The organism is Enterobacter sp. Li2LvB3 (assembly GCF_056156645.1).
In genome coordinates this window covers 171366-262794 of the sequence record NZ_JBSICG010000003.1, presented here as the reverse complement: position 1 = coordinate 262794, position 91429 = coordinate 171366, and the positions used below count along the sequence as shown (strand labels likewise).

At 52.2% G+C, this 91429-nt stretch carries 89 protein-coding genes, 4 pseudogenes and 1 riboswitch (1 of these 94 running past the window's edge); of the genes and pseudogenes, 43 read left to right on the top strand and 50 right to left on the bottom strand.

Annotated elements, in window-relative coordinates:
- On the top strand, nucleotides 1-825 hold an 825-nt coding region (locus ACS603_RS04270; protein WP_474943814.1), incomplete at its 5' end, for a dimethyl sulfoxide reductase anchor subunit family protein.
- Nucleotides 826-869: 44 nt separating this feature from the next.
- On the top strand, nucleotides 870-1484 hold the full coding sequence (gene dmsD, locus ACS603_RS04265; RefSeq protein ID WP_182060910.1) for a Tat proofreading chaperone DmsD: 615 nt from the start codon (nucleotides 870-872) through the stop codon (nucleotides 1482-1484).
- 43 nt (nucleotides 1485-1527) lie between these two features.
- Here the strand turns inward: dmsD and atzF are convergent, their stop codons facing one another.
- From atzF to ACS603_RS04205, 12 genes are all read right to left on the bottom strand, one after another.
- Nucleotides 1528-3330: an allophanate hydrolase gene (atzF, locus tag ACS603_RS04260; protein ID WP_474943813.1), complete on the bottom strand. Its 1803-nt coding sequence runs from the start codon at nucleotides 3328-3330 to the stop codon at nucleotides 1528-1530.
- Nucleotides 3327-6929 carry an urea carboxylase gene (gene uca, locus ACS603_RS04255; RefSeq protein ID WP_474943812.1) on the bottom strand — a complete coding sequence of 1201 codons (3603 nt, stop codon included), beginning with the start codon at nucleotides 6927-6929 and terminating at the stop codon, nucleotides 3327-3329. The genes atzF and uca overlap by 4 nt, the downstream gene beginning before the upstream one ends.
- Nucleotides 6930-7081: 152 nt before the next feature.
- Nucleotides 7082-7714, bottom strand: coding sequence for an urea amidolyase associated protein UAAP2 (locus ACS603_RS04250; RefSeq protein WP_315688493.1), 633 nt, complete (start codon nucleotides 7712-7714; stop codon nucleotides 7082-7084).
- A 10-nt stretch (nucleotides 7715-7724) separates the two neighbouring features.
- Nucleotides 7725-8438, bottom strand: coding sequence for an urea amidolyase associated protein UAAP1 (locus ACS603_RS04245; protein WP_182060906.1), 714 nt, complete (start codon nucleotides 8436-8438; stop codon nucleotides 7725-7727).
- 4 nt (nucleotides 8439-8442) lie between these two features.
- Complete coding sequence (locus tag ACS603_RS04240) at nucleotides 8443-9219, bottom strand: ABC transporter ATP-binding protein (RefSeq protein WP_182060905.1); 777 nt, start codon at nucleotides 9217-9219, stop codon at nucleotides 8443-8445.
- On the bottom strand, nucleotides 9216-10031 hold the full coding sequence (locus tag ACS603_RS04235; RefSeq protein WP_446492986.1) for an ABC transporter permease: 816 nt from the start codon (nucleotides 10029-10031) through the stop codon (nucleotides 9216-9218). Before ACS603_RS04235 ends, ACS603_RS04240 begins: the two co-directional genes overlap by 4 nt.
- 18 nt (nucleotides 10032-10049) lie before the next feature.
- Nucleotides 10050-11108: a putative urea ABC transporter substrate-binding protein gene (locus tag ACS603_RS04230; protein ID WP_474943811.1), complete on the bottom strand. Its 1059-nt coding sequence runs from the start codon at nucleotides 11106-11108 to the stop codon at nucleotides 10050-10052.
- A gap of 56 nt (nucleotides 11109-11164) precedes the next feature.
- Nucleotides 11165-11263: riboswitch (guanidine-I (ykkC/yxkD leader) on the bottom strand.
- 199 nt (nucleotides 11264-11462) lie between these two features.
- The gene (locus tag ACS603_RS04225) at nucleotides 11463-12053 is read right to left on the bottom strand and encodes a hypothetical protein (RefSeq protein WP_315688491.1); all 591 of its coding nucleotides are present in this window, start codon (nucleotides 12051-12053) and stop codon (nucleotides 11463-11465) included.
- Nucleotides 12054-12220: 167 nt separating this feature from the next.
- Nucleotides 12221-12661, bottom strand: coding sequence for a GNAT family N-acetyltransferase (locus ACS603_RS04220; protein ID WP_315688490.1), 441 nt, complete (start codon nucleotides 12659-12661; stop codon nucleotides 12221-12223).
- Between the two features lie 166 nt (nucleotides 12662-12827).
- The gene (locus ACS603_RS04215) at nucleotides 12828-13739 is read right to left on the bottom strand and encodes a pyridoxamine 5'-phosphate oxidase family protein (protein ID WP_474943810.1); all 912 of its coding nucleotides are present in this window, start codon (nucleotides 13737-13739) and stop codon (nucleotides 12828-12830) included.
- 117 nt (nucleotides 13740-13856) lie between these two features.
- Nucleotides 13857-14249: a VOC family protein gene (locus tag ACS603_RS04210; protein WP_182060899.1), complete on the bottom strand. Its 393-nt coding sequence runs from the start codon at nucleotides 14247-14249 to the stop codon at nucleotides 13857-13859.
- A 97-nt stretch (nucleotides 14250-14346) separates the two neighbouring features.
- Entirely contained in the window at nucleotides 14347-15261 is a 915-nt protein-coding gene (locus tag ACS603_RS04205) for an alpha/beta fold hydrolase (RefSeq protein ID WP_182060898.1), read from the bottom strand.
- A 92-nt stretch (nucleotides 15262-15353) separates the two neighbouring features.
- On the opposite strand from ACS603_RS04205, the gene ACS603_RS04200 reads away from it, so the two are divergent.
- The 5 genes from ACS603_RS04200 (at nucleotide 15354) to ACS603_RS04180 (ending at nucleotide 18822) form a co-directional block, all read left to right on the top strand.
- On the top strand, nucleotides 15354-15929 hold the full coding sequence (locus ACS603_RS04200) for a CGNR zinc finger domain-containing protein (protein WP_315688488.1): 576 nt from the start codon (nucleotides 15354-15356) through the stop codon (nucleotides 15927-15929).
- Between the two features lie 57 nt (nucleotides 15930-15986).
- Nucleotides 15987-16226 carry a hypothetical protein gene (locus ACS603_RS04195; protein WP_315688487.1) on the top strand — a complete coding sequence of 80 codons (240 nt, stop codon included), beginning with the start codon at nucleotides 15987-15989 and terminating at the stop codon, nucleotides 16224-16226.
- Nucleotides 16227-16506: 280 nt separating this feature from the next.
- Nucleotides 16507-17082 (top strand): TetR/AcrR family transcriptional regulator, encoded by a 576-nt coding sequence (locus tag ACS603_RS04190; protein WP_474943809.1) that lies wholly within the window; start codon nucleotides 16507-16509, stop codon nucleotides 17080-17082.
- A gap of 49 nt (nucleotides 17083-17131) precedes the next feature.
- On the top strand, nucleotides 17132-17608 hold the full coding sequence (locus ACS603_RS04185) for a nuclear transport factor 2 family protein (protein WP_474943808.1): 477 nt from the start codon (nucleotides 17132-17134) through the stop codon (nucleotides 17606-17608).
- A 206-nt stretch (nucleotides 17609-17814) separates the two neighbouring features.
- Nucleotides 17815-18822 carry an alpha/beta hydrolase gene (locus tag ACS603_RS04180; protein WP_182060893.1) on the top strand — a complete coding sequence of 336 codons (1008 nt, stop codon included), beginning with the start codon at nucleotides 17815-17817 and terminating at the stop codon, nucleotides 18820-18822.
- Between the two features lie 216 nt (nucleotides 18823-19038).
- On the opposite strand, the gene ACS603_RS04175 is transcribed toward ACS603_RS04180, so the two are convergent.
- Nucleotides 19039-19764 (bottom strand): type 1 glutamine amidotransferase, encoded by a 726-nt coding sequence (locus ACS603_RS04175; protein ID WP_474943807.1) that lies wholly within the window; start codon nucleotides 19762-19764, stop codon nucleotides 19039-19041.
- 114 nt (nucleotides 19765-19878) lie between these two features.
- Here ACS603_RS04175 and ACS603_RS04170 point away from each other — a divergent pair, with 114 nt between their 5' ends.
- Complete coding sequence (locus ACS603_RS04170) at nucleotides 19879-20646, top strand: AraC family transcriptional regulator (protein WP_474943806.1); 768 nt, start codon at nucleotides 19879-19881, stop codon at nucleotides 20644-20646.
- A gap of 82 nt (nucleotides 20647-20728) precedes the next feature.
- Here ACS603_RS04170 and cynS read toward each other — a convergent pair whose 3' ends face one another.
- The gene (gene cynS, locus ACS603_RS04165) at nucleotides 20729-21199 is read right to left on the bottom strand and encodes a cyanase (RefSeq protein WP_446492966.1); all 471 of its coding nucleotides are present in this window, start codon (nucleotides 21197-21199) and stop codon (nucleotides 20729-20731) included.
- A gap of 27 nt (nucleotides 21200-21226) precedes the next feature.
- Entirely contained in the window at nucleotides 21227-21886 is a 660-nt protein-coding gene (locus ACS603_RS04160) for a carbonic anhydrase (RefSeq protein ID WP_474943818.1), read from the bottom strand.
- A gap of 109 nt (nucleotides 21887-21995) precedes the next feature.
- Between ACS603_RS04160 and cynR the strand changes: the two genes are divergently transcribed.
- Entirely contained in the window at nucleotides 21996-22883 is an 888-nt protein-coding gene (cynR, locus tag ACS603_RS04155; RefSeq protein WP_315688479.1) for a transcriptional regulator CynR, read from the top strand.
- A 215-nt stretch (nucleotides 22884-23098) separates the two neighbouring features.
- Here the strand turns inward: cynR and ACS603_RS04150 are convergent, their stop codons facing one another.
- Nucleotides 23099-23533, bottom strand: a complete 435-nt coding sequence (locus ACS603_RS04150; RefSeq protein ID WP_474943805.1) for a VOC family protein — start codon at nucleotides 23531-23533, stop codon at nucleotides 23099-23101.
- A 140-nt stretch (nucleotides 23534-23673) separates the two neighbouring features.
- A pseudogene (locus tag ACS603_RS04145) lies at nucleotides 23674-23811 on the bottom strand (transposase); the annotation flags it as partial.
- 392 nt (nucleotides 23812-24203) lie between these two features.
- On the opposite strand from ACS603_RS04145, the gene cspE reads away from it, so the two are divergent.
- Both cspE and ACS603_RS04135 read left to right on the top strand, forming a co-directional pair.
- Nucleotides 24204-24416 carry a transcription antiterminator/RNA stability regulator CspE gene (gene cspE, locus ACS603_RS04140; protein WP_182060886.1) on the top strand — a complete coding sequence of 71 codons (213 nt, stop codon included), beginning with the start codon at nucleotides 24204-24206 and terminating at the stop codon, nucleotides 24414-24416.
- A gap of 382 nt (nucleotides 24417-24798) precedes the next feature.
- Nucleotides 24799-24957 carry a YnfU family zinc-binding protein gene (locus ACS603_RS04135; RefSeq protein ID WP_220458419.1) on the top strand — a complete coding sequence of 53 codons (159 nt, stop codon included), beginning with the start codon at nucleotides 24799-24801 and terminating at the stop codon, nucleotides 24955-24957.
- A gap of 323 nt (nucleotides 24958-25280) precedes the next feature.
- Here the strand turns inward: ACS603_RS04135 and ACS603_RS04130 are convergent, their stop codons facing one another.
- The 4 genes from ACS603_RS04130 to ACS603_RS04115 all read right to left on the bottom strand — a co-directional run bounded on the left by ACS603_RS04130 (nucleotide 25281) and on the right by ACS603_RS04115 (nucleotide 30845).
- Nucleotides 25281-25499, bottom strand: a complete 219-nt coding sequence (locus ACS603_RS04130) for a cold shock domain-containing protein (protein WP_182060885.1) — start codon at nucleotides 25497-25499, stop codon at nucleotides 25281-25283.
- Between the two features lie 450 nt (nucleotides 25500-25949).
- Nucleotides 25950-29060, bottom strand: coding sequence for an efflux RND transporter permease subunit (locus tag ACS603_RS04125; protein WP_474943804.1), 3111 nt, complete (start codon nucleotides 29058-29060; stop codon nucleotides 25950-25952).
- Nucleotides 29057-30157, bottom strand: a complete 1101-nt coding sequence (locus tag ACS603_RS04120) for an efflux RND transporter periplasmic adaptor subunit (protein ID WP_315688476.1) — start codon at nucleotides 30155-30157, stop codon at nucleotides 29057-29059. Before ACS603_RS04120 ends, ACS603_RS04125 begins: the two co-directional genes overlap by 4 nt.
- A gap of 73 nt (nucleotides 30158-30230) precedes the next feature.
- Entirely contained in the window at nucleotides 30231-30845 is a 615-nt protein-coding gene (locus tag ACS603_RS04115) for a TetR/AcrR family transcriptional regulator (protein WP_182060882.1), read from the bottom strand.
- Nucleotides 30846-30934: 89 nt separating this feature from the next.
- Between ACS603_RS04115 and ACS603_RS04110 the strand changes: the two genes are divergently transcribed.
- The gene (locus ACS603_RS04110; protein WP_315688475.1) at nucleotides 30935-32401 is read left to right on the top strand and encodes an efflux transporter outer membrane subunit; all 1467 of its coding nucleotides are present in this window, start codon (nucleotides 30935-30937) and stop codon (nucleotides 32399-32401) included.
- 75 nt (nucleotides 32402-32476) lie between these two features.
- On the top strand, nucleotides 32477-32965 hold the full coding sequence (locus tag ACS603_RS04105; protein WP_474943803.1) for a hypothetical protein: 489 nt from the start codon (nucleotides 32477-32479) through the stop codon (nucleotides 32963-32965).
- Nucleotides 32966-33100: 135 nt separating this feature from the next.
- Here the strand turns inward: ACS603_RS04105 and ACS603_RS04100 are convergent.
- Nucleotides 33101-33346: pseudogene (locus tag ACS603_RS04100) on the bottom strand (IS30 family transposase); the annotation flags it as partial.
- A gap of 182 nt (nucleotides 33347-33528) precedes the next feature.
- Here ACS603_RS04100 and ACS603_RS04095 point away from each other — a divergent pair.
- The 5 genes and pseudogenes from ACS603_RS04095 to ACS603_RS04075 all read left to right on the top strand — a co-directional run bounded on the left by ACS603_RS04095 (nucleotide 33529) and on the right by ACS603_RS04075 (nucleotide 36077).
- Nucleotides 33529-34005 (top strand): GNAT family N-acetyltransferase, encoded by a 477-nt coding sequence (locus ACS603_RS04095; protein ID WP_474943802.1) that lies wholly within the window; start codon nucleotides 33529-33531, stop codon nucleotides 34003-34005.
- Between the two features lie 88 nt (nucleotides 34006-34093).
- Nucleotides 34094-34186: pseudogene (locus ACS603_RS04090) on the top strand (integrase); the annotation flags it as partial.
- Nucleotides 34187-34448: 262 nt separating this feature from the next.
- Nucleotides 34449-34970 carry a phospholipase D family nuclease gene (locus ACS603_RS04085; protein ID WP_474943801.1) on the top strand — a complete coding sequence of 174 codons (522 nt, stop codon included), beginning with the start codon at nucleotides 34449-34451 and terminating at the stop codon, nucleotides 34968-34970.
- Between the two features lie 282 nt (nucleotides 34971-35252).
- Nucleotides 35253-35795 (top strand): hypothetical protein, encoded by a 543-nt coding sequence (locus ACS603_RS04080; RefSeq protein ID WP_474943800.1) that lies wholly within the window; start codon nucleotides 35253-35255, stop codon nucleotides 35793-35795.
- Nucleotides 35796-35807: 12 nt separating this feature from the next.
- A complete protein-coding gene (locus ACS603_RS04075) occupies nucleotides 35808-36077 on the top strand; it encodes a hypothetical protein (protein ID WP_129324845.1) in 270 nt (89 codons plus the stop codon).
- 595 nt (nucleotides 36078-36672) lie between these two features.
- On the opposite strand, the gene ACS603_RS04070 is transcribed toward ACS603_RS04075, so the two are convergent.
- Entirely contained in the window at nucleotides 36673-38103 is a 1431-nt protein-coding gene (locus tag ACS603_RS04070) for a hypothetical protein (protein WP_474943799.1), read from the bottom strand.
- A gap of 783 nt (nucleotides 38104-38886) precedes the next feature.
- A complete protein-coding gene (locus tag ACS603_RS04065; RefSeq protein WP_474943798.1) occupies nucleotides 38887-40296 on the bottom strand; it encodes a hypothetical protein in 1410 nt (469 codons plus the stop codon).
- 513 nt (nucleotides 40297-40809) lie between these two features.
- On the opposite strand from ACS603_RS04065, the gene ACS603_RS04060 reads away from it, so the two are divergent.
- On the top strand, nucleotides 40810-41346 hold the full coding sequence (locus ACS603_RS04060; RefSeq protein ID WP_474943797.1) for a dihydrofolate reductase family protein: 537 nt from the start codon (nucleotides 40810-40812) through the stop codon (nucleotides 41344-41346).
- Nucleotides 41347-41368: 22 nt separating this feature from the next.
- Here the strand turns inward: ACS603_RS04060 and ACS603_RS04055 are convergent, their stop codons facing one another.
- A complete protein-coding gene (locus ACS603_RS04055) occupies nucleotides 41369-41893 on the bottom strand; it encodes a phosphoribosyltransferase (protein ID WP_315688466.1) in 525 nt (174 codons plus the stop codon).
- A 360-nt stretch (nucleotides 41894-42253) separates the two neighbouring features.
- On the opposite strand from ACS603_RS04055, the gene oqxR reads away from it, so the two are divergent.
- Nucleotides 42254-42733, top strand: coding sequence for an efflux pump transcriptional repressor OqxR (gene oqxR, locus ACS603_RS04050; protein WP_182060871.1), 480 nt, complete (start codon nucleotides 42254-42256; stop codon nucleotides 42731-42733).
- A gap of 67 nt (nucleotides 42734-42800) precedes the next feature.
- On the opposite strand, the gene oqxB is transcribed toward oqxR, so the two are convergent.
- Nucleotides 42801-45953, bottom strand: a complete 3153-nt coding sequence (gene oqxB, locus ACS603_RS04045; RefSeq protein ID WP_182060870.1) for a multidrug efflux RND transporter permease subunit OqxB — start codon at nucleotides 45951-45953, stop codon at nucleotides 42801-42803.
- Between the two features lie 24 nt (nucleotides 45954-45977).
- The gene (gene oqxA / locus ACS603_RS04040) at nucleotides 45978-47153 is read right to left on the bottom strand and encodes a multidrug efflux RND transporter periplasmic adaptor subunit OqxA (protein WP_182060869.1); all 1176 of its coding nucleotides are present in this window, start codon (nucleotides 47151-47153) and stop codon (nucleotides 45978-45980) included.
- Nucleotides 47154-47489: 336 nt separating this feature from the next.
- Here oqxA and ACS603_RS04035 point away from each other — a divergent pair, with 336 nt between their 5' ends.
- Nucleotides 47490-47843, top strand: a complete 354-nt coding sequence (locus ACS603_RS04035; RefSeq protein ID WP_182060868.1) for a helix-turn-helix domain-containing protein — start codon at nucleotides 47490-47492, stop codon at nucleotides 47841-47843.
- A 33-nt stretch (nucleotides 47844-47876) separates the two neighbouring features.
- On the opposite strand, the gene ACS603_RS04030 is transcribed toward ACS603_RS04035, so the two are convergent.
- Nucleotides 47877-48752 (bottom strand): LysR family transcriptional regulator, encoded by an 876-nt coding sequence (locus tag ACS603_RS04030; RefSeq protein ID WP_474943796.1) that lies wholly within the window; start codon nucleotides 48750-48752, stop codon nucleotides 47877-47879.
- Nucleotides 48753-48852: 100 nt separating this feature from the next.
- Here ACS603_RS04030 and ACS603_RS04025 point away from each other — a divergent pair, with 100 nt between their 5' ends.
- Both ACS603_RS04025 and ACS603_RS04020 read left to right on the top strand, forming a co-directional pair.
- Nucleotides 48853-49833, top strand: a complete 981-nt coding sequence (locus tag ACS603_RS04025; protein ID WP_315688464.1) for a nitrilase family protein — start codon at nucleotides 48853-48855, stop codon at nucleotides 49831-49833.
- 77 nt (nucleotides 49834-49910) lie between these two features.
- Complete coding sequence (locus ACS603_RS04020) at nucleotides 49911-50228, top strand: YebG family protein (protein ID WP_182060865.1); 318 nt, start codon at nucleotides 49911-49913, stop codon at nucleotides 50226-50228.
- 329 nt (nucleotides 50229-50557) lie between these two features.
- On the opposite strand, the gene ACS603_RS04015 is transcribed toward ACS603_RS04020, so the two are convergent.
- A complete protein-coding gene (locus ACS603_RS04015; RefSeq protein ID WP_315688463.1) occupies nucleotides 50558-51991 on the bottom strand; it encodes an aminotransferase-like domain-containing protein in 1434 nt (477 codons plus the stop codon).
- A 94-nt stretch (nucleotides 51992-52085) separates the two neighbouring features.
- Between ACS603_RS04015 and ACS603_RS04010 the strand changes: the two genes are divergently transcribed.
- The gene (locus ACS603_RS04010) at nucleotides 52086-52856 is read left to right on the top strand and encodes an arylamine N-acetyltransferase family protein (protein ID WP_474943795.1); all 771 of its coding nucleotides are present in this window, start codon (nucleotides 52086-52088) and stop codon (nucleotides 52854-52856) included.
- A 91-nt stretch (nucleotides 52857-52947) separates the two neighbouring features.
- Here the strand turns inward: ACS603_RS04010 and ACS603_RS04005 are convergent.
- From ACS603_RS04005 to ACS603_RS03980, 6 genes and pseudogenes are all read right to left on the bottom strand, one after another.
- Nucleotides 52948-53082 (bottom strand): annotated as a pseudogene (locus ACS603_RS04005) (glyoxalase); the annotation flags it as partial.
- 81 nt (nucleotides 53083-53163) lie between these two features.
- Nucleotides 53164-54114 carry a bifunctional helix-turn-helix transcriptional regulator/GNAT family N-acetyltransferase gene (locus ACS603_RS04000; RefSeq protein WP_474943794.1) on the bottom strand — a complete coding sequence of 317 codons (951 nt, stop codon included), beginning with the start codon at nucleotides 54112-54114 and terminating at the stop codon, nucleotides 53164-53166.
- A 99-nt stretch (nucleotides 54115-54213) separates the two neighbouring features.
- Entirely contained in the window at nucleotides 54214-54528 is a 315-nt protein-coding gene (locus ACS603_RS03995) for a PTS sugar transporter subunit IIB (protein ID WP_315688462.1), read from the bottom strand.
- 195 nt (nucleotides 54529-54723) lie between these two features.
- Nucleotides 54724-55155 carry a hypothetical protein gene (locus ACS603_RS03990; RefSeq protein WP_315688461.1) on the bottom strand — a complete coding sequence of 144 codons (432 nt, stop codon included), beginning with the start codon at nucleotides 55153-55155 and terminating at the stop codon, nucleotides 54724-54726.
- Nucleotides 55156-55290: 135 nt separating this feature from the next.
- Nucleotides 55291-55671: a hypothetical protein gene (locus ACS603_RS03985; RefSeq protein WP_315688460.1), complete on the bottom strand. Its 381-nt coding sequence runs from the start codon at nucleotides 55669-55671 to the stop codon at nucleotides 55291-55293.
- A 97-nt stretch (nucleotides 55672-55768) separates the two neighbouring features.
- On the bottom strand, nucleotides 55769-58390 hold the full coding sequence (locus ACS603_RS03980) for a YadA-like family protein (protein ID WP_474943793.1): 2622 nt from the start codon (nucleotides 58388-58390) through the stop codon (nucleotides 55769-55771).
- A 1109-nt stretch (nucleotides 58391-59499) separates the two neighbouring features.
- Here ACS603_RS03980 and ACS603_RS03975 point away from each other — a divergent pair.
- The gene (locus ACS603_RS03975) at nucleotides 59500-60123 is read left to right on the top strand and encodes a glutathione S-transferase family protein (RefSeq protein WP_315688458.1); all 624 of its coding nucleotides are present in this window, start codon (nucleotides 59500-59502) and stop codon (nucleotides 60121-60123) included.
- A 28-nt stretch (nucleotides 60124-60151) separates the two neighbouring features.
- Here ACS603_RS03975 and ACS603_RS03970 read toward each other — a convergent pair whose 3' ends face one another.
- Nucleotides 60152-60550: a MerR family transcriptional regulator gene (locus tag ACS603_RS03970; protein ID WP_474943792.1), complete on the bottom strand. Its 399-nt coding sequence runs from the start codon at nucleotides 60548-60550 to the stop codon at nucleotides 60152-60154.
- A 101-nt stretch (nucleotides 60551-60651) separates the two neighbouring features.
- Between ACS603_RS03970 and ACS603_RS03965 the strand changes: the two genes are divergently transcribed.
- From ACS603_RS03965 to clcB, 6 genes are all read left to right on the top strand, one after another.
- Nucleotides 60652-61593: an NAD-dependent epimerase/dehydratase family protein gene (locus ACS603_RS03965; RefSeq protein WP_474943791.1), complete on the top strand. Its 942-nt coding sequence runs from the start codon at nucleotides 60652-60654 to the stop codon at nucleotides 61591-61593.
- 280 nt (nucleotides 61594-61873) lie between these two features.
- The gene (gene osmY / locus ACS603_RS03960; protein WP_315688455.1) at nucleotides 61874-62587 is read left to right on the top strand and encodes an osmoprotectant ABC transporter permease OsmY; all 714 of its coding nucleotides are present in this window, start codon (nucleotides 61874-61876) and stop codon (nucleotides 62585-62587) included.
- 18 nt (nucleotides 62588-62605) lie between these two features.
- Entirely contained in the window at nucleotides 62606-63505 is a 900-nt protein-coding gene (gene osmX / locus ACS603_RS03955) for an osmoprotectant ABC transporter substrate-binding protein OsmX (protein WP_474943790.1), read from the top strand.
- Between the two features lie 8 nt (nucleotides 63506-63513).
- On the top strand, nucleotides 63514-64161 hold the full coding sequence (gene osmW / locus ACS603_RS03950) for an osmoprotectant ABC transporter permease OsmW (RefSeq protein WP_182060844.1): 648 nt from the start codon (nucleotides 63514-63516) through the stop codon (nucleotides 64159-64161).
- Nucleotides 64161-65309, top strand: coding sequence for an osmoprotectant ABC transporter ATP-binding protein OsmV (gene osmV, locus ACS603_RS03945; RefSeq protein WP_182060843.1), 1149 nt, complete (start codon nucleotides 64161-64163; stop codon nucleotides 65307-65309). Before osmW ends, osmV begins: the two co-directional genes overlap by 1 nt.
- Nucleotides 65310-65411: 102 nt before the next feature.
- On the top strand, nucleotides 65412-66722 hold the full coding sequence (clcB, locus tag ACS603_RS03940) for a voltage-gated ClC-type chloride channel ClcB (protein ID WP_182060842.1): 1311 nt from the start codon (nucleotides 65412-65414) through the stop codon (nucleotides 66720-66722).
- On the opposite strand, the gene bioD is transcribed toward clcB, so the two are convergent.
- The 3 genes from bioD to ACS603_RS03925 form a co-directional block, all read right to left on the bottom strand.
- Nucleotides 66657-67352 (bottom strand): dethiobiotin synthase, encoded by a 696-nt coding sequence (bioD, locus tag ACS603_RS03935; protein WP_182060841.1) that lies wholly within the window; start codon nucleotides 67350-67352, stop codon nucleotides 66657-66659. The genes clcB and bioD overlap by 66 nt on opposite strands.
- Nucleotides 67353-67482: 130 nt before the next feature.
- Complete coding sequence (gene mlc, locus ACS603_RS03930; RefSeq protein WP_182060840.1) at nucleotides 67483-68703, bottom strand: sugar metabolism global transcriptional regulator Mlc; 1221 nt, start codon at nucleotides 68701-68703, stop codon at nucleotides 67483-67485.
- 120 nt (nucleotides 68704-68823) lie between these two features.
- A complete protein-coding gene (locus ACS603_RS03925; protein WP_182060839.1) occupies nucleotides 68824-69729 on the bottom strand; it encodes a LysR family transcriptional regulator in 906 nt (301 codons plus the stop codon).
- Nucleotides 69730-69851: 122 nt separating this feature from the next.
- Here ACS603_RS03925 and ACS603_RS03920 point away from each other — a divergent pair, with 122 nt between their 5' ends.
- From ACS603_RS03920 to ACS603_RS03880, 9 genes are all read left to right on the top strand, one after another.
- Nucleotides 69852-71105 (top strand): MFS transporter, encoded by a 1254-nt coding sequence (locus ACS603_RS03920; RefSeq protein WP_182060838.1) that lies wholly within the window; start codon nucleotides 69852-69854, stop codon nucleotides 71103-71105.
- Nucleotides 71106-71277: 172 nt separating this feature from the next.
- Nucleotides 71278-71760 (top strand): Hcp family type VI secretion system effector, encoded by a 483-nt coding sequence (locus ACS603_RS03915; protein ID WP_182060837.1) that lies wholly within the window; start codon nucleotides 71278-71280, stop codon nucleotides 71758-71760.
- 13 nt (nucleotides 71761-71773) lie between these two features.
- Nucleotides 71774-72223, top strand: coding sequence for an STM2901 family protein (locus ACS603_RS03910; protein WP_182060836.1), 450 nt, complete (start codon nucleotides 71774-71776; stop codon nucleotides 72221-72223).
- Nucleotides 72223-72561, top strand: a complete 339-nt coding sequence (locus ACS603_RS03905; protein WP_182060835.1) for a DUF1493 family protein — start codon at nucleotides 72223-72225, stop codon at nucleotides 72559-72561. The genes ACS603_RS03910 and ACS603_RS03905 overlap by 1 nt, the downstream gene beginning before the upstream one ends.
- A 101-nt stretch (nucleotides 72562-72662) precedes the next feature.
- Entirely contained in the window at nucleotides 72663-74150 is a 1488-nt protein-coding gene (locus ACS603_RS03900) for a carboxypeptidase M32 (protein ID WP_315688449.1), read from the top strand.
- A gap of 160 nt (nucleotides 74151-74310) precedes the next feature.
- Complete coding sequence (locus ACS603_RS03895) at nucleotides 74311-74853, top strand: thioredoxin fold domain-containing protein (protein ID WP_182060833.1); 543 nt, start codon at nucleotides 74311-74313, stop codon at nucleotides 74851-74853.
- 177 nt (nucleotides 74854-75030) lie between these two features.
- A complete protein-coding gene (asr, locus tag ACS603_RS03890; RefSeq protein ID WP_014070043.1) occupies nucleotides 75031-75495 on the top strand; it encodes an acid resistance repetitive basic protein Asr in 465 nt (154 codons plus the stop codon).
- A 91-nt stretch (nucleotides 75496-75586) separates the two neighbouring features.
- Nucleotides 75587-75670: a small membrane protein YdgU gene (gene ydgU, locus ACS603_RS03885; protein ID WP_021241182.1), complete on the top strand. Its 84-nt coding sequence runs from the start codon at nucleotides 75587-75589 to the stop codon at nucleotides 75668-75670.
- A gap of 102 nt (nucleotides 75671-75772) precedes the next feature.
- On the top strand, nucleotides 75773-76594 hold the full coding sequence (locus ACS603_RS03880) for a trypsin-like serine peptidase (protein ID WP_182060832.1): 822 nt from the start codon (nucleotides 75773-75775) through the stop codon (nucleotides 76592-76594).
- Between the two features lies 1 nt (nucleotide 76595).
- Here ACS603_RS03880 and ACS603_RS03875 read toward each other — a convergent pair whose 3' ends face one another.
- The 4 genes from ACS603_RS03875 to ACS603_RS03860 all read right to left on the bottom strand — a co-directional run bounded on the left by ACS603_RS03875 (nucleotide 76596) and on the right by ACS603_RS03860 (nucleotide 79811).
- Nucleotides 76596-78758, bottom strand: coding sequence for a bifunctional diguanylate cyclase/phosphodiesterase (locus tag ACS603_RS03875; RefSeq protein ID WP_182060831.1), 2163 nt, complete (start codon nucleotides 78756-78758; stop codon nucleotides 76596-76598).
- A gap of 84 nt (nucleotides 78759-78842) precedes the next feature.
- Nucleotides 78843-79172: a multidrug/spermidine efflux SMR transporter subunit MdtI gene (mdtI, locus tag ACS603_RS03870; RefSeq protein ID WP_182060830.1), complete on the bottom strand. Its 330-nt coding sequence runs from the start codon at nucleotides 79170-79172 to the stop codon at nucleotides 78843-78845.
- Complete coding sequence (gene mdtJ, locus ACS603_RS03865) at nucleotides 79159-79521, bottom strand: multidrug/spermidine efflux SMR transporter subunit MdtJ (RefSeq protein WP_315688447.1); 363 nt, start codon at nucleotides 79519-79521, stop codon at nucleotides 79159-79161. Before mdtJ ends, mdtI begins: the two co-directional genes overlap by 14 nt.
- Nucleotides 79522-79640: 119 nt before the next feature.
- Nucleotides 79641-79811: a protein YdgV gene (locus ACS603_RS03860; RefSeq protein WP_474943789.1), complete on the bottom strand. Its 171-nt coding sequence runs from the start codon at nucleotides 79809-79811 to the stop codon at nucleotides 79641-79643.
- Nucleotides 79812-79945: 134 nt separating this feature from the next.
- Here ACS603_RS03860 and ACS603_RS03855 point away from each other — a divergent pair, with 134 nt between their 5' ends.
- Nucleotides 79946-80980: an AI-2E family transporter gene (locus tag ACS603_RS03855; RefSeq protein WP_315688446.1), complete on the top strand. Its 1035-nt coding sequence runs from the start codon at nucleotides 79946-79948 to the stop codon at nucleotides 80978-80980.
- Nucleotides 80981-81342: 362 nt separating this feature from the next.
- Here the strand turns inward: ACS603_RS03855 and umuC are convergent, their stop codons facing one another.
- The 4 genes from umuC to ACS603_RS03835 form a co-directional block, all read right to left on the bottom strand.
- A complete protein-coding gene (gene umuC, locus ACS603_RS03850; protein WP_315688445.1) occupies nucleotides 81343-82605 on the bottom strand; it encodes a translesion error-prone DNA polymerase V subunit UmuC in 1263 nt (420 codons plus the stop codon).
- Complete coding sequence (gene umuD / locus ACS603_RS03845) at nucleotides 82589-83074, bottom strand: translesion error-prone DNA polymerase V autoproteolytic subunit (protein ID WP_315688695.1); 486 nt, start codon at nucleotides 83072-83074, stop codon at nucleotides 82589-82591. Before umuD ends, umuC begins: the two co-directional genes overlap by 17 nt.
- A gap of 134 nt (nucleotides 83075-83208) precedes the next feature.
- The gene (locus ACS603_RS03840; RefSeq protein ID WP_315688444.1) at nucleotides 83209-84732 is read right to left on the bottom strand and encodes an EAL domain-containing protein; all 1524 of its coding nucleotides are present in this window, start codon (nucleotides 84730-84732) and stop codon (nucleotides 83209-83211) included.
- A 132-nt stretch (nucleotides 84733-84864) separates the two neighbouring features.
- A complete protein-coding gene (locus ACS603_RS03835; protein WP_474943788.1) occupies nucleotides 84865-86253 on the bottom strand; it encodes a M24 family metallopeptidase in 1389 nt (462 codons plus the stop codon).
- A gap of 424 nt (nucleotides 86254-86677) precedes the next feature.
- Between ACS603_RS03835 and ACS603_RS03830 the strand changes: the two genes are divergently transcribed.
- Entirely contained in the window at nucleotides 86678-86896 is a 219-nt protein-coding gene (locus ACS603_RS03830; protein ID WP_182060819.1) for a hypothetical protein, read from the top strand.
- A 55-nt stretch (nucleotides 86897-86951) separates the two neighbouring features.
- Here the strand turns inward: ACS603_RS03830 and ACS603_RS03825 are convergent, their stop codons facing one another.
- Nucleotides 86952-87818, bottom strand: coding sequence for an aldo/keto reductase family oxidoreductase (locus tag ACS603_RS03825; RefSeq protein WP_315688442.1), 867 nt, complete (start codon nucleotides 87816-87818; stop codon nucleotides 86952-86954).
- 142 nt (nucleotides 87819-87960) lie between these two features.
- Here ACS603_RS03825 and tcp point away from each other — a divergent pair, with 142 nt between their 5' ends.
- Nucleotides 87961-89625 (top strand): methyl-accepting chemotaxis citrate transducer, encoded by a 1665-nt coding sequence (tcp, locus tag ACS603_RS03820; RefSeq protein ID WP_474943787.1) that lies wholly within the window; start codon nucleotides 87961-87963, stop codon nucleotides 89623-89625.
- Nucleotides 89626-89637: 12 nt separating this feature from the next.
- Here the strand turns inward: tcp and smrA are convergent, their stop codons facing one another.
- On the bottom strand, nucleotides 89638-90201 hold the full coding sequence (gene smrA, locus ACS603_RS03815) for a DNA endonuclease SmrA (RefSeq protein ID WP_182060816.1): 564 nt from the start codon (nucleotides 90199-90201) through the stop codon (nucleotides 89638-89640).
- Between the two features lie 359 nt (nucleotides 90202-90560).
- Nucleotides 90561-91429, bottom strand: the 3' portion of a protein-coding gene (locus ACS603_RS03810; protein ID WP_182060815.1) for a LysR family transcriptional regulator. 43 nt of this gene lie beyond the right edge of the window; only the last 869 of its 912 coding nucleotides appear in the window; its start codon lies beyond the right edge, outside the window — the gene reads right to left on this strand; its stop codon occupies nucleotides 90561-90563.

Here is a 91429-nt window from a genome sequence, read left to right as displayed (position 1 = left end):
GTGATCTTCACCGTCTTTGGGCAGTGCGTGGCAGGTGCGTTAATTGTCAGCGGATTTGCCTGGTTCAAAGAGGAAGACGCAGTTGCAAAAGCGCGCATTGTGCGCAGCATGTTCTTTTTATGGGTTGTGATGGGGATTGGCTTTATCGCCTCGGTGCTGCATCTGGGCTCCCCGATCCGCGCGTTTAATTCGCTTAACCGCGTCGGCGCCTCCGCGCTCAGTAACGAAATCGCGGCCGGCTCGGTGTTTTTTGCCGTTGGCGGGTTCTGGTGGCTGGTGTCTGTTATCGGTAAAATGCCCCCGGCGCTGGGCAAAATCTGGCTGCTGGTGAGCCAGCTTCTTGGCCTGGTTTTTGTCTGGGCGATGACCCGTGTATATCAGATAGACACCGTCCCCACCTGGTACACCGGCTACACCACGCTGGCGTTTTTCCTGACGTTAGTTCTTGGCGGCCCGCTGTTTGCCGCACTGTTGCTACGAGTGGCCAGGGCACCCTTTAAGGGTTCTGCCGCCGCGACGCTGAGCGTCCTGGCACTGCTGGCAAGCGTGGGTGTGATTGTGCTGCAAAGTAACGAATTAGCCACGATCCACAGCTCAGTCCAGCAGGCCAGCGCCCTGCTACCGGAGTATGGCACATGGCAAATCTGGCGTATCCTGTTAGTAACAGCCGGATTAGGTTGCTGGCTGTGCCCGCTTATTCGCCGCCAGGAGCCAAAAACGCTCGGCCTGTTCGCCGGGATTGTGCTGGTGGTATTCGGTGAGCTGATTGGCCGCGGGCTGTTTTACGGCCTGCACATGACCGCAGGTATGGCGATTGCCGGTTAATACACGCGTGCGGGGCAACCCGCACACGCGCAAGGAATGTCGTAATGATTGAATTATCACAACGCGAGTCTTTCGCTTTCAGTGCCCGGGTTCTGGGCGCACTGTTCGGGTATGCCCCGGACAGCGAACAGGCTGCACCGCTGGTGAGTGCGCTCACCACAAGCGACTGGTATCAGGACTGGCCGTACGCCCATCAGTCGCTGGTTAGTATCGCGCAGACGTTTAAAACCCCTGCCGATGAGCCGTTATCAGAGGCCTGGCAACGCCTGTTTATTGGCCCCTATGCACTCCCGGCCCCGCCGTGGGGTTCCGTCTGGCTGGATCGTGAGTCCGTTTTATTCGGTGAGTCGACCCTGGCCCTGCGCCAGTGGATGCGTGAAAACGCGATAGCTTTCGACATGCAACAAAACGAGCCAGAAGATCACATCGGCACGTTACTGATGCTGGCAGCCTGGCTTGCGGAGAATGGGCGTGATACGCAATGCGACCAACTGCTGGCATGGCATCTTCTGCCGTGGAGCCACCGCTTCCTCTCGGTGTTTATCGACAATGCCGGGCACCCTTTCTACGTTGCCCTCGGAAAACTGGCGCAGCTTACGCTGGCTGACTGGCAATCTACCCTGCTGATCCCGGTCGCGGAAAAACCGCTTTACCGTTAAACCCTCGCAGCCAGTGTTTCCACTGGCTGCCCTTTTCAGCTTTTTATTGCTTACTGCTGGCAAGCCACGCGCGCCACCCGCCAAACTCCGTAATGTCCCGCGCGTTCTGCAATCCATACTCTTCGCAGATAAACCCGGTTAACCAGCGCCCGTCCTCCAGCTCGATTTTGCCTAACCCCAAAGGCGCGGGAATACCGGCCAGAAACGATCCCACTTCGCTGTGCGGCACGTCCCACACCTCAACCGCGATAGTTGCCCCCTGCTCCCGGGTACGTACCATGCCGGGCCGTTTACCATCTGCCAGTGCATACAGCCGGTAATGTGGTGCACTGCGGGTGGCTTTCTGCAAGGTGGCTCCACGCTGACGCAACTGGTTATTTAGCGCCAGTCCGTCAAGATGAGCGCCGCAAACCACAATGGCCATTTTGTCGTGGGTTGCACATGTTGCCGGGGCTTCAGAGCGCATGTCTCGCCCGCCAGGCAAAGCCAGCGGCTGAGTGCGTTGTAAGGCATCGGCAAGGCTCAGCAAATACTGGTCTGTAAAAGCGCGGCCAAACAGCGTCACGCCAGAAGGCAACCCATTCGCCATAACGCCCGCCGGAACCGCAACCGCCGCGTAGTCGAGCAGGTTCATAAAGTTGGTGTATACCCCAAGGTCGGAATTGCGTTTCACCGGCTCTGCCGCCAGCTCCGCCAGGGTCACAGGCCGTGGATAGGTTGGCGTTAATACACATGAAACCCCTGCCATAATGGCATCACACTGCATTTTGTAATGCTGCAATTTGTACTGGGCATCAAACGCAGCCACCGCATCCGTTGACGGTGCCTTTTGCAGGACATCGCGGATCACCGGCAGCACGGCATCTGGTTGCTCCTCAATCAGTTTACCCGCCACGTGATAACGCTCTGCCACCCACGGACCGTCGTATAACAGTCTTGCCGCAGCCAGAAACGGCGAGAAATCGATGATTTCCGGTACGCCGCCAAGCGCTATCAGGCGTGCTTTAGCGGCATTAAACAGCGCTTCACTTTCGGCACATCCCAGGAATTCCAGAGTATCCGGGATCCCAAAGCGGAACCCGGGCTCTGGTGCGCCAAAGGCCTGAATACCATTCCAGGATGGGTTAGCGCGGCTGTAATCATCACGCGGGTCAAGTACCGCCGTCAGTGCCAGCAGGCGGCTGGCTTCTGCGGCGGTAGAGGTAAAGAAGGTTACGCAGTCCAGGGTGCGACAGGCTGGCACCACGCCAGCCGTTGAAATTAACCCTTTGGTGGCTTTCAGCCCGACCAGGTTATTCAGCGAGGCTGGAACGCGACCGCTTCCCGCGGTGTCCGTGCCAAGGGCGAAACTGGCAACCCCCAAAGCCACCGCCAGGGACGACCCGGCGCTGGAGCCACCCGACGGATAATCCGCATGAACGCTGTTGCGGCACAGGCCATATGGCGAACGGGTGCCGTTTAACCCGGTGGCAAACTGATCAAGATTGGTCTTTCCAAGCGGTACTGCACCCAAAGCAATCAACTGCCCGACAATGGTCGCATCCTCTTGCGCCCGGTAGGCAAACGCCGGGCAGGCCGCGGTGGTTTCAATCCTCGCCAGATCGATGTTGTCCTTGATGGCAAAGGGGATGCCATAGAGCGGTAACGACGCAGGATCAGCCCCTTCCAGCGCGGCGAGATACGGCTCCAGCTCGGCTGACGTCAGGATATAAATAAAGGCGTTAAACTCCAGGTTTAACGCCAGCGCACGCTCACGCAGCGTGGTAATAACTTCACGCGGCGTAAAACGCCCTTCACTGTAGGCCTGAGCCAGAACATCAAGACGTAAATCAAATGGATGCATCATGCTGTTTTCTCCAGAACGACCACACACTGCCCTGCGCGAACCGATGACCCCGGCTGCACGCGCACCTGGCTTACCACACCGTCCTGTGTGGCAAGCAGCGGGATCTCCATCTTCATGGATTCCAGCACCACCAGCACATCACCTTCCCGTACCGGCTTGCCGACTTCAACATTCACTTGCCACAGATTGCCAGACACCGGGCTTTCAACCCCTTCCTGGCCGGGTTTGAGCGGCGCATCGTCCCCTTCATCCACCAGCACATCACTGCTGTCGAAATGGGCCTGACCGTTGGCAATCCAGCGTTCGCGCTCTGCGTCAAACGCCCCCTGCTGATGCGTGCGAAACGCGGCAATTTCCGTGGCTTCATCGGTAAGGAACTGCTGATATTCCGCCAGCTTCAGTGTGGTGTGCTCGATGCGCAGCGGGTAGCGTCCCAGCGGGAAATCACGCCGGATGGTCAGCAGCTCGTCGGCAGAGACAGGATAGAAACGGATCTGGTCGAAGAAGCGCAGCAGCCAGGGCTTACCGCCGAAGTCCTCAACCGCGTGATAGCGATTCCACATCTGCAACGTGCGCCCGACAAACTGATACCCGCCAGGTCCTTCCATCCCGTAAACACACAGGTATGCCCCACCGATACCCACCGAGTTTTCCGCCGTCCAGGTACGCGCCGGGTTGTACTTGGTGGTCACCAGACGATGACGCGGGTCGAGCGGCGTGGCCACCGGCGCACCGAGGTAAACATCCCCCAGCCCCATCACCAGATAGCTGGCGTCAAACACCGTTTTGTAGACCTGGTCGATATTCGCCAGATCGTTGATACGGCGAATAAACTCCAGGTTGCTCGGGCACCATGGCGCATCACGACGCACGGTGGTCATATATTTGTCGATAGCCTTCTGGCAGGCAGGATCGTCCCATGACAGCGGCAGCCAGACGATACGCGAAGGCACATCCAGATCCTCGCGCTCGCAGACGCTTTGCCACAAACCGGCAACCACATCCAGCAGGCTCGCCAGGCTCAGCGCTTCCGGCTGATAGTGAACCTGCAACGAGCGAATCCCCGGCGTCAGATCGATAACCCCGTCAAGCGCGCGGCTCTCCAGAGCCTGCATCAGCGCATGGGCGCGAAAACGCAGCACCAGATCCAGCTCCGGCTCGCCAATCTCCAGCAGCAGGTGCGTATCGCCGGACAGCCGCGCCACCAGACGTTTGTCCGCATGACCCTGCTCAAGAACGATGGGTGACGCGAGCTCTGACGGTTGCCACGCCACATCCTGCGGATGCAGGTTGTTGATTTGTGCCTCCTGCGCCCGCGCCAGCCGCCGTGCAGTGGCAATATCCACAGGCACAAAGCGCACCTTATCGCCGGCTTTAAGCTGCCCGACAGCGTGTAAATCGGCTTCGATGATGGTGACCGGGCACACAAATCCCCCCAGACTCGGGCCATCCGGGCCGAGGATCACCGGCATGTCACCCGTAAAATCAACAGCGCCAATGGCGTACGGGTTATCGTGAATGTTCGACGGATGCAGCCCCGCTTCGCCACCGCTTTCACGCACCCACTCTGGTTTCGGGCCAATCAGCCGCACCCCGGTGCGGCTGGAGTTGAAATGCACTTCCCACTCGGTTGCGAAAAAGGTCGCCACATAAGCCGGGGTAAAATATTCCGGCGCGCCGTGCGGCCCGTAAATCACCCGCAGTTCACGCACGGGCGCAAACGTGGTGCGCAGCGCCTGGGGTAAAAGGGCCTCACTGCCTGCAGAAGTAAGCGGCGTAAGGTGCAGTACATCCCCGGTACGCAGTGCGCGCCCGGCGTGCCCACCAAACTGGCCCAGGGTGAAAGTACTTTTGCTGCCCAGATAATCCGGCACGTTAAACCCGCCGCGCAGGCAAAGATAACTGCGCACGCCATCACCGCGAATATCCCCCATGCGCAGCGTCATCCCGGCGCGTACCGTAAAGACGGCGTTGTTTGCCAGCGGTTCGCCGTCCAGCGTCAGGTCTATTTCAGCCCCGGTGACGGCCAGCTGCGCGTCGCAGTTGAATTTCAGCGTGGGGCCGCTGAGGGTGATTTCCAGCGCCGCAGCGCTCTTGTCGTTACCGAGCAGGCGGTTACCCAGGCGCAAGGCACGGCTGTCCATTGGCCCGGAGGGCGGCACGCCTACGGCCCAGTACCCCACGCGTCCCGGATAATCCTGAACCGTGGTTTGTGTCCCGGCGCTAAGCACCTCCAGGGTGGAAGCCTGGTAAGTCAGTCCTTCCAGGCAACGCGTCCAGGGTTCGCCGCTGGCAAATGGCGTGAAGGTTAAAATCTGTCGGAGGTAACTGCGGTTCGTCTCCACGCCGTAGAGCCGCGTTTCACCCAGTGCCGCGTGCAGCGCGCGAATGGCCTCATCCCTTGTCGCTTGCCACGCAATAATCTTCGCCAGCATCGGGTCAAAAAACGGTGGTACCTCACAACCAGATTCCACCCAACGGTCGATACGCAACGTGGCGCGGTCATCTTCCGGGAAGACCACTTCGGTCAGCAGGCCGGGCGAAGGCTGAAACTGACGACCGGGATCTTCAGCATACACACGCGCCTGAATGGCGTGCCCACTGGCGGTGAGGCTTTCGCGCAGCGCAGCAAGCGATGGCATCTCCCCTGCGGCAAGCGTAATCATCCAGCGCACCAGGTCGACACCCCAAACCTGCTCCGTTACGCCGTGCTCGACCTGCAAACGGGTATTCACTTCGAGGAAATAAAAACGTGCGGCATCGCTGTCGTAGACGAACTCGACCGTGCCCGCGCTGCGGTAATTCACCGCTTTACCAAGCTTAATGGCCGCCTCGCACAATGCGCTTTCCATGCCTGCAGGCAGGTTGGGCGCGGGGGTTTCTTCCAGCACTTTCTGGTTACGGCGCTGTACCGAACAGTCCCGCACACCCAGGGCAACCACCTCGCCCTTGCCGTCACCAAACAGCTGCACTTCAAGATGGCGAGCCCGCTCGATGTACTTCTCAATAAACACGCCCGCATCGCTAAAGTTGTTTTTGCCCAGGCGCACCACGGCATCAAATGCCTCGCTGAGTTCGGCGGCGGAATAGCACACGCGCATCCCGATACCGCCGCCCCCGGCCGTGCTTTTTAGCATCACCGGGTAGCCCACGCTTTCAGCGGCCTGAAGCGCTTCGCCAACATCCGCCAGCAGTTCCGTGCCTTCCAGCATTGGTACGCCATGCGCTTTCGCCAGTGCGCGGGCAGTGTGTTTCAGGCCAAACAGACGAAGCTGTTCCGGCGTAGGGCCGACAAAGGCGATCCCTGCGGCTTCACAGGCTTCGGCAAAGGCGGCATTTTCCGAGAGAAACCCGTAGCCCGGATGAATAGCCTGTGCGCCGCTGGCTTTCGCCGCCGCGATAATTTTATCGGTGACCAGATACGTATTCGCCGCCGGGCCCTCGCCCAGACTCAGGGCCTCATCGGCTTCACGAATATGCAGGCTGCTGATATCGGCTTCAGAATAGACTGCCACACCGCCCACATTCATGGTGCGCAGCGTACGAAGAATGCGGCAGGCAATGGCCCCGCGGTTAGCGATCAAGAGTTTAGTAAACATAGTTAAGACTCAATCGGGGCGGGTCGTCCCGCCGAAAATCGGCTCGCCGCATGGTCGTCCATGGGGAAAAAGCAGTTACGGCAGGATGCGTCCGGCGCGTACTTCAAACAGGCGATAAATCATCTTTCGCAGACGCTGCCAGCGCCCTGGTGTCAGTTCCATACCAGCACCTCGGCAGGCGTTGGGTTCCAGCCGTTGCAGGGGTTGTTGAGCTGCGGGCAGTTGGAAATCAGCACAATAACGTTGCACTCCGCGCGCAGCTCAACGTATTTCCCCGGCGCGGAAATACCGTCTTCGAAGGTTAATCCCCCCTGCGGCGTAACCGGCACGTTCATAAAGAAGTTGATGTTGGCACCAATATCGCGCTTTTGCAGGCGACCATCATGCAGACAGGCGCAAAGGAAATTATCGCGACAGCTGTGCATATGGCGTTTATCGAGGGAATAACGCACGGTGTTACTTTCCTGAGCACAGGCCCCCCCGAGGGTATCGTGGCGTCCGCAGGTATCGGCAACGATAGTCAGCAGCGGGTTACCAAGGTTGGAGTACAGTACGCTGCCGGTGGTGAGGTAGGCATTATTCTGGCGGCGCAGTGTGCGCTGGGCATCGTAGCGTTCGCGCGGGCTATCGGCGTTATAAAACAGCGTGTCGACGGCCTGGTTACCTTCCAGGTCAAGCAGGCGCAGGGTCTGCCCTTTTTTCACTTCGAACAGGTAAGGTTCGCCCGCCGGGATCACATGGCGGAAGCTGGCTTGTTGGGCGTGTTTTTCGCTGGCAACGGTCATTTGCGGCTCCTTACAGGGCAAAAAGTTGAGTGTTGGTGAAGGCGCGGCCATTTTCCGGGCGCGTGAGCAGCGCGTTAATGGCCGCCTCTTCGTCTTGCGCCTGTCGCCAGCTTAGCGCTACCGGGCGCGGCGCATACTCGGTGGAAGGGTCCATCGGATGCTGCAACGCCGTCATCACCACCAGCACGTCCATCGGCGCAAACAGTTCGACATAACTGCCGGGCTGAGAATGACCGCTGTGGAAGCTGAACTGGCCGTTGTTGTCTACCGACACTTTGCTGAAGAAGTTCACCACCATCAGCAGGTCTTCCAGGTTGAGATCCCACTTGCCCATCTCCACCAGCAGGTTATCCGCGCCGTTACGGAAGTAGCCGTTACGTAATTCCTGGTAACGTCCCTGACCGTATTTTTCGGCTACTTCGACCGCGTTGAGCACGCCGCCAAACGGATCATGCCAGCCGCAGGTATCGGCGGTGATCCCCGCCAGCACGCGGCCCATATCGGAATAAAAGCAGTGCCCCGCCGTCAGGCGTGCGGTGTGCTGGCCTTTCAGGGTATCCGGCAGGTTCAGACGTTCACTTTTCTGGTGGGCGTTGAGCATCATCAGGCTGACGTTTGCGCCACCGTCGGTGTCTGTCATGCGCAGGATCTGCCCGCGCTTGAGGATAAAAGAGAGATGGCCGCCGCCGGGGAGGATCTCTTCGCGTAATGTTGTTGTATTCACAGGATTAACCCCTTAATGCGTAAACGTTATCTTGTGCGGTACCGCTCAGCGCTGAAAGGCGCGTCTCGTTGAGCGGGATGTCGTAAGTAATGCGCGCGCCATAGGCATTAGGCGCCTGCGGATCAATGCGCACTTTGTCGAACACCAGCAAACGGGTGCCAAGATTGAAGCCTTCAGAAAGATCGTGCGTGACCATAAAGACCGTCATGCGGGTTTCACCCCACAGTTGCAGCAGCAAGGCGTGCATGTCTTTACGAATTCCCGGGTCGAGCGCACCGAAAGGTTCATCAAGCAACAACACGCGCGGCTGCATAATGAACGCCTGGGCAATAGCCAGACGCTGCTGCATCCCGCCGGAAAGTTGCGCGGGGTATTTGTGCAACGCGTGACCAAGGCCGACTTTTTCCAGCATCTGCGCGGCCCGTTCCCGCGCTGCGCGTTTTTTCGCGCCGAACAGCCGCCCGAACAGCGGTGATTGCGGCAACTCAAGACCGATGGCAACGTTATCCAGCACGCTGAGGTGCGGGAAAACGGAGTAACGCTGAAACACCACGCCACGGCTGCTGTCGGGTTCAGCGGCCAGCACGTTGCCATCCAGAGTGATGGAGCCCCGGCTTGGAGATTCTTGCCCCAGCAACAGGCGTAAGAATGTCGATTTCCCGCAGCCAGACGCCCCGACCATCGAGCAGAACTCGCCCTCTTTCACCGTTAAATTCAGGTTCTCCAGCACCACGTGTTCGCCGTATTCCTGCCAGATATTGTTGATGGTGATAAAACTCATGCTTTTCCTCCTTCCGCCCACGGGAAACAGGTCTTGTGAAGCTTGCGCAGCGCCAGATCCATCACCCATGCCAGCAGCGTGATCCACAGGACATAGGGGATGATGACGTCCATGGCCATATAGCGGCGCACGAGGAAAATACGGTAGCCAAGCCCGGCGGTTGACGAGATAGCCTCTGCTGAAATCAGGAACAGCCACGCCGAGCCCAGCAGCAAACGCAGCGAGGTTAAGAGGCGGGACAGCAGCTGCGGCAGCACCACCCGCAGCACCAGCGTCCAGCTGTTTGCTCCCAGAGTCTGGGCCTTGATCAGGATCTCCGGCGGGATTTCACAGGCACGATGTTCAAGGTCACGGGCCAGCATCGGGGTGATGCCGATGACAATCAGCATCACTTTTGATAGCTCGTCCAGCCCGAACACGATAAACAGCACCGGTAAAATCGCCAGCGGTGGGATCATCGACAACACCGTCATCAGCGGTGACAGCGAGGCCCGCCACAGCGGGAATACACCGGCGGCGACGCCAATGCACAGGCCAATCAGCGACGCAATCGCCAGCCCGGTAAGCAGGCGGGCAAGGCTCACCAGGGTGTCTACCCAGAACAGGTACTCACCGCTGCGTTTATCCGGGCTAAACGCCATCCGTGAAAGTGCATCCAGCATCTGTTGCAGGCCGGGCAAAAGTTTGTCCTGCGGGTTGGCTTCCAGCCGCACTGCGGAGCCAAAAAAGTAGGCGGCCAGCAGCAGGACAAAAGGCAACATCACAAGCATCAGCCTCATGCCAGAGGTGGGATGGCGGTTAATTTGTCGCATGGCGAACTCCGTCAGTTATCACAGCTTGCCGGCAGCGGCCATTTTCACGAAGCTGTCGTCAAAGCGCAGTTTCACGTTATTCGCATCACCCTGGGTGACATTGCCAGGGAAGCTCATGCCGATAAAATCAGCACTCTGCGCCCCATCGCCCAGCAGCCCTTTCTCGAAGGAGAATGACGCCACGCGCTGCATGGTTTTCGCCAGGTCTTGCGAGGTGACAAAAGCGATGTTGTCCTGCGGGGTGTAGAACAGGTGCGTCGTTTTCAGCTGCGCCTGATAACCCGCCAGATCGGTTCCCGAGGCGGCGGCCATCGCATTCAGGGCGTTTGCGTCCTGCGCTTTCATCAGCCCCATCATTTCGTACCATGCGCCGGTCAGCGCTTTACCCAGCGCCGGGTTGTCTTTCAGGGTTTCAGTGTTAACAACCATCATGTCGATGAGCTCGCCTGGTACCTGAGAGGAGCTAAAGACTTCGGTGGTTTTCGGAGTGCTTTTGATAACGGAAAGCTGCGGGTTCCAGGCTACGGCTGCCTGCACGCTTGCTGTGCCAAATGCCGAAACGATATCCGCATCAGAGGTGTTCACCACGGTGACATCTTTCTCGGCCAGCCCGGCTTTTTCCAGGCCGCGCACCAGCAGGTAGTGGGAAACGGACAATTCCGGCAGGTAGACCTTCATCCCTTTCAGGTCCTTGAGGGTTTTGCCCTCACCTTTCATGACTACGCCGTCATTGCCTTCCGAGTAGCTGCCGAGGATAAGCGCAGTGGTATCAACCCCGCCCGCCGCTGGAATGGTCAGCGCGTCCATGTTGGTCATGGTGCAGCCATCAAACTGGCCTGCGGTGTACTGGTTGATAGATTCGATGTAGTCGTTGAGCTGAACGACATTGATTTTGATGCCGTATTTACTGGCCCATTTATCGATGATTTTGCTACTGCTGATGGTGCCCCAGGGCATCCACCCGGCGTAGATGGTCCAGCAAACGTTGAATTCTTTTTTAACAGCAGCAAACGTGGGGAGACTGACCAGCATCGCCAGCGACAGTACAAGAGAGCGGAGTAATGGCGTTTTCTTCATGCTTGACCTCTGAGTGGCACAAAATTAGGGGGCAGCGCGACACCGTTGGTGCTGCTGTCTCCCGGGTTTTTGTCCCGCCGTGTAACCTCTCAGAGGTCGCCAGCTCTTGGACCAGCCATTCACCGTAGTGAACCGGAACCCTAGCCAGCTATTGTTCAAATTGTGTGGAGCTGCCCTTCAGTGAAAGAGTTTGCAAAGGGTGTGCCAGAAATTTTTATGTTGTTTATTAGTGAGTTGAATGTTGGCACTGGTTGAAACTCACCGTTTTGGTGAGGGTGCGCGGGGTTGGTGCACTGTGGTGGGGCGTTTGATCGTTGAAAAATCGACTTTCGGGGATAGATCCCCGTCAGTACCTCATCTCAGGCCTTCAAGATTTGACTTAACCGCCTCTAACATCCGTTTGCGGATCCAGCCGCTTCCTGCCCGTATTGCGAGCCAGTAGGCAGCCATTTTTAGCTGAGTCGTTCTGTCCGGGCAATAGATGAATGTTTCCGTACACAGTTCATGCTGGTCTGTCGTCAGTTCCGATACCTGATAGCGTAGTAAGAGCTTTGCACTACCCGGAACGATCGGCGCCTGAAAAGCGCTGGCATCCGGCACATCTTCCAGACCGAAATCGACACGCCAGAATTGCCCTCTTAAACCATAGCAGAGCTCGGTTGCAGAACTTTTCAAAAGGGTAAAACTGTGCAACCCAAAGCTGCTGGTCGCATGAGCTTGCTGGTTGTGCAGAAATTTCTGCGGAAATTGCCGCAACGACATTAACTTGCGGATAACGGCGTCTTGCTGGACGTCAAATGTTGCGATGAACGGCAGAATATTTTCAGGGGACGCGGTGCGTATGACCGTACGATGTTTTTCATGGAACTGAAACTGAGGTAAAAAGACAGGCGCATTCTGCCATTCAGCAAGCGCTTTGCGGGTAATGAATCCTGGGTTTAGCATGTCTCTTCCTGGTCATCCGATGAGCCCAGCCAGATTAACAGATACGCCACCACACACAATCACCAGGAAAATGTAGTACTGAAGAATACGTCAATTGAACATTACGGCTTTAAAATTAGCTCGGCCGCTTAGTGTCAGAAGCGAACGAGGATAAGTATCACCATGGATTAAACACCGCGAGATTTCTCTAATCTGATATCCGTGCCATTGATGTTCTTTTTTTTACCCCAGCCGAGTTGCATATAGAATTGCGCCGCACGACTATTTTTATCCGTTTCCAGCCAGGCCGTTTCATGGTGTTTGAATAATTCATGCTCGGCTAGCTCAACAAGGCTACGGCCAATACCCCTGCCCTCGTATTCTGGCAAAACAAACGCTGCAAAAAGACAGCCCTCATCCGGCAAAATCATCGAGAAACCAATGATGTTGTCGTTTACGGTTGCAACCCATGCACATTGGCTCTGCTCAATCATATTGGCAACGGCACTTTCGGTAATCCCCATCAGTTGCATTTCTTCACGGCTCAGATGATTCTCGGTAACCGAGGTTCTGACGTCGAAAATACTATCAACATCAGAAGGTTGAGCTGTTCTTGTATAGATAGTCATAGGGCTTAATCCATGTATGGCAAATTATAAATTGAGAATATGCTCGCAACCTCCTTATTCAGGAGACGGTAGCATCGTCCGCTCCAAGCCAGAAGCGGACGATGCTCACGCGTCAGGAAGGTTGACCGGAGTAAGAGTATCACCGAATGACGGGCTTAATACTCTATTACTCGGATTTCGTACCAATAACCGGCAGCACAGCATCTGCATGCCAGATTTCTTCCGGCACCACGTCTACAACACGTTCCGCACCTTCGAACGTCTTGATGCGTTCGGGGTCCCAGTCGATGGAACCGCGCCCCGTAAGCACAATTGCTTCACCCGTTTCAAAATCCGGAACGAACAGGCCGACCCGGCCATCACTCTCAATGTTGCCCAGTGTGTTGAAAAAGCGATTGCCAGAGAAATCGGGAAAGGAGAGCGTGCCATTTCCGTTGATACCAAGAAATCCCGGGTTCCCCCCTCGGTGCGAAGCATCGACTCCGGCACTTCCACCATCCAGAGAACCAGCCGCACGCGAGGCGATGAAAAAAGTGTCAGCGGCCTCAATAATTCGCCGAACTTCCGGATCGGTTATGCTGCCGCGTCGGCGGGCCACAACAGCCGGCTTGTCCTGGCCTGAGGGCAGATGTCGGGTCTGAATGTATTGCGGACAGTTTCCGTAGCTCTGATCAACCACAATGGTCATTTCACCAGGTGAGGCATGTTGTATCCGGCCATTCAGCCGATTGCGACGTCTGCTGGTCAGATCAATCCCGAGTATGCCAACACTGGCACCGACTGACCGAACCAGGCCAAGTTCACTCAAGAGCACCGGGTCCCGATGAATTTCGAGTGTATCCGGAGTGGGGGAAACCAGGAATCCTCGTGGCCCGAGAGCTGGAACGCACCATGGCCGGCCATCAGAATCGAGCAGCCCCAGAATCAGCATCTGAAGATTCTCAAAGAAGCTACGATGCTGCTGAGGCATCTCGGAGCGCACAAAGCTTTCCGACCGATTAAGCCACTCGCCTGAAACTCCGGCACGCGCCTGCACTGCACGCTCACCGTCATGAAAGGTACTCCGTCTCTGCTGCATAGGGTCTCTCCTGGGATCATTTACCGTTGCTGGAAGGCCAGAACCCGCTACGATGAAGCGCAATATTTGCCGGTACTCGAAGCGAAAATGCCCCTGGCACCGGAAATCAGAAATTACTCAACCAGGGTAATAAAATTCAATTCGTATTCCACTCGGCTCATAGCACATCATGTGCATAGACGGCCCCTCGCGGATCAAGGTGGGCTCGAATTCAATTTCGACCTGATTTGCCTTCAACACTTCAAGGATCTGATACAGACCCTCTTTGGTTTCCACCCGCAAAGCCAGGTGATGGAGCCCGACATTGTTTTTACGATTGAACTGAACAGGCTCTTCTGTTTGCGTTTTCCAGAGCGTGAGCGTTATTGCGCCGTCTTTCACAAAGATGGCCGGATAGTCTTCGCGTCGTTTAACTTCCTGCCAGCCCAGTAAACCAGTGAAGAACGCGGCGCTAGCTTCAAGATTTGATACGGCTAAGCCAATATGTTGTACACCATGAGTCACTGACATTGTTCCTGTCCTCTTTCTTAAAGGTTTCCGTTTTTTTAAGTGAGTCCATTCACCATTCTGCTCGCCCGGCCCCGGGCCGACGAGCTTCTGAAGGGAATCAACCCGCCTGATGGACATTACGATCAAGAAATTCCCGAACGTCATCGCCTATCTCTTTCGCATGCGTTTCAAGCGCGAAGTGGCCGGTGTCATAGAAGTTTATCTCGGCATTCGGGATATCGCGCTTCCAGGCTTCGGCACCTGCGGCCATGAAAAACGGGTCGTGTTTTCCCCAGACCGCCAGCAGCGGTGGCTGATATTCCCTGAAATACTGCTGAAACAGAGGGTACATCTTCACGTTTGAAGCGTAGTTCAGCAGCAGGTCCAGCTGGATCTCCGCATTGCCCGGCCGCACTACCTGCATCCCTTCAAGTGAATAGCCGTCCGGGGAAACCAGACTCGGATCGGTGACACCTTCCAGATACTGCCATTTGATTGACGCGGGAGTCGGAAAATCACTCAGCGCGCTCCGGTTTTCGGGAGTCGGGTCGGCCCAGTATTTCTGAATAGGTGCCCAGGCCTCTCCCAGCCCCTCTTCGTAAGCATTTCCATTCTGGGAAATAATGGCGGTAACCCGCTGAGGATGCGCCAGCGCAAGACGCCATCCGACGGGAGCACCGTAGTCGTGAACCATCAGGGCATATGAGTCGAGGCCCAACGCTTCAGTGAATACGTCGATGGTCTCAGCCAACTGGTCAAAGGTATAAGCGTAGTCACCCCGCTCTGGTGCCTCGGTAAACCCAAAGGCTGGCAAATCCGGCGCTATCAGACGATAACGATCAGCCAGTTGGGCAATAAGGTCACGGAACATAAATGATGAGCCCGCGAAACCGTGCAGCATCAGCAGGACTGGCGATGCCGGATCGCCTGCTTCACGGTAAAAAACGTTAACATCGCCCGCCTGTTTATAGCGGTAATGAACCTGTACTGGCGTGTTATCTGCAGTTGATAACCCCGAGAATGAAGATGTCATAACAAACCTCATGTAACCGTTAAAGTGTGAAATTGAAGGTTACACACAATTATGGTAACCTGTCAAAAATATTTAATGGGTTACAGGTGCGTATGGAAATCAAAAATCCTTCTTCCCCGCCGCTCTTCCTGGCCGACAACCTTGCGCTGGACTTTATCAACAGCGAGTACGGGACAGGCGACGATCGACACGATTGCTTTGATGACGATCGAAGCGTTATCGACTGGCTGCAAACGGCGGGCCTTGTGCCGAAAGGAACTGTGGCTCCGCCTGAGTTACTGGGGGAGGCTCGCCAGCTTCGCGATGCAGCCAGAGCAGTCGTACATGCCGCGATGAAGTCCAGTGAGGCAGACCTGACGGTGATTAACAGAATGCTTGAAACAGGGCGTCCTGAAACGAGGCTGGAATGGGATCAGGATACGCAGCGCTATCGTGTGGATGTTCGCTCAGTCGCTGACAGCCCCGCAGGCCTCCTCTGGCCCGTTGCCAACGCGCTGGTAAAACTGCTCACGGATGACAAATTCGAATACGTTCGGCAGTGTGAAGCCCACAACTGTATTTTACTGTTTCACGATTTGAGTAAATCCCATCGCCGGCGCTGGTGCAGTATGGCCACCTGCGGTAATCGCATGAAAGTGGCCGCATTCCGAAACAGAAAAAGCGCATAGCAAACCAGGCCGCACCTGCAAACGTGTGGCTTCAGGACATGCTCGTAAGAATATACCGTGCCAGCCTGGCAGGCAGATTTAGCGCTTCGCGTATTGAATGGATTGAAAGTGAACTGGATTATCTGGAATGATCGACGATATCTAATTTCCTCGATGCCATTACATGGCGAGTACAGGCTCACTGTCCCCGGCGAGCGCATCAGTATTATTCTCGACAAACTGCAAATGAAACGCGCTGTCAGGGAGAGCCTGGGTTTATCAGGCAAACCTCAAGTAAAAGCCATCAACCGGAGTTGATCGGCAGGACAATAGTAAAAACATTCCCCTTTTTTTCGATTTATATCCGCTCTCACCAGTGCCACCCTCCCCCTGCCTGAAACGTAATTTATCCCTGAAGAAGGTTTTCTTTTCAGAAAACTCTCTTTCGTTAAAGAAATTTTTCTTTATCTACTCATTGATTTAAATGAATATTATGGATTTTTAACCCATTTCAAAAAATATAATTCATAATCAACGCTTGACCAAGTAGAACGATCGTTCTACCTTTAAGTCATGAACAAGAGGCAACTGATAAACCATGAACAAGAAGCCAACTGATACGCGAGAAAAAATCCTCGCAACCGCCGAGCAACTTATCTATCAGAACGGGATCCATGCTATGGGCATGGACCTTCTGGTAAAGACCTCTGGTGTTGCAAGGAAAAGTATTTATCGCCATTTCGCGAACAAAGAGGACGTGGCATCGGCCGCGTTGAATGAACGTGACGAACGGTGGATGCAGTGGTTCAGAACCGAGTCTGATAAAGGCGAAACGCCTCAGGATCGCATTCTGAACATGTTCACGGTTCTGAAAAGCTGGTTTGAGTCTGAAGGCTTCCGGGGCTGTGCCTTTATCAACACAGCCGGAGAAGTAGGAGACCCGGAGGATCCCGTTCGCCAGATAGCGAAAATGCATAAACAAAAACTGCTGGATTATGCGCTCGAACTCTGCGGGCAGCTGAACACTGAACACCCTGCAGATCTGGCAAGACAACTGCTGATTCTGATTGAGGGGGCTATCACCATGACATACGTGATGGGCGACCGGAACGCCGCTGACAACGCACGGGACGTTGCGAAAGTTTTGCTGGAACGGGTCTCAGCCGGGGCCTGAGTATCGAATATTGCTATTACCTATAAACCAAATTAACAGGAGTTTTACCATGACAGATACACAAGTTCGTCCGCCGCTTCCGCCATTTACGCTGGAAACTGCTATTGAGAAAGTTCGACTGGCTGAAGATGGCTGGAATTCCCGAGACGCGGCAAAAGTCGCGCAGGCTTACTCGCTGGATACCAAATGGCGTAACCGCGCCGAGTTCGCGAATAATCGCGAGGAAGCCGAAGGATTCCTCGCACGTAAGTGGAAAAAAGAGCTCGAGTACCGCCTTATCAAAGAACTGTGGGCTTTTGGCGAAAACCGTATCGCCGTCCGTTACGCTTACGAATGGCGTGATGACTCAGGTAACTGGTTCCGCTCTTACGGCAACGAAAACTGGGAGTTTGAGGCCGACGGCCTGATGAAGCGCCGATTCGCATGTATCAATGACATGCCTATCAAAGAAAGCGAGCGCAAGTTCTTCTGGCCGCTGGGGCGTCGTCCAGACGATCACCCAGGCCTGTCTGACCTGGGTCTGTAAGTCATTGAGTTACCCCGCGTAAGGCCCGCGACTACTTTCCTGGTCGGGGTTTTACTCGGCCAGTTGATGTAAAAGCAAGCTGGTTGGTGCGGGGAGCGCTTAAGTTTTCTCAGCGCGTGGTTTTTCAGGATCAAGTACACGTGATGTACTTTACCCTCATAAATCGCGCACTATTTAATAGCAAACAATATTATTAAGGCCGTATTATGAATATTAAATCTGTGTTGCTGACTGCCGCAATGGCAGCCGTTTCCGCCAACAGCTTTGCCGATGCTTCTCAGCCGGATCGTCACGTGCAGGAATTTCTCAATGCCCTGAACGGTGCCGGAGGTAAGCCTATTGAACAATTGTCTCCACAGGACGCACGTCAGGTGCTAATCAACGCCCAGAAAGGTGCGAAACTGCCTGCTGCCGACGTCACTGAAAAAACGATCAACGTTGATGGCGGCTCCATCAAACTTCACATTGTGAAGCCTCATAACGCACAGGGGACCCTGCCAGTCTTCATGTTCTTCCACGGCGGTGGCTGGATACTGGGCGACTTTGCGACGCACGAACGCCTCGTTCGTGACCTGGTCAGTGAGTCCGGTGCTGCGGCCGTTTTTGTCGACTACACGCCATCGCCGGAAGCGCATTTCCCGGTTGCGATTAATCAGGCTTATGCAGCAACCCGCTGGGTTGCCGAGCACGGTAGCGAAATTGGCGTTGATGGTGGTCGCCTGGCGCTGGTAGGTAACAGCGTAGGTGGGAACATGGTTGCAGCCGTAGCGCTCCAGGCCAAACAGCATAAGGCGCCAGCCATCCGCTATGAGGTGATGCTCTGGCCTGTAACTGACGCGAATTTCAACACCGGTTCTTATAACCAGTATGAGAACGGGTATTTCCTGTCGCGTAATATGATGAAATGGTTCTGGGATGCCTACACAACTAAAGAAAGCGATCGTAACAACATCCTGGCATCGCCGCTGCGTGCCACGCCTGAACAGCTGAAGGGACTGCCACCTACTCTGATTCAGACTGCTGAATTTGACGTGTTGCGCGACGAAGGCGAGGCGTTTGGCCGCAAGCTTGATGCCGCCGGCGTCAACGTGACGGTTACCCGCTATAACGGGTTGATTCATGACTACGGTCTGCTGAATGCACTGAGCGACGTGCCTGCCGTGCGGACCGCACTTGGCCAGGCCGCCTACGAACTGAAAGAACACCTGAAATAACTGCCAGTTGGCCGGTCGTTTTCCTCGGCCGGTTGTTTTTGCCCTCTGCCTGTTGTCCGGATTGCGCGTGATATTTTTTGGAACCGGACCATTCAACACTTTCACACTTCCCCCGTTAAGCATGCGGTCTGTTGCCTATCGGGGGCTTTTTTCGACTCAGTAATAACTGATAAACAGCCAATCACACGGCATGTCGTTCCGCTGCAGGTAATGAAGTCATGTACCTGTCTGGCGGTAGCGTGCCTCGAGTTTGTCGAGAAACGTGAATAATGCTCTGTTCATTTCGCTGTAGTCGTGGCTTCGCAATTCTTCCGGTGTCTGAACGAATCGATAGTCTGCGGCCCGACGTAAATCCCTGTCAGAATGCGCGATCAGCAATTCGATAAGGTGCTGTGTAAGTTCCATATGGCACTGAAACCCGTAGACCAGCTCAGAATAAGCAACTATCTGTCGTGGGCAACCTTCGCTCCAGGCGACGATCTCCGCCGCGGGAGTAAGTCCCGGCATGTCGTTATGCCAATGCCCGACATCAAGCTTATTACCGAAGTGAGAAAACAGCGGGTTCTGCTCGCTCTCAGCGGTCATAAAAATTGGAAACTTGCCGATCTCTTTTTCCGGGCTGTGCGCAAAGCGTGCGCCCAGGGCTTCCCCAATCAGTTGGGCACCCAGGCAAACGCCGATGACGGCTTTATCCATACGCACAGCTGAGGCAATAAGCGCCTGTTCAGCTCTGGAATCAAAATGTGCACATTCATCAGGGGTGACGGACGGATCCTGTGGCCCCCCCATCACTACCAGCAGATCGATATCCCCTGCATCTTCAGGAAGTTTTTGACCCGCATAAACGCGCGAGAAGGTTGCTTCGTGGCCACGAATCATGGCCCAGGTTTCAAACGCGCCGGGTGCTTCAAAATGTTCATGTACAATAAAATGTACTCGCATAGGTTTATATCCTTCTGAATCTTGTTAAGTAATAAGTCAGGCGCACATCCCCCTGCGAAATCCCGGTCGGGTAACGCCAGTCGGATCATGATAGACGTGAGGTTTGAATCTGAAATGCCAGTAAGTATCGATAAAGCGCCAAGACACGATGACTCAACAGGCTGGTCAGCAACGGCCATTTCCTACCGGCGCGGGGAAGCGGATCCTCCCCATTACCACCTGGAAGGACAACTTTTATACGCTAGCAGTGGCGTTCTGCTGGTTGAGGCCGCAGGCAGGCGATGGGTTATTCCCCCTCAGCGGGCGCTCTGGCTCCCACCGTTGATGGAACACTCATACAGACTTCTGTCGCATACGGAGCTGCGCGCGGTTTACCTCAGCCGTAGCCTGATTTCTGAATGCACACATTTCACAAAGAATGATCGGGTACATGTGATCGACGCAGTTCCGCTGGTAAAGGAGTTAATAGCCAGCCTGTTTATTAGTGATTACCACACGCTGACGAAGCGAAAAATGGCACTTTTACTTCTGGACATTATCGGCGAGGCAGCATCCGTACCCGCAGAACTACCGATGCCGCGCGATGACCGATTATTCCGTGCCGCAGGAGAGCTGATGCTCAGCCATCGCTGGGAAACCTCGTTAACTGATATGGCTGACATAGCAAACATGTCGGAAAGGTCTTTCTCCCGCCTGTTTTTACGTGATACGGGGTTCAGCTTCCGGACATGGAAGCAGCGCGTAAGAATATACGCATCACTGGATCTTCTTTCTGAAAACGTACCTGTTAAACAGATTGCCTGGCAGCTTGGTTTTTCTTCGCCAGCCGCATTTTCTGCTGCATTTCGCGCAATTATGGGCGTAACACCCGGTGAGTTTTGACAGGAAGTCAGGTGGTGAACGGTGACAAATCGGATATCGCTGCAGCCCGGCTCTTAGGTTGCCGGGCTGAGTCAGGAGGGGATCAGAAAGGCCTGGTCGGCAGGTATTTGCCGTCCAGGGTGATCACCGCGCGGTGGCCCCCCTCTGGATCTTCAACTTTCTTGATATCCAGTTTGAAGTTAATGGCGCTGATGATGCCGTCACCGAACTTCTCATGGACAAGAGCTTTAAGGGTGGGTCCGTAAACTGACATCATTTCGTAGAAACGGTAGATTGTCGGATCGGTCGGAATGCCATCGGCAAAGCTGCCGCGAACAGGCACTGACTGCAACAGTTTAACTTCATCAGCATTCAGGTCGAGCTTCTTGCCGACAACTACTGCTGCGTCGGCAGGCAACGGATGCTGACCAAGCAGGGCCGCGGTAACGAAGGCTTCCGACAAACCGGTCCCGTCAACGATTTCTGCGAAAGAGAGTTCCTTGCGGGCTTTAGCCTGAATGATGGTTTCAGTAAGTGCCTGACGTGCAGCCTGAGTGACTTGGGTCTGGATCATGGTCTTTTCTCCTGGTAAGTAAGAGGTTCAGGCAACATGCCTGGCTTGTGAGGAAACGGCGTTTACTTCTGGATTTTCAGCAAGGGATACGAAGGTACCGGTTCTGCCATCAAAAGCATCAATACGACCGCTCTCAATGTCATAGATCCAGCCGTGCAGCGATATCCGGCCTTCTTCAAGCGCCAGACGAACGGAAGGATGAGTCTGGATATTAGCCAACTGAGCGATGACGTTTTCGCGCACCATAGCCGCGACTTTAGCGGACGGGTCGGGATGCTGTCGGGCCTCATTCACCACACGGGCTGAGTCGGCATAGCGCAACCAACTCGACACGGCGGGCATATGATCGAGGCATTTGCAGGTGGCAACGGCAGTCATGGCACCACAGTCAGAGTGGCCGCAAATCACGATGTCATTTACCTTGAGCGCGGCGACCGCATATTCCACAGAGGCTGAAACGCCGCCGGGCTCCGGGCCATAAGACGGTACAATGTTCCCGGCGTTACGGATCACAAACAAATCGCCGGGTTCACGCTGGGTAACCAGCTCTGGTACCAGACGGCTGTCAGAGCAGGAAATGAATAATGCTCTCGGACTCTGCTGATTGGCCAGACTTTTGAATAGCTTAACTCGCTCGGGGAAGGCATTTTTCTGGAACTTCAGAAAACCTTCAATAATCTCTTTCATGGTTGCGATCTCAGTGTCGGTTGTGTGCGACAAAGAGTAAGCAATCTCTGGTATAAGATAAAAGTCTAAAATATTATGGAGTAATTCAGATAATCTTATGAGGTAAAATATGCTCGCCCGGCGTATACGGTATTTCCAGGCGGTTGCTGAACATCTCAGCTTCACCAAAGCTGCAGCATCGCTGCACGTCTCTCAGCCAGCTCTCTCACAGCTCGTAAAACAACTGGAGGAAGAACTTGGCACCCAGTTATTCGATCGGTCTGGTCGTACAACACGTCTGACAGATACCGGGCATGCTTATCTTCAGTATGTTCGCCGTGCGTCTCATGAGCTGCGGGAGGCTACGCGCGCGATCCACGACGTAAACGATCTCAGCCGTGGATCGCTTCGCTTAGCCGTGACGCCAACCTTCACAACGTATCTTGTCGGGCCGCTGGTCGAGGCATTCCACCTTCGCTACCCAGAAATTACCCTCAACGTGCGGGAGATTTCGCAGGAAAGCATGGAAGAGCTACTCCAGGAAGGAGAGCTGGACCTGGGGATAGCATTTGGTGATGTTCACTGTCCGGACATCGACGCGATACCGTTGCTGGACGAAACGCTTGCCCTGGTGGTCAACACCGGGCACAGGCTTGCGAAGGAAAAATCCGCCGGGTTACAGGCTCTGAACACCGAGTCCCTCGTATTACTCAGCAAGGAATTCGCGACCCGCGAACAGATTGACAGCTACTGCCGTAAACACAACATTCATCCAAAGGTGCTGATGGAAGCTAACGCTCTCGGAGCGGTAATAGAAATTGTCAGCAGGACATCTTTATCCACGCTCCTTCCCGCCAGAACCGCCCTTGCCCAGGATAATCTGGTGGCGATCGCGCTCGAACCCGAGCGCCTGACGCGAACCGCGGTTCTCATGCGGCGAAGGGATGCTTATCAGAGTTTTGCTGCCCGCGCATTTACTGAACTGGCCGTAGAAGTATCCGCTCAACTGAACGGGTAACCGCCCTAATCACAGTTACAGACAGGCACTGCTAATCTCTTAAGACCCGCAGCCAGGTCAGCGCAGTCGCAGTAATGCTCTGCGCAAATACTGAGGCTGACTTCAGTAAAAGAGTGGTTACGGCGGCGATTGAAATAGTTTTGATAATTTTCATGGATGGATTGAGAAGCTTGTGAGGGCTGCAACAGCAGTCCTGTGCCAGGAGCGGACATTGTTTACCCGCGAAGCCAGGGGGTTATCGTAAGCCCTGTGAGCAACCCTTCAGGACTAAGCAGACGAGTAACGGTTTGCCCCCAGGGTTCTGTGCGGTTAGCCACCAACAGGCGATAACCCTTCTCACTCAAAATACGGGTAGCAGAATCGAGATCCTGAACTTCATATTCAATCCATCCCTGCGGTATTGGGTGTCCGGTTGGCCACTCCCCAGTGCCAAAACATGAATTTGCGGCCTGTGATAACGGCCAGACGGCAAAATGCTTGACGCCCTTCAGCATGTTTTCCGATAACAGGTAATCGCAGTTACCCTCCATTGGCTTAAGTGGCAGACCGAGTACCTGTACATAAAACTCGAAGCTGTCTTCAGCATTCTGCGAGATGGGCCCAAACCCAGCGACAAACAAGACGTCAACTCCCGGTAAATTCTGCGACATACCAGCTTCCTTAATTGTCTGAAATTGAACCCTGAATTTATCCTACCACTCACTGAATCACCACGCCCAATTTTGGCATTTTAGTGCCTTATAAGCGGCAACAATGACGTTTTCTCCTCGCGGTGAGTTCAACCGAGGGATGCAACACGGTTAAGTCTTTGCTGACTGTGAACCGATAAGTCAGTACCTTTTGGAAAATATTGTCTGAGCAGCCTGCTCGTATTCTCATTTGAACCGCGTTGCCAGAGAGACTGAGGATCACAGAAATAAATCTGAATGTCCGTCGCTACAGTAAACCGGAGCCCTGCCCCCATATCGAGTAAATCTCAACGGAAGTGCTCCCTCATAGTGTGATCCCCCCTGATGCTGTGTAAATCGTATCTATTCTTGCCATGTTCAGTAATTTATCAGCCGTTCAGCCATCCGGGTGTTTAAATGGTTAAAATAAATAACATATACATTGCAGAATTAATTTTTCTATGTCTTAATAGCGACATCGGTTTGGAAAACAGACCTTATGAAAGCAGTTTTAGTAAAGCAGTCCTCTGTTCAAGAGCTATCCATAGATATCCCTTCTTCATGAGCCTCCTCCTAAGTGCCAAATAAGTAACTCTCTAAATACAGGCCATCTTCGCCGCTTTTAAGTGGCTCATAAATTAAGGAATTATCAATGTCTAATAAAATGACTGGTTTAGTAAAATGGTTCAATTCAGATAAAGGTTTTGGCTTTATCACCCCTGACGACGGCAGCAAAGATGTATTCGTACACTTCTCTGCTATCCAAAGCGACAATTTTAAAACACTTGATGAAGGCCAGAAAGTTTCCTTCACCATTGAAAATGGCGCTAAAGGTCCCGCAGCTGGTAATGTCTCACCGCTGTAATCCGCGCTAATTATAAGTAATACTTGCGATAGCGATGAAGACAATAGTCTGAGCAGTTAAGTATTGCTGATAGTAAAAGAACCCGCTCTGTGCGGGTTTTTTATTAACCACATCTAATATGAATTCTGATATCTTCTCTTACTGTCAACCAGAATAAACTCACCGAAATTTTTAACCCAGAAGCTAAACATCTTTCTTACGCAGGAAGAATGTCCATATCAAAAAAACATTCATCTGGCAGATTATCTGCTGTTTCTGTATCTTTTTGTCAAAAACCTTGTTTTTCTGCTGTTTTTAACATTTATAAAGTTATCTAAAAAAAACACAAGTAATTATCATATTTAACGTGTATCGTTGTCGTCCCTTATCGTAGGAGATTCAGATGTCAGAACGTAAAAAAATGCAAAATCGTCGTAATTACCTGGTCAAATGTCAGTGCCCAAACTGTTCAAAAGATTCAGAACATAGTTTTAGCCGCGTTCAAAAAGGTTCTCAGCTTGTCTGCCCATTCTGTAGTACTTTGTTCAAGTCTTCAAAATGATTGCCGGCGCGTTCTTGTTGACAATTAAAGTTAAAAAAATCAAGCGCCCCACCGTTATCAATATTTCATAAAAAACCATAAAATCAGTGCAATGATGCTGTTGCAGGTCGTCTGTTCATTAACACACTTTATTGTTAATACAGCCCGTTAACGTCTGCTTTCAGGCCGTTCATGCGGGAGACCTGCACTTGATTATACAGAACAGCACACCTGTAAATCGGTATAAATTACTGTTCTGATTTTAAATTATTGGTCTCTCGTTCAGCTTGCGGTTCTTTTTGTTCAGGCCTAATAACTGACTCATATCACCGAACCACACATGTTTATTTATCACAAAGAATTACTTTAGACGCTGCGGGCCCTTTGTTACCGTTATAAACGGTGTACTCAACCTTCTGCCCTTCAAACAGAGTGTTAAAATTATCACCCTGAAGCTCCGAAACATGAACAGAGATATCTTTGCTTCCATCAAGAGGAGAGATGAAACCAAAACCTTTGTCTTCCTTAAACCATTTTACCAGGCCTATAAATCTTGAGGGCATACTGACTCCAATAACACATGATAAGAGTGGTTATAAACGTATAATATTAAACTTACGGACTCAAAAGGAGGGGGTATCAGTGATAGCACCTGGGAATGAGTACTGTCCGGAAAAATGTTTACGTTTGCTTGTACTTCAAACAAATCATTTCATTAAGGCACGGACACTGATAATAAGCAAAATATTCTTTCACGTCCGACTCTCCAGGTCTTGTAGTGGTTACTTTTTTGGGCTTACATAGCGCATGATCCGCCTGGATGGGCAATGTCTTGATACAAAAATAAATGCCAGTTGCTCAGGCATAGCAACTGGCATATTCACCTACTTGAACTCATCCTGCGAGTGCATAAATTTCTGTCAGTGCAACATCATTCAATGGGGAAGCGGTATTGATATCCCTGACGGAGCCAAATACCTGATGGAACACCGGTAATCAGAACGACTTTATGTTCAGACATTTTTTAATCCTTCAGCAGAGGAACTGTTTTCCGTTGATGATGTTGAAGCAGGGCTTTTTATCCTGAACCAGATGGAATACATAGCCGGCAGGAACACCAGTGTCAGAATCGTTCCGGCGAACGTGCCACCAATTAGCGTGTAGGCAAGCGTCCCCCAGAATACCGAATGGGTTAGCGGGATGAATGCCAGGATAGCCGCCAGAGCCGTCAATATCACCGGACGCGCACGCTGAACGGTTGCTTCGACGACCGCGTTGAACGGACTCAATCCTTCCTGTTCGTTGTGATGGATTTGCCCGATCAGGATCAGTGTGTTGCGCATCAGGATCCCCGACAGCGCGATCAGACCGACCAGCGCATTGATGCCAAACGGCTGCTGGAAAATCAGCAATGTCGGCACCACGCCGATTAAGCCAAGCGGACTCGTGGCAAAAACCATGACCATTGCCGCAATCGAACGCACCTGCAAAATAATGATGAGCAGCGTGAGTGCGATCATGACTGGAAACAGCGGCAGCATCGCCGTGGTGGCTTTGGCCGCTTCTTCGATCGACCCAGCCTGTTCAATCCGATAGCCGGAAGGTAACTTCTCGATGATCGGTTGTAACTTCTTCAGGACAACAGTGGACACGTCAGGAGGTTGCAGACCTTCAGCGATGTCTCCGCGAACCGTGATGATCGGCATACGGTCGCGGCGCCGCAACAAGGGGTCTTCCATACGCACATCAACGGCCCCCACCTGTGACAGTGGAATGCGTTGCCCTGCTGAACCGATCAATGTAAAGTCGGCGATCTTCGCAGGGTCCAGGCGGATATCTCCGGCTGCACGCCCCATAACCTGCACTGAACGAATATCCTCACGCACTTCTGTGATAGGGACACCACTCAACAGGAACTGTAACTGTAGGGACACTGAACTGGATGTCAGCCCAACGGCCTGGAGGCGATCCTGATCGAGTGTAAAGTGCAGGGTCGGTACACGCGGCCCCCAATCCGTGTTGACGGTGCGCATCATTGGACTGGCGCGCATTACACTCTCTACTTCACTTGCAATCTCACGCAGCTTGTCCGGATCGGGGCCCATAACGCGGTAGGCCACGGGATATGGCGAAGGCGGGCCGAACACAATCTGGGTGACACGTACCTGAGCTTCAGGAGCCAGCCCGTCCGCCACCGCCTGGCGCAGTCTGAGCTTGAGGGCTTCCCGCTCCTTATCATTACCCGCGAGTATCACGATTTTAGCGAATGACGGATCGGGCAATTCAGGTGACATTGCCAGGAAGAAGCGTGGTGCCCCCTGACCAATGTAGGACGTCACAATCCTGGCTTCCTTTTGCTTTGCCAGCCAGGCTTCAACTTTTGCTGTTGCAGCGCTGGTTTGCTCAATGGAGGTACCATATGGCATCTGAACTTCGACAAGCACCTCTGGACGATCGGAAGTTGGGAAGAACTGTTTTTTTACCTGTCCCATGCCAACGACAGCCAGCACAAATATCCCTATCACAGTGCCCGCTACCAGCCACTTGCGTGCGATCACTCTACTGAGTAGTTGTCGAAAACGGTTGTAGTTGCGGGTGTTATAGATGGTGTCTTGCCCCCCAACGACTTTCCCGAAGTCCGGCAGTAGCTTCACGCCCAGATAAGGAGTAAATGCCACCGCCACCACCCAGGACGCGATCAGCGCGATACCGACGATCCAGAACATATTGCTGGTGTACTCGCCTGCCGTGGAAGGTGCGAATCCATTGGGCATAAAACCGATGGCAGTAACCAGTGTACCGGACAGCATAGGGGCCGCCGTGTGGCTCCATGCATAGGCGGAAGCTTTGATTCGGCTGTAGCCTTCCTCCATCTTCACTACCATCATTTCAATGGCAATAATGGCGTCGTCAACCAGCAGGCCCAGCGCCAGGATCAACGATCCTAGTGTGATGCGATCAAAGTTCTTGCCTGTAGCTGCCATGATGACGAACACAACAGCCAGTGTCAGCGGCACGGCCGCCGCAACGACGATACCGACACGCCAGCCCATGCTGAGAAAACACACCACCATAACGACGAGCAGGGCAACAAAGAACTTGACCATGAACTCATCTACCGCCGAGCTAATGTTGACAGCCTGATCGGTCACTTTGCTAAGCGTCATTCCCAGAGGGAGTCCAGCATTGATACTGGAGACTTCCGCCTCCAGAGCCTTACCCAGATCGAGTCCATTCCAGTCGTCCCGCATAACGATACCCAGCAACAGTGCTGGCTCTCCGTTGTTGCGCACCAGGAAAGTTGCCGGATCCTCGTATCCGCGTTCAACCGTTGCCACATCCGACAACTTCAGCGTCTTCCCCTGAACCACGATTGGGGTCTGGCGAATCTTCTCCAGGTTGTCGAATGCACCATCGATGCGAACAAAAACCTGCGGCCCCCTGGTCTCGATAGAACCTGCAGGTGTCAGTACGTTCTGGCTGTTGAGCGCGGTGAAAATGTCCTGAGTGGTGACGCCCAGAGTGGCCAGACGGTCATGGGAAAAAGAGACGAAAATACGTTCAGGCTGCTCTCCGATGATGTTGACTTTTTTCACGCCGGGCACGTGCAGCAACTGCTGACGCAACGATTCTGCATCGCGCGCAAGCAGGCGCTGTGGTTCCCCTTTGGCCTTGAGGGCAAAGAGTGCGAACGTCACGTCCGCATATTCATCATTAATCACAGGACCAATGACGCCAGCAGGGAGCTTCTGGGCCTCGTCCCCCAGTTTTTTGCGTGCCTGATAAAACTCCTCCTGGACTTCCGATGGCGGAGTGCTGTCGCGCAGGGAAACCATAGTTACCGCCAGACCGGGCCGCGTGAAGGTTTCAGTGCGATCATACCAGCGCAGTTCCTGTAGGCGCTTCTCCAGGGGATCAGCTACCTGGTCCTGCATTTCCTGCGCAGTTGCGCCAGGCCAGGCGGTAATCACGGTCATCTGTTTGATCGTGAACGGAGGGTCCTCCGCACGCCCGAGTTCGAAGAACGCAAATATACCCGCTATCGAAATCAGAAAGATCAGAAACAGCGTTATAGAGCGCTCGCGTACCGCAAGCGCCGAAAGATTGAAGCGGCCATTGCTCATTGCTGGCTCCCGGCAACACCCAGGGATGCCATCCGTACAACCTCACCCTCACGCAATAAATGCGCGCCAAGCGCGACAACCTGCTCGCCTGACTTGAGACTACCGGTCACTCTGGCCGCATCGTCACTGACACCGATCACCTGAACAGGCCGCCATAATACTTTGGCTGGCTTTCCCGAAATGCCCCAGACTCCCGGACCTTTGCCTTGATCATAGATTGCCGCTAACGGCACCTGCATTATCTGGGAGTAAGTTCTATTTTCTGTAAGCTGCAGTGTCACTGTGGAGCCGAGCGGCGCGCTGGCCAACTCGCCGCCAAGCACATACCTGGCTTCAAAAGTGCGAGTGACAGGATCAGCCGCATCGGAAAGAAGGCGCAGTCTGGCGGAAACAGACTGCTTTGCATTGCCATACAGCGTGGCCAGAGCCTCACTGCCGATGGCTGGCCTCAGCGTTTCAGGCAACTGCACAATAGCTTCACGCTGCCCTGCTCTGGCCAGCCTGATGACTGGCTGGCCTGCAGCAATCACCTGACCGGGTTCGGCCATCGTATCCATTACCACGCCATCGGCATCCGCCAGAAGTAAGGCGTAATCAGTCGCGTTCTGGGCCACATTTGCCTGCGCCTGAGCGGCACTGAGTTCGGCGCTGGCCGTATCCGCTGCAGCCTTTATCTGATCGTAAGCTGATGCCGATACGGCACCTGCACTGACCAAACCGCGATAACGCGATTCATCATCCGCAGTTTGCCGGGCGCGAGCTTTTGCGGCCGCGACAACCTGTTGCTGAGCATGAGCCTGCAACCGCAGGTCAACGGGATCCAGGCGCATTAGGGGCTGTCCGCGTTTGACCGTCTGGCCGGTATCGACCAGACGGTCAAGGATTTTGCCCTGCACTCTGAAACCCAAATCACTTTGGGTTCGGGCAACAACGACTCCGGTGAATGCGCGGGCAGCATCTCCCGCACTCACTACGGTGGCAACCCTGACCAAAGGAGGCTGAGTGCGGGGATCATCGGTGCTGGAAGAATCGCCACAGGCCGCAAGGGCCAGCGGCAACAGGCATACAGCAAAAGTGGCAGGTTTGAGCCAGAGCATGAGATTCCTTAATAAATTAGCAGGACAGTTTTCTCATACTCATTCAAGTGACCAAATAAGTCAATGGTCACAGTCAGGGTGATAAGCTTCTCAGTATCAATGATGACAGTAATACGGCAGCATGGGATGCTGTATCCAGGTTATATTGCAACTGTAAAGGGCAGATATAAGGTCGCATGACCAGATAAATGGCCTCTGCTGCTTCATCAAGGGGCGTTTTTCGTTCAAATTCTCCTGAATTCCGCCCCTCCTGGATAATGTGCTTTATCAGTTGATGCAGTTGCTCCTGATGTGCGGTTGCCGATGGCCAGTTATCTCGGGAAGCCACGGCTGCAATGTCATAAAGCTTGCGATCGTGAAAAAACAAATCACTACCGGCCTCTGTCAGTGCCCTTAACAAGCGCCGAATCTTTTCAGACGCAGTCGGTGCATCTGCAATAGCGTTACTAACAATTTCAGAGACTTGATTAAGCCTGTTGGCACAAATAACTTCCCCAATCGCCTGCTTAGAATCGAAAAATTTATAAATATAAGCTTTGGAAAAGCCTATTGCCTTTGCCAAATCGGACACGGTCGTTTTTTCGTAGCCAAAATGCCCGAAATGGTCTGTAGCTGCTTCTACAACCTGATCACGGACACTATGGTCCGAAGGACCCCGTCCGAGGATATCGTTAGTTTGTTTAGTCATTTCTCCAGCTTAGCTCAATGAGCCCTTATTGACAACGAGTGACCATTTGGTAATGTAGTCACAACTCAAGTTTATCTCAAGGATTACCCATGTTCCCCCAACGTGTTCTTGCACTGATTGTAAGTACCAGCTTACTGGCGGGGTGCGCAGTCGGACCTGATTATCATCGTCCTGCGGCTCCACTTGAGGAGCATTTCCAGGCACAGTCATCCTTACAGCAGCGCAGCCCATCCGACCCCGCCAGTTTAGCAATCTGGTGGAAAAGTTTTGGCGATCCCCTGTTGAACCAGCTGGTTTCAGACGCGCTCATGCAAAACCTCGATCTCGCCCAGGCTTCCGCCAGGATGGTCCAGGCCCGGGCAGGGCTGGGAGCCGCGACGGCGGCACTGCTTCCCTCGGGAAATATCAGCGGACAGGCTACCCGCGCCTATCAGTCGGTTGAAACACCGCTAGGTCAGGTGCTTAGTTCAACCCCTGATTATAATCGCTACGGCAATTCCTATGAAACCGATATAAATGCAAGCTGGGAGATAGACCTGTTTGGTGGCCTGCGGCGGGGCCGTCAGGCTGCCCTGGCCGATTATCAGGCCTCTGATGCCGGGGTCGCGGCGACACGTCTTGCTGTCGCCGCACAGACTGCGGATATCTATATCACCCTGCGTGGATTACAGACCCGTCTGGATATTGCGAATAAACAGGTCATCACGCAACAGCAACTGCTGGAAAAAGTTCAGCTGTTGCACAGCAAAGGGCTGGCTCCGGAATATCAGGTTCGCCAGACAGAAGGCGCACTGGCACAGGTACAGGCAACGATACCGGTTCTGAATAATGGTCTCGATGCCGCCATGAATGCGCTGGACGTTATGCTGGGTACACCTCCTGGGACGCATCGCGCGCAGTTGGCTTCACCGGGGGCTATACCTCATACACCCGCAATCACCGCGATGGGCACCCCGGCTGACCTGCTTCGCCGCAGACCCGATATTATTGTGGCCGAGCGTCATCTGGCTGCATCAAGCGCCCGTATTGGCGTGGCTGTCAGCGAGTATTATCCAAAGTTTTCCCTTAACGCCCTGCTTGGCAGTGCAACAACAGTATCAGGGGATAATCTTTTTACTGCAGGTGCCAGCCAGTCGGCAGGTGTGCTGGGGTTACGCTGGCGGCTCTTTGACTTTGGGCGTATTAACGCGCAAATAGAGCAGGCAAAAGGCCAGGAAGCAGAAGCACTCGCCGCATATCGTCTGTCAGTATTACGTGCAACGGAAGACGTTGAAAACGCCTTCTCGGCACTGCTCAATCGCCAGATACAGGCAACCACGCTGACCGGCGGTGAAACCGCCCTGGCAAGCGCCCGACAGTCTTCTTTTATCGCTTTTCAGCAAGGAACAGCCAGCCTGATTGACGTACTGCACAACGATGAAACGCTTCTCCAGGCTTCCGATGCCAGAGCGCAGGCGCAGACAGAATCGGCCCGTGCGGCAGTAGCAGCATTCAGGGCGCTAGGCGGTGGATGGCAATCTTCATTACCTGGCGAAATAGCAAATAAAACTGGGTAAAGGAACTCACGGGCTTTATCAGCGAGAGCAAAAAATTGTTTATTTACATGAGCGTGACGGCAAAAAGGTGGCAATATGACGCGAATAGGCATCCTTGGGATAAATGATCTGACTGAAACATTCCTGGTCGAATTGTTCCGCCTTGATCCATACGCTCACGTTTTTCTTTCAGCCGGGGATATGGAACCCGCAAACCTGCTGGCAAGAAAGTTTCCATGCTGGATTCAGGATGATGTTCAGGCAGTAATTAACGAAGTTGATACCGTTATCATTACGACAGGAACATCTTCCGCTGAAAATCCGCAGGAAAGACTTGAGTACCGAAAATCACAATTAGTCTTTTTTTTGGAAACATGGCCATCTATAAACAGTCAGGTAATTTCACCCCAGACAGATATAAACATTAACTTTATAACCGGGCATCTGGCGCTGGCTAACATTCCACCATTCATTCATCTAACAGAAGTACAAATTGATGACTATCTTTTTATTCTTAAAATCCTGTTGGTTGCAATGAATTCCATGCATACGCTTGATGACAATTTCAGATCATCATCTCAATGACCCCTACCCTGACAGTAATTTTGCAGGTGCTGGCTAAGACGCCTGGTCGTTACGTTGCGACCAGGCCGTGAGCAGGAATACGTGGCATGATCACAGTCCCGATAGCGTACCCTGTGACCTACCCTCGGTTGATTATCTGATGCTGATTTTTGCTACCAGCGCTCTGGATATTTCCTCTCTTTCATCAAGTGAAAGCGCTAACGGATGCCGCTTTCGGACAGAGGGACGATATCCACCAGTCTGGTGGATAGTGGGCATAATAGAAGAATGATATCTGTCGAACATTCTGGCGATATCATGCAGGGAATCACCTTGTTTATACCTGCCCCGGATAATCGTTTTCTGTTCTGGTGCGTAGTTAATACGCGTTCTTTGTTTCATGGCAACACCCCCTTGATTAAGGATAACGTTGCATCGACCCATTGAACTCACAGCCAGAAGCAGACTTAACCCTTTTATATTTATTACCTTATCTGAAGGCTTATTCAGAAATGAACTCTATTGACGATGGAGGACTTCATCGTTATTAATACGTCCACTACTATAAAATTGAGACGCCCAATGTGATTTCTTTCCGACCGATGACAAAAGATGAGTATCCTGCTTATGTCGAATACTTTGTGAATGATTATGCATGTGAAATCGAATCAAACTACGGGTTATCCCTTCATGATTCTCTCGCCAGAGCGAAGCAGGAGATATCGGAAATGCTTCCCGCGGGAGTTAACACGCTCGGGCAAGTGTTAATGTGTATTGTTGTTCAGTCGGACAAGGCGAACAACCATGTAGGTTATCTCTGGTACAAACCAGACTCGACTAAGCGCACTGTTTTTATCTACGATTTTCATATTTTCAACTCCAGCCAGGGGTTAGGACTTGGCAAAAAATCTCTAAGTGCTTTTGAAAAGTATCTGCAGGAAAAGGGGTTTAAAGAGATCAGATTGCGTGTTGCAGGTGATAATGCTCGCGCCCGGCATGTTTATGAAACCAGCGGATTCGGGGTTACAGGTGTCAATATGAGTAAATCGATTACAGACTGAGACACTGACGCGTGTTAAAACCCAGCCCCATAATTGATACCCTCTCGGCTATTCGCTCATAAGGGACAACCATACTCAAATCTCCCACATTGCAGGAGATTTGAGTATGAACACATCACCGTGGAACAAAGACCGTATCATCGGCCAAAAAAGACCACTTCAGATATCTCATGTCTGGGGCGATATAGTTGATTACCATTTTGTTTGTAAGCACTGTGGTACTCAGTTTGTATTGGGTGCTGAAACCTACCATGGCAGCGGTGGTTATTGGTCGCCTGAAAATGAAAAACCATCGGAAATATTTGACTAACATCCGCTCATCGCTCAAAGCCGACCTAACGGCGCTTGAGGCGGTCTGCCTCGTGCCAAAAGCTATTATTGAGGCAGCAGCTCCACTCTGTGAAATTACAGAACGCATAGAATATTAACTGAGAACAGTCACTATGAATAAATTGGTATTACTACTCCTCATCACTGCTGGATCTGCTTCTGCTGCCCCCTCAGTTGAGGTGGGCTTTTCCCCGGAAGGCAGTGCACAAAAGCTTGTTCTGGATACCATTAATTCTGCGCATTCCTCTATCCAGATGATTGCATACGCATTCCAGGCTAAAGATATTGCTGCTGCACTAGATGCAGCAAAACAACGAGGCGTTCGAGTACAGGTCGTCATTGATAAGCGTCGAAACAGAGGCAAGACATCCCTGGATACAATGCGCGATATAGCCAGCCATGGTGTGGAGCTTCGCATTGACGGGCATTACCACATTCAACACGACAAGATGATGGTAGTTGATGGTTCTACTCTGGAGACGGGTTCATTCAATTACGCCAAATCAGCGGAATACGACAATAGTGAGAACGTCCTCGTTATCAAAAATATGCCAAAAATAGTGTCACAGTATCAGGAACATTTTGCTTCCCGATGGGCGATATCGGAACCATTTGAACTTAATAAACAGAGTTAACTCTCTCCACGCTAACCGCTTTTAATGTCTGCCTGTCGCTCATTGCAGACCTTCGGTCTCCAGCAGCTCGTCCGCTTCGAGCTAACAGCGGAAGTTGGAGCGCCAGAGACTCTAAAAGTTGATGGTTCTTTTTGCAGGGATGCTTACACTTACACCTCTGATTGTGTCCATGTATTATTCTCTAAATGTGATAAATTGTATGAACGTTAAGCTCAGGCGTAAATTATAATGGCTATACATCCCTAGCTCTCAACTTCAGCACCCTATTAAAAAGGAATAAAAATGGATCCGGATAAAATTCAAAACGATATTGATGCTTTATTGATTTTTATGAATGACGATATGGAACGAATCGGGGGAACTATAAAGGATACGTATTGGGGTTTTGCTCAGGGGCAAGGGGATCGTAATGCAGTAGAAAAGTTACATGGTTGGTCAGAAGAAAATTTATTTGGAATTATAAATAGATGCCATTCACGCGGCTTGTTGAAAAACATGTCAACCAGATACGATCGTGTGGTATTAACAGAAGAAGGACAGAGCCGCGCTCTGTCGGTTAAGCACGGTAAGAACCGCTCTTATGAACTTGCAAGGAGCAGTTATACCATTGGCGCTATCCATGTTGCCGGGTCAGCTCAGGTAGGCGATGGTAATACGCAAAATATTTACAATGTCTTTCAGGAAATAATAGACAAAATTGACCATGCTGAAGCGACTTCAGAAGAAAAGGCAGAAGCTAAGTCACTTTTAACAAAGTTCTTGGAGCATCCACTCACTTCTTCTGTGGTAGGAGGTGTTGCTGGTTCTCTTACCGGACTTTTATAAAAGGTAAGCCACATGGAAGAACTGAAGAAATCCATCGGCCTGAGATGTACTTTCTGCCACTCCGTGCTGTTTGCATTGCCACACGAAAAATACGCCCCTCTTCATGGCTCGCTGATTGTGTGCGCAAACTGCGGGCGCGAAAATGATGTGACTTCTCTCATCTTTGTTGTTAAGGCTAAAGCGATGAATATCGCAGAAGACTATGCAGACAAGCTCATTGATAAATTTCAAAAGGATTTAAAGAAAGCATTCAAAGGAAGTAAGCACTTAAAATTTAAATAAATTCTGTAAGAATGTTGCAAGCTATTAGTTAACCATCTGTTTTAAAAGAAGTTTACCTTTTCATGTTAAAATTTACTTTCATTTAACATGATGGTGAATAATTCTTAACACAAAACCATCTACTCAGGATTTTTTGTGAACCATATTGATTTACATAGCAATGAGTTATCAGGTGGTTTTACATCGATAATTTTACTTAAAAACAGGTGTGGTACCTTAGGGCTAGTTACGTTTTGCACAAGATTAAATGCTGGGTCTTTCTGACCTCAGCAATAACTTTATGGTGATTGTCTGTAATTCGCTCTTAGCAGACCTCGCAACGCTTCAGGCGGTCCGCTTTGTGCCAGAAGCGGACGTTGCCTGGCGGTATCTCTTAATCGCTCGATCTATAGTAACTGTCTATTCCCCCTATACGTTGAACTAGGACCTACCCGATGAAGTTTGAACGTTCATTGCTAATGGGAAATAATTGAATACGTCCGCATCAATATGCGAGGACAATAAAATGAATTATATATTTCTCTTTAATATTAAGAAGGGCTATAAGTTAACAACCACTTGAGATTTATAATATATTATGATTTCATGGGTTCAGTTAATTTTTCTTTTCATCATCCAACAAAATATCAAGATTCTTCGACGGTTCAATAGGTAATTTCAAAGGCTGGCTGGGATCCTTTGGTAAATTATCCCAAGCAGTTGTTACTGTTACCACAGGTTTTTTTTGTGGTTTTGTAGATATTTTGGGCTTTGAAGATTTTTTGGTATTTGTGGATGAATCTATTTGCTGGGTGACTTGATTATTAAAGGGTCCTACTGGAGATGGTTTAATATCCACTTTCATCTCAATAAAATCCTTTACAGGCATAGTTATACCATTATAACCAATAGCAACCGGATATTTAAAAACCTGATTCAATGTAACACTGTTTCCGGAGGCTCTGGTTATATTTCCCGTAAAACCTAAGGTATCTGGCGCAATGGATTGAGAGAGCACTTTCAGTTGTAAGTCTAATGCGTTGATTTGGCTTGCTAACGAATCTATCTCTGGTGTTGAGTTTTGATCGCTTGAGGCTGCGACTCCTGATGAATTTTGAGCCGATTTTGATGGTTCTCCTGCTGCTGCCTCATTACTTCCAGGCTTGGCGTTTAATGCTTTGTTTTGAGCTTTTAATTCATTTAATTTAGTGACTAGTGATTGTTTTTGAGATGTTAAAGCAGTTAGTTTTGCCAACGTTGCAGACTCCGAAGCACTACCCCCGTCTGTTGAAGTTATAGTGACATTTATTGACCTAGCGTAATAAACGTCTGTAACAAAAACAATACCAGGAGTTATACCATAATTATTATTTGAATTATCAAGTAAATTATCGATTAACATCTGCATTTGCCTATCCAGATACTGCAATTTCGATGTCTCATTTTTATCAACGCTAGCCTTATACAATAAAAATCTATCCATAGCAGAGCTGAAGTCCAGACTAATGACTTCTGCATACGGTACACTGAAAGTGATATTACGTTTAGAACTACTGGCGAAAGAAAATGTTTGAGCAAGAGCACTTGTCACTGTCCCCAGACCTAAGCTTACATCACTCACTGAAGCAAAAGAGTAGCCAGGAAACGCAATCACTCCATTCTGTCTGGCTTCACTTGAAGGGTAGCTAACAAATGCACCTGTCCGTGAATTAGCATTTCCTAATGTGTCCCAACCCTGAGTCTGGGGTAACGTTGGTATAGCTTGTTCTTCTTCAAGCAGATCTGAAACATCGAACCTCGTAAATCTGATCGGTTTTATTGTATAAAACTTAGAGGGAACTTTATTTATCATATTAGGAGAGACGAATGGGAAAATATACACATCCCCAGGATAAAAGCGCTCTTTGGGGGGGAATATAGGGAATATGTTTAACTGGCGGGTATTTCTTGCCCATTCTTTAGCTACGATACCCGGTTCTTGTGTCTCAGCACATCCTGAAATAACCGCAGTTAATATAAATGGAATAGTAAGCTTGGCTTTATTCATAACACGCCCCACGATTAACACATAGGTAAATTTTAAAAATAAAGATGTTTTATTTTATTGGGTTGAGTTTTGGTTGTGACAATTAAATTATTAGCATGAGTTAATCTCAGTGAATGGAATGTTTATTAAAAAAAATTAAAGCACTGATAATGATATTATGCGTCCCTATTAAAAACTCTCCAACTTATAAGAATGACTATAAAATATCGTTGCCTTGCGTATTATTTCGATGCGAACAGAAAGCCTGGTACAAGGGAAAAGCAGAGACGGCAGCAGGACAGCTGTTTTTGCTTCCACTGGGTAAGTCGCCTTAAACACTCTTTTGCTGGAATGTAGATTCTTGATGTGACTGTTATATGGCCTAAAGACTTCACTGAATGGCCTCTGGAGTATTTTCACACTTAGTTTGCAAGGAATACCAGCAGAGCTAAACGAGCGGAAAGATTGTTTGAAGAAGGATTATATGACCTGGTCCTCGTTGATTATCACACGCCAATGTTAGTCATGCATCCCGGCGGTCATGACAAATGCGAACTTCCGCTCTTCGCTCAAAGCAGACCCAATGACCACGTAGCCTGTCCGTTGCGTGCCAGGAGCGGAAGTTGGAGGTGCCAGAGATTCTCTAAAAATTGATGGTTCGTTTTGTCGGGATACTTACACTAACATCTATATGATGTGGCACACCAGCCTATAGGACTGGGCGTCACCGTTCTCTTTTATTACAATAAAACTTACTAAAAATAAAAGCCTTATGTTTATGCCGGTGAAGTGTCTAATCAACGATCATTTGGTTTGATTGCTGACCAATTCCTCTTTCAGCAATTTAAATGCTTGTTGCACAATTTTATGAATATATACATCTGCCTGTTCACTAAGCGAGCCATACATTAATGAGCGTTTGTGGAACGCAAGATTTTCATGATTTTCAAATTTTTTTCTTTCCCATATTTTAAACATCTTGGTCCGAAAGCGTCTGAACTTAACTAGCTGTACTCTGCAAGGCGATGAGTTTCTGTAAGTTTTTCTTACTCTACGAATACCAGAAAGAATGGTATTTCTGAGAAGTGCGTGTTGGACACCTGACATAATTTCAATAGCTATATAATGTAATGTTGCACTGGCTTCGTTCCAAGATTCGATATCCTCAACTTGAGTGTTTCCAAATCGTTGGAGATCATCATGTTCATTAATGCATTGTAATAACAGGAATCCATATTTATGCATTACTGCATAGCGCCGCAATTTTTCGACCTGCTCTGGTTCGTTCCAGAGTTCAGCAAGTGCAATCTGTTTTACAACTCGTCTTTGAGTTTCCTCAGCAATTCCATTATACTGTTCAATGATCGCGCGGTTTGTATTGCGTAAATTCCCTTCTAATTCATCTACAATTTTTGTAATTTCATCGTTCATGCCGCGTTGGTTTATCATGTTGCGGAGAAAAGGATCGTTCTTTCTTTTTTGAGAAAGAGAACCATAAGCATAGGTTTCAGGCGAAAGGCTTTGTGTATCCACAAACGCATTTTCAACTTCTACTAGAAGACATTCTGGCAACACCAAGTCATTTGGAGAGACTGTGTGTGACTCACGTTTATCTAAAAATAATTCAAGACCTAGTTTAGAAAAAAACTTGGCAACCAGTTCTGAGCAGAATACTCCTCGTGTTCCTTTATCTCTACGAAAAACATCAATTGCCTGCGCTGCCATGTAGGCTAATGAATAATATGATTTTCGTAAGGTCACCGTTTCCAGAAGTCTTGGTGCAGCAGAATAAGTTTTGTAAAAATCATCATTTTGCAAATCAATTGAGGCCTGATGCATCTTGGCTGAGTCGATATTTTCGCACCCGGGATGGCGTAACAAAATCCATTTACTTGGGCTATCCGGAATTTGAAAAACTATTTCTCTTCCTGAAGCATTTCCCGTATGCAGACTCATTGGCATTAGTACGGTAAAACCAACACCGCTGGTATCAGATTCGGCGAGGAAAATGCCTTCAACTTTTTCATCCCCCCCTGGTATCCAGATTGCTGCGTGAGAATATTCGCCCTGAGTTACTGAAACGATCAGTGAGCTAAAGAGAGTGTTGCCTTTAACTAACAGCACATCTCCTGGACGCAGGATTTTTTCCCGTAGTAGGGGTCCCTTGGATTGTAACGATGCAATGTCTATTTTGATTGTGTTCGTAATGTCCATTTTCACCTTAAATAAATTCTCTATCCAATTATTGCTCCTCATTATTTCAAATGGAGTAAGCAGGCCGACCTAAGTGTCGAGTGAAGGAATCTAAATGGTCAAACTTTAGTGCTTTGAGGAACCGACCAATTTAGTGTCTGACATGAGCGCCTGACTCCTTGTTCCGAAAATACCGCTGATAGATATGGTTAGTTCCCCACCAAGTGTCCCGGTGCAGTGTGTAACGATGGCGCTGCTGCATACTCAAATCCCAGTTGCCAGTTACATAGACATAATGATGGTATTTTTTCCACTAGTGACTATTTAACTCTTTGCACAGGATACTTCTCAAACATACGTTTCTGTCAATATCTCTCTAGAAAGGTATCCGATTTAAACTGGACTACGACAGAACAGATATGTCCGCTCTTCGCTCACAGCGGACCTTCAACTTAGATAACTTGCTCACTTCGCGCCTGGAGCAGACGTTGCTAAACTCAACGAGATATATGCAACCTGAATACGGAGCACTTGATGGTCACCACACATGTTTTCATCGCGGTCAGTCTTGATGGTTATATCGCTCGACAGGATGGCGATATCGACTGGCTATTGAAGCGCGATGACCCGACAGAAGATCATGGCTATGCCGCATTCATCGCGGACAAAGATTGGATCATTATGGGGCGAGGCAGCTATGAGAAGGTGCTGACTTTTGACGGATGGCCTTATGATCGACCCGTACTGGTGCTTTCCCGGCAGCTAACCGATACCCCCGTACCCGAGGCGCTGAAGGGTAAAGTGCAGTTTTCATGCCGCACGCCAAGGGAGGCTCTTGCTGAACTGAAGGAGAAGAACGTGCATCGGGTCTATATCGATGGTGGGCAGTTAATACAGTCGTTCCTGCGCGAAGGTCTGGTTGCCGATATCGTTATCACTATCGTTCCTGTCCTGCTTGGTTCGGGAAAACCTCTGTTCGGAGTACTGCCCCATGATATCGATTTGACACTATTATCCAGCCGCAGCTTCCCTTCGGGTCTGGTGCAGTCGCACTATCGGCTGACGTCATAAGCTGAATTAACCCGAAGCCGATTCAGTGGTCTTTGTTCAGTTGAGCCACACAGGGCAGATTGCGGAATTTGTTCTGCCAGGGCATCCCGTACCCTATGAGCAAATCATCATTCTCCATTTCATAAGCGTAATAACAGTGTGCAGGAATGGATACGCGTCCGGGCTTAACGAAAAGGACGGCAACCGAGACTGACTGTGGGTTATATTTTTCGTTAAGATACTCCACAAGCCGTTTCATCGTCCCCCCCGACTCGATCGCGTCATCGATAACAATCACATTTCGTCCTTCAATGCCGATGTTATTATGGAAAACAATCTCCGATGAATTATTACGTTCACCGGGAGTGTGCGGGCAGGAAATATAATCCATCTCAATATCAAATTTCAGTTTTCTGGTTAAATCAGCAGTGAAAAATATACCGCCCGGTATGACGGTAATAATCACAGCATCGCTGAAATCAGAATTAAGCCTGTCGGCAACAATACTGACACCTTCCGCGATTGCGGATTCGTCGAGAATGATCTTTCCGGCATGTGTATGATTCATTTTAGTTACGTTCCTTTATGGAAGATGTCTTAACACCCTGGCCGGCAACCCGCTTATGAAAAATACGGCCAGACCTTGTCGGTTTCTCACAAAGTATCACAATCAAGCACAACACAAAGCAAAAAGTTGCACAATCGAGCAAAATCGAGCTAAGACCCAGAATCAGGCTCTGATGACGATGGCTCATGGTGGCGGTGGGCGTCCCGCATCGCGCGTTCGCGTGAAAAGAATATGATGTTCGATCACGAATGCCGCAGATTGCTTCAAAATAATTACCGTATTTGTTATATTGTTGTTTATTGCTTATTCACCTCTGCGGTGCCAAAAAGAACAAGATTCACCGTAACCCAGGACAGAAAAATGTTAGATTACCGCTTCCCGACAGCTTTGCAGATGGTTCTCAGCGTAGCGATGGCGGAGCAATTGGGTGAACGTTCGACGAGCGCAATTCTGGCCTACGGCCTGGAAGCAAACCCGAGCTTCATCCGCAAATTGATGGTTCCGCTCACGCGTGACGGCATTATCGTCTCAACGCTTGGCCGTAACGGCTCAATTCACCTTGGTCGCCCGCCGGAAGAGATATCCCTGCGCGACATCTACCTTTCGGTCATCGAAGATAAAAAGCTGTGGGCGTCACGCCCTGATGTACCGGCCCGCTGCGTGGTCAGCGCGAACGCCTGCTGGTACTTTAAATCGATTTCTGAAGAAGCTGAGCAGGCGTCGTTAGCGGTCTTAGCCCGCCATACCGTGGCAAGCGCCCTGGAAGCGGTGAAAAGCGCCGATAGCAGCGGATGGGATCAGATCCCCGAGCTTATTGCCCAGTATCAAAAAACGTCTTAACGTTTTATCTGTTGCGAAAAAAAACCGCCTTCACTGTGAAGGCGGTTTTTTATTATCTGCATCGTTCCTACGCAGGCAGAACTTCTCTTTCCACTTTGCCGCGCGTCACGAATTTACGCAGCGTCACGTAAAACACCGGCGTCAGGAACAGACCAAACAGCGTCACGCCCAGCATCCCGGAGAATACGGTGATCCCGGTAACGCCGCGCACTTCTGCCCCCGCGCCGTGGCCAAGGATCAGAGGAATGGTCCCGGCAATAAAGGCGATGGAGGTCATCACAATCGGGCGTAAACGCAAACGGCAGGCCTCCAGCGCAGCTTCCATAATGCCTTTGCCCTGAATTTCCAGCTCGCGGGCAAACTCCACGATAAGAATCGCGTTTTTACACGCCAGCCCCATCAGTACCACCAGCCCCACCTGCACGAACACGTTGTTATCGCCACCGGTCAGCCAGACGCCAAACAGCGCGGACAGCATGGTCATCGGAACGATAAGGATAACCGCCAGCGGCAGCGTCCAGCTCTCGTACAGCGCCGCCAGCACCAGGAACGCCAGCAGCACCGCGACCGGGAAGACGATCAGCGCCGTATTACCCTGCGTGGCCTGCTGGAAACTCAGGTCCGTCCATTCAATATTCATCCCGTTCGGCAGGATTTGTTTAGACATCGCATCCAGCTGCGTCATCGCCTGCGAGGACGAGAGCACGCGCGGGTCGGCATCGCCAATCAGATCCGCCGCCGGGTAGCCATTGTAGCGGATCACCGGATCCGGGCCGTAAGTGGTCGTGATTTTCACCATACTGCCAATCGGCACCATTTCGCCCTGGTTATTTCGGGTGCGTAAATTCGCGATATCTTCCACGCTGTCGCGGAACGGCCCGTCTGCCTGCGCCATCACGCGCCAGGTACGCCCGAACTGGTTGAAGTCATTCACGTACGACGAGCCCAGATAGGTTTGCAGCGTACCAAAGAGATCGGTCAGCGACACGCCCTGCGCTTTCGCCTTATCGCGATCGACCTGTACGTCCAGTTGCGGAACGTTAGCCTGATAGGTTGAGATCGGGAAATGCATTCCCGGCGTCTGCATAATCGCACCGGACATGGTGTTCACCGCGTTTTGCAGCGCGCCATAGCCCAGACCCGCGCGATCCTGGATGTACAGGGAATAACCCGACCCCTGACCCAGCCCTAAAATCGGCGGCGGCAGGATGGAGAAGCCAAAGCCCTCCTGAATTTGCGCAATCTTGGCGTTGATCTCAGCGTTAATTTCCGCCGCAGTATGTTTACGCTGATCGAACGGTTTCAGGCCAAAGAAGACCGTTCCGGTATTCGGCGTGTTGGTGAACTGCAACGCATTCAGCCCCGGAAACGCGACCGCATAGTCCACGCCTTCGGTATTCATCCCTATTTCGCTCATTTTGCGGATCACCGCATCGGTGCGCGCCAGTGATGAACCTTCAGGCATTTTCACGCCGCCAATCAGGTACAGCTTATCCTGCGTCGGAATAAACCCGCCGGGTACCGCTTTAAACATCACGCCCGCCGCACAGAGCAGCAGCAGATACACTGCAAACACCGCGCCGCGTCGGCCCAGTGTTTTACCCACCAGCCCCTGATAGCCGTTCGAGCTGCGGTGGAAAAAGCGGTTAAACGGACGGAAAATCCAGCCGAACAGACGGTCGATAAGTCGGGTCGGAAAATCTTTCGGCGCACCGTGCGGCTTCAACAGCAGTGCCGCCAGCGCCGGAGAGAGTGTCAGCGAGTTAATGGCGGAGATCACCGTTGAAATCGCAATTGTCACCGCAAACTGCTTGTAGAACTGACCGGTAACGCCGGAAAGAAACGCCATTGGCACAAACACCGCGCACAGCACCAGCGCAATCGCGATAATCGGCCCGGACACTTCCCGCATCGCCTGATGCGCCGCCGCAAGCGGAGCAAGCCCCTCTTCAATATTTCGCTCGACGTTTTCTACCACCACGATGGCGTCATCCACCACGATACCGATGGCCAACACCAGCCCGAACAGGCTCAGGGTATTTAGCGAGAAGCCCAGCAGGTAGAGAATACTGAAGGTACCCACCACTGATACTGGCACCGCGATCAGCGGAATGATCGACGCACGCCAGGTTTGCAGGAACAGAATAACCACCAGCACCACCAGCACGACCGCTTCCAGCAGCGTTTGTACGACCGCACGGATGGAGTCGCGGACAAACACCGTCGGATCGTAAGGTGCCGCCCACTTCATATCTGCCGGGAAACGCGTGGACAATTCGTCCATTTTGGCGCGCACCGCGTTAGACAAGTCGATGGCGTTTGCCCCCGGTGACTGGAAGATACCAATCCCGACCGCGTCTTTATTGTTCAGCTGAGAACGCAGCGCATAGCTGCCGGAGCCCATTTCGATACGCGCCACGTCGCGCAGGCGCACGACTGAACCGTCTTGCGCCGTTTTCAGGACAATATTGCCAAACTCTTCTTCAGTATGCAGACGGCCCTGAGCATTAATGGAAATCAGGAAATCGCTCTCTTTCGGCAGCGGCTCGGCGCCAAGCTGCCCGGCAGAAACCTGCACGTTCTGCTCCTGCATCGCCGTGACCACATCCGAGGCGGTCAACCCGCGTGACGCCACCTTGTTTGGGTCCAGCCAGATGCGCATCGCGTATTCGCCGGAGCCGAAAATCTGGATCTGGCCGACACCGGGCAGACGCGCCAGTTCATCCTTCACTTTCAGCGTGGCGTAGTTACGCATATACAGGGAATCGTATTTACCGTTAGGCGAAAACAGATGCACCACAAGCGTCAGCGTCGGCGACTGTTTCTGGGTGGTAATGCCCAGACGCCGCACATCCTCAGGCAGACGTGCCTCGGCCTGCGCGACCCGGTTTTGCACCTGAACCTGCGCCTGATCCGGATCAGTCCCCGGACGGAAGGTTACGGTGGTCACCAGCACGCCGTCCGAGCCCGCGACGGATTTCATGTACATCATGTTCTCAACGCCGTTGATCGCCTCTTCCAGCGGCGTCGCCACGGTTTCAGCAATCACTTTCGGGTTAGCGCCCGGGTACTCCGCGCGCACCTGCACGCTTGGCGGCACGACGTCAGGATATTCGCTTACCGGCAACAGCGGGATGGCGATCAATCCTGTGATAAAAATCAGAATCGACAGGACGGCGGCAAAAATCGGCCTGTCGATGAAAAAACGGGAAAAGTCCATGGGTTGGATTCTCAGGTCAAGGGATCAGTTAAGGGCGGTGCTGGCGGTCATGGCAACGGTTTTCGCGTTAACCGGCATCCCCGGCATAAACACTTTTTGTAAACCATCGACGATGACTTTATCGCCAGGGTTCAGCCCCAGCCGCACGATGCGTAAACCGTCTGCCAGACGCCCCGGCGTAATGTCGCGGCGCTGCGCTTTCCCTTCTTTATCCACGATATAAACGTATTTGCGATCCTGATCGGTCAGTACCGCTTTGTCGTCGATAAGCGTGGCTTTGAATTCCGCGCTACCCGGCAGGCGTACGCGGGCAAAAAGTCCCGGCGTGAACTGCCGCTGCGCGTTATCCAGCAGTGCGCGCATACGGATCGTGCCGGTACTCGGCGTTAACTGATTATCAAGGAAGTCCACTTTACCCTGATGGGGATAGCCCTCCTCGCCCGTCAGGCCAATCTCAACAGGAAGCGCCATGTGATTACTGGATGCCCCCTGCCCGTTGCGGGCCAGATTTTGATAGTGAAGGTAGGTCGACTCGTCCACGTCAAAGTAAACATAAACCGTTTTCTGCGAGACCAGCGTGGTGAGCACGCTGGCGGTGTCGCCCGCAGTGACCAGGTTACCGCTGGTGATCAACGCCCGGCTGGCGCGGCCGTCGATAGGTGCAGTGACTTTGGTGAAATCCAGGTTGAGCTGCGCGGCGTCAACCGCTGCCTGCGCGGCGCGAATATCGGCCTGCGCCTGAGTGGCAGCCGAACGACGCTGCTCCCACTCTTCACGGGAAACCACATTGGTATTGACCAGTTTATCGGTACGGTTAGCCTCACTTTGCGCCAGGCTGGCCTGCGTTTTGGCCCTCGCCAGGTTCGCCTGCGCCTGTTCCAGCGCCGCGCGATAGGTTCGGTCATCAATGGTGAACAGCACCTCGCCCTTCTTCACTTCCTGGCCATCGGTGTAATTCACTTTATCAATGTAGCCGGAAACACGCGGGCGCAGCTGAACGCTCTCCACCGCTTCAATCCGGCCATTAAAACTGTCCCACTGGCTAATGGATTTCACAACCACGTCAGCGGCACTGACGGCGGGCGCAGGTGGCGCGGCGTTTTGCGCGACGCTGTTATCACATCCGACGAGCAGCACGGAGAGCAACATCACTCCCAACGCGCTCGGATAAACGTTACCCCAGGTTTTTTGCAGGCTCATTATTTTTATTCCGGTATTAGTAGCAGCCGGGCAAGACGCAGCAGGAGACACCGCGCCACTTCCTTTGTCCGGTAGCTGGCTTAAGGCCATTTGTGTCGTTCATCGCCACAAAACTGTAACAGTCGCAAATACACTATTCGCGGCGATTGTAGGAAGGCGCTTAACTAAGTGCAAGAATAATTGTTGCACTTTATGTGCTATTTGATCCAATGTGAAAAGACCCGTTTCGGTTCAGACTGTAAATGCAACAATAAAACTTGCAATTAATACAAAAACGCACCACTCTTTAATGCAACAAACAAAGATACCTTTAGATATACTGCGTGGGGTAACCAGATGAACACTGGCGCATTTATGCATGATTTACTTGACTGGATCGACAACAACCTGGATAGCCGTCTGGACATTGAGTCCGTCGCCAGGCGATCCGGCTACTCAAAATGGCACCTCCAGCGCCTGTTCAAAGAACATACGGGGTATCCCCTCGCCGGGTATATTCGCGCGCAAAAGCTGCAAAAATCAGTTGAGCGCTTAACCCGCAGCGATGAACCCATTCTGAACGTGGCGATTGCGCTGGGCTTTGACTCCCAGCAGTCCTTCAACCGCAGTTTTAAGCGCCAGTATGGTCAGGCACCTGGGGCATGGCGGCGCAGTATAGGTAGCCCGGAAGCGCAACAGCTACGCCAGTAATCCAGGTCGTGCCGGGTAATTTACTCAGGAAAATCACTCGCAATCGGCCGAAATGCCCTTTCGGATGCTGGCGATAAAATTGTCACGGATGACATCCTCCTTGCTTGCGTCCCAGGCGATGCCCACCTTCCAGCTTATTGACTCCCCCGTTAACGGAATAATGACCAGTTCCGGCGGTGCGATATGCGTAACGCTGGTGGGCAGAATGGCAACACCGATACCCGCAATCACCATCGCGACAATAGTTTGGATATCGTCAGTCAGTTGAGTCGATGAGATGAAAAGACCGTTGTCGTGCAGAAAGCGGTCGATCTGCGTATTTAAACCCCGGCCTCGCTCATCATGAAGGCGTAACAGGGGACGTTTCATTAGCCACTCAGCAGCAGACATAGTCGGCGACGTTGCGGGCGCAACCAGAACCAGCCTATCGGTAAATAACGGCAGGTATTCAAGCGCCACGGGGGGAGGAACCCTGACAAAACCGACCTGAAGCTCATCATTTTGCAAAAGCTCGTACTGCTGGAATGAGGGAAGATCCGTCAATGACATCTCTACTCCCGGATAGTCCCGGCGAAAGTCAGCGATACAGCGTGGCGCCAGATAAAAGCTTGAGAGACCGAACCCAACGGCGATATGCCCCTCCACGCCTTTTGATACCCGCTCAGCATGTTGCATAAATAACTGGGTTTGCCTGACCACTTTTTCAGCCTCTGGCAGCAAATGCCTGCCGCAGGCCGTAAGTATTGCGCCGTGACGACCTCGTGAAAAAAGAGACATATTCACCTGGGATTCAAGGAGATTAATCTGTTTTGTCAATGCCGGTTGAGAGATAAACAGCGCCCGCGCCGCATCGGCATAATTTCCTTTTTCAGCAAGTATCAAAAAGGCTTTGAGTAAACGGATGTTCAATTTTACATTCCAGTTGGTTATCGGAATTAGAAATTATTTGATTATACAGTTATTGGTAATCGTTATGTAATTCAGTTTCGATGACAACTGGAGACGCATCATGAACGAACTTCAATCTTTAAAGGCGGCAACCGTACAGTTTCAGCACCAGGCCAATAACAAAAAATACAACCTGCTGATAATGGAGAAATTTATTGAACAGGCGGCGCTTGAGCAGGTGAAAATTCTCACGTTCCCTGAAATGTGTATCACCGGGTATTGGCACGTCCCCAAGCTCACCGCAACTGAGGTGTCTGCTCTGGCAGAGCCGATTGCTGATAGCCCTTCCCTGACATTAATTCGCTCTCTGGCGATAAAACATCAAATGCTTATCGGTGCCGGTCTTATTGAAAGAGCCGACGATGGCCGCCTTTACAATGCGTATGTTGCCTGTATGCCGGACGGTTCAATGCATACGCATCGTAAACTTCATGCTTTTGAACATCCGGCCATCAGCAGCGGGGACAGTTTTACCGTTTTTGATACGCCCTGGGGAGTGAAAGTCGGTATCCTGATTTGCTGGGACAACAATTTGGTCGAAAATGTGCGCGCGACGGCGTTGCTGGGCGCAGATATTCTTCTCGCGCCACATCAAACAGGCGGTACCGATTCCCGCAGCCCTCATGCGATGAAGCGTATTCCGCTGGCGCTCTGGGAAGAGCGGGAAACGCGTAAGGAAGAAATTACTGCTGCATTCAAAGGGGCAAGCGGTCGGGAATGGCTAATGCGCTGGCTACCTGCCCGTGCACATGACAACGGATTATTTCTTCTCTTCAGCAACGGTGTCGGTGCAGATGATGACGAAGTGCGTACAGGGAATGCAATGATCCTCGATCCTTATGGAAGGATTATTGATGAAACCTGGGCGGCTGAAGATGCTATGGTGAGCGCTGAACTGGATTTAAGCCTGCTTGCAATGAGCACCGGACGCCGCTGGATCCACGGTCGCCGTCCTGATTTATACCAGATACTGACACAGCCTCAGGGCTATGAACGTGATGCGATCAGTGCACGATTTTCGAATGAGCCCCCTGCCCGTTAAAAATGTAAGCACTTTTTAGCTGCAACTTAAATCTGGAATCGATATACTGTACATAACTACAGTGTGAGGTACGCATAATGGCTGTTGAAACAAAATTTGTTGTCGTAAGAAAAGGTGAAGAGAAAATGACATTTGCCAGTAAGAAAGAGGCTGACGCTTACGACAAACTGCTCGATATGGCAGACGCGTTCACCGACTGGCTGTTGCAAAGCGGAATGCAGATGGATGAAACGCAGGCTGAAAATCTTGGCCTGTATCTCGCCGAGCAGAAAGAGACCGTGCAGCATATTCTGCGTACCAGCAAGCTTCCCGATCTCAATGTCCCTGTTGAAACGGATAAAACAGAATCCGATGCGGCAGACACGAAAAAAATCAAAGCCGTGAAAGCGGCCTGATTGTCAGAGAAATTGGCACCGTTCCTCCAGCCGTAAGCAGGCAGTTGCTTACGGCTTTTTCAGTTGTCTGAAGGGATCAGCAACGAGGAGAGAGGAAACTGTCTTGCTTATATTTGTCCCAGATAATCGCTTTCTGTTCCGGCGTGTAGTTAATACGCGTTCTTCGTTTCATGGCGACGTCCCCCTTCAATTAAGGATAGCGTTGCATCGACCCGTTGAACTCGCAGCCAAAAACGGACGTGACTAACATCATGCTGAAGTAATCTCATCAGAGCAGACAAGCCCACTTTTTTCCTCCTGGAGTACTGGGCCTGGGCATGTATTAGTCATTAGCGCTGACCAGCCAGTTCATGACAAAGCGCACCGATCTGTTCCACTGCATTTAGCAACCTGGGCGAGGGTTCATTCGCACAATTTAGCCGCAGGAAGTTCTGAAATTCCGCCCCCGGGGAAAACAGAAGGCCAGGACTGACACCAATGCCCAGCGCCAGCGCGCGACGGTGTACCACCAATGCATTCAGTGGATGCGGAAGTTCTATCCACAACAAGAAACCGGCTGTCGGCACGGCAATACGAGTGCCAGGAGGGAAGCTTGCTTTGACCCGAGCGATGACGGCTTGTACCCCCTCAGTGACCCGAAGCTTCAGGCGCCGCAGATGACGCTCGTAGTCTCCACTTGCCAGTATATCGCTCGCAGCTGCTTCAAGCAGCGGTGCGCCTGCCCAATCCCCGGCCATGCGAGCCTGCAATACCTGCGTGTGGTAGCGTCCTGCCGCAACCCAACCGATTCTCCAGCCCGGTGCAAGGGTTTTGGATAATGAACTGCAGTAAATCACACTCCCACTCTGGTCGAACGCCTTACAGGCCGGAGGACGCTGCCCCTCACCTGCCAAGTCACCATACACATCGTCCTCAATTAAAGGGATGCCTGCACGTTCAATCAGAGCAACAAGTTCCTGCTTGCGAGTGACGGGCATACTGGCACCGAGTGGGTTTTGCACAGTGGGCGAGGCTAGTACGGCTGCGGGACGGTGGCGCTGAATAGCTTCATCCAGAGATGCCAGTAACAGACCTTCAGCGGGATCCGTGGGGATTTGCAATGCCTTGAGGCCTAAGTCCTCCAGCAGCAGGAGCGTACCGAAGTAGGCGGGTTGCTCAATTGCCACTACATCACCTGGCTGACATACAGCTCGCAGAGCCAGACGCAGTGCCTGCGTCGCTCCAGCCGTGATGACGAGATCTTCCGGACCAAAATGGGCCCCCCACTGTGCAGCGCGTACGGCTATATTTCTACGCAGGTCTGCCCTTCCCGGCGGTAGGCTGTAGCTCTGCCCGTGTGCTTCCAGGCGACGGCTTGCAGTCTGTAGCGCCCGCTGTAGCGTATCTGTTGGCAGCCATATTGGATCGGGCAGCGCTGCTCCAAGTGGTACCAGACGGGCTTCTGCGCTACTGAATATTGAACGGGCTACTGCCGACATGGTCACGGGGACTGGGCCAGGTAAATGATGGGAAGACTGCATGTTCTGAGGTGTGTTTATCTGGCAAACGAAGTAGCCCGAACGCGGACGCGCAACGATCAGGCCTTCGGCCTCAAGACAACGGAGTGCTTCCAGAGCCGTCGGGAGGCTAACTTGCTCGCGTTCGGCCAGTTTGCGCGCGGAGATCATCCTGTCTCCGACTCGCAATACACCTGATGCAAGGGTAAAGCGCAGCATTTCAGCAATGCGGCGGTAATGTGGGGACAACAGACGTGGGACGGACATAGCGAACTGTATAGTCTGATTTTCGATAGATCTGACTATACAGACAATGATGTGGCCCTTCTATAGTGGTGCCGAACCCAATCAAGGAGGCATTATGCATAGCGACAACTTCGACCTTTCTACTTATTTCCGTCGTATAAACTACACTGGGCATGCAGCCGCTGATACCGCTACGCTGCACGCGCTCATGCGTCATCAACTCTTTTCGGTGCCCTTCGAGAATCTGGATGTACAAGCTGGCAAAGTCGTCTCCCTGGTACCCGAAGACATTGCAGACAAACTGCTACAACGAGGTCGTGGTGGATACTGCTATGAGGTCAATGGGCTATTTGCCATGGCGTTGGGCGCTTTAGGTATTCCCTACCGTTTCGTTGCAGCTCGTCCGATGTTCTACCCGGCACTCCGACCGAAAACGCATATGGTATTAATTGCTGAGGTCGATGACCGCCTGTGGCTTTGCGATCTAGGATTTGGCAGCTATGGTATTCGCGCACCGATCGCCATCGACATGCCAGACACCGATATCGAACAGGATTTCGACACTTTCCGACTTATCCGTGATGTTAATAGCGAGTACCTGCTACAAGCGAAGGTGGAAGGCGAATGGGCCAATCAATACAGTTTTAATCTGTCACCCCAGGAATGGATTGATTTCATCCCGGCCAATTACCTCAACTCCACCCATCCTGATGCCATCTTTGTGCAGAAGTTACTGATCGTGCAGCACAGCTCCGAGGGTCGCCAGATTTTGCTGGGTAATGTGTTGAAGACGATCACTGCAGATGGCGTAGAAAAGCAGCAACTGACGGAGGACGATATCGCCTATGTACTGAAAAAACGCTTTGCTCTTCCTGTACCGCAATAAATGGTGAAGACAGTTTAATCCCGGGCACAGCCTTCCCTCTTTTTATCCTGATGAAAATATACAGAGGGCTGGCTGGCATATCTATCGCAGACTACTGGCGAAGCCAGGGTGTTATCGTCCGTCCGGTGAGCAGCCTTTCAGTACTGAGCATACGAGTGACTGTGTGTACCCATGGCTCTGTGCGGCTAGCCATTAACAGGCGATAACCCTTCTCGCTCAATATCCGCAGTTCGCTCAAAGCAGGCCTTGCTGTTTTCACACATGTCCGCAAAAAACCACGTTCAAAAGAGTAACCACTGAGGGATGTTTAGATGACTTTTCGGGTGAACTGTTGCTCAGTAATGGTACTGCCCCACTGATCGCCTTCCCATTCTTTCGACAATTCAAATCCGAATGATTCGTACAATCGCCTTGCCGCTGTAAGTTTATTAAACGTCCATAATTGTACTGAAGAGAACTTTTGCTCATCGCAAAATTTCATCGCCTCGGCAATGAGTTTTCTGCCCACCCCGCTGCCACGACATCCGTCGTCAAGGATGAACCAGCGCAGATGTGCCTCATTATCTCCCAGGTCTTCCCCGTCAATTGCAACTGAGCCGACTATGCGATCGTTCACCATTGCCAGCCATATCTGATTACAGGGCTTTTCCAGGCGGTCAGAAAAATCAACAAGACCTGAGGCAACCTTCCTTTCAAAAAAAGAACCGAAGTGATGCTCTCTGGCGTAATAGCGGCCATGCATTTCAGTAATTCGGCCAATCATACCGGCATGATAACCCGTGACTATTTCGACGCTGTTTCGCAGTTTGCATTCGCTGTTTTCGCGGCTTGCTTTCAGCGCGCTGGCATATGAAGAAAGGCCCTGTGACACAGCGTGCTGGGTAAAGTGATCCAATTTCCCGAGTGCCGCTGCGACCTGTTCGTCAGCGTAAGTATTAATGTTCCGCACGGTCTCTCTGCCCTTCCCGGTGAGGCTTAGCAGCTTCGTCCTCGCATCTTCAGTGGACGGGTTTTCTTCGAGTTCTCCGGCTTTGACAAGTTTAGCAAGCATCCGGCTGACGCTGGATTTTTCTAACCCTAAAATCTGAACCAATTGAGCGGCAGTCATTGACCCGTGCGCGTCAACCTCAAGCATGGAGTGAACGGCTGAAGGCGGATAGTCCGTTGTCGCCAGGTTTTGGTTCATGAACCCCAGCTCTCGCACCATTAAGCGTGATGCCGCACGTATAGTTTGTATGTTCTTCAGTTCAGAAATCATCAGTATTACCCTGCATAGATGGTTGTACAATACAACCATCTATGCAGTGAATGTGTCAATCACTTCATGTCTGCTTCATGCCAGGTGCGGTCTTTGGTGTCAGCCCGCCAGTTCTGGCATTTGCGCCATCACAAACGCTAAAACTTTTTCCGCATCGAGTGAGGCATAGGGAAGACTTTCAATCACAGCAATAGAACGGGAGTCGCCAACAATTCTTTCAATCTCCTCGGCCTTATACTGAATATGCGGGGCAATGAGAAATGCGTCGAAAGCGGGAGCCACGCTCGCAAAATTATCCAGACCTACCGCCCCTACAATAAGAGGATGCCCCTTGTGTTCCGCCAGTAACTGCATCTTTTTGGCGAGAGAATTTGCTGTGTTTCCAAACAAACAACATATCAGTAGCTTTTTCATCTTTTTACCTCCTGAGAATTATGCTCAGGATATGACTCGCCATGTTCATAAAATGAGCACCACCTCATATTTGTGTGAAGGACCCATAATTATATTGATGAACTTTATGGCAAAGATGACGGGCCATATTGGTGAACGACAAGATTGGGTTATCTCTTTTAAGTCACAGATTGTCTGCTTGTTTAGCGATTGTGGTTAATGGCCAATGGTGCCGCCAGTATTAGTGCGGTCATCCAGCCAGGTACCCAGTTCGCTCCCGCGCGTACCCGTGATTGAGTATTGTGCCAGGTCGACACTGAACAGCAGTACGCCATTAATCACGCGCGGGCGCTCTGCCAGATGACCGTCATAACGAACCTCGTGCGGCTCCACGACAATCACCCGATTACCGAGACGCTGGCCGTTTGCGGCAAACACTGAGTAAGTGCCTTTGAATTTGGTGAAGTCCTGGCTTTTCTTCTCCGCTGCAGCATTCTGGGCCGGGGTTTTGTGGATATCGCAGGTAGATCCGGCGTTCATTTCATTACAACCGGAGCGCTCCAGCTGCTCGCGGTATTTGGCACTGATGGCGTGAGCCGGGGCTGCGGCGACGGTCGCCAGCGTGAGTGCAATCATCAATTTTTTCATGGTCAGTCCTTAGCGGTTAGCTTCTTTTTCAATAGCGATAATTTGAGAGCGTGCGGGTTTCACAAAACTGTTTCAGCAGCGTGTTCAGCGTGTTTTCCTATAGTGCTAACATCAGTTTTTTCATGGAGCGAATTCTTATCGTTGTGCTTCTGCTTTTACCCGCTCAAACTCCTGATGGAGTTCGGCACTGCTTTTTTTATAAAAGGCGTGGACTTCCGGGGATTGTGCTTCCCATAAAGCGGTGGCTTTGCGGTTGTAATTGGTTGCGCAAGTCGCGTAATCAGCGCGTGCTGCGGCTTCAACTTCCCGGCGCTCAGCACCTTCAAGAGGTGTAAAGCCATAAAGACGGCTGTGATACTTCTCTGTAACCAGGTAGTTACAGCGCAGGAGTGCTTTGTTATAGAACGAGCGAGTGGCGCGAAACTGAGAGAGTTCATCGCCCAGGGTGTCGTGTTGCTTAACAGCACAGCCGATCAGAGTTAATGCCAACAGTACGGAAATAATATAGCGTTTCATTTCTCTTCCTTAAAAAGGGCAGCTTTCGCTGCCCGTTGGTATCACTTTTTGCCGTCACCGTAGCGTCGCGCGTTGTCGTACAGGTTTACGCACATCGTTACCAGCCTACAGCCATACCAGCGCCAGCGCCGACGTTGCCCTGGGTGTCCCAGCTCAGACCGGATTTAAGGGTAACGGAGGTAGACAGCCGAGTGCTGATACCAGCGGCGATAGCATTCTCGCCGTTGAACGTGCCGACACCCATACCAAAGTTGCCGGTCTGGTCAGCCTGAACCTGCGGGATCTGGGTCAGTGCGACAGCACCTGCCACACCCGCTCGGAACTCATTACGGTCTTTGTTCTGCTGGTTTTGCAGCTTGTTAAAGTTGGTCTTGTTGTTGGCTTCCAGGTCGGTAATACGCGATTCATGGTTCGCCAGCTCTTTGCTGTTCGCGGCTACCTTCTGGTTGGTTTTGTCCTGCTCCAGTTTCTGTTGGTGGATACGCGCATCGGTATCTGCAAAGCGCTGGTCTACCACTGCGGAGCGCTGCTGGTAAACGGTGGTGTCAACCTTCTGCTTAACTTCGGTTTGCAGGGTGGTGAAGTCCTGTACCTGTTTGGTCAGAGCCTTGTTGTTCTGTACAGCCAGACGGCCAACAGACAACTCCCCTTGAGCCAGCGTCTGTACATGATCCTCATGCAGCTTGATAGCAGTTGCGTTTTTCTGTACGCCATCTCTGTTGGTAGCAACGCCTTTGCTGTTAGCGGCAACACCTTGTTCGTTGGCGTTAGCTTTCAGCACGGTAGCTGCGATCTCAGCTTCGTTTTGGCTGATGATGGCCTTATTGGCTTTAGTGGCGTCCTCGTTGGTTTTGATGCCGTCTTTAAGCTGGTTGACTACCGTCGGATCCACATCTTTACCCGCTGCACCAGTATCGCCTTTGTCGCCTTTAGGACCCTGAGCACCGTCTTTACCATCGGCACCGTTCAGGCCGTCTTTACCGTCGCGACCAGCCGCACCAGTTGCCCCGGTATCGCCTTTGTCACCCTTCTGACCAGCTGCACCTGTTACGCCCTGCTGACCCTGGATGCCCTGATCACCGCGATCACCTTTGTCGCCTTTCGCGCCAGCGTCGCCTTTGTCACCCTTCTGACCAGCCGCACCTGTTGCGCCCTGCTGACCCTGGATGCCCTGATCACCGCGATCACCTTTGTCGCCTTTGTCGCCTTTCTGACCTTGCGCGCCATCTTTCCCGTCAGCACCGTTAGCGCCATTCACACCGTCTTTGCCGTCCTGCGGCTTAGGTGCGGTTTCCAGGGTGTGAATGCGGTTTTCGTGGTCATCAACGCGGTCAGAAAGCGCTTGCTCAGCAACAGTAGCGCGGTTGAACTCTTTCACAGCTGCAACAGCTGCTTTGTTGATTTCGCCGTCCTGCTTGCCGTCAACTGCTGCCTGAGCTGCTTTCTGCTTGTTGAAACGGATGTCCTGGTCGTCATCGCGCGTTACCTGCGCGGTTTTCGCTGCGGCAGCATTAGATTCAACGGTATCGAGACGATTACCCAAATCTGCTTCGTTCTTAATGCGGCTAACCTGGGCGCCGTTGAACTGCGTTCTCAACGATGCCAGATCGGTTTTGTCTGCTTTCTCATCGAGTGCGGTCTGTACTGTTGGATCGATAGCTGGTGCAGCCGGAATCGCGGCAGCGGCGGCAGGCGCTGCCGCTGGCTTAGCCAGCACAACAGCAGCCCCCTGGAAGATAGCCGCACTCTGTGCATCATCCTCCTGTGAGCCAGTCGCCTGACGCGCTTCGTAGTGACTTTCCTGTTCCAGCTTGATAGCCATCAGTTTAGCAACGTGATCCTGTGCTTTCTGTGCAACGTCTTTACCAGCGAACAGCGGGTTATGCGCCAGCTTCTCCTCGTGGATAAGAGTGTCCGGGTTATGCACGTCAGTCATGTTGTAGCGAACAGCGTGAGCCAGGCCTTCGTTAGGGATTGGATCTGGGGTGAACTGTGCTTTAGTCGGCTGCGGGTGCAGGGTGGGCGCTGCTGCAACAGGTTTATCCGGGGTCTGCTGGATAACAGACGGGGTGGCATGGTCTGGGGTCAGTGTAGGAATAAGCTGCTTCGCGTATTCTGGCGTTTCGCCCTGTTTAGCCGGAATAGCGCGGTTCGGCTGTGGATTCAGCTCAGGAGCTTTTGCCCGCGCAGGAATCTGCTGCTGTACGGTTGGGATCAGCTGCGGTTGTGCAGTCGGTACAGCCTGCTTAACAGGGGTCTGCTGCTGAACGGTCGGAATCAGGTGAGGCTGAGCGACAGGGGCTGCTGGTTTAACAGGGGTCTGCTGCACTTGCGCAACAGGGGTTTTAACTGGTGCTGCCTGCGGAGCCAACAGCTCAGGGTGAGAGTATGGCGCTTCCAGCTGAGGTACTTTAATGACCGGGGTCGCAGGAGTCTGCTGATTGCGTGTCAGCCAGTGTGCCTCCTGCTCTGCTTTCGCATCGTAGATGTGAGTCATCAGCTCTTGCGCTTTCTGGCCGACCTCTTTACCCGCGAACAGCGGGTTATGCGCCAGCTTGTGAGCGTCGATCAGGGTGTCAGGGTTATGAACGTCGGTCATGTTGAAACGAACGGCGTGTTGATAGCCTTCACCGATGGTACGCGCCTCTTCCTGGGTGGCAGCGCCAGCCTGGGATGTGATGGTGGTCAATACTACCGTTGCAAGTAACGTTTTTTTCACTTTAAGCCTGTTATAATTGAGTTGATTGGTGTTTGCGATAACCCATCTAGTTTGGCGACGAGGGGGTTATTGCTTTACTTTATCTACGGCGAGGGAAACCTCGCCGTACTTCACTCTGAGTAACTCGAGCGCCTCTCCGACAATTTCCTGCCGTGATTTCCGGTGCTGGAACGACAACACCCGGACTGCTTCATACAGCGCCTCATCGTGCTGCTGTTGAACCGTATTCGCATTTCGGGATTGGAAATTGAGGCTTTTGTGGAAACATGTCAACACACAAAAGTGTTTTAAAATTGTTAAGATAGTCTTGAATATAATTCATTTATATATCACAAAACCCTTCAAATGAAAGCCACATTAAAGTCAATATAAAATAGTAATACTGGTGACTATTGTTTGTTCAAATCTATATTTTAATGTGACCAATTAGACTGTTAAATGTCTAATAGTCTGCCAAATGCCGCGTACTGCAACACTTCGTAACACCTGATTACCACTCTCCAGTGCTTCGCAGCCTTCATCTTTAAGCCCTGTGAAGTCCAGTTTCCAGTAATTTTAGCCAGCAGCAATGCGCTCCCTATAAGCTTCCGGTCTTTGTTTTAATCTGGTTAATTTTTTAAAATTGATGTAAAAATACGCAATCTCAGACTTTATTTGAAGTGCAAATAAAACACTACAAAGTTTGATGTTAGTCATGTTTCAGTGTGAGGCGTCTAACAGAAATTGACTTGCACAGTGTGTGTGCTGACAGGATAAAACATAAAGATCACCACTTGCGGCGATCTTTTATAGACATTTTATGAGGATGATTTTCGGAATAAAAAAGAGTAATTAGTCAATCAATAGTGTTCCATGGCGACACATTTCCTTTTGGTCATTGACGATGAAAATCCCCCAACTGATCACCAGCGCGGCGCAGTGGTCGGCAGGGTATTCGACCATTCCGGCTGGCAGAGCATCTTTGTAATGAGTGGCCCGTTACTGCTGAGTGCCGTGAATGTTTCTTTAAACTCACGCACCGCCATTTCTGGTAGCTGTGCGTCTTTGTGGCAAAAACGCAATCTGGCGTATTGTTCACATTAATTCATCCTCTAAAGGACACCTGCTCCATGCTCAAGATCCTCGGCAAAACCACCTCGATAAACGTTCGCAAAGTACTCTGGACCTGTGAAGAAGCCGGGCTGGACTATCAACAGGAAGATTTCGGCATCGGTTTTGCCTCGACGGAAACGGAAGAATTTCGCGCCCTGAACCCGAACGCGATGGTGCCGGTGCTGATTGATGGCGAGTTTGTGTTGTGGGAATCCAACTCCATTTGCCGCTATCTGGCGCGCAAAGCCGGGCGCAACGACTTGCTACCTTCTGATCCAAAAGCCTGCGCGAATGTTGAACACTGGATGGACTGGCAAGCCACAGAATTCAACAACGCCTGGCGCTACGTCTTCCCGGCGCTGGCACGTAAGAACCCGGACTATAACGACCCAGACCGCATAGCCGCAGGCATTAAAGAATGGAACCACTGCATTGGCATCCTTGAACAACAGCTCCAGCGCACAGGGGCGTGGGCGGCGGGCGATACCTTTACCCTTGCGGATATCGTGCTGGGATTGTCGGTAAACCGCTGGAAAATGACGCCGTTCGAGCACCCTTCTGTCCCGGCCATCGATGCCTGGTTTGCGCGCCTTAACCAGCGTCCGGCATTTTTACGCCACGGCAATAACGGAATGGTGTAAGGCTTATGCGCCGGCTCACGTTGCGGGGTTAAAGCAACTGCCCCAGCAAACGTTGCATATTGTCGTCACAGGAAGTCTCGTCAGGCCGGTTAACAATACTGCCGACCAGGCTCAGCAACGCTTGTTTGTTCTCCTCGAGCTGTTTTTGCATCGTCTCAATTTCCGCAATACGTGTGTTCAGGGACTGGATCAGTCCCTCATGATCCCACTGTTTTTGCGGTTGTGGCAGAAAGCGGCGAATTTGCTCAAGCGAAAAACCGGTGCGCTGCGCGTTGTCGATAATCTTCAGCAGATTTGCCGCTTGCGCAGAATAGGTGCGATACCCGTTGCCTTGTCGCGAGGGCCTGGGAAGCAGGCCTTCCGCTTCGTAAAAACGAATTCGCGATGGTGTAATTCCCGTGATTTTTGCCAGCTCGCCAATTTTCATTTCCTCTGCCCTTGCCTGTTGACCTTAAAGTTAACTTTAAACTTATACTTTTTGCACGGTCAACTGACGATCGCAAAATGAGTCTTCACTGAGGAGCTGAAATGCAAACCATTCTGGGCGCCAGCGGGCAAATTGCCCGCGAACTGGCCCGCGAGTTAAAGCGCGATTACACCGATGACCTGCGACTGGTCAGCCGCCATCCGCAGAAAGTTAACGACAGCGATGAGACGTTCGCCGCCGATCTGCTCGATGCGCAGCAAACCCGGAACGCGGTGAAAGGCAGTGATACGGTCTATTTTGCCGCCGGTTTGCCGCCCGACTCCGCCCTGTGGGAGCGTCAGTTCCCGGACATGCTGAGAAACGCACTTGAAGCCACCCGAATGGCCGGGGCCAAATTCGTCTATTTTGACAATACCTATATGTACCCCCAGAGCAACGCACCGCAAACCGAAGAGACATGCTTTGCCCCGCGCGGGCGAAAAGGAAAAGTGCGGGCAGAGATGGCAGACAGAGTGCTTGATGAGATGAAACGTGCAGAGATCCCCGTTCTTATCGGACGTGCGCCCGAGTTTTACGGGCCCGGAAAGACGCAAAGCTTCACCAATGCGCTGATCCTCGACAAACTCAAAAGCGGCAAACAGCCGCGCGTTCCGGTACGTGACGATAAACTCCGCACGCTCATCTGGACACCTGACGCCAGCCGCGCGCTGGCCGTGCTGGGCAATACGCCCGACGCCTACGGTCAGAGCTGGCATTTGCCCTGCTGCGATGACCGTCTTACCTACCAGCAATTTGTCACGCTCGCCTGTGACATCTTCGGCCAGCAGGCGGATTACAGCGTCATCAGTAAACTGGCGTTTACTGTGGCAGGAGTCGTTTCGAAGGGTGCCCGTGAAATACGCGAACTGCTGCCGAGGTATGAGTTTGATAACCTGTTTGAGTCAGCAAAATTTAAACAGCGCTTCCCCGATTTCGCCGTCACCACCTACCGTGAAGGGCTGGAGAAAATCAGGCAGGAATGGAACAAGTCCGGCACGTTGTAAGGTAAACCGCGTCGCCCGCACACCGGGCTCGCGGCCCAATATGTGACGGTGTCACATTTCATTTTCGTCTTTAGGACTATTCTGTCTCTCCCATAGCCAGCCCTTACCTCATCTGGCCTGACACAAGGTTTACTCATTAATCATAGGGTTACTGATTTCCCCTCTTCGCTGGAACCCTTCCCGGTCACTTGCTATAGCTCATCTACCCCTGCCAAAACATGGCATAACAACAGGCAACCTGTGGTTGCTATAACGCATGAGCACAGGGAGACACACCGCAATGCACGCGTCATTACTAAAACGTTCTCTGCTTTTTATCGCCGCCATTATCGCTGTCCTTGCTCTTCTGATCTGGGGCATTGGGCTTGAGACAATCAAAGCGCGCCAGGTTGATTTGCTCTACCTCGGGCAGCAGCACCTGATACTGGTTTTCTCGTCGATGTTCTTCGCTCTGCTGATTGGCATCCCAGGCGGGATCTTGCTGAGTCGCCCCGCAGCACGCGGGATAGCAGAATACGTGATGCAAATCTTTAACGTGGGCAATACCCTGCCGCCGCTGGCCGTTCTGGCACTGGCGATGGTGGTGATCGGCATTGGCGATAAACCTGCCGTTATCGCGCTGTTCCTGGCGTCTCTGCTGCCGATTGTGCGAAACACCTACGCCGGATTGTGCTCGGTTCCAGCGTCCTTGCTGGAAGCCGCGAACGGCATCGGAATGACGCGGCGGCAACGTCTGCTTCAGGTCGAAATCCCCAACGCCTGGCCGGTGATGCTCTCCGGTATTCGCATTGCCACAGCGATCAACGTAGGTACGGCACCATTGGCCTTCCTGATTGGTGCCAGCAGCTACGGTGAGCTGATTTTTCCCGGCATCTACCTTAACGATTTCCCGACGCTAATTTTAGGCGCAGCGGCCACCGCCCTGTTCGCCCTTATCCTCGATACCCTGCTGGCTGCACTGGGTCGCGTGATGAGTCCGCATCTCGCTCGATAACAATAACAAGGAGCTTTTATGAGATTACTTTCCGGCCTCACGGCGCTCTGTGCTGCGGCGCTTTTTTCCAGCCAGACGCTCGCCGCGCCGCTGATTCTGGCGACCAAGAGCTTTACCGAGCAGCACATTTTGTCGGCCATGACGGTGCAGTACCTGCAAAAGAAGGGCTTTCAGGTGCAGCCGCAAACCAATATCGCAACGGTGATTTCCCGTAACGCGATGATCAATAAGCAGATTGATATGACCTGGGAGTACACAGGTACGTCCCTCATCATCTTTAACCACATCAACAAACGCATGTCGCCGCAGGAATCTTACGAGACGGTAAAACGCCTGGACGCGAAGCACGGTCTGGTCTGGCTCAAACCCGCGGATATGAACAACACCTACGCCTTTGCCATGCAGCGTAAGCGCGCCGAGGCCGAGCACATCAATACCCTGTCGGAGTTAGTGGCTAAGATTGAGCAGATCCGAAAAACCGACCCGGACAACAACTGGCTGCTGGGTTTAGACCTGGAATTTGCCGGGCGCAGCGACGGGATGAAGCCCCTACAGGCAGCGTACAACATGGCGCTGGATCGCCCGCAAATCCGTCAGATGGATCCGGGGCTGGTTTATAACGCCGTGCGCGATGGCTTTGTCGATGCCGGGCTGATTTACACCACCGACGGGCGCGTGAAGGGTTTTGACCTCAAGGTACTGGAAGACGATAAAGGCTTCTTCCCGAGCTACGCGGTGACCCCTGTGGTGCGCAAAGACACGCTGGCGGCCAATCCCGGGCTGGAAGAGGCGCTGGATACCCTTTCGGGCCAGCTCAACAACGACGTTATCACCGAACTGAATAAAAAAGTGGATATCGATCATCAGTCACCGCAGCAGGTCGCCCGTGATTTCCTGCGTAGCAAACAGATGCTGTAGGAGGCGCTATGGATACCGTTCATTACATCCTTGATAACTGGAGCTACCTGTTAACCCTGACGCTACAGCACCTGTGGCTGGTGGCGCTCGCCGTTGGCTTAGCCATCATCACGGGCGTGCCGCTGGGTATTTTGATTGTCCGCCATAAATGGCTGGCCACGCCCGTACTCGGTGTTGCCACTCTTGTGCTGACGATTCCTTCTATTGCCCTGTTCGGCCTGATGATCCCGCTCTTTTCGCTGATCGGTCAGGGTATTGGTGCCCTGCCCGCTATTACGGCGGTGTTCCTCTACTCGTTACTGCCGATTGTGCGTAACACCCATACCGCGCTCGACAGCCTGCCGCCGGGCTTGCGGGAAGCAGGACGTGGCATCGGTATGACCTTTTGGCAGCGCCTGCGTTGGGTCGAAATTCCAATGGCGCTGCCGGTGATTTTCGGCGGGATCCGCACCGCCGTGGTGATGAATATTGGGGTCATGGCGATTGCCGCCGTCATCGGCGCGGGCGGGCTGGGCCTGCTGTTGCTTAACGGCATTGGCGGCAGCGATATCCGAATGTTGATTGCGGGCGCACTGATGATTTGTCTTTTAGCGATTGTGCTCGACTGGCTGCTGCATCGCCTCCAGGTCGTGCTGACTCCAAAGGGGATTCGATAATGATAAAACTGGAAAATCTCAGCAAACACTTTTCACAGAAAGAAGGGCTGACCGTGAAGGCTGTCGACAACGTCAACCTGAATGTCCCCGAAGGGGAAATGTGCGTCCTGCTTGGCCCTTCCGGGTGCGGGAAAACCACAACCCTGAAGATGATTAACCGCCTGATAACCCCCAGCAGCGGGACGATCCTCATCAACGGCGAAGACACCAGCACCATGGATACCGTCACCCTGCGCCGCAACATTGGTTACGTCATCCAGCAAATCGGTCTGTTCCCGAATATGACCATTGAAGAGAACATTACCGTGGTGCCGCGCATGTTGGGCTGGGACAAAACCCGCTGTAAAACCCGCGCGCAAGAGCTGATGGACATGGTGGCGATGGATCCGCATAAGTTCCTGAACCGCTATCCCCGTGAGATGTCCGGCGGGCAACAGCAGCGTATCGGGGTGATCCGCGCTCTGGCGGCAGATCCGCCAGTGTTGCTGATGGATGAACCTTTCGGCGCCGTCGACCCGATTAACCGTGAGGTGATCCAGAATCAGTTCCTGGAGATGCAGCGTAAGCTGAAAAAGACGGTAATGCTGGTGAGCCACGATATCGATGAAGCGCTAAAACTTGGCGACCGGATCGCCGTCTTCCGTCAGGGGCGGATAGTTCAGTGCGCCAGCCCGGACGAGCTGCTGGCGAAACCGGCGAATGAGTTTGTTGGCTCGTTTGTCGGGCAGGACAGAACCCTGAAACGCCTGCTGCTGGTTTCTGCCGGTGATGTAACCGATCAGCAGCCTACCATCACGGCGCGTGAAGCGACGCCACTGCCAGAAGCCTTTGCCACAATGGATGACAACGATATCCGCGCCATTACCGTGGTGGATGACCAGGGTAAACCGCTGGGCTTTGTGAAGCGCCGTGAAGCGCGGAACACCAGCGGAACGTGCCGCGATATCTTGCACCCGTTCCGCATGACGGGCAAAGCCGAAGATAACCTGCGCGTGGTGTTATCTCGTCTGTATGAGAGCAACGCCAGCTGGATGCCGATTGTCGATGAAGATGGGCGCTATAACGGAGAAATTTCTCAGGATTACATTGCAGAGTACCTGAGCTCAGGGCGCACACGTCGGGCGCTGAATATTTCTAGCGAGAGCTGATACCAGGCCGGGCAATGCCCGGCCTTTTTTCGCACGCATACCTTTTGCTAACCTCGCGATTTCCCATCACAATATTGTATCTTTCCCGTTTACGCGTGCCCCATGCAACGTCTTCATACTTACCCCGACATTCGCGCCATGTTTCGCCGGTTCCTGATTGCCACTCTTACAGGCGTGCTGGCCGCGTTGGCTGTTGCTGTTTTTCGCCACGCGATGTTTCTGCTTGAATGGCTGTTTCTGGCTAACCAGAGCGGCAGCCTGGTGAATGCTGCGGGCGCACTTTCCCCCTTGAGACGGGCACTCACGCCGGCACTGGGTGGGCTGGCGGCGGGGTTATTGCTGTGGGGATGGCAACGGCTGACCGCACAACGCCCTCAGGCGCCCACCGATTACATGGAAGCCCTCGAAACGGGTGACGGGCAGTTCGACTACGGCGCCAGCCTTGTTAAATCGCTGGCATCTTTGCTGGTGGTATCCAGCGGCAGCGCCATTGGCCGTGAAGGCGCGATGATCCTGCTTGCGGCGCTCGCCGCATCGTTTTTTGCCCAACGCTTCACCCCGAAATCAGAATGGAAATTGTGGATTGCCTGCGGTGCCGCGGCCGGGATGGCCAGCGCCTACCATGCGCCGCTGGCCGGAAGCCTGTTCATCGCGGAGATTTTGTTTGGCACGCTGATGCTGGCCTCACTTGGTCCGGTGGTGATTGCGGCCGTTGTGGCATTGCTCACCACGCGTCTGCTCAGCCCGGGTGCCAGTACGCTCTATGAGGTGCATCTTAGCGACACGCTGACCGCCGTTGATTATGCGCTCATGCTGGGGATGGGACTGCTGGCGGGCGTGTGTGGCCCGTTGCTGATGTGGCTGATGAACGCCAGCCACGCTCTTTTTCTGCGGCTCAAGCTCTCGCCGCCGTTCCAGCTTGCGCTTGGCGGCCTGATTGTCGGGCTGTTGTCGCTACTGACGCCAAAAGTCTGGGGCAATGGTTACAGCGTGGTACAGGCATTTCTGCTCTCCCCGCCGTTGCTGGCGGTAATTGCCGGGGTCTTTATCTGCAAATTGCTGGCGGTGCTGGCAAGCAGCGGTTCGGGCGCGCCGGGCGGGGTGTTCACCCCGACACTGTTCGTCGGTATGGCGACAGGAATGCTGTTTGCGCAGATCTTCGCGCTATGGTTTCCCGGTTCAGAAACCGCGATTTTGCTGGGGCTGGCGGGAATGGCAACGCTGCTGGCGGCCACCACACATGCACCGATTATGTCGGCACTGATGGTCTGTGAAATGACCGGACAGTATTCGCTGCTGCCCGGTTTACTGGTTGCGTGTGTGATTGCCTCGGTGCTGTCGAGAACGTTACGCCACGACTCTATCTACGGACAACATCCTACCGAGCGCGGAGAGATTGATATACTGCGATAGCTCGCGCTGTTCGGCACGGGGCAGATACGGCAACTCGCCAACTAATGGCGCAGGCAGTTTTTTGCTCAGCACATCGATAATTTCAGCGTAATGCGCCAACCCCGGATTGATGCGGTTTGCTACCCACCCCATCAATGGCAGGCCGTCATTGGCAATCGCCTGTGCTGTCAACAATGCATGGTTGATGCACCCTTCCTGAATGCCCACCACCATAATGACCGGCAGTTGTTCCTGAACAACCCATTCTGACAGCGGGCGCAAATCATTCATCAGGCTGCGCCAGCCGCCCGTCCCCTCGACAACAACGTGGTCAACCTTTTCACTCAGGTTTGCCAGTCCGTCGGACAACAGGGTGTAATTGATAAGGCCGCTGTGCGCCACGCTGCTCTCATCTTCGCTTAACGCGATAGGATTTACGGCGTGATACGGCAATTCCAGCGTTGAGACACTTTGCAGGACCAGCGCATCTTTATTACGCAGTCCTTCAGGCGTCTCTTTACTGCCTTTTGCGACCGGTTTGTACCCTGCTACATGTTTACCGTTTGCCGCCAGGGCTTGCAGCAAAGCACGGGACACAACGGTCTTGCCGACAGAGGTATCAGTACCCGTTACAAAGAAACGCTTAAGCATGACTCATCCCACCTCTTGGTGATGCCTCGAAAATATAAACCAGGTAAATAATTCAGTGAGGGAAGTCTAAGGGATGCATACGCTACCCGGCTTGAGATAGCGCAATTTTTCTTACATCTGTGGAAATGAGTTAGCCCTGGAGCAAACGAATCAGTAACGAACCGTTGTACATGGCGTCTTTTACCAGCGCCGCACCGGCCATGGTTCCCTGGTTCGAGAACTGGGTGCTTTCGACCACGATATTCTTACTGTATGCAGGGAGTGACTGCTGGCGAATGCAATCTGAAATAGCCGGGAACAGGATGTCCGCCGCCTGGCTGAGCGGTGAGCCAATCAATATCTTTTGCGGGTTAAACAAATTCACCATGATGGCGAGAATGCGGCCGACGTTATTGCCCACACCGGTGATGATATCTTTTGCCAGCAGATCGCCCTGCCTCGCCGCCGCACACAGGGCATCAACCGTTAACGGCTGGCCATGCAACGTAGAACTCATCGACTGGCTCAGTCGCACCTGCGCGAGTTCCATCACGCTTTCAACGCTGGCGATGGTTTCCAGGCATCCGTGGTTACCGCAGTAGCAGCGCTTACCATAGGGATCGACCTGAGTATGGCCAATTTCCACCAGGCTGCTGCTACCGGCATGAAGCAGACGACCATCAGTGATGACTCCGGCTCCCACGTTATGATCGATAACCACCTGAATAACGTCGCGTGCGCCGCGGGATGCGCCAAACAGCGCCTCTGCCATCGTCCAGGCACTGATATCGTGCTGAATATAGACCGGCACGCCGGTATGGTTTTTCAGCACTTCGCCAAGCGGCATCTCTTTGACGCCATCGTAAAACGGCATCCGATGCACAATCCCGTTTTCCGTGTCGATGATACCCGGCATGGTGATGGCAATCGCCGTTAAGCGCTCAAGACGCTGCTGATGGCGAATAAAGAACTGGTCAATATGCGTGAGGATCGCGTCCAGAAGTGACTGTTCGGTATCAAGCGGCAGCTCCAGGCGGTCTTCAACCACCAGTTTGCTGCTCAGATCGCGCAGGGCGAGGAAAATTTCGCCACGGCTGATACGCAGCGACAGGTAGTGCCACGCCTCGGTTTCCACCACCAGCCCCACCGCAGGGCGGCCACGGCTGCCCGGCTCCTGAATTTCGGTCTCCTGAACCAGATGTGCTTCCAGCATTTCACGAACAATTTTGGTAATACTGGCAGGTGCCAGTTGTGCCAGGCGCGAAAGATCGATACGCGAAACCGGACCAAGCTGATCAATCAGGCGATAAACCGCGCCAGCGTTGGTCTGCTTAATCTGATCAATGTGCCCTGGCTGACTATCAGCAACCACCTCGTACTCCCTTATTTTCGAGCTTCGAAATAAACTGTGGGCTATGGTGAAGCACTTCAATGGTGCTCGTCAAATATTTACTTAGCCATGTGATTTACTGCACATTTTTTCCCGCTTTCCTTAAACATTTCGCCCCCGCGAAGCCGTCATCAGCTGCGTTTTGAAACGCTGTGCCGCATGACTGAGTTCCCGGTGTTTTGACCATACCAGCCACATCTCAGAAATGGCATCGTCCTCCTCAATGGCCACCCAGCGCATTTCCCGCAACTGTACCCGCTTAAACGAAGCTGGAAGGATAGAAACGCCAAGCCCGGCGGCTACCAGGCCGATAATGGTCATCGCCTCGCCCACTTCTTGCGTAATTGTCGGGGTAAGACCGTAACGACGCATCAGCCCCAGAATGTCGTCATATAACCCGGTTCCTACCTGCGGGTCGAAAAAGACGAACGGCTCTTTAGCCAGTTCAGCCAGTGATACCGTGGCGCGCGAGGCCAGCGGGTGATCATGCGGGATCATCGCCATCAGCGGCTCACGCAGGATAACCTGCCATTCAAGCGAGTCCGGCAGCTGGGTGTTTCGCATCAGGCCCAGGTCAAGCGAGCCTTCATTCAGCGGGGCGATTTGTTCGCGGGTGTTGATTTCACGGGTCTGAATATGGACATCCGGGAAATGACGGCGAAACGACGAAAGCGTGGCCGATACCGCGCTGATAAAGGGGGCGGATGAGGTAAAACCAATGCGCAGTTCACCGGCCTCCCCCAGGTAGAGTCGCTCTGCCCTGGCGGCAGCGTCATCGACCATGCTCAGGATCTGGCGGCTATCGACAAGAAACTGTTTCCCCGCTGCCGTCAGGCTCACACTGCGGTTGGTCCGTGCCAGTAAGCGCGCCCCAATTTGCTGCTCCAGGATCTGAATTTGCTGGCTTAACGGTGGCTGGGAGATATTCAGACGGGCAGCAGCGCGACCAAAATGCAGCTCTTCTGCCACGGCAATAAAGTAGCGCAGGTGACGCAGTTCGATATTCATATTTTTAAAGTATCATTTGAGATTATTAATATATTAGACAGAATATTTACATTTTCCTACCCTGATCATGTGGTCATACCCGTCACCAGCCAATCACGGGGATGTTTAAGCAAGGAAACTGTGTGAGTCGTACAACAACCATTGATATCGCGCCGGCAAGCGATATCGATGATTTACCCCCAGCATCACAGCCGGTTCAGTTCATTAAACGTGGTACTCCTCAATTTATGCGCGTCACGCTGGCGCTCTTCTCAGCAGGCCTGGCAACCTTTGCCCTGCTGTATTGCGTTCAGCCTATTCTGCCGGTCTTGTCCCATGAATTTGGCGTATCCCCTGCCAGCAGCAGTATTTCGCTCTCAATTTCCACCGGGATGCTGGCTATCGGTTTGCTGTTTACCGGGCCACTTTCAGATGCCATTGGCCGCAAGCAGGTTATGGTAACGGCATTAATGCTGGCCTCCGTCTGTACGCTGCTTTCAACCATGATGACCAGCTGGCACGGCATCCTGGTGATGCGTGCCCTGATTGGTTTATCGCTTAGCGGGGTCGCTGCGGTCGGGATGACCTACCTCAGCGAAGAGATCCACCCCAGTTTTGTGGCCTTCTCGATGGGGCTGTATATCAGCGGTAACTCGATCGGTGGAATGAGCGGACGCTTGCTGAGCGGGGTGTTTACGGACTTCTTTAACTGGCGTATTGCGCTGGCGGTCATTGGCTGCTTTGCCCTGGCCTCTGCGCTGATGTTCTGGAAAATTCTGCCTGAATCACGCCATTTCCGCCCGACGTCCCTGCGTCCGAAAACGCTGTTTATCAACTTCCGTCTGCACTGGCGCGATAAAGGGCTGCCGCGGCTGTTCCTGACCGGCTTTCTGTTGATGGGTTCGTTCGTGACCTTGTTCAACTATATTGGTTATCGGCTGATGCTCTCTCCGTGGCATCTTAGCCAGGCAGTGGTCGGCCTGCTCTCTGTCGCCTATCTCACCGGCACCTGGAGCTCACCCAAAGCCGGGGCGATGACCGCGCGCTTTGGACGTGGCCCGGTTATGCTGGTCTCAACAGGCGTGATGCTGCTCGGTCTGCTGATGACGCTGTTCTCCTCGCTGTGGATGATTTTCGCCGGGATGCTGCTCTTCTCCGCAGGCTTCTTCGCCGCACACTCGGTCGCCAGCAGCTGGATTGGCCCACGCGCGCGCCGCGCCAAAGGCCAGGCCTCATCGCTGTACTTGTTCAGCTATTATCTGGGATCCAGTATCGCCGGGACGCTCGGCGGTGTGTTCTGGCATAACTACGGCTGGAACGGTGTGGGCGGGTTTATTGCGCTGATGCTGTGTATGGCGCTGCTGGTGGGGAGTAGCCTTCACCGGCGTTTGAAATAATGTTCCTCAATGACCCCGTATAACCGATTATGCGGGGTTTATCTTTTCCAGATTAATTTTACTTAATTCAACGTTAAGTATAATCAACGCATTATAGCTATTTCGTACATATACCCGTCATATCCTCTTTCCCTAAGCTTGTCTTCTTTATGGCATAAAGAGGGATTTTGACATGGCTATTCCAGGCAATATGTGGTTGTACGATGATGGCGGCACGCTTATCAAAGGCGGTTGTGATGTGCAGCACAGAGAATACAGCATTGAGTTCAAAGGGTTTCATCATAATCTTTCGACGCCAACCGATAACCTGACAGGTCAACCTACTGGTAAACGTATCCACTCTCCGATGATGATCGTAAAGGAATTCGATTACTCATCACCCTATCTCTATAAAGCCGTCGCCACTGGTCAGGCTCTGCAAAAAGCCGAACTCAAGTTCTATAAGATTAATGACGCTGGTCTGGAAGCGGAATACTTCAATATTCTTCTGGAAGGCGTGCGAATAGTTTCTGTATCACCTGCCATGGCCGCTCCGGGCGACAACAATAACAATCACCTCGAAACTGTTGAATTGCGCTATGAGAAAATTACGTGGAAGCATAACGACGGCAATATTATTTTCTCTGACGCATGGAATGAACGGGCGACGGCTTAACTGGGGTATTGGTATGGATACGACCGAAGAGATTAACGGAACCTACTTCTACAGAGGCCATTCAAACGTCACTCCGGGTGAGTTACTCGAGATCATTTTTCTGGAGGAGTTCTGCCTGGAATTAGGGATAGATGCCGTTTCAGGTGCGGCAATTTTGGGTGGGCAACCATGGCTAGGTACCCGAACTAAGCCAGGGACAGCCATTAAAGGAACAAGCGTAATTTCAAAGTACGCACGAATGATTTTGAAGGATGTTAAAACCCCATTCGGAATTCGAGTAAAAACGCCGGTGGGAGTCAGGATGAGAACAACAACCAGCCTTGCCGCTGTTATTGCCCGCTATTGTCCCTGGTTGGGTTGGGGATCATTAGTTACCTCCCTTTACAGGATTTCGACGCGCACTCAGGAGAAATATAACCTGATTGCACGACCTAAAGACCGTATACAGTGGACCTCATTCTAATGTTAACTGACGAAATTACCTCTAAAGTTCTTGATATGTTCAACGATGAAATTTCACGTGAACTTGACGATGACTGGAATGAGATATTGCTGGAACTCGATTCTGATTTATTCGGCTCTCCAGGTGATGACTTTCATGATGCATTAAACCGGTACGAGAAAGAGTTTAATGTGGATTTGTCTGGTGTGAATTGGTCTCGTTATTTCCCCTGGCAGAATACACCTTTATTAAAGCGCTGGTTCAAGTTAAAGCGGGAAGAAGTAGAAGCAAACCGCATCCCGTTGACCGTAAGAATGTTTGCAGAGTCCGCAAAAGCAGGAAAATGGCTCTACGACTGAACTGACGAGGGGCTTCACGCCCCTTGTATCAAAAATGCATTAATCCTCTGAAAATCACGTTAAACTCCCAGGACACATCAAACCGAACGAGAACAATAACTATGCCAAAAAATGTTGCTTATCAGGAACTCACCCGCACCTTCCAGCGTCTCTCCCGCTTCTCGCATCTCTCCTCCATCGCCAGTTGGGATATGTTCACCATGATGCCGCCAGGCGGCAGTGCTGCCCGGGGTGAAGCCCTGGCTGAGATGAGCGTCTTGCAGCACCAGATCCTGACGGACAAGAAAGTGGGCGACTGGCTGGCCGCAGCGCAAAGCGAAGATCTGAATGACGTGGAACAGGCAAACCTGCGTGAAATGACGCGCCACTATCAGCAGGCGTCACTGCTGCCGGAAACGCTTGTGGAAGCGAAGTCTCTGGCGGGCAGTAAATGTGAGCACGCCTGGCGTTCGCAGCGTCCGGCAAATGACTGGCAGGGTTTTTCTGCAAACCTGAAGGAAGTGGTCAGGCTGAGCCGGGAAGAAGCCCGCCTGCGTGCAGAGGCGAAAGGTTGCTCACCTTACGATGCCCTGCTGGATATTTTTGAGCCGGACATGACCAGTGCCCGTCTCGATGTACTGTTTGCTGACATGAAATCCTGGCTGCCAGACCTGCTGGCGAAGGTAGTGGAAAAACAGTCCCAACAGTCGTTTGTCCCGCCACAAGGCCCTTTCGCGACCGCCGATCAGCGGGAGCTGGGTCTGGAAGCCATGAAAATGCTCGGCTTCGATTTTAACGCCGGTCGTCTGGACGTTAGCGCTCACCCGTTCTGCGGCGGCGTGCCAGAGGATGTGCGTATCACCACGCGTTATGATGAAGACGAACTGCTGAGCGCGCTGTTTGGCGTGGTTCACGAAACCGGTCATGCCCGCTACGAGCAAAACCTGCCGCGTGCCTGGGCGGGTCAACCCATCGCACAGGCGCGATCCACGGCAATCCACGAATCACAGAGTCTGTTCTTTGAAATGCAGCTTGGTCGCAGTAACGCATTCCTGAAACATCTGCTTCCTGCCGTACATGCCCGTTTCGGTAGCCAGGCCGCCTTTAGCGAAGAGAACTTTATTGCCTGGAACCAGCGCGTGAAGCCTGGCTACATTCGTGTCGATGCCGATGAAGTGAGTTATCCGGCGCATGTTGTGCTGCGCTATGAGATTGAACGCGCACTGATTAATGGTGAGATCGAAGTCGATGATATCCCGGCTCTGTGGGATGAGAAAATGCAGGCCTGGCTTGGGTTGTCCACCAAAGACAACTACCGCAATGGCTGTATGCAGGACATCCACTGGACCGACGGCGGCTTTGGTTACTTCCCGTCTTACACCCTCGGTGCCATGTACGCCGCACAGCTCTTCCACGCGGCGAAAACCGCACTGCCCGGGCTTCAGGCGTCGGTTGCTGACGGTGATTTCTCTGCCCTGTTTGACTGGCTGCGCCAGAATATCTGGCAGCATGGCAGCCGCTTTAGCACCTCGCAGTTAATTACCCAGGCGACCGGGGAAGATCTGAATATCCGTTATTTCCGTGAACACCTGACCGCGCGTTACCTGTAATGCATTCTGCCGGAGTTCGCTCCGGCCATCCCCCCTAATTTACGCACTAAGAATATGATTTTGTGCATATCCTGACGCTTGCGCTTAATGCCATAATTCCTTTTCTGGCCCAGAAATACACCGTTATCAGGCCAGGCATAAAAAATAAATAAAGGGATGAATGATGAAAGGCAAAATGAAAACGATGGCCTTAGCCATGCTGTGTGCGACGAGTCTGAGTACCTTCGCCGCCACGGATAACACGCCAAAAGAAGCGTACGACGATATTACACACTCTCTGGCTGACCTCCAGCCCATCACGTTTCAGGCTCCTGCTGAAAAGTACAAGCTGCTGGTGTTTATTGATAACCAGTGCGTCTACTGTAGCAATGTGGTGAAAAACGTTAAGCAATATACGGATGCCGGTTTGACGATGTCGTTTGTGACCGTCGCCCCCGACTCTATTCGTGATTCTGTGATTGAAGACATGGGGCGCGTCTGGTGTTCCGCCGATAAGGTGAAAAGTCTGCAAAAAGCGATGACCGGTTTTTTACCCGATAACGACTCGACTCCGGCCTGTTCTGCGCTGGTCGAGCGGCAATCCGCTCTGGCCGAAAGACTGGGTATCCGCATCACGCCAATTATGGTGGTGATCGAACCTGAATCACGTTCAATCGTAGGCAGCCAGCCACCCGCGGCCATCCTTGCCGCCCTGAAGAAATAGCCCCGCAGTGTACGAACAGGCGCGTGCTGCCTTGTTCGTACACCTTGTACCTGCCTTTGTACATTACGTTACACGCCGATACCAATCACTCACGGAAACCTCGGGTTTACAGGGATATAGTTCTTTCAACGGCCCCGCAGTGGGGTTAAATGAAAAGCCAAATTCGAGGGTATGAGAATGAATAAAGTATTAGCTCTGGTTGTTGCCGCTGCTATGGGTCTGTCTTCTGCTGCATTTGCTGCTGAAACTACTGCAACTCCTGCACCAGCTGCTGCTCCGGCTGCAACTACCACCGCAGCGCCAGCAAAAGCGGTTCACCACAAGAAACATCATAAAGCCGCTGTGAAAAAAGAAGCAGCAGCTCCAGCAACCGCAGCGCCAACTGAACAGAAAGCGCAGGCTGCTAAAAAACACCACAAAAAAGCCGCTAAGCCAGCTGTAGAGCAGAAAGCTCAGGCTGCTAAAAAGCACCACAAAAAAGCCGCTAAACCAGCTGTAGAGCAGAAAGCTCAGGCTGCTAAAAAGCACCACAAGAAAGCCGCTAAACCGGCTGTAGAGCAGAAAGCTCAGGCTGCTAAAAAGCACCACAAAAAAGCAGTAAAACACGAAGCTGCTAAACCAGCTGCACAGCCAGCTGCGTAAGAGTACAAGCTTAACCGTGCCCTTCGGGGCACGTTGGTAAACCGGCGCTGAACCGGAAAGGTACAGCGCCGTTTTTTTATCCGGAGGGCGTATGCTGCGACGCTATCGGTTTGAGCTCATTCTTATTCTGCTTATTTTATGCGCGCTCATCGCAAGCCACTTTTATCTTTCCTGAATGTAGCACGCTGATTTTACTCCCACTTTAACGCCGTCCCGTCTATAGTATTTTCATAGGGTTCACTTTTAATAATCATAATTACCCCCACCAGAGTGTGATATGCGTAAATCTGTAGTGTTGTTACTGGGAACGTTTACTCTTTTTTCTGGCTTTTCACATGCGGATGATGGTGGCGATGACACCATGAGCGCCAAAGATGTAAAGACGCTTTTTTTTGGTCATGACGATCGTACGCGTGTTACCAACCCTACTCAGCCCCCGTGGGATGCTATTGGCCAGCTGGAAACCGCCAGCGGCAACTTATGTACTGCCACCTTAATTACCCCTCAGCTTGCACTGACCGCAGGCCACTGCCTGTTAACACCGCCAAACGGCAAACCGGATAAAGCCGTTGCGTTGCGCTTTGTGTCGCAAAAAGGGGTGTGGCGATATGAGATCCACGGAATTGAAGGCCGGGTCGACCCGTCACTGGGCAAACGCCTGAAACCGGATGGTGATGGATGGATTGTGCCGCCAGCTGCGGCGTCCTGGGATTTTGGTCTGGTGGTGTTACGTTACCCGCCGTCAGGCATTACGCCGCTGCCGCTGTTTGACGGTGACAAAGCCGCACTGACTGCCGCGCTGAAGGCCGCTGACCGCAAAGTGACACAATCGGGTTACCCGGTTGATCACCTGGATTCGCTTTACACCCATGCGGATTGTATTGTCACGGGCTGGGCGCAAAACAGCGTGTTGTCACATCAGTGCGATACCTTACCGGGTGATAGCGGTTCGCCGCTGATGCTGAAAACAGACAACGGCTGGCAACTGATTGGCGTTCAAAGCTCTGCGCCTGCCGCTAAAGACAGATGGCGTGCCGATAACCGCGCGTTGTCCGTTACCGGTTTTCGCGACAGACTCGAAGCGCTGGCGCAGCAGTAGGTCAGCACTGTCTGACCTGACGTAACTCAATAATTGCCTCAATCGGCATCGGCTGGCTGAACCAGAATCCCTGCAACTGATCGCAGCCAGCCAGCCGTAAGAGTTTCATCTGTTTTTCGTTTTCCACCCCTTCCGCCACCACCGCCATCCCCAGCGCGTTAGCGATGCGCACCGTGCCACTCACCAGCGCGGCGGCCTGTTCGTCGTTATCCACCAGCCCGGCCAGCGATTTGTCTATTTTGATGGTGTCGAAATTGAATCGGCGCAGATAGCCGATGCTTGAATAGCCCGTGCCAAAATCATCCAGCGCAACCGCCGTACCCAGCGCTTTCAGGTTAACTATCGCTGAACGTGCACGCTCCGGGTTTTCCAGAACATAGGTTTCCGTCACTTCAAGCTGGAGTCTGTTCGCCGGGAAATGGGTGATATCCAGCACGTTGGCGACCTTATCTTCAAACTCAGGGTCGCGGAACTGCGCCGGAGAGATATTAACGGAGAGTTTTAAATCACCAAAAGGCTCCAGATCGCTACAGGCCCGGTGCAGGACAAACTGACCGAGCTTATAAATCAGGCCACTGGTTTCAGCAATTGTAATAAAGGTGTCCGGGCCAAGTTCCCCTTCCGGGCGGCGCGGCCAGCGTACAAGTGCTTCGACGCTGGTCATTTTCTGGCTACGCGCATCAATAATCGGCTGATACCAGACCTCAAACTCATCACGTTCAAGACCGCTACGGATCTGGTTTTCAAGTGCCAGCTGCCGTTCCCGCACGCTGTTGAGCTCTGCATCGTAGTGTGTAACCCGCCCTTTTCCGGTCATTTTGGCGTGATACATGGCAATATCGGCCCGACGGAACAGCTCAGAGCTGGTGCACTCAATTAAGGTTCCACTGGCAATTCCGATGCTGGCGCTGATATGAATCGTGCGCTCCCCCAGGCGAATCGGGCTATTGAGGAAGTCGAGCACCGCCCCGGCAAAGGCTGACGCCTGCGCCTCCGAGCGATCGCCACCTATGGTCATGGCAAACTCATCACCCCCCATACGCGCCAGCATCCCGCCAGGCGGGACCCGTTCACGCAGTGTTTTTGCAATGGCGATGATTAAGTCGTCACCGACGCTGTGGCCATAGATATCGTTCACATCCTTAAAGCCATCAAGATCGATGAATACCACGCTTTTCACGTCAATATCGCCGCGCAGGCTGACCTTATCCAGCGCTTCTATCAACGCGCGTCGGTTGGGTAAGTGGCTTAGCCAGTCCGTTCGCGCCACCAGCCGGGCCTGACTTTCCCCCCTGGCAAGCTTATACAGCCCCACGCTACTCACAAGAATAAACAGCAAGATCAGGGCAGCCGCCAGGACCACGATTTGCGTGATGTCTGACGAGGCCGCTATCGCCGCCTGCGCCCCCGGAAGACGCGCCTGCCAGTTGAGATAGCCCAGAAGCTCCCCGGCCGAACTGTTGAGCGGCATACTCATATCGTTGATCTTATTGGGCGTATAATTGAGACGGTCTATCTGAAACGTGGCACCCAGATCGGACAAAATCTGGGAATTAAGATGGCGGGTAATGACCAGATAACGGCGCGTATCGCCGCTAATCTGGAGCGGCCCTACCATCGGGCGAACAAGCCCGATACCAATAAACGCCACGCCGTTACGTGTGCGGGTGATCCCGGCGTAAATATTCTTGTCTTTGGCTAATGCGCTGCTGTGCTTATCAATCAACGCTTTCAGGCCTGAACCAAAAAACGAAAGATTCTTTTCCGTAAAAGGTTGGCTCTGAAATGATCCCCACAGCACATTGAAATGTTCATCCAGTACAAATGTACCATCGTAAAGATTATTGATTTTAAAACCAGCGCCCCAGGTTTTATACAGCCATTCGGTATCCAGTTTAGGGCTATATAGCTCACGTACGGCGTCGTCCCAGACGGCATTATCAATCACCAGCGAAGAGACACGATTAACAGATGTCTGGATCGCCCCCTGAACCGATAGCGCGGTGCGGTGTTCATCAATTTCATTGGTTTTGGTACTGATAAGATGAAGAGACAGGTAAAGCAACGCGATAACAGACACAATTAAGCCGATCCCCGCCATGAATATCATGACGAACAGCGTTTTTGCCGTGGGGATATTGCGCCAGCTTAAGGTGAGATACATCGGCCATCCTCTTCAAAGTTATGCTTTTCTAAGAGTAATACAGGCAACGGATTTCGCTGCCTGTAAAAACTGGCTGTATTCGTGTCAGGCGAGTTTTATCATCACCATACCTAATAACAATAGCACCAGCCCTATCCAGCCTTTGTTATTTAAACGCTGGCCGAAAAGGATCCAGCCAGCGGCAAGCGTTGCGGCGATACCAAATCCGCCCCACAACGCATAGGCCACTGACAAATCGATACCTTTTACCGCCTGCGACAGCGCACTGAACGCGCCCAGCACAGCGGCAATGGACATCAGGCCGTAAAATTTACGGCGAAAACCATCGGAGAACTTCAGAAAGACGTTGGCCGCAATTTCCAGCACAATGGCGAACGCCAGCCAGGCCGCGTGGATCCATTCAAACTGCTGCATGGGTCTTCTCCTTCAGCTGTTTTGTCGGTTTACGTGTACCCGATTTAATCAGCACAATCCCGGCAACCAGGGTCGTCAGTCCGGCAATTTTCATGGTTGATAATGCTTCGTCAAATAACATGACGCTGAACAGCGTAATCAACAAAATACCGACACCTTCCCACAATGCATAGGCCACACCCAGCGCAATTTTCTTTACCGCAAAGGACAGGAAAATATAGGAAAGTGAAATCATCACCAGCATTAAAATAAAGCCAGTGTTGCCATTACTGACACTTGCCCATTTCATAGACAAGGTGCCGGTAATTTCAGCGACGATAGCCAGAGCTAATAAAATCCAGTAAAACATGTTCTTCTCCTGCTTGAGAATATAATCCATCGTGGCTCGCCTCAGACGGCAAACCAAAAAAAATATGAAATTAAATCAGATAGCTAAGCACATAGCGCCAGCTCAGGCAGAAGACGTGACTATAGCGCGGTGCGCCAGTGTTGCTCACCAGACAGAAGGCAGAAGGAGGTAGAAAATACAGCGGTGTTTTTTGAAATGTACGTCCTGAACAAATTGTCCATAAAATCACAATTATCCGCGATCTTGCTTCTCGTCTTTGCGGATGAAAATTGTCCTCGGTAGTTGAACACGCCTGATTTGTACCATAAGCCAGGAATTTACTCAAAGTCTTTTCAATTCTTTACCCACCCTGTTTGACCTCGGTTAGTTTATTGAAACGGCATTCGCATCTATTATAAATAAAAGAATTATTTCAGGAATCTCCATGGCTAAACCCATCATTACCCTGAACGGGCTTAAAATTGTCATCATGCTGGGCATGTTGGTGATCATTCTGACGGGCGTCCGTTTTGCGGCGGACATCATTGTGCCCTTTATTCTCGCGCTTTTTATTGCCGTGATACTCAACCCGCTGGTTCAGCGCATGGTCCGGCTCCGCGTTCCCCGCGTGCTGGCCATTACGCTTCTGATTGGCATCATCATTGTCGCCATGGTGTTGCTGGTGGCATATCTGGGAACCTCCCTGAACGAGCTGGCACGTACCCTGCCTAAATACCGTTCATCACTGGTAACTCCGCTGCTGCAAATTGAACCCTGGCTGCAACGCGCGGGTATTGAGGTGTCGGTTGAGGAGCTGCTGAAGTATATCGACCCCAATGCTGCCATGACCCTTGTCACCAGCCTGCTGGCGCAGCTTTCGAATGCTATGACGTCTATTTTCCTGCTGTTTTTGACGGTGGTCTTCATGCTGCTTGAAGTGCCGCAACTGCCGGCAAAGCTGCAACAAATAATGACCCGCCCTGTGGAAGGCATGGGTGCTATCCAGCGTGCGCTGGACAGCGTTTCGCGCTATCTGGTGCTGAAAACAGCCATTAGCCTGGTCACGGGGCTGGTTGTCTGGGGGATGCTCGTCGCGCTGGATGTGCGTTTTGCGTTCGTATGGGGGCTGCTGGCCTTTGCGCTTAACTATATTCCCAATATCGGCTCGGTGCTGGCGGCTATTCCGCCCATCCTTCAGGTGCTGGTCTTCAGCGGGTTTTACGATGCACTCATTTTACTGGCGGCCTACCTGCTGATTAACCTGGTCTTCGGCAACATCATGGAGCCGCGAATGATGGGGCGCGGGCTTGGGCTTTCCACCCTGGTGGTGTTTTTGTCCCTGATTTTCTGGGGCTGGCTGCTCGGCCCGGTCGGCATGTTGCTTTCCGTACCGTTGACCATCATTGTGAAAATTGGTCTGGAGCAAACGGCGGGTGGGCAAAGCATCGCCATTTTGCTCAGCGACATGAGCCATAAGTAAGTGTGGCCCCTGCCTGCCAGGGGCTTACAGGTTCATATCCAGCAGCGGTTTACTGACTCGCCCGGTTTTAGCGCGCCGGGCGCAGTGAGATGCAGTCTGGCTACTATATTATGATTTTATACGTCTTACAGATAACATCAGTTACCAATATTACACAGGGCCTGAGCTATTTTTTCTTCTGCGTGGAAGTAGTTAATTGTAAGTAGTGCGACACCGACAACAATTGCAACAGGAATAACAGGTGAAGCTGCCGCAAGAACATATTTAACGAGCCCATAGCCTAACAATCCCCCCGTAACCAGTACTGCTTTCGAAACATCTGAAGAAACTTCACAATGCCTTATTGACCTCTGATTCAGTAACTACCGTACCACCGGCAAATCCGCATACTTTGTCGTATAAGACGGGGACAGCATCTCACGCTTCATCGACCAGGCTTTCTCGATCCCCTGCCCGGCAAACCAGACTTTCCCTTTCCCGGAATGATTTAACCTGTCTATCGCCTCCATCAATGCCATGCTATTGGCACGCGGGCGGTTGTCATCGAACAAATTAAGCTGTGCGACACCGCAGCTGAAAAAGTCGGCCAGCATCACTCCCGCTTTCATATAGCGATATCCATCGAGCCATATCCGCTCTAATGCTTGCGTAGCGGCACGGATGATATCGCGTGAGTCATTGCTCGGTGTCAACAGGGTGACAGAAGCCTGATTGCCGTAATACACCTCATTCTCCGCATGAGGGCTGGTCCGCAGAAATACACTGATGAAGCGACAATACTGACGCTCGCCACGCAGTTTTTCCGCTGCACGTTCGGCGTAAGCGCAAATCGCCTGATGCATCTCAACGTATTGCGTAATGCGGTGCCCAAAAGAGCGGCTACAGATGATTTGTTGCTTTGTGGGAGTAAATTCTTCCAGGTTAAGGCAACGCTCACCGCGAAGTTCACGAACCGTGCGATCCAGAACCACGTTGAAATGTTTCCTTATTACCCACGAAGAGCTGTCGGCCAGCTCAAGCGCCGTGGTTATGCCCATCGTGTTTAGCTTTTTGGTTATCCGCCGCCCAACCCCCCATACCTCTTCCACCGGCACGGCGGCCAGCAGTTTGCGCTGGCGATCGTGGTCTGACAAATCAACAACACCGCCCGTGCTGCGCCATTTCTTCGCTGCATAGTTCGCAAGCTTCGCCAGCGTCTTCGTCTGCGCAATCCCTACGCCTACCGTCAGCCCGGTATTTTTCAGTACCTGGTTGCGCATCTGATGCCCGAAAATATCCAGTGGCATACAGCTGTCGATGCCCGAGACATTCACGAACGCCTCATCAATGGAATAGATCTCTATCGCCGGGGAAAGATCGGTCAACGTCTGCATCACGCGACTGCTGAGATCGGCATACAGCGCGTAATTCGAGCTAAACACGTAGACCCGTGACGGATAGCGTTTCTCCTTGAACTTAAAGTACGGTTCGCCCATTTTGATCCCCAGCTGCTTTGCCTCACGTGAAAGCGAAATAATGCAGCCATCGTTATTGGATACCACCACAATAGGCTTTCCCTGAAGATCGGGACGAAAAACCGTCTCGCAGGACGCGTAGAAGCTGTTGACATCAACCAGTGCGAACATGGTTATACATTTCCGGGCCACCCACGCGATGGCTTTTTACCCCACCAGAATGTTGATGTGTTTTAAGCGTATGCGTCACCACACCGAAGATTTGCAGCTCCTCTTCGGAGTGAAACGTAATAGGCTGATAGCGAGCATTGTGGGGAAGCAATCTTAAGACCGGCCGGGTTTGTAGCTCTTTTACCGTAAACTCCCCGTCCACCGCCGCCACAACAATGTCGCCATGTCCCGCCGTTAACGAACGGTCAACCACCAGCAGATCGCCATCGCCGATCCCGGCCCCGATCATGGAATCCCCGCTGACTTTCACGAAATACGTCGCACTGGGGTGTTTTACCGCCAGCTTGTTCAGGTCGATACGGTCTTCAACGTAATCCTGCGCAGGGCTTGGAAAACCACAGGCAACGCGCTCCAGAAACAGCGGTAACTCCATGTCCTGCCGGGGATAATACGAAAAGAGAGTGCTCATCATTGCCTTTCCTGCCATATACTGTATATACATACAGTATTACGTATTATGGGTAAGGATCAAGGCACTTTCCGGGCGATCGCGCAAACACGTTGATGTGTGAAGGGATTTAATCCTGCACCTCATCCGGTCGGTTACTCCACCATGACTTTCACTTTAGGCTTCGACAGCAAAATTTGTATCAGCTCCGTAAACGGAACAGGCTTAAAGAAGTAATACCCCTGCTGGAAGACGATATTATTCCGGTTGAGGTAATCAAGCTGCGCTTTGGTTTCCACACCTTCGGCGACAATACTTATCGAGAGTTTACGCGCCAGATCCAGCACACAATCCAGGATCCGGGTGGATTCCTCATGCTCATTGACCCGGCTGACGAAGCTATGGTCAATCTTGATGTAATCGATATGCAGATCGTGCAGGTAAGAGAGCCCTGAATACCCGGTTCCGAAGTCATCCAGCGCGATGGCAAAACCATTTTCGTGCAGCGCATTCAGGGTATGAACCAGGTGTTCGTCAATATCCAGCGGTTCACGCTCCGTGACTTCAATCACCAGGTTCAAATCTTTGCGCTCAAAGCGGCTTTTGTAGTTCAGGCACTCATCCATAAAGGTGGGCATGGCAATATGAGATGCACTGAAGTTAATCCCCACATGGAAACCCTCCGGCAGCTTGCTGGAAATAGCATTCATCTGTATCACCACCTGCGCCATCAGGCTGCGCGTCAACGGTACAATCAGGCCGGATTTTTCAGCAAGCGGGATAAACGAGGCCGGGGAAATATAGCCCGCTTTCGGGTGTTTCCATCTCGCCAGTACCTCCACGCCCCGCAGGGTGCCCTCACGGCCATTAACAACGGGCTGATAAAACGGGATAATTTCCCCCTTTGCGATGGCGCGCTGTAGCGACTCCTCAGGCGGCGTACTTTTATTCAGATATTTATACAGCGCGTAAGCACCGAGACAGGCTACCAGCAGTAAAAAAAACAGGATGCCTGCACCCTGACTTATCAGCCTCTGCACGCTGAATAACGGAGGATAGTTATACTCAATACTGTAGGGATAATCTTTGGCTTCAAGCCGCCCGACATGCTTGCCTTTATTGTTTACCGGCGCGGCATCACCAGACAGGCCCAGCACGGTGTCACCAACCCTTAACCGATAACTGACGTCTTTTATCGAAATACCCAGGGCGTCGCGGATATGGCGATCGCTGACCGTGATCCCAATGCGGCTGTCATCAACTACCGTCTGAAACAGCAGTACGGGTAAACCGTTTACCGTCTCTTTTGCTGGCAGCAGCATCAATGGCAAATCAGGTAATCTCATCACATTAACCAACAGCACACGGTTATCCGGCAGGGATGAACACGCTATTTGCCCATGCGTGAGAATGAAAATAGTCCTGAGATGAGGTTGTAGCGCCGCCTCAGTGCCAAGCCGGTATTGCCCTTCCTCATCACAGCCTGCTCCGGCGACATTCATCGCCGTCCGGGTGGCGCGCTGAGCTTCACCCAGGATCGTATTCATATTCTTTACGACATACTTCGCCCCCGTCATGCTGTCGGCCCGTGCGGAATACCAGAGCTGGGTATTCAGAATAAAAATACCCATGATAAACAGGGCCAGAGCGGCAGCAGCAGGAACAATAAAATGACGCATTAACGTATCCTGGGCACGAGTGAGTAAGATGACGCTGACGGCATTTACGGCGCTTAATGGTGTAAGTACAAAGAGCATGGTCGACAAAAGTAAAAATAACCATGCTCCTTCAATAAGTTCTCCGGAAATTGTTTAGCAGGTAAACGCTTTATCCTTCGCCAGGAAGAAAGGCCGCAAATAAGCAACGGCACTGGAAAGTGGGATCACATCCGCGCTCAGCGCAATCTTAAGTACGTCGTTGAGATAACGTTTACGGGTTTCAATTCTGGCCCATAGCTCAGGGTAAGCGTGTTTGATCTCGGCCTGGAGCGCGAAATCCGCCAGCGCAACGCTCTCCTCGGCGCTGGCGCCGGTATAACCCGGCACTGACGGAATAATATCAATCTGCAAAATCATCCCGCTTTTCAGGGTTTGCGTCGAATGTTTATAAATGGGCGATGACATCCACTCTTCATCGGCGCTGAGATGCCCGGGGTTCAGATGCCAGCCATATTTCTCTTTTGGCAAAATAGACTCTATCAGGGAATACATCTCCCCGCCTTCCATGCCAATTCTGATATTTTCAAGCCAGGTCACCACACCAGAAAAATAAGGTTTTGCCACACGTTCAAGATAATCTTTCTGCGTATCTGGCAGCTCATTTTCGCTGGCAATCACAAAACCGGTACGGCTGGATAATCCACCTTTAAACCCGGTGGTCATGGACAGCGGCTGGCCCCTTTGCAGCGGTTTATGCGTGGGGTATAGATTGGCTTTTTCAAAACGCTGGCCCGATGCGGCAATGGTCACCACCGTATTGTACTGGCCTTCCGCCGCCAGATACGCCCCTAACGCCGCCTCACTCATTCCCGGTTCAACCGCGTTCATGGCATTCAGGATGCAGTTCGACGCCAGATTTGCACCATACTCATAATGGGCGATTTCATTCGCATTATTGGTTACCCGCGCGCCGTTATCTCCGTCAATAAACAGATGTGCGGCATTCTCTAACACCGCCCCATCAGAGAGACTATTTTTAAGGGCATCGACAATAAACCAGGGTAAATCGAAAAGCTGTTTGTTATCCACCTGGCCAGACGTAAACATTTTCCAGCCCACAACCCCCACGCGGTGCATATCGCCCAGGCCCGTCTCGACGAATAACGCCTTGAGCGGTTTTTCGTTATCCATTGGCTGATTCGGTAATGAGAAATACGGGCAGTGTTTAAGCGTGACCGGAATACGGGAATGGGCGGCCATTTTCAGGTTTTCATTACCAAGAATAACGGTTGCAGCGCCATTTTTCGCCAGCACCAGCAGCCCCTCTTCAAAGCGGGGAATAAATCCTGTCAGGTATTCAAAGTTACTACCATGCTCTTTGTCGGCATAAATAATGAGGGCGTCGTATCCCTCAGCAGCCATCCGCGCCAGAAGCTTATCTTTACGCTCCTGCTGGGTGGCATCGGTCAGGGGAACGGGCGCGACGCCCGAAAATTGGTGTGGAGCAACCGTCGTCTGAAGCTGAAGCGCACTAAAATCCATGTGTTTGACCTCACGTTCTGATGGGGAACCCTCGCGTAATCATCAGGCCAGCAGCCCGGTAATACAGTCCGAACTGAGCTGTACCCGCCCTTTCACGCCGTAGTGATACCCTGTTTTATCATGCCGGATACGGATCTCGCGAATATACTGGTTTACTTCGTCGCCGTAATCTTCAAATGCGCCGTAGTGTGTACAGTTTCGGCTTTATTCTCTTCTTTCACATTAAAGGCTTGTTCAATGCCGCCGCCAGAGTGTCTAAAAAAAGCCACCAAACAATCACTTCGCAATCACTTTTTAATGACTTAAATCAAAAGAAACAAAACAAACAAAGTAACTAGTGAATCACTGCGTATTGACTTAACGAATACTCTGGAGCATATTTCATAGCACGAATTAACAAGACAGTTTTTGGAGGACGTTTTCTATGCCATCCCGTGATTATCCTGACAAACGCACTGCTCGCGGTTTAGCAAAGGATGCTGATCTGAAGATGTTAAGTGCCAGAGTAGAAACAGACTTAATGGAGTATGTCAGGATTACTGCATATGAAACTCGCAAGAGCAAGCAGGAGATTGTGGCAGAAGCGTTAGCACTTCACCGAAAAAATCGCCGGGCAGAAGCCTCCGCCGAACAGACGCAATAGTGTAAGGTATGACGGAATGAAAAAAGCCCGAAAGTTGCTTCGGGCTTTTTCGCGCTTACGCCACCAGCGCATTCAGCGTGTCGAGTGCCTCGGCCGGCAACACCAGATCCGCCGCCGCCAGGTTTTGCTGCAAATGCGCCACGGAAGAGGTCCCCGGAATCAGCAGAATATTCGGTGAACGTTGCAGCAACCAGGCCAGCGCTACCTGCATCGCCGTTGCCCCCAACGAATCCGCAACCGCCTGAAGACCGGAAGATTGCAGTGGCGTAAAACCGCCCAGCGGGAAGAACGGCACCCAGGCGATCCCCTGACGGGCAAGCGCATCCACCAGGGCATCGTCACCGCGATTCACAATGTTGTACATGTTCTGCACACAGACCACCGACACCATTTTCTGCGCTTCGGCAACCTGGGCTGCGGTTACATTGCTCAACCCGATATGGCGAATCAGCCCCTGCTGTTGCAATTCTGCAAGCGTGGTCAGCGGTTCAGTAATCGATCCTTCCGCCGGGCCGTGAGTGCTGAACATGATCCGCAGATTCACCACGTCCAGCACATCCAGTTTGAGGTTACGCAGGTTATCATGCACCGCCTGCGTCAGCTCCTGAGCCGAAAACGCAGGGAGCCAGGAGGCGTCATCGCCCCGCCGCGCCCCAACTTTGGTCACAATCGTAAGATTGTCCCGGTACGGATGAAGCGCCTCACGGATAAGCTGGTTAGTGATATGCGGGCCGTAAAAATCACTGGTATCAATATGATCCACACCCGATGCCACGGCTTCGCGTAGCACCGCCAGCGCGGCGTTTTTGTCCTTCGGCGGGCCAAATACGCCAGGCCCGGCAAGCTGCATCGCGCCATAGCCAAGCCGTTTAACCGTACGCGTCCCGAGCGTGTACGTCCCGCTTTTCTCAATACTGCTCATGTCTACCTTCCTCATAAAAATGATCCGGATTTACAACAGGTTCCCGAACGGAACAATTAGTTAAGCAATAGTTAAATTAAAGTTTAGTTTCATTGCGTCGATAGTATTTGGGCAACCCCTGCACCCACAACGGACGACCGCTATGCTGAAAAATCTGCACGTGATTACCGGTATTCTCTTTGCCCTCACCATATTCTGTCTGCTACAAGTTGTCACGGGCGGCTTGTTCTATTCTGCCGTCAGCAACGATCGCCATAACTTCCAGAACTCGGGGATGCTCAATGCCCAGCAGGAAAGCCTGAGCGACAGCGTTAATACGCTGGTGAAAACACGCGTAACCGTCACCCGTGTGGCGATCCGCTACCTGAAAAACCAGCGCGATCCCGCGTCTCTCGCCGCCATTAACAAACTTCTGGGCACGGCCAGCACGTCGTTAGGCAACGCCGAAACCTACTACAGCGCCTGGCAGAAAATGCCGCAGGTTAACGGGCAAAACGCCGCGTTAACCGAAGAGATGCAGAAAGCCTGGAGTCAGATGCATGAAGTGATGCGCCTGTCGATTGAGTATCTGCGTGCAGATAACTATCAGGCTTATGGCGACCTGGATGCCCAGCAGGCACAGGACAATATGGAAGCGGTCTATAACCGCTGGCGCGCCGAAAACAATACCTTGCTCAAGGCCGCCACTGAAGAGAACCAGAACAGCTTTACCCATATGCAGTGGACACTGGCGGCTATTTTCCTCGCCGTGGTTGCCGTGCTGGTGGTTATCTGGCAGGGCCTGCAACACCTGCTGTTAAAGCCGCTGAAGATCATTATGAACCATATTCGCACCATCGCAGGTGGCGATCTGACGCATAACATCAACCTGGGTAGTCGTAACGAAATGGGCCAGCTGGCGGTGGGTCTGCACGAAATGCAGCAGTCACTGGTAAGCACGGTCAGTGCCGTGCGCGGCAGTACCGACTCGATTTACACCGGCGCAGGTGAAATTGCCGCCGGGAGCAATGACCTGTCCGCCCGCACCGAGCAGCAGGCAGCTTCGCTGGAAGAAACCGCCGCCAGCATGGAAGAGTTAACTGCAACGGTGAAACAGAACTCCGATAACGCGCGTCAGGCCACATTGCTGGCGAAAAACGCCTCCGAAACCGCCGCACGCGGTGGTCATGTGGTGGACAACGTGGTGCGCACCATGACCGAAATCTCTGACAGTTCGCAGCAAATTGCCCACATTACCGGCGTGATTGACAGCATTGCCTTCCAGACCAATATTCTGGCGCTTAACGCGGCGGTTGAAGCGGCACGTGCTGGCGAACAAGGACGTGGTTTTGCCGTGGTGGCAGGTGAAGTTCGCACCCTGGCCAGCCGCAGTGCGCAGGCAGCAAAAGAGATTAAAGGGCTTATCGAAAACTCCGTCAGCAGAGTTAATACCGGCTCTGAGCAGGTCAGTGAAGCAGGCGAAACCATGCGAGAGCTCGTCGCCGCCGTCACCCGTGTAACCGACATTATGGGCGAAATTTCATCGGCCTCTGATGAACAAAGCCGGGGTATTGAGCAGGTCAGCCTTGCGGTTTCACAGATGGACAGCGTGACGCAGCAAAACGCCGCCCTGGTACAGGAATCCGCAACCGCAGCCGCAGCGCTGGAAGATCAGGCCGAGCAGTTGCGCCAGGCCGTTGCCGCATTCCGTCTGAATGCCAAAGACCAGGCTGCGGCACCACGCCCGACCAATGTGAAAACGCCACAGCTGTTACGCCCGGCAACCGCCACGGCAAGCGTGGCAGACGGTAACTGGGAAACCTTTTAAGGGATACGCGGGCTAGCGGCTGCGTTTGGCGTGTCGCTCCCGGTTTTCCAGTCTGGCTTCATCTGATTTACGCAGCGCCACATAACAGGCGCCACTGCCGCCGTGGTGCGGCAGTGCAACGCAGAATGCCTGCACGGAATCGAACTCAGTGAGCCAGCGCGCCAGATAACTGCGCACCACATTCGGGTGCGACTGCTCTTCACGCCCTTTACCGTGGACAATCACCAGGTTGCGCAGCCCGTCACGTTCGGCCTGACGGATAAACGAAAACAGCATCTGACGGCACTGTTCAACAGGCTGGCGTATAAAATTGATGCTGGCCTGGCGGGAATATTTACCGGAACGGAGCTTATCAATAACCCCCTGCTGTACTCCTTCCCGCTGAAACGCCAGAGGTTCAGCAAGCGGGAGCAGTTCCAGAAAACCCAGCGTTAAGAAGTTATCGAGCTGCTCAGTATTCAGCGCCTGCCGGGTGCGGGTATTACGGCTCGGCTGCCAGTGAATATCAGCACAACGCTTGAGTGACTGGACATCCTCCATGGCGTCAAGAAAGAGTGATTTGTCGTCAGGGTTCATAGAAATCCTCCGGCTACATCTGAACCTGTACTATACCCGCGCCAGACTAGCGTCTCAACGTCCCCCAGGCCTGGCAGACTGTGCTGTGGGAGCGATAAATATTTACCCGATGAATGAAATAATGCGGAAGCTAAAAAGTTAAATTTAACTTAACTAAAATTTCAGCCACAATTAAATAACTGTATTTAAGTTAAATTTTTGTGAACTTGAACGGTCTGAACACTGTCATTTTGGGAAAAGTCTGTTATAACTTAATAAACCTGCCCCACGGATATAATATGCGGGACTTGCGGAAGGATACACTGCTGTGTGTACTATAGGGCCTGCTGATGTCGGCAGTCCCTGTTTTTTTATTTTCTTTATTCTGAAATTAATGCCCGGGCTTCTCGCCTGAATTGCGTAATTAACGATTCAGTCAATGGCGTCTGTCGGGAATCACGGCGCTGAATTAAATAATAAGCCGCCTTAGGCAACGATTCGACTACCGGTAACATCACCAGACGGTGTGCCAGCAGTGGGTCGCAGCCAAGCTCCTGTGGCAAAATGCTGATAAAATCGCTCTGTGCGACCAGGCTTATACAGGACGAAAACGTTTCGCAGACAATACCAATGTGCGGTATTTGTGAGCGATGATGAAACACATCTTCCAGTTGCTTATAATAACTTCCCCGCGGCGTTGGCATCGTCCAGTTATAATGCAGAAGTTCGTTAATCGATTTTACACCTATCGCCGGATGTCCCTCCCGGCAAAATATCGCAAATGGTTTTTCAAATAATTTTTCAAACGTAAACTCATGGTCATACGGCCCCTGACAATAGGTATTAATGGTGAAGTCCAGTTCCCCCTGGCGTAATTCATTAATCATCGACACCAGCTGCCCTTCCATAATGCGGACTTTCACCAGCGGGTGCTGAGCGTGAAAACGGGTAATCACCGCGGGCATCAGAGTGCGTGAAATACTGGCACCCATACCGATATTGATCTGCCCCGCCAGCTGCCCCTGTCGCTGGCGTATATCGTCCTGCGCCGCGCGCAGCTCTTCCAGGATCAGATTGGCATGTTGATAGAAGCTCTCCCCGCATTCGGTCAGCGCCACACCTTTGCTACGCCGGACAAAAAGTTGTGCGGCAATGCCCTCTTCCAGCTCCTTGATCGATTTGGTCAATGCCGGTTGCGAGAGGTTAAGCGCCCTGCTGGCCCCACGAATGCTGCCCTGACGCGCCACTT

Bases quoted from the DNA above. Each gene is read 5' to 3' on its own strand.
- ACS603_RS04070 (WP_474943799.1), bottom strand. From the start codon at position 38,103: ATGAATAAAGCCAAGCTTACTATTCCATTTATATTAACTGCGGTTATT.
- ACS603_RS03915 (WP_182060837.1), top strand. From the start codon at position 71,278: ATGGCTATTCCAGGCAATATGTGGTTGTACGATGATGGCGGCACGCTT.
- ACS603_RS04250 (WP_315688493.1), bottom strand. From the start codon at position 7,714: ATGACCGTTGCCAGCGAAAAACACGCCCAACAAGCCAGCTTCCGCCAT.
- mdtI (WP_182060830.1), bottom strand. From the start codon at position 79,172: ATGCAGCAGTTTGAATGGATCCACGCGGCCTGGCTGGCGTTCGCCATT.
- mdtJ (WP_315688447.1), bottom strand. From the start codon at position 79,521: ATGTTTTACTGGATTTTATTAGCTCTGGCTATCGTCGCTGAAATTACC.
- ACS603_RS04110 (WP_315688475.1), top strand. From the start codon at position 30,935: ATGTTCCCCCAACGTGTTCTTGCACTGATTGTAAGTACCAGCTTACTG.
- ACS603_RS04130 (WP_182060885.1), bottom strand. From the start codon at position 25,499: ATGCCCTCAAGATTTATAGGCCTGGTAAAATGGTTTAAGGAAGACAAA.
- ACS603_RS04080 (WP_474943800.1), top strand. From the start codon at position 35,253: ATGGATCCGGATAAAATTCAAAACGATATTGATGCTTTATTGATTTTT.
- ACS603_RS04225 (WP_315688491.1), bottom strand. From the start codon at position 12,053: ATGCTAAACCCAGGATTCATTACCCGCAAAGCGCTTGCTGAATGGCAG.
- ACS603_RS03825 (WP_315688442.1), bottom strand. From the start codon at position 87,818: ATGAGCAGTATTGAGAAAAGCGGGACGTACACGCTCGGGACGCGTACG.
- ACS603_RS04185 (WP_474943808.1), top strand. From the start codon at position 17,132: ATGACAGATACACAAGTTCGTCCGCCGCTTCCGCCATTTACGCTGGAA.
- atzF (WP_474943813.1), bottom strand. From the start codon at position 3,330: ATGATGCATCCATTTGATTTACGTCTTGATGTTCTGGCTCAGGCCTAC.
- ACS603_RS04075 (WP_129324845.1), top strand. From the start codon at position 35,808: ATGGAAGAACTGAAGAAATCCATCGGCCTGAGATGTACTTTCTGCCAC.
- ACS603_RS04150 (WP_474943805.1), bottom strand. From the start codon at position 23,533: ATGTCGCAGAATTTACCGGGAGTTGACGTCTTGTTTGTCGCTGGGTTT.
- ACS603_RS04190 (WP_474943809.1), top strand. From the start codon at position 16,507: ATGAACAAGAAGCCAACTGATACGCGAGAAAAAATCCTCGCAACCGCC.
- ACS603_RS03900 (WP_315688449.1), top strand. From the start codon at position 72,663: ATGCCAAAAAATGTTGCTTATCAGGAACTCACCCGCACCTTCCAGCGT.
- ACS603_RS04115 (WP_182060882.1), bottom strand. From the start codon at position 30,845: ATGACTAAACAAACTAACGATATCCTCGGACGGGGTCCTTCGGACCAT.
- tcp (WP_474943787.1), top strand. From the start codon at position 87,961: ATGCTGAAAAATCTGCACGTGATTACCGGTATTCTCTTTGCCCTCACC.
- ACS603_RS04035 (WP_182060868.1), top strand. From the start codon at position 47,490: ATGAACACTGGCGCATTTATGCATGATTTACTTGACTGGATCGACAAC.
- ACS603_RS04170 (WP_474943806.1), top strand. From the start codon at position 19,879: ATGCCAGTAAGTATCGATAAAGCGCCAAGACACGATGACTCAACAGGC.
- ACS603_RS04175 (WP_474943807.1), bottom strand. From the start codon at position 19,764: ATGCGAGTACATTTTATTGTACATGAACATTTTGAAGCACCCGGCGCG.
- smrA (WP_182060816.1), bottom strand. From the start codon at position 90,201: ATGAACCCTGACGACAAATCACTCTTTCTTGACGCCATGGAGGATGTC.
- ACS603_RS03970 (WP_474943792.1), bottom strand. From the start codon at position 60,550: ATGAAAATTGGCGAGCTGGCAAAAATCACGGGAATTACACCATCGCGA.
- ACS603_RS03905 (WP_182060835.1), top strand. From the start codon at position 72,223: ATGTTAACTGACGAAATTACCTCTAAAGTTCTTGATATGTTCAACGAT.
- ACS603_RS04085 (WP_474943801.1), top strand. From the start codon at position 34,449: ATGAATAAATTGGTATTACTACTCCTCATCACTGCTGGATCTGCTTCT.
- ACS603_RS03990 (WP_315688461.1), bottom strand. From the start codon at position 55,155: ATGAAAAAATTGATGATTGCACTCACGCTGGCGACCGTCGCCGCAGCC.
- osmV (WP_182060843.1), top strand. From the start codon at position 64,161: ATGATAAAACTGGAAAATCTCAGCAAACACTTTTCACAGAAAGAAGGG.
- umuC (WP_315688445.1), bottom strand. From the start codon at position 82,605: ATGTTCGCACTGGTTGATGTCAACAGCTTCTACGCGTCCTGCGAGACG.
- ACS603_RS04215 (WP_474943810.1), bottom strand. From the start codon at position 13,739: ATGCAGCAGAGACGGAGTACCTTTCATGACGGTGAGCGTGCAGTGCAG.
- ACS603_RS04055 (WP_315688466.1), bottom strand. From the start codon at position 41,893: ATGAATCATACACATGCCGGAAAGATCATTCTCGACGAATCCGCAATC.
- oqxR (WP_182060871.1), top strand. From the start codon at position 42,254: ATGTTAGATTACCGCTTCCCGACAGCTTTGCAGATGGTTCTCAGCGTA.
- ACS603_RS03880 (WP_182060832.1), top strand. From the start codon at position 75,773: ATGCGTAAATCTGTAGTGTTGTTACTGGGAACGTTTACTCTTTTTTCT.
- asr (WP_014070043.1), top strand. From the start codon at position 75,031: ATGAATAAAGTATTAGCTCTGGTTGTTGCCGCTGCTATGGGTCTGTCT.
- osmW (WP_182060844.1), top strand. From the start codon at position 63,514: ATGGATACCGTTCATTACATCCTTGATAACTGGAGCTACCTGTTAACC.
- ACS603_RS04205 (WP_182060898.1), bottom strand. From the start codon at position 15,261: ATGACATCTTCATTCTCGGGGTTATCAACTGCAGATAACACGCCAGTA.
- ACS603_RS04160 (WP_474943818.1), bottom strand. From the start codon at position 21,886: ATGAAAGAGATTATTGAAGGTTTTCTGAAGTTCCAGAAAAATGCCTTC.
- osmX (WP_474943790.1), top strand. From the start codon at position 62,606: ATGAGATTACTTTCCGGCCTCACGGCGCTCTGTGCTGCGGCGCTTTTT.
- ACS603_RS04015 (WP_315688463.1), bottom strand. From the start codon at position 51,991: ATGTCCGTCCCACGTCTGTTGTCCCCACATTACCGCCGCATTGCTGAA.
- ACS603_RS03895 (WP_182060833.1), top strand. From the start codon at position 74,311: ATGATGAAAGGCAAAATGAAAACGATGGCCTTAGCCATGCTGTGTGCG.
- ACS603_RS03910 (WP_182060836.1), top strand. From the start codon at position 71,774: ATGGATACGACCGAAGAGATTAACGGAACCTACTTCTACAGAGGCCAT.
- bioD (WP_182060841.1), bottom strand. From the start codon at position 67,352: ATGCTTAAGCGTTTCTTTGTAACGGGTACTGATACCTCTGTCGGCAAG.
- ACS603_RS04200 (WP_315688488.1), top strand. From the start codon at position 15,354: ATGGAAATCAAAAATCCTTCTTCCCCGCCGCTCTTCCTGGCCGACAAC.
- ACS603_RS03855 (WP_315688446.1), top strand. From the start codon at position 79,946: ATGGCTAAACCCATCATTACCCTGAACGGGCTTAAAATTGTCATCATG.
- ACS603_RS04010 (WP_474943795.1), top strand. From the start codon at position 52,086: ATGCATAGCGACAACTTCGACCTTTCTACTTATTTCCGTCGTATAAAC.
- ACS603_RS03965 (WP_474943791.1), top strand. From the start codon at position 60,652: ATGCAAACCATTCTGGGCGCCAGCGGGCAAATTGCCCGCGAACTGGCC.
- ACS603_RS04210 (WP_182060899.1), bottom strand. From the start codon at position 14,249: ATGTCAGTGACTCATGGTGTACAACATATTGGCTTAGCCGTATCAAAT.
- ACS603_RS04065 (WP_474943798.1), bottom strand. From the start codon at position 40,296: ATGGACATTACGAACACAATCAAAATAGACATTGCATCGTTACAATCC.
- dmsD (WP_182060910.1), top strand. From the start codon at position 870: ATGATTGAATTATCACAACGCGAGTCTTTCGCTTTCAGTGCCCGGGTT.
- ydgU (WP_021241182.1), top strand. From the start codon at position 75,587: ATGCTGCGACGCTATCGGTTTGAGCTCATTCTTATTCTGCTTATTTTA.
- ACS603_RS04060 (WP_474943797.1), top strand. From the start codon at position 40,810: ATGGTCACCACACATGTTTTCATCGCGGTCAGTCTTGATGGTTATATC.
- ACS603_RS04180 (WP_182060893.1), top strand. From the start codon at position 17,815: ATGAATATTAAATCTGTGTTGCTGACTGCCGCAATGGCAGCCGTTTCC.
- ACS603_RS03835 (WP_474943788.1), bottom strand. From the start codon at position 86,253: ATGGATTTTAGTGCGCTTCAGCTTCAGACGACGGTTGCTCCACACCAA.
- ACS603_RS04240 (WP_182060905.1), bottom strand. From the start codon at position 9,219: ATGAGTTTTATCACCATCAACAATATCTGGCAGGAATACGGCGAACAC.
- ACS603_RS04025 (WP_315688464.1), top strand. From the start codon at position 48,853: ATGAACGAACTTCAATCTTTAAAGGCGGCAACCGTACAGTTTCAGCAC.
- ACS603_RS03975 (WP_315688458.1), top strand. From the start codon at position 59,500: ATGCTCAAGATCCTCGGCAAAACCACCTCGATAAACGTTCGCAAAGTA.
- cspE (WP_182060886.1), top strand. From the start codon at position 24,204: ATGTCTAATAAAATGACTGGTTTAGTAAAATGGTTCAATTCAGATAAA.
- ACS603_RS04230 (WP_474943811.1), bottom strand. From the start codon at position 11,108: ATGAAGAAAACGCCATTACTCCGCTCTCTTGTACTGTCGCTGGCGATG.
- ACS603_RS04120 (WP_315688476.1), bottom strand. From the start codon at position 30,157: ATGCTCTGGCTCAAACCTGCCACTTTTGCTGTATGCCTGTTGCCGCTG.
- ACS603_RS04020 (WP_182060865.1), top strand. From the start codon at position 49,911: ATGGCTGTTGAAACAAAATTTGTTGTCGTAAGAAAAGGTGAAGAGAAA.
- oqxB (WP_182060870.1), bottom strand. From the start codon at position 45,953: ATGGACTTTTCCCGTTTTTTCATCGACAGGCCGATTTTTGCCGCCGTC.
- uca (WP_474943812.1), bottom strand. From the start codon at position 6,929: ATGTTTACTAAACTCTTGATCGCTAACCGCGGGGCCATTGCCTGCCGC.
- oqxA (WP_182060869.1), bottom strand. From the start codon at position 47,153: ATGAGCCTGCAAAAAACCTGGGGTAACGTTTATCCGAGCGCGTTGGGA.
- ACS603_RS03840 (WP_315688444.1), bottom strand. From the start codon at position 84,732: ATGCGTCATTTTATTGTTCCTGCTGCTGCCGCTCTGGCCCTGTTTATC.
- ACS603_RS03995 (WP_315688462.1), bottom strand. From the start codon at position 54,528: ATGAAAAAGCTACTGATATGTTGTTTGTTTGGAAACACAGCAAATTCT.
- cynR (WP_315688479.1), top strand. From the start codon at position 21,996: ATGCTCGCCCGGCGTATACGGTATTTCCAGGCGGTTGCTGAACATCTC.
- ACS603_RS04105 (WP_474943803.1), top strand. From the start codon at position 32,477: ATGACGCGAATAGGCATCCTTGGGATAAATGATCTGACTGAAACATTC.
- ACS603_RS04235 (WP_446492986.1), bottom strand. From the start codon at position 10,031: ATGCGACAAATTAACCGCCATCCCACCTCTGGCATGAGGCTGATGCTT.
- cynS (WP_446492966.1), bottom strand. From the start codon at position 21,199: ATGATCCAGACCCAAGTCACTCAGGCTGCACGTCAGGCACTTACTGAA.
- ACS603_RS03985 (WP_315688460.1), bottom strand. From the start codon at position 55,671: ATGAAACGCTATATTATTTCCGTACTGTTGGCATTAACTCTGATCGGC.
- ACS603_RS03830 (WP_182060819.1), top strand. From the start codon at position 86,678: ATGCCATCCCGTGATTATCCTGACAAACGCACTGCTCGCGGTTTAGCA.
- ACS603_RS03875 (WP_182060831.1), bottom strand. From the start codon at position 78,758: ATGTATCTCACCTTAAGCTGGCGCAATATCCCCACGGCAAAAACGCTG.
- umuD (WP_315688695.1), bottom strand. From the start codon at position 83,074: ATGAGCACTCTCTTTTCGTATTATCCCCGGCAGGACATGGAGTTACCG.
- ACS603_RS04125 (WP_474943804.1), bottom strand. From the start codon at position 29,060: ATGAGCAATGGCCGCTTCAATCTTTCGGCGCTTGCGGTACGCGAGCGC.
- ACS603_RS04000 (WP_474943794.1), bottom strand. From the start codon at position 54,114: ATGATTTCTGAACTGAAGAACATACAAACTATACGTGCGGCATCACGC.
- ACS603_RS04135 (WP_220458419.1), top strand. From the start codon at position 24,799: ATGTCAGAACGTAAAAAAATGCAAAATCGTCGTAATTACCTGGTCAAA.
- osmY (WP_315688455.1), top strand. From the start codon at position 61,874: ATGCACGCGTCATTACTAAAACGTTCTCTGCTTTTTATCGCCGCCATT.
- ACS603_RS04220 (WP_315688490.1), bottom strand. From the start codon at position 12,661: ATGACTATCTATACAAGAACAGCTCAACCTTCTGATGTTGATAGTATT.
- clcB (WP_182060842.1), top strand. From the start codon at position 65,412: ATGCAACGTCTTCATACTTACCCCGACATTCGCGCCATGTTTCGCCGG.
- ACS603_RS03925 (WP_182060839.1), bottom strand. From the start codon at position 69,729: ATGAATATCGAACTGCGTCACCTGCGCTACTTTATTGCCGTGGCAGAA.